Source organism: Defluviimonas aquaemixtae, assembly GCF_900302475.1.
Taxonomy (GTDB): Bacteria; Pseudomonadota; Alphaproteobacteria; order Rhodobacterales; family Rhodobacteraceae; genus Albidovulum; species Albidovulum aquaemixtae.
The window spans coordinates 327101-442443 of record NZ_OMOQ01000001.1 but is presented as its reverse complement, the minus strand read 5'-3'; the positions used below and the strand labels follow the sequence as shown (position 1 = coordinate 442443).

94 protein-coding genes (1 of these 94 cut by a window edge) are annotated in these 115343 nt (G+C 64.9%); 41 read left to right on the top strand and 53 right to left on the bottom strand.

What is annotated here, in order from left to right; translation table 11 throughout:
- A protein-coding gene (gene dnaE, locus DEA8626_RS02185; RefSeq protein ID WP_108851423.1) for a DNA polymerase III subunit alpha crosses the window boundary here: on the bottom strand, positions 1–1416 show its start. The gene continues 2094 nt to the left of window position 1, outside the view; 1416 of the gene's 3510 nt are visible here — the first part of the coding sequence; it begins with the start codon at positions 1414–1416; the stop codon falls past the left edge of the window.
- 106 nt (positions 1417–1522) lie between these two features.
- Positions 1523–2344, bottom strand: coding sequence for a DUF6544 family protein (locus DEA8626_RS02180; protein ID WP_108851422.1), 822 nt, complete (start codon positions 2342–2344; stop codon positions 1523–1525).
- A 274-nt stretch (positions 2345–2618) separates the two neighbouring features.
- On the opposite strand from DEA8626_RS02180, the gene xdhA reads away from it, so the two are divergent.
- From xdhA to DEA8626_RS02140, 8 genes are all read left to right on the top strand, one after another.
- Positions 2619–3983 carry a xanthine dehydrogenase small subunit gene (gene xdhA, locus DEA8626_RS02175; RefSeq protein ID WP_108851421.1) on the top strand — a complete coding sequence of 455 codons (1365 nt, stop codon included), beginning with the start codon at positions 2619–2621 and terminating at the stop codon, positions 3981–3983.
- The gene (gene xdhB / locus DEA8626_RS02170) at positions 3980–6388 is read left to right on the top strand and encodes a xanthine dehydrogenase molybdopterin binding subunit (RefSeq protein WP_108851420.1); all 2409 of its coding nucleotides are present in this window, start codon (positions 3980–3982) and stop codon (positions 6386–6388) included. Before xdhA ends, xdhB begins: the two co-directional genes overlap by 4 nt.
- Positions 6385–7338: a xanthine dehydrogenase accessory protein XdhC gene (gene xdhC, locus DEA8626_RS02165; RefSeq protein WP_108851419.1), complete on the top strand. Its 954-nt coding sequence runs from the start codon at positions 6385–6387 to the stop codon at positions 7336–7338. The genes xdhB and xdhC overlap by 4 nt, the downstream gene beginning before the upstream one ends.
- On the top strand, positions 7335–8873 hold the full coding sequence (locus DEA8626_RS02160; RefSeq protein WP_108851418.1) for an ABC transporter ATP-binding protein: 1539 nt from the start codon (positions 7335–7337) through the stop codon (positions 8871–8873). The genes xdhC and DEA8626_RS02160 overlap by 4 nt, the downstream gene beginning before the upstream one ends.
- Positions 8860–9951, top strand: coding sequence for an ABC transporter permease (locus DEA8626_RS02155; protein ID WP_108851417.1), 1092 nt, complete (start codon positions 8860–8862; stop codon positions 9949–9951). The genes DEA8626_RS02160 and DEA8626_RS02155 overlap by 14 nt, the downstream gene beginning before the upstream one ends.
- Positions 9951–10883 (top strand): ABC transporter permease, encoded by a 933-nt coding sequence (locus DEA8626_RS02150; protein WP_108851416.1) that lies wholly within the window; start codon positions 9951–9953, stop codon positions 10881–10883. The genes DEA8626_RS02155 and DEA8626_RS02150 overlap by 1 nt, the downstream gene beginning before the upstream one ends.
- A 45-nt stretch (positions 10884–10928) precedes the next feature.
- On the top strand, positions 10929–12017 hold the full coding sequence (locus DEA8626_RS02145; protein WP_108851415.1) for a BMP family ABC transporter substrate-binding protein: 1089 nt from the start codon (positions 10929–10931) through the stop codon (positions 12015–12017).
- Between the two features lie 426 nt (positions 12018–12443).
- Positions 12444–13328: a LysR family transcriptional regulator gene (locus tag DEA8626_RS02140; RefSeq protein WP_108851414.1), complete on the top strand. Its 885-nt coding sequence runs from the start codon at positions 12444–12446 to the stop codon at positions 13326–13328.
- Positions 13329–13486: 158 nt separating this feature from the next.
- Here the strand turns inward: DEA8626_RS02140 and DEA8626_RS02135 are convergent, their stop codons facing one another.
- Positions 13487–14368 (bottom strand): cation diffusion facilitator family transporter, encoded by an 882-nt coding sequence (locus tag DEA8626_RS02135; protein ID WP_108851413.1) that lies wholly within the window; start codon positions 14366–14368, stop codon positions 13487–13489.
- A gap of 179 nt (positions 14369–14547) precedes the next feature.
- Between DEA8626_RS02135 and DEA8626_RS21225 the strand changes: the two genes are divergently transcribed.
- A complete protein-coding gene (locus tag DEA8626_RS21225) occupies positions 14548–14754 on the top strand; it encodes a hypothetical protein (protein WP_219929153.1) in 207 nt (68 codons plus the stop codon).
- 65 nt (positions 14755–14819) lie between these two features.
- On the opposite strand, the gene DEA8626_RS02125 is transcribed toward DEA8626_RS21225, so the two are convergent.
- Positions 14820–15347, bottom strand: coding sequence for an SH3 domain-containing protein (locus DEA8626_RS02125; protein ID WP_108851411.1), 528 nt, complete (start codon positions 15345–15347; stop codon positions 14820–14822).
- A gap of 116 nt (positions 15348–15463) precedes the next feature.
- Here DEA8626_RS02125 and DEA8626_RS02120 point away from each other — a divergent pair, with 116 nt between their 5' ends.
- Both DEA8626_RS02120 and DEA8626_RS02115 read left to right on the top strand, forming a co-directional pair.
- The gene (locus DEA8626_RS02120) at positions 15464–16450 is read left to right on the top strand and encodes a 2-hydroxyacid dehydrogenase (RefSeq protein WP_108851410.1); all 987 of its coding nucleotides are present in this window, start codon (positions 15464–15466) and stop codon (positions 16448–16450) included.
- 115 nt (positions 16451–16565) lie between these two features.
- On the top strand, positions 16566–17789 hold the full coding sequence (locus DEA8626_RS02115) for a hypothetical protein (protein WP_108851409.1): 1224 nt from the start codon (positions 16566–16568) through the stop codon (positions 17787–17789).
- A 3-nt stretch (positions 17790–17792) separates the two neighbouring features.
- Here DEA8626_RS02115 and DEA8626_RS02110 read toward each other — a convergent pair whose 3' ends face one another.
- The gene (locus DEA8626_RS02110; RefSeq protein ID WP_108851408.1) at positions 17793–18767 is read right to left on the bottom strand and encodes a quinone oxidoreductase family protein; all 975 of its coding nucleotides are present in this window, start codon (positions 18765–18767) and stop codon (positions 17793–17795) included.
- 211 nt (positions 18768–18978) lie between these two features.
- On the opposite strand from DEA8626_RS02110, the gene DEA8626_RS02105 reads away from it, so the two are divergent.
- Positions 18979–21477 carry a GcvT family protein gene (locus DEA8626_RS02105; protein WP_108851407.1) on the top strand — a complete coding sequence of 833 codons (2499 nt, stop codon included), beginning with the start codon at positions 18979–18981 and terminating at the stop codon, positions 21475–21477.
- Positions 21478–21558: 81 nt separating this feature from the next.
- On the opposite strand, the gene DEA8626_RS02100 is transcribed toward DEA8626_RS02105, so the two are convergent.
- The 7 genes from DEA8626_RS02100 to coaBC all read right to left on the bottom strand — a co-directional run bounded on the left by DEA8626_RS02100 (position 21559) and on the right by coaBC (position 28832).
- Entirely contained in the window at positions 21559–21897 is a 339-nt protein-coding gene (locus DEA8626_RS02100) for a carboxymuconolactone decarboxylase family protein (RefSeq protein ID WP_108851406.1), read from the bottom strand.
- 99 nt (positions 21898–21996) lie between these two features.
- On the bottom strand, positions 21997–22767 hold the full coding sequence (locus DEA8626_RS02095) for a glycoside hydrolase family 25 protein (RefSeq protein WP_108851405.1): 771 nt from the start codon (positions 22765–22767) through the stop codon (positions 21997–21999).
- A gap of 43 nt (positions 22768–22810) precedes the next feature.
- Positions 22811–23890 carry an NAD(P)/FAD-dependent oxidoreductase gene (locus tag DEA8626_RS02090; RefSeq protein WP_108851404.1) on the bottom strand — a complete coding sequence of 360 codons (1080 nt, stop codon included), beginning with the start codon at positions 23888–23890 and terminating at the stop codon, positions 22811–22813.
- A gap of 26 nt (positions 23891–23916) precedes the next feature.
- Complete coding sequence (locus DEA8626_RS02085; RefSeq protein WP_108851403.1) at positions 23917–25944, bottom strand: M3 family metallopeptidase; 2028 nt, start codon at positions 25942–25944, stop codon at positions 23917–23919.
- A 125-nt stretch (positions 25945–26069) separates the two neighbouring features.
- The gene (locus DEA8626_RS02080) at positions 26070–27113 is read right to left on the bottom strand and encodes a HesA/MoeB/ThiF family protein (RefSeq protein ID WP_108851402.1); all 1044 of its coding nucleotides are present in this window, start codon (positions 27111–27113) and stop codon (positions 26070–26072) included.
- Positions 27110–27577: a dUTP diphosphatase gene (gene dut, locus DEA8626_RS02075; protein ID WP_108851401.1), complete on the bottom strand. Its 468-nt coding sequence runs from the start codon at positions 27575–27577 to the stop codon at positions 27110–27112. Before dut ends, DEA8626_RS02080 begins: the two co-directional genes overlap by 4 nt.
- 58 nt (positions 27578–27635) lie before the next feature.
- Entirely contained in the window at positions 27636–28832 is a 1197-nt protein-coding gene (gene coaBC / locus DEA8626_RS02070; RefSeq protein ID WP_108851400.1) for a bifunctional phosphopantothenoylcysteine decarboxylase/phosphopantothenate--cysteine ligase CoaBC, read from the bottom strand.
- Positions 28833–28986: 154 nt separating this feature from the next.
- On the opposite strand from coaBC, the gene DEA8626_RS02065 reads away from it, so the two are divergent.
- Complete coding sequence (locus tag DEA8626_RS02065) at positions 28987–29856, top strand: glutathione S-transferase (RefSeq protein WP_108851399.1); 870 nt, start codon at positions 28987–28989, stop codon at positions 29854–29856.
- A 54-nt stretch (positions 29857–29910) separates the two neighbouring features.
- On the top strand, positions 29911–31425 hold the full coding sequence (locus tag DEA8626_RS02060) for a YifB family Mg chelatase-like AAA ATPase (protein ID WP_108851398.1): 1515 nt from the start codon (positions 29911–29913) through the stop codon (positions 31423–31425).
- Here the strand turns inward: DEA8626_RS02060 and DEA8626_RS02055 are convergent.
- The 4 genes from DEA8626_RS02055 to rsmI all read right to left on the bottom strand — a co-directional run bounded on the left by DEA8626_RS02055 (position 31422) and on the right by rsmI (position 34561).
- Positions 31422–32336, bottom strand: a complete 915-nt coding sequence (locus DEA8626_RS02055) for an alpha/beta hydrolase (RefSeq protein ID WP_108851397.1) — start codon at positions 32334–32336, stop codon at positions 31422–31424. The two genes, DEA8626_RS02060 and DEA8626_RS02055, sit on opposite strands and share 4 nt — an antisense overlap.
- A complete protein-coding gene (gene gshB / locus DEA8626_RS02050; protein WP_108851396.1) occupies positions 32333–33280 on the bottom strand; it encodes a glutathione synthase in 948 nt (315 codons plus the stop codon). The genes DEA8626_RS02055 and gshB overlap by 4 nt, the downstream gene beginning before the upstream one ends.
- A gap of 70 nt (positions 33281–33350) precedes the next feature.
- On the bottom strand, positions 33351–33704 hold the full coding sequence (locus DEA8626_RS02045; RefSeq protein WP_108851395.1) for a YraN family protein: 354 nt from the start codon (positions 33702–33704) through the stop codon (positions 33351–33353).
- A complete protein-coding gene (rsmI, locus tag DEA8626_RS02040) occupies positions 33701–34561 on the bottom strand; it encodes a 16S rRNA (cytidine(1402)-2'-O)-methyltransferase (protein WP_108851394.1) in 861 nt (286 codons plus the stop codon). Before rsmI ends, DEA8626_RS02045 begins: the two co-directional genes overlap by 4 nt.
- 112 nt (positions 34562–34673) lie before the next feature.
- On the opposite strand from rsmI, the gene DEA8626_RS02035 reads away from it, so the two are divergent.
- Genes DEA8626_RS02035 through murJ form a run of 3 tightly spaced genes read left to right on the top strand, consistent with a single transcriptional unit; the run spans position 34674 to position 40160 of the window.
- Positions 34674–35846, top strand: a complete 1173-nt coding sequence (locus DEA8626_RS02035; protein ID WP_108851393.1) for a penicillin-binding protein activator — start codon at positions 34674–34676, stop codon at positions 35844–35846.
- Positions 35830–38619, top strand: a complete 2790-nt coding sequence (locus DEA8626_RS02030) for a [protein-PII] uridylyltransferase (protein ID WP_438502424.1) — start codon at positions 35830–35832, stop codon at positions 38617–38619. The genes DEA8626_RS02035 and DEA8626_RS02030 overlap by 17 nt, the downstream gene beginning before the upstream one ends.
- Positions 38616–40160 (top strand): murein biosynthesis integral membrane protein MurJ, encoded by a 1545-nt coding sequence (gene murJ, locus DEA8626_RS02025; protein ID WP_108851391.1) that lies wholly within the window; start codon positions 38616–38618, stop codon positions 40158–40160. The genes DEA8626_RS02030 and murJ overlap by 4 nt, the downstream gene beginning before the upstream one ends.
- Here the strand turns inward: murJ and DEA8626_RS02020 are convergent.
- On the bottom strand, positions 40151–40837 hold the full coding sequence (locus DEA8626_RS02020) for a rhomboid family intramembrane serine protease (RefSeq protein WP_108851390.1): 687 nt from the start codon (positions 40835–40837) through the stop codon (positions 40151–40153). The two genes, murJ and DEA8626_RS02020, sit on opposite strands and share 10 nt — an antisense overlap.
- 85 nt (positions 40838–40922) lie before the next feature.
- On the opposite strand from DEA8626_RS02020, the gene trpS reads away from it, so the two are divergent.
- Complete coding sequence (gene trpS / locus DEA8626_RS02015) at positions 40923–41960, top strand: tryptophan--tRNA ligase (protein ID WP_108851389.1); 1038 nt, start codon at positions 40923–40925, stop codon at positions 41958–41960.
- A gap of 332 nt (positions 41961–42292) precedes the next feature.
- Here the strand turns inward: trpS and DEA8626_RS02010 are convergent, their stop codons facing one another.
- On the bottom strand, positions 42293–43789 hold the full coding sequence (locus tag DEA8626_RS02010) for a M10 family metallopeptidase C-terminal domain-containing protein (protein ID WP_108851388.1): 1497 nt from the start codon (positions 43787–43789) through the stop codon (positions 42293–42295).
- A 280-nt stretch (positions 43790–44069) separates the two neighbouring features.
- On the opposite strand from DEA8626_RS02010, the gene DEA8626_RS02005 reads away from it, so the two are divergent.
- Complete coding sequence (locus DEA8626_RS02005; protein ID WP_108851387.1) at positions 44070–47279, top strand: S8 family serine peptidase; 3210 nt, start codon at positions 44070–44072, stop codon at positions 47277–47279.
- 32 nt (positions 47280–47311) lie between these two features.
- Here DEA8626_RS02005 and DEA8626_RS02000 read toward each other — a convergent pair whose 3' ends face one another.
- Positions 47312–48097, bottom strand: coding sequence for an ABC transporter permease (locus DEA8626_RS02000; protein ID WP_245890701.1), 786 nt, complete (start codon positions 48095–48097; stop codon positions 47312–47314).
- Between the two features lie 100 nt (positions 48098–48197).
- Here DEA8626_RS02000 and DEA8626_RS01995 point away from each other — a divergent pair, with 100 nt between their 5' ends.
- The 3 genes from DEA8626_RS01995 to DEA8626_RS01985 all read left to right on the top strand — a co-directional run bounded on the left by DEA8626_RS01995 (position 48198) and on the right by DEA8626_RS01985 (position 51178).
- On the top strand, positions 48198–49397 hold the full coding sequence (locus DEA8626_RS01995) for a KpsE/RkpR family capsule polysaccharide export protein (RefSeq protein ID WP_245890699.1): 1200 nt from the start codon (positions 48198–48200) through the stop codon (positions 49395–49397).
- A gap of 6 nt (positions 49398–49403) precedes the next feature.
- On the top strand, positions 49404–50066 hold the full coding sequence (locus DEA8626_RS01990; RefSeq protein WP_108851386.1) for an ABC transporter ATP-binding protein: 663 nt from the start codon (positions 49404–49406) through the stop codon (positions 50064–50066).
- A gap of 164 nt (positions 50067–50230) precedes the next feature.
- A complete protein-coding gene (locus DEA8626_RS01985; protein ID WP_146188823.1) occupies positions 50231–51178 on the top strand; it encodes a polysialyltransferase family glycosyltransferase in 948 nt (315 codons plus the stop codon).
- Positions 51179–51196: 18 nt separating this feature from the next.
- Here DEA8626_RS01985 and DEA8626_RS01980 read toward each other — a convergent pair whose 3' ends face one another.
- Genes DEA8626_RS01980 through DEA8626_RS01970 form a run of 3 tightly spaced genes read right to left on the bottom strand, consistent with a single transcriptional unit; the run spans position 51197 to position 53995 of the window.
- Positions 51197–51880 carry a PIG-L deacetylase family protein gene (locus DEA8626_RS01980; RefSeq protein WP_219929152.1) on the bottom strand — a complete coding sequence of 228 codons (684 nt, stop codon included), beginning with the start codon at positions 51878–51880 and terminating at the stop codon, positions 51197–51199.
- Positions 51880–53049 carry a UDP-N-acetylglucosamine 2-epimerase gene (neuC, locus tag DEA8626_RS01975; protein ID WP_108851384.1) on the bottom strand — a complete coding sequence of 390 codons (1170 nt, stop codon included), beginning with the start codon at positions 53047–53049 and terminating at the stop codon, positions 51880–51882. Before neuC ends, DEA8626_RS01980 begins: the two co-directional genes overlap by 1 nt.
- 7 nt (positions 53050–53056) lie before the next feature.
- A complete protein-coding gene (locus DEA8626_RS01970) occupies positions 53057–53995 on the bottom strand; it encodes a GNAT family N-acetyltransferase (RefSeq protein ID WP_108851383.1) in 939 nt (312 codons plus the stop codon).
- A 176-nt stretch (positions 53996–54171) separates the two neighbouring features.
- Here DEA8626_RS01970 and DEA8626_RS01965 point away from each other — a divergent pair, with 176 nt between their 5' ends.
- Genes DEA8626_RS01965 through DEA8626_RS01950 form a run of 4 tightly spaced genes read left to right on the top strand, consistent with a single transcriptional unit; the run spans position 54172 to position 58344 of the window.
- The gene (locus tag DEA8626_RS01965; RefSeq protein ID WP_108851382.1) at positions 54172–55119 is read left to right on the top strand and encodes a Gfo/Idh/MocA family oxidoreductase; all 948 of its coding nucleotides are present in this window, start codon (positions 54172–54174) and stop codon (positions 55117–55119) included.
- Between the two features lie 27 nt (positions 55120–55146).
- Positions 55147–56130 (top strand): Gfo/Idh/MocA family protein, encoded by a 984-nt coding sequence (locus DEA8626_RS01960; protein ID WP_108851381.1) that lies wholly within the window; start codon positions 55147–55149, stop codon positions 56128–56130.
- 32 nt (positions 56131–56162) lie between these two features.
- Positions 56163–57080 (top strand): SGNH/GDSL hydrolase family protein, encoded by a 918-nt coding sequence (locus DEA8626_RS01955; protein WP_108851380.1) that lies wholly within the window; start codon positions 56163–56165, stop codon positions 57078–57080.
- A gap of 40 nt (positions 57081–57120) precedes the next feature.
- A complete protein-coding gene (locus tag DEA8626_RS01950) occupies positions 57121–58344 on the top strand; it encodes a glycosyltransferase (RefSeq protein ID WP_146188822.1) in 1224 nt (407 codons plus the stop codon).
- A 26-nt stretch (positions 58345–58370) separates the two neighbouring features.
- Here DEA8626_RS01950 and DEA8626_RS01945 read toward each other — a convergent pair whose 3' ends face one another.
- The 11 genes from DEA8626_RS01945 to DEA8626_RS01895 form a co-directional block, all read right to left on the bottom strand.
- The gene (locus DEA8626_RS01945) at positions 58371–61058 is read right to left on the bottom strand and encodes a CDP-glycerol glycerophosphotransferase family protein (protein ID WP_146188821.1); all 2688 of its coding nucleotides are present in this window, start codon (positions 61056–61058) and stop codon (positions 58371–58373) included.
- Between the two features lie 84 nt (positions 61059–61142).
- A complete protein-coding gene (locus tag DEA8626_RS01940; RefSeq protein ID WP_108851377.1) occupies positions 61143–61823 on the bottom strand; it encodes an acylneuraminate cytidylyltransferase family protein in 681 nt (226 codons plus the stop codon).
- A 45-nt stretch (positions 61824–61868) separates the two neighbouring features.
- Positions 61869–62507, bottom strand: a complete 639-nt coding sequence (locus DEA8626_RS01935) for a NeuD/PglB/VioB family sugar acetyltransferase (protein WP_108851376.1) — start codon at positions 62505–62507, stop codon at positions 61869–61871.
- On the bottom strand, positions 62497–63516 hold the full coding sequence (neuB, locus tag DEA8626_RS01930) for an N-acetylneuraminate synthase (protein WP_108851375.1): 1020 nt from the start codon (positions 63514–63516) through the stop codon (positions 62497–62499). Before neuB ends, DEA8626_RS01935 begins: the two co-directional genes overlap by 11 nt.
- Before the next feature lie 16 nt (positions 63517–63532).
- Complete coding sequence (locus DEA8626_RS01925) at positions 63533–64786, bottom strand: polysaccharide biosynthesis protein (RefSeq protein WP_219929151.1); 1254 nt, start codon at positions 64784–64786, stop codon at positions 63533–63535.
- A complete protein-coding gene (locus DEA8626_RS01920; RefSeq protein ID WP_108851374.1) occupies positions 64786–65853 on the bottom strand; it encodes a nucleotidyltransferase family protein in 1068 nt (355 codons plus the stop codon). The genes DEA8626_RS01925 and DEA8626_RS01920 overlap by 1 nt, the downstream gene beginning before the upstream one ends.
- The gene (locus DEA8626_RS01915; RefSeq protein WP_108851373.1) at positions 65844–67067 is read right to left on the bottom strand and encodes an aminotransferase class I/II-fold pyridoxal phosphate-dependent enzyme; all 1224 of its coding nucleotides are present in this window, start codon (positions 67065–67067) and stop codon (positions 65844–65846) included. Before DEA8626_RS01915 ends, DEA8626_RS01920 begins: the two co-directional genes overlap by 10 nt.
- Positions 67068–67253: 186 nt before the next feature.
- Positions 67254–68039, bottom strand: a complete 786-nt coding sequence (locus DEA8626_RS01910; protein ID WP_108851372.1) for a glycosyltransferase family 2 protein — start codon at positions 68037–68039, stop codon at positions 67254–67256.
- A 30-nt stretch (positions 68040–68069) separates the two neighbouring features.
- Positions 68070–69983 (bottom strand): nucleoside-diphosphate sugar epimerase/dehydratase, encoded by a 1914-nt coding sequence (locus DEA8626_RS01905; RefSeq protein WP_108851371.1) that lies wholly within the window; start codon positions 69981–69983, stop codon positions 68070–68072.
- A gap of 176 nt (positions 69984–70159) precedes the next feature.
- Positions 70160–70771 (bottom strand): sugar transferase, encoded by a 612-nt coding sequence (locus tag DEA8626_RS01900; RefSeq protein WP_108851370.1) that lies wholly within the window; start codon positions 70769–70771, stop codon positions 70160–70162.
- The gene (locus DEA8626_RS01895; RefSeq protein ID WP_108851369.1) at positions 70768–71673 is read right to left on the bottom strand and encodes an NAD-dependent epimerase/dehydratase family protein; all 906 of its coding nucleotides are present in this window, start codon (positions 71671–71673) and stop codon (positions 70768–70770) included. The genes DEA8626_RS01900 and DEA8626_RS01895 overlap by 4 nt, the downstream gene beginning before the upstream one ends.
- Before the next feature lie 148 nt (positions 71674–71821).
- Between DEA8626_RS01895 and DEA8626_RS01890 the strand changes: the two genes are divergently transcribed.
- The 3 genes from DEA8626_RS01890 (at position 71822) to DEA8626_RS01880 (ending at position 75037) form a co-directional block, all read left to right on the top strand.
- Positions 71822–72685: a branched-chain amino acid aminotransferase gene (locus DEA8626_RS01890; protein WP_108851368.1), complete on the top strand. Its 864-nt coding sequence runs from the start codon at positions 71822–71824 to the stop codon at positions 72683–72685.
- Positions 72686–72747: 62 nt separating this feature from the next.
- The gene (locus tag DEA8626_RS01885; RefSeq protein WP_108851367.1) at positions 72748–73203 is read left to right on the top strand and encodes a universal stress protein; all 456 of its coding nucleotides are present in this window, start codon (positions 72748–72750) and stop codon (positions 73201–73203) included.
- 604 nt (positions 73204–73807) lie between these two features.
- A complete protein-coding gene (locus DEA8626_RS01880) occupies positions 73808–75037 on the top strand; it encodes an ABC transporter substrate-binding protein (protein WP_108851366.1) in 1230 nt (409 codons plus the stop codon).
- A 167-nt stretch (positions 75038–75204) separates the two neighbouring features.
- Here DEA8626_RS01880 and DEA8626_RS01875 read toward each other — a convergent pair whose 3' ends face one another.
- Positions 75205–75663, bottom strand: a complete 459-nt coding sequence (locus tag DEA8626_RS01875) for a methylated-DNA--[protein]-cysteine S-methyltransferase (protein WP_108851365.1) — start codon at positions 75661–75663, stop codon at positions 75205–75207.
- Positions 75660–76574 carry a LysR substrate-binding domain-containing protein gene (locus DEA8626_RS01870; protein WP_245890697.1) on the bottom strand — a complete coding sequence of 305 codons (915 nt, stop codon included), beginning with the start codon at positions 76572–76574 and terminating at the stop codon, positions 75660–75662. Before DEA8626_RS01870 ends, DEA8626_RS01875 begins: the two co-directional genes overlap by 4 nt.
- Before the next feature lie 69 nt (positions 76575–76643).
- On the opposite strand from DEA8626_RS01870, the gene DEA8626_RS01865 reads away from it, so the two are divergent.
- Positions 76644–76853 (top strand): hypothetical protein, encoded by a 210-nt coding sequence (locus DEA8626_RS01865; RefSeq protein WP_108851364.1) that lies wholly within the window; start codon positions 76644–76646, stop codon positions 76851–76853.
- A 9-nt stretch (positions 76854–76862) separates the two neighbouring features.
- On the opposite strand, the gene ileS is transcribed toward DEA8626_RS01865, so the two are convergent.
- Positions 76863–79802, bottom strand: coding sequence for an isoleucine--tRNA ligase (ileS, locus tag DEA8626_RS01860; protein ID WP_108851363.1), 2940 nt, complete (start codon positions 79800–79802; stop codon positions 76863–76865).
- 219 nt (positions 79803–80021) lie between these two features.
- Between ileS and DEA8626_RS01855 the strand changes: the two genes are divergently transcribed.
- Entirely contained in the window at positions 80022–80429 is a 408-nt protein-coding gene (locus tag DEA8626_RS01855; protein ID WP_108851362.1) for a group III truncated hemoglobin, read from the top strand.
- Here DEA8626_RS01855 and DEA8626_RS01850 read toward each other — a convergent pair.
- From DEA8626_RS01850 to DEA8626_RS01840, 3 genes are all read right to left on the bottom strand, one after another.
- Positions 80426–83212 (bottom strand): DUF2339 domain-containing protein, encoded by a 2787-nt coding sequence (locus DEA8626_RS01850; protein ID WP_108851361.1) that lies wholly within the window; start codon positions 83210–83212, stop codon positions 80426–80428. The two genes, DEA8626_RS01855 and DEA8626_RS01850, sit on opposite strands and share 4 nt — an antisense overlap.
- 56 nt (positions 83213–83268) lie before the next feature.
- A complete protein-coding gene (locus tag DEA8626_RS01845) occupies positions 83269–84294 on the bottom strand; it encodes a YcjF family protein (protein ID WP_108851360.1) in 1026 nt (341 codons plus the stop codon).
- Between the two features lie 206 nt (positions 84295–84500).
- Positions 84501–85919 (bottom strand): YcjX family GTP-binding protein, encoded by a 1419-nt coding sequence (locus tag DEA8626_RS01840; RefSeq protein ID WP_108851359.1) that lies wholly within the window; start codon positions 85917–85919, stop codon positions 84501–84503.
- 120 nt (positions 85920–86039) lie between these two features.
- On the opposite strand from DEA8626_RS01840, the gene truA reads away from it, so the two are divergent.
- Positions 86040–86807: a tRNA pseudouridine(38-40) synthase TruA gene (gene truA, locus DEA8626_RS01835; RefSeq protein ID WP_108851358.1), complete on the top strand. Its 768-nt coding sequence runs from the start codon at positions 86040–86042 to the stop codon at positions 86805–86807.
- A gap of 71 nt (positions 86808–86878) precedes the next feature.
- Here truA and DEA8626_RS01830 read toward each other — a convergent pair whose 3' ends face one another.
- The 8 genes from DEA8626_RS01830 to acs all read right to left on the bottom strand — a co-directional run bounded on the left by DEA8626_RS01830 (position 86879) and on the right by acs (position 96482).
- A complete protein-coding gene (locus DEA8626_RS01830) occupies positions 86879–88945 on the bottom strand; it encodes a 3'-5' exonuclease (RefSeq protein ID WP_108851357.1) in 2067 nt (688 codons plus the stop codon).
- Positions 88938–89348, bottom strand: coding sequence for a response regulator transcription factor (locus tag DEA8626_RS01825; RefSeq protein WP_108851356.1), 411 nt, complete (start codon positions 89346–89348; stop codon positions 88938–88940). Before DEA8626_RS01825 ends, DEA8626_RS01830 begins: the two co-directional genes overlap by 8 nt.
- Positions 89341–89871 (bottom strand): hypothetical protein, encoded by a 531-nt coding sequence (locus tag DEA8626_RS01820; protein WP_108851355.1) that lies wholly within the window; start codon positions 89869–89871, stop codon positions 89341–89343. Before DEA8626_RS01820 ends, DEA8626_RS01825 begins: the two co-directional genes overlap by 8 nt.
- A gap of 10 nt (positions 89872–89881) precedes the next feature.
- Positions 89882–91747 carry a DUF294 nucleotidyltransferase-like domain-containing protein gene (locus DEA8626_RS01815; RefSeq protein ID WP_108851354.1) on the bottom strand — a complete coding sequence of 622 codons (1866 nt, stop codon included), beginning with the start codon at positions 91745–91747 and terminating at the stop codon, positions 89882–89884.
- 27 nt (positions 91748–91774) lie between these two features.
- Positions 91775–93493 (bottom strand): sodium:solute symporter family protein, encoded by a 1719-nt coding sequence (locus tag DEA8626_RS01810; RefSeq protein WP_108851353.1) that lies wholly within the window; start codon positions 93491–93493, stop codon positions 91775–91777.
- A gap of 6 nt (positions 93494–93499) precedes the next feature.
- Positions 93500–93757, bottom strand: coding sequence for a DUF4212 domain-containing protein (locus DEA8626_RS01805; RefSeq protein WP_108851352.1), 258 nt, complete (start codon positions 93755–93757; stop codon positions 93500–93502).
- A 66-nt stretch (positions 93758–93823) separates the two neighbouring features.
- Positions 93824–94504: an adenylate kinase gene (locus DEA8626_RS01800; protein WP_108851351.1), complete on the bottom strand. Its 681-nt coding sequence runs from the start codon at positions 94502–94504 to the stop codon at positions 93824–93826.
- Between the two features lie 4 nt (positions 94505–94508).
- Positions 94509–96482, bottom strand: a complete 1974-nt coding sequence (gene acs / locus DEA8626_RS01795) for an acetate--CoA ligase (protein WP_108851350.1) — start codon at positions 96480–96482, stop codon at positions 94509–94511.
- A gap of 420 nt (positions 96483–96902) precedes the next feature.
- On the opposite strand from acs, the gene DEA8626_RS01790 reads away from it, so the two are divergent.
- Positions 96903–97397 carry a HugZ family pyridoxamine 5'-phosphate oxidase gene (locus DEA8626_RS01790; RefSeq protein ID WP_108853278.1) on the top strand — a complete coding sequence of 165 codons (495 nt, stop codon included), beginning with the start codon at positions 96903–96905 and terminating at the stop codon, positions 97395–97397.
- A 47-nt stretch (positions 97398–97444) separates the two neighbouring features.
- Positions 97445–99109 (top strand): response regulator, encoded by a 1665-nt coding sequence (locus DEA8626_RS01785; RefSeq protein ID WP_108851349.1) that lies wholly within the window; start codon positions 97445–97447, stop codon positions 99107–99109.
- A 40-nt stretch (positions 99110–99149) separates the two neighbouring features.
- Here the strand turns inward: DEA8626_RS01785 and DEA8626_RS01780 are convergent, their stop codons facing one another.
- Together DEA8626_RS01780 and DEA8626_RS01775 are read right to left on the bottom strand one after the other, a co-directional pair.
- On the bottom strand, positions 99150–101447 hold the full coding sequence (locus DEA8626_RS01780) for a glycosyl hydrolase family 28-related protein (RefSeq protein ID WP_108851348.1): 2298 nt from the start codon (positions 101445–101447) through the stop codon (positions 99150–99152).
- 204 nt (positions 101448–101651) lie between these two features.
- Entirely contained in the window at positions 101652–102065 is a 414-nt protein-coding gene (locus tag DEA8626_RS01775) for a DUF4864 domain-containing protein (RefSeq protein ID WP_245890693.1), read from the bottom strand.
- A 106-nt stretch (positions 102066–102171) separates the two neighbouring features.
- Here DEA8626_RS01775 and DEA8626_RS01770 point away from each other — a divergent pair, with 106 nt between their 5' ends.
- On the top strand, positions 102172–103041 hold the full coding sequence (locus DEA8626_RS01770; protein WP_108851347.1) for a CHAD domain-containing protein: 870 nt from the start codon (positions 102172–102174) through the stop codon (positions 103039–103041).
- A gap of 15 nt (positions 103042–103056) precedes the next feature.
- Here DEA8626_RS01770 and DEA8626_RS01765 read toward each other — a convergent pair whose 3' ends face one another.
- Complete coding sequence (locus DEA8626_RS01765; RefSeq protein WP_108851346.1) at positions 103057–104637, bottom strand: lysine--tRNA ligase; 1581 nt, start codon at positions 104635–104637, stop codon at positions 103057–103059.
- 112 nt (positions 104638–104749) lie between these two features.
- Here DEA8626_RS01765 and DEA8626_RS01760 point away from each other — a divergent pair, with 112 nt between their 5' ends.
- Together DEA8626_RS01760 and DEA8626_RS01755 are read left to right on the top strand one after the other, a co-directional pair.
- Positions 104750–105172, top strand: coding sequence for a tellurite resistance TerB family protein (locus tag DEA8626_RS01760; RefSeq protein ID WP_108851345.1), 423 nt, complete (start codon positions 104750–104752; stop codon positions 105170–105172).
- A 161-nt stretch (positions 105173–105333) separates the two neighbouring features.
- Positions 105334–106593 (top strand): D-amino acid dehydrogenase, encoded by a 1260-nt coding sequence (locus DEA8626_RS01755; protein WP_108851344.1) that lies wholly within the window; start codon positions 105334–105336, stop codon positions 106591–106593.
- A gap of 8 nt (positions 106594–106601) precedes the next feature.
- On the opposite strand, the gene dacB is transcribed toward DEA8626_RS01755, so the two are convergent.
- Positions 106602–108089, bottom strand: a complete 1488-nt coding sequence (gene dacB, locus DEA8626_RS01750) for a D-alanyl-D-alanine carboxypeptidase/D-alanyl-D-alanine endopeptidase (protein WP_108851343.1) — start codon at positions 108087–108089, stop codon at positions 106602–106604.
- A 31-nt stretch (positions 108090–108120) separates the two neighbouring features.
- Entirely contained in the window at positions 108121–108720 is a 600-nt protein-coding gene (locus DEA8626_RS01745) for a nicotinate-nucleotide adenylyltransferase (protein WP_108851342.1), read from the bottom strand.
- Between the two features lie 198 nt (positions 108721–108918).
- Here DEA8626_RS01745 and DEA8626_RS01740 point away from each other — a divergent pair, with 198 nt between their 5' ends.
- Positions 108919–109719 carry a hypothetical protein gene (locus DEA8626_RS01740; RefSeq protein ID WP_108851341.1) on the top strand — a complete coding sequence of 267 codons (801 nt, stop codon included), beginning with the start codon at positions 108919–108921 and terminating at the stop codon, positions 109717–109719.
- A gap of 53 nt (positions 109720–109772) precedes the next feature.
- Entirely contained in the window at positions 109773–110651 is an 879-nt protein-coding gene (locus DEA8626_RS01735) for a helix-turn-helix domain-containing GNAT family N-acetyltransferase (RefSeq protein ID WP_108851340.1), read from the top strand.
- A 94-nt stretch (positions 110652–110745) separates the two neighbouring features.
- Here DEA8626_RS01735 and DEA8626_RS01730 read toward each other — a convergent pair whose 3' ends face one another.
- On the bottom strand, positions 110746–111006 hold the full coding sequence (locus DEA8626_RS01730; protein ID WP_108851339.1) for a DUF1344 domain-containing protein: 261 nt from the start codon (positions 111004–111006) through the stop codon (positions 110746–110748).
- 1048 nt (positions 111007–112054) lie between these two features.
- Between DEA8626_RS01730 and DEA8626_RS01725 the strand changes: the two genes are divergently transcribed.
- Entirely contained in the window at positions 112055–113830 is a 1776-nt protein-coding gene (locus tag DEA8626_RS01725) for a heavy metal translocating P-type ATPase (protein ID WP_245890691.1), read from the top strand.
- 153 nt (positions 113831–113983) lie between these two features.
- Complete coding sequence (locus DEA8626_RS01720) at positions 113984–115288, top strand: ferredoxin reductase family protein (protein WP_108851337.1); 1305 nt, start codon at positions 113984–113986, stop codon at positions 115286–115288.
- Positions 115289–115343 lie beyond the last annotated feature (55 nt).

Genomic DNA, 115343 nt, shown 5'->3' with positions numbered 1-115343 from the left:
CTTGACACCCTCGACCGGAATGAGCTTCGACAGCCGGTCCACCTGGCCGTAGGGCATCTGGAGGACGCGGCCGACGTCGCGGACCGCCGCCTTCGACAGGAGCGCGCCGAAGGTGATGATCTGGGCGACCTTCTCGCGGCCGAATTTCTCCTGCACGTAGCCGATGACCTCCTCGCGGCGGTCCATGCAGAAGTCGATATCGAAGTCGGGCATCGAGACCCGTTCGGGGTTCAGGAACCGCTCGAACAGGAGCGAGTAGCGTAGCGGATCGAGGTCGGTGATCGTGAGCGCGTAGGCCACGAGCGAACCCGCACCGGAGCCTCGGCCCGGGCCGACGGGGATATGGTGATCCTTGGCCCATTTGATGAAGTCGGCGACGATCAGGAAGTAGCCGGGGAAGCCCATCTGCTCAATGATGCCGAGTTCAAAGTCGAGCCGCTTCTCGTAGTCCTCGATGGGAGCGGCGTGGGGTATGACGGCGAGACGTCCCTTCAGGCCTTCCGTCGCCTGACGGCGAAGTTCCTGGACCTCGTCATCGGCGAATTTCGGCAGAATGGGCTGGCGCTTCTCGGCGGCAAAAGCGCAGCGCTTTGCGATCTCTATGGTGTTTTCCAGCGCCTCGGGCAGATCGGCGAACAGCGCCGCCATTTCGTCGGGCGACTTAAGGTAGTGCTGCGGCGTCAGGCGACGGCGTGGCTCCTGCTGATCGACGTAGGCGCCCTCGGCAATGCAGATCAGCGCATCGTGCGCCTCGTACATGTCAGGCTTCGGGAAATAGACATCGTTGGTGGCGACGAGCGGCAGGTGCAGCGCATAGGCCAGCTCGATCTGGCCGCGCTCGGTCGCCCGTTCGGCCTCGGTATACTGTCCGCCCTCGCCCGGATGGCGCTGAAGCTCGACGTAGAGCCGGTCGGGATAGGCGGCGGCGAGACGCTTGATGAGCGCCTCCGCCTTCGCGCCCTGCCCGGCCTGCAAGAGACGGCCTACGGGTCCGTCTGGGCCGCCGGACAGGCAGATGAGCCCGTCCGCGTGCTGTTCCAGTTCTTCCGGCGTCACATGCGCAAGCGCGCCGTCGCCCCGAAGATAGAGGCAGGAATTGAGCTTCATGAGGTTCATGTAGCCCGCCTCGTTCTGCGCGAGAAGAACGACGGGTGCGGGCGGGCGGGCGCGCTCGCCCGGCTGGACGGGATCGTGGTCGAGCGCAATCTGGCAGCCGACGATGGGCTGCACCCCCGCCCCCTTCGCCAGCACCGAAAACTCCAGCGCCGCAAACATGTTGTTGGAGTCCGTCACGGCGATCGCGGGCATCGACATCTTGTCGCATAGCCCGACGAGCTTTTTCAGCGGCACGGCGCCTTCGAGCAGCGAGTACTCGGTATGAACGCGGAGATGGATGAATCGGGGAGCGGTGGCCATGGGCCGACACTAGCGGGCCCTTGAAGTCACCGGAAGCGCCCTTTTTGACCGCAGGAGAAAGGCTCGCCAAGCATGGCGGGGATAGCTCGTGTCGCCATCTCCGGCGTCACTCCGTGAGGTGATACTCGGTGAGGCGGCAGCGGAAATAGGGCTCATAGCCCGATGGGTAGACATAGCCGACTTCGCCCACTGCCGGCAGGCGGCGAGGTCCGATCTGGCGATAGTCCGAAAAGCGGCCGCGCCACATGTAGTCCGCCTTCGTGCCGGAAGCGTCGCGCGCAGGCCGGCCCTTGGCCGCCATCGCTACGATATCGCCTTCGGCGTTGAAGCGGAACGAAACCCGCGCGGGCCCTGATTGCGTCTTCAGCCGGACCTCGACCGTGTCCGCGCCGGTCACCCGCCAAGCAAGCTCGGGATTGCCGAGGATCGCGTCCGGAAGCCAGGGCAACTCGGCAAGGTAGCGATAGGCTTCGGCAAGGTCGATGTCGTCGCCCTCGGCCCGCGCCGCCGGGATGGCCCCGAGTATGCGCGCTTCGAGCCGGCCCTTGGTGCCGACGTAGCTGTCGAGCACCCTGAACCTGGTGAACGGCCCCCAATCCTGCCGCGCGTCCCAGACGAAACCGGCGCGGCCGAGGGACGAAACCTGCCACGCGGCGAACTTCGCGAACGGGCCGCCCTGCTTCACCCGAAGCTCGCCTTCCTGATTGAAACTGGCCACGCGCAGCTTGGCGCCGGGCTCCGCGCCGGCCTTTCGCGCATAGTCGGCGACGAGCGGAGGAAGCGAGGCTTCGAGGTTCCTTGTGGTCGGGCTGTCGCGCAGCCGCGCGACCAGGGCCAGTATCCGGGTGCGAAACATGCGCGCTGCCGCGAAGACGGCTGCGACAAGAAACAGCGCACAAAGTACCACTATCGCGAACGCTGTCTGCATCCCACCCCATTGATGCCGAGAACCGAACCCTTGCCCCCGAGTTTATCAAGCGGCGCGCGCAAAGCCAGATGCAGCGACACTTATAGGCGGGCTTTTGACGATTATCAGGCAAACCAAGAAGCTGCTTATCGGTTCTGCGCGAAAGTAATGCTTGCCTTGGAGCGCGCATCGGCGCTTCATGACGGCAGGGAGACCGGCGCGCATTTCCGCTTTACGCCGCATCGGGCGGGTGCGCTACAAGGCCGGAGGGAAGAGAAGGCGGCGGGTTCATCCGATGAACGACATAGCGTTTCTACTGAACGGAACGCCAGTGACTGCGTCGGGCGAGTGCCCGACCCGGACGCTTCTCGACTGGCTGCGCGAAACACGCGGACTTACTGGCACCAAGGAAGGCTGCAACGAAGGCGACTGCGGGGCCTGCACGGTGATGGTTACCGACGAGACGGGCAGCCGTGCGCTGAACGCCTGCATCCTTTTCCTCCCGCAGCTTCACGGGCGCGCGGTGCGCACCGTCGAGGGGCTGACAGGCCCCAAGGGAGAGATCCATCCGGTCCAGCAATCGATGGTCGAGCATCACGGCAGCCAGTGCGGCTTCTGCACACCGGGTTTTGTCGTGTCGATGGCGGTCGCGCACAAGAATGGCGCGACCGATCACGACGACCAGCTCGCCGGCAATCTTTGCCGCTGCACCGGCTACGCGCCGATCATTCGCGCGGCCGAGGCTGCCGCCAAGGCGCCTGTGCCGGCCTGGGTTGAGGACGAGCCTGCGCTTTCGGGTGGCCATGCGCCGTTCGCGCCCGCGACGGCGGATGAACTGGCCGACTGGTACGCGGCCCATCCCGATGCGGTGCTGGTCGCCGGCGCGACGGATGTCGGGCTGTGGGTGACGAAGCAGCTTCGCGAACTGCCCGAGGTTGCGTTCCTTCATGCCTGCCGGGACCTGCAGAAGATCGAGAAGGCCAAGGACGGCTGGCGCGTCGGCGCGGGGGTGACGATCGCGGCGCTGCGCTCTGCGACGGAGAAGTCGCACCCCGCCTTCGCCGAGCTTATGCGCCGCTTCGCGTCGGAACAGATAAGAGGCGCCGCGACAGTGGGCGGCAATATCGCCAACGGCTCGCCGATCGGCGACGCGCCGCCCGCGCTGATCGCCATGGGGGCGCTGCTGCATCTGAGGAAGGGGGCGGAGCGGCGCGAAATCGCGCTGGAGGATTTCTTTCTCGACTACGGCAAGCAGGACCGTGCAAGGGGCGAGTTCGTCGAGGCCGTGACGATGCCGGCCACGGCTCCGGAGCTCGCCTGCTACAAGCTGTCCAAACGCTTCGACCAGGACATTTCGGCCGTCTGTGGATGCTTCAATATCGCTCTGGACGGCCAGAAAGTCGCCGCCGCGCGGATCGCGTTCGGCGGCATGGCGGGCATTCCGAAGCGCGCCGCCGCCGTCGAGGCCGCGCTGACGGGCAAGGCGTGGTCGCTCGAGACAGTCGAAGGCGCCCTGCCCGCCTTCACCGAGGACTTTACCCCGATGACCGACATGCGCGGCTCGGCCGGCTACCGGCTGGAGAGCGCGCAGAACATGCTCTTGCGCTATTATCACGAGCGGTCGGGAGCCGCCGTTTCGGTGCTGGAGGTGCAGCCATGAGCCACGCGAAACCCATTCCACACGATTCCGGACTGCTGCATGTCACCGGCGGGGCACGCTATATCGACGATGTCGCCTTGCCAGCCAACACGCTGCACCTCGCCTTCGGCCTGTCGGCCGTCGCGCATGGGGAGATCGCAGCCATGGACCTGTCCGATGTCCGCGCCGCGCCGGGCGTCGTGGCGGTCTGGACCGCGGACGATCTGCCCTTCGCCAATGACGTCTCGCCCTCGATCCATGACGAACCGCTTCTGGCGACGGGGACGGTGCACTATGTCGGCCAGCAGATCTTCCTTGTGATCGCCGAGAGCCACCTGGCCGCGCGCAAGGCCGCACGGATGGGCAAGATCGAATACAGGGAGCTTCCGGCGCACCTGACGGTCGATGAAGCGATGACGGCGGACAGCCGCTTCGAGGGCGGACCGGTCGTCTGGACCAAGGGCGACGCGGCCAAGGCCATCGCGGATGCCCCGCGCGTGATCGAGGGCCGCTTCGAAATGGGCGGACAGGAGCATTTCTATCTGGAGGGTCAGGCGGCGCTCGCGCTGCCCGCCGAGGGTGGCGTTGTCGTCCAGTCCTCGACCCAGCACCCGACCGAAATTCAGCACAAGGTGGCCGAGGCCATCGGTCTGCCGATGCATGCGGTCCGCGTCGAGTGCCGCCGCATGGGCGGGGGGTTCGGCGGCAAGGAGAGCCAGGGCAACGCGTTGGCGGTGTCGTGCGCTCTCGTGGCGCGGCTTCTCGGGAGACCCGCGAAGATGCGCTACGACCGCGACGACGACATGACCATCACCGGCAAGCGCCACGATTTCCGCATCGAATACCGTGCGGGCGTCACGGAAGAGGGCCGCATCCTCGGCATCGAGTTCCGGCAACTTGCACGCTGCGGCTGGAGTCAGGACCTGTCGCTGCCGGTCGCCGACCGGGCGATGCTGCATGCCGACAACGCCTATCATCTGGAGCATGTGCGGATCGAAAGCCACCGGCTGAAGACCAACACCCAGTCCGCGACCGCCTATCGCGGGTTCGGCGGGCCGCAGGGGATGCTCGGGATCGAGCGGGCGATCGATCACATCGCCTATGTGCTCGGCAAGGACGCGCTCGAGCTGCGCAAGCTCAACTTCTACGCCGAAGCGACCGAGCGCGTCGCGCCCGCGCCAGAGCCGGGGCATGAGTCCCTGCCCGACGACCCCACGGTCGATCTCGCATCGCGCGGGTCGGAAGCGATGATCCGCTCGGACGCGAAGATGCCGAAGGCCGACGGGTTCCAGACGACGCCCTATCACATGCCGGTCGAGGACTTCATCCTGAATGGGCTCGTCGCGAAGCTCGAAGAGACGAGCGAGTTTGCCCGGCGCAGGGCGGCGATCAGTGCGTGGAACAAGGACAACCCGATCCTGAAGAAAGGAATCGCGCTGACGCCGGTTAAGTTCGGGATCTCGTTCACGCTGACCCATCTCAATCAGGCCGGCGCGCTCGTTCATGTCTATTCCGACGGCTCGATCCACCTAAATCACGGCGGGACCGAGATGGGCCAGGGGCTGTTCCGAAAGGTGAGCCAGGTCGCGGCGGCGTCCTTCGGCGTCGATGTCTCTGACGTAGCGATCACGGCGACGGATACGGGCAAGGTGCCCAACACCTCGGCCACGGCGGCGTCGTCGGGGTCGGACCTGAACGGAATGGCAGTGAAGGCGGCCTGCGACACGATCCGCGCGCGGATGGCGGAGTATCTGGCCCACGAGCACCAGACGGAGCCTGCGAAGGTACGGTTCGAGGACGGCAAGGTCATCGTCGGCGGCGACGAGATGAGCTTCGCCGAGGCGGCGGCGCGTTGCTACATGGGGCGGGTAAGCCTCTCGTCGACTGGGTTCTACGCGACGCCCAAAGTCAACTGGGACCGCAAGGCGGGGCGCGGCCGGCCGTTCTACTACTTCGCCTATGGCGCGGCGGTCTCGGAGGTCGTGATCGACACGCTGACCGGCGAGAACCGGATCCTCAGGACGGATATCCTGCACGATTGCGGGGCGAGCCTGAACCCGGCCATCGACATCGGCCAGATCGAGGGCGGCTTCGTGCAGGGCGCGGGCTGGCTGACGACCGAGGAGCTTATCTGGGACGGCAAGGGGCGGCTCATGACGCACGCGCCCTCGACCTACAAGATCCCGGCCTGCTCCGACCGGCCGCGCATCTTCAACGTGACGCTCTGGGACGGGCAGAACCGGGAGGAGACGATCTACCGCTCGAAGGCGGTGGGCGAGCCGCCCTTCATGCTCGGGATCTCGGTCTTCTCGGCGCTCGCCAATGCCTGTGCCGCCTGCGGGGCGTACTATCCCGACCTTCAGGCGCCCGCGACGGCCGAAGCAGTGCTGGCGGCAGTGAAGCGGGCAAGGGGGATAGGACGATGAGCTTCGAACGTGGCGCACTGGTGCAGGCCGTGGCCGTTCATGGCGCGGTCGTACGCGTCGTCGTGGCGGAGGTCATGGGATCGGCTCCGCGCGAGGTGGGCGCAGCGATGATCGTCTGGGCCGGGGGTCAGGAGGGCACGATCGGCGGCGGAGCGCTGGAATACGAGGCGACGGCGCGGGCGCGGAAGATGCTCGCCGACGGCACGGGCGACCGGCTGGACCGGATGCCTCTTGGCCCCGCGCTGCAACAGTGCTGCGGCGGCGCGGTCGTTCTTCTGTCGGAGGTCTGGGATAACGCCCGGCTTGAGAGCTTGGCGGACGGCACGGTCGTCGTGCGGCCGCTCCCGGGGACGGCGGGCGAGATGCCTCTCGCGGTGCGGCGCATCCTGAACCGGGCGCGCGGCGAAGGATTCCGGCCCGTCGCACGCATCGCGCAGGGCTGGATGGTTGAGCCGGCGACGGTGCCTGATCGCGAAATCTGGATCTGGGGCGCAGGCCATGTCGGCCGGGCGCTGGTCGAGGTGCTGGGACCCCTGCCGGGGCTGCGGCTCACCTGGATCGACACGGATGAAAGCCGGTTTCCGGACGTGCCCGAGGGCGTCGTGCAGCGGGTCGCCGCCAACCCGGCCGATCTGGCGGTGGAGGCTCCGGTCAACGCAGAACATCTGGTTCTGACCTTCTCGCACGCCTTCGACCTGGAGATTTGCCACCGGCTGCTCCGCCACGGCTTCAGGAGCCTCGGCCTCATCGGATCGGCGACGAAGAAGGCGCGGTTCCGGTCACGGCTTGCTGCGCTCGGGCATCCGGAAGAGCAGATCGCGCGTATCCGCTGTCCGATTGGCGATCCGGGCTTTGGAAAGCATCCACAGGCGATTGCGGTCGGCGTGGCCGCCGCGCTTCTTAAAGAAAGAACCGCCAGCCAGACACAGAACAAGGAGCGCGCGGGATGACGAGGGAACCGCTTCTGAGCATCGAGGGGATAAGCAAGTCCTATCCCGGAGTTAAGGCGAACGACGACGTATCGTTCAAGATCGGCGTGGGCGAGGTCCATGCGCTTCTCGGCGAGAACGGTGCGGGCAAGTCCACGCTCGTGAAGATGATCTATGGCCTCGTGAAGCCTGATGGGGGGCGGATGACCTTCCGCCGCGAGAATTACGCGCCGTCCGAGCCGCGCGAGGCACGGTCGCTGGGCGTCGCGATGGTGTTCCAGCATTTCAGCCTGTTCGACGCCCTGAACGTGGCCGAGAACGTGGCCTTGGGCATGGACAACCCGCCGCCTATGCGGGAACTCGCCGGCCGCATCCGCGAGGTGTCGGAAAGCTACGGCCTGCCCCTCGACCCGTCGCGGCTCGTCGGCGACCTGTCGGCTGGCGAACGGCAGCGGGTCGAGATCGTGCGCTGTCTCTTGCAGGACCCCAAGCTTCTGATCATGGACGAGCCGACGAGCGTTTTGACGCCGCAGGAGGTCAACATCCTATTCGAGACGCTCAGGAAGCTCGCCGCCGAAGGCACGTCGATCCTTTATATCAGCCATAAGCTCGAGGAGATCAAAGCGCTCTGCGACGAGGCGACGATCCTGAGGCGCGGCAAGGTCGTGGGGACCTGCACGCCGAGGGACGTCTCGGCCCGCGAAATGGCCGAGATGATGGTCGGCGCGACACTGAACGCACCCGAACGGGCGGCGGCGGAACCGGGTCCGGTGGCGCTGAAGGTGACAGACCTCTCGGTCGCGAGCCCGAGCGCGTTCGGCACGAGCCTCAAGGATGTGGGCTTCGAGGTCAGGCAGGGCGAGGTCCTGGGAATCGGCGGCGTTGCGGGCAACGGGCAAGACGAACTTCTGCTCGCGCTTTCGGGCGAACTGCGGACGGCATCGGACACGGTCCAGATTCACGGTAGGGGCATTGGCCATCTTGGCCCGAACGAGCGGCGCCGAGACGGTGTCTGCGCGGCGCCGGAAGAGCGGCTGGGTCATGCCGCTGCACCGGACATGTCACTGATGGAAAACGCGCTTCTGTCGGCTGCGGTGCGCAAACACCTGACAACGAGGGGCTTCATTGATTGGGCGGGAACGCGCAGCTATGCCGAGGACGTTGTCAAGACCTTCGACGTCCGCACGCCGGGCATCGGCACGGCGGCGCGGGCACTGTCGGGCGGCAACCTTCAGAAATTCGTCCTCGGCCGCGAGATCATGCAGGAGCCGGAGGTGATCGTCGTCAACCAGCCCACCTGGGGCGTGGACGCGGCGGCGGCGGCCTTCATCCGGCAGGCGCTCCTGAACCGCGCCGGCGCGGGTGCGGCGGTCGTGGTGATCAGCCAGGACATCGATGAGATCATGGAGATCGCCGACCGCTTCGCGGCCTTGAACGAAGGGCGGCTGTCCGAGCCGGTGTCAACCCAAGGCCTCACCATCGACCAGATCGGCCTGATGCTCGGCGGAGCGCACGGCATGCACGAAGCGGAGGTGCTCCACCATGCTCATCCTTGAAAAGCGCCCGACCCCGTCGAAGTTCTGGGCCTGGGGAACGCCGTTCCTTGCCGTGATCCTGACGATGATCGCGGGCGGGCTGATGTTCGCGCTTCTGGGCAAGAATCCGGTCGAGGCGATCCGCACGATCTTCTGGGATCCCTTGTTCAACGAGCAGTTCGCCGCCTACTCGCGGCCGCAGCTTCTGGTGAAGGCGGGGCCCTTGATCCTGATCGCCATCGGCCTGTCGCTGGGCTTCCGGGCGGGCATCTGGAATATCGGCGCCGAGGGCCAGTACATCATGGGCGCGATCTTCGGCGCCGGTGTCGGCCTCGCGTTCTACCCGTTGGATGCCTTCTATATCTTTCCCCTGATGGTTATCGCAGGAGCCCTGGGCGGGCTTCTATGGGCGATGATCCCGGCGATCCTGAAGACGCAGTTCAACACCAACGAGATCCTCGTCTCGCTGCTTCTAGTCTATGTCGCTGAGAATATCCTCGCCTCAATGTCGCTTGGCCTCTTGCGCAACCCCGAGGGCGGCGGGTTCCCAGGATCGCGCAATCTCAGCCAATACAATGCGGCGGCCAATCACGAGCTGATTGCCGGGACCGGCATGCATTGGGGCGTCGTCGCGGCGTTCATCGCCGTGATCGCGTCCTACATCTTGCTGCAACGCCATATCCTCGGCTTCCAGATCAAGCTTGCGGGACAGGCGCCCCGTGCGGCGCGCTTTGCCGGCGTCAGCCCCAACAAGCTCGTCGTCCTTTGCATGGCGATTTCGGGCGGGCTCGCCGGGCTTGCTGGGATGTTCGAGGTGTCCGGACCTGCGGGGCAGGTCTCCATCGACTTCAACGTCGGCTACGGCTTCACGGCGATCATCGTGGCCTTCCTCGGGCGGCTCAATCCGATCGGCATCCTCTTGGCCGGCCTGCTGATGGCGCTCACCTATATCGGCGGCGAGCTGGCGCAATTCATGCTCGGCCTGCCATCGGCGGCGATCCAGGCTTTCCAGGGGATGCTCCTGTTCTTCCTGCTCGCGGTGGACCTCCTCTCGAACTACCGCTTCCGTTTCATGCTCTTCGCGAAGGAGGCCCGCTGATGGATCTCTACGGCATTACACCGTCGGTTCTCATCGCCTCGCTCATGGTGGCGTCGGTGCCGATCATGCTGGCTGCGATCGGGGAACTGGTGGTGGAAAAGGCGGGCGTCCTGAACCTCGGGGTCGAGGGGATGATGATCATGGGCGCGATCTGTGGCTTCGCGACGGCTGTGGAAACCGGCAGCCCCTTCCTCGGCTTCCTCGGCGGGGCGCTGGGAGCGGCGGCGCTGAGCCTGATCTTCGTGCTGCTCACCCAGCTCTTCCTCGCCAACCAGGTGGCGACCGGCCTTGCGCTGACGCTCTTCGGGTTGGGGCTGTCGAGCCTCATCGGGCAGGGCTACGTAGGCATCAAGCCGCCCGCGACGGGCGCGGTGCCGATGGGGCCGCTCGCCGATATCCCATTCGCAGGCCGAGTGCTCTTCAGCCACGACTGGATGGTTTATGGCTCCATCGCCATCGTCGCAGGCGTCTGGGCGGTTCTAAGATACACACGCGCGGGATTGATTCTGCGCGCAGTCGGCGAAAGCCACCACGCGGCCCACGCGCTTGGCTACAAGGTTATCCGCATCCGCGTGTTCGCCATCCTCTTCGGCGGCGCCATGGCGGGCCTGGGCGGCGCGTATGTTAGTCTCGTCCGCGTGCCGCAGTGGACCGACGGAATCACCGCCGGAGCGGGCTGGATCGCGCTTGCCATCGTCGTCTTCGCAAGCTGGAAGCCTTGGCGGGTTCTGATCGGTGCCTATTTGTTCGGTGGAATCACCGTCCTGCAGCTCAATCTTCAGGCTGCGGGGGCGCGCATTCCGGTCGAGTACTTGTCGATGTCGCCCTATCTGATAACCATCCTCGTGCTGGTCATCATGTCCTCTGGCCGCGGTCGTGCCTCGCTCAACGCGCCCGCCAGTCTTGGCCAGAACTTCCATGCCTCGCATTGAGGCCAAACCACCGGGGCCAAAGCCCCGACCAACCGGGAGAGTAACATGAAAAGAAGAACCCTGCTCGCGACCGCCGCGATGGGCCTCGCGCTCGCCTTCGGCGGCACCGCCGAGGCGCAGATGGAGAAGGTCAAGGCCTGCTTCGTCTATGTCGGGCCGATCGGCGACGGCGGCTGGACCTTCCAGCACCATGAGGGGCTCAAGGCCGTTCAGGAAGCCTACGGCGACAAGGTCGAGACGGCGTTCCAGGAAAACGTGCCGGAAGGCGCGGACGCCGAACGGGTGCTGACCCAGATGGCGCTATCGGGCTGCAACATCATCTTCACGACCTCGTTCGGCTACATGGATCCGACGAACGCCGTCGCAGCCAAATTTCCGAACGTGATGTTCGAGCACGCGACCGGCTACAAGCGCGACCACCCGAACGTCTCGACCTACAACGCGCGCTTCTACGAAGGCCGCGCGGTGCAGGGCACGATCGCGGGGCGGATGACCAAGTCGAACAAGATCGGCTACATCGCGTCCTTCCCGATCCCCGAGGTCATCATGGGGATCAACTCGTACTACATCCACGCGAAGAAGGTGAACCCGGACGTCCAGCTTTCGGTGATCTGGGCCTACACATGGTTCGACCCGGCGAAAGAGGCAGACGCGGCCAAGGCAATGATCGAACAGGGCGTCGACGTGATCGCCTCGCACACCGACTCGACGGCGCCCCTGGCCGAGGCGGCCAAGAAGAACGGCGCCGTGATAGGTTTCGGCCAAGCCTCCGACATGGCCGAGTACAAGCCGACCCCGCGCGTTTCGTCGATCATCGACAACTGGGCACCATACTACGTCAAGCGCGTCGGCGCACTGCTGGACGGCAGCTACGAACAGGTCGACGCCTGGGAAGGCATCTCCGGCGGCGAGGTCGAGATCGGCGAGATCACCGAGGCGGTGCCCGCCGAGGTCAAGGCCGAGGCGGAGGCGATGCGCGACGCAATCGCCGACGGCTCCTATCACCCGTTCGCCGGGCCCTTGAACAAGCAGGACGGCTCGGCCTGGCTTGCCGAGGGCGAGACCGCGCCGGACGGCGATCTTCTGGGCATGAACTTCTATGTCGAGGGGATTTCTGGCGACATCCCCCAGTAGTGCGCTGCGGCGGCATGCGACATCGAAAGCCCCGCTTCGGCGGGGCTTTCTCGTCAGGCCACCTGATCGGGTGGGACGGTTTGCGGTGCAAAGCGGACTCAGCGGCTGAATGGACGTTTGCATTCTCGTGCAATTGATAGCCGCGCTTCAGCAAAGTGTCCGATCGCGCGGCGCTGGCTTCAATTGGCATGTGCGCCGCGAGGTAAGTGTCAACCACCAGGAAATGATCCACCGGCGGATTGGGCGCGGCTTCGGGGTCAGCCGTGCTGCACCGCGTTCAGCCTCCGTCCACGATTGCAGGTGCTGGGCGCTGTATTTCAGAAGGTTGGTGTCGAACGGTGCCAACATGGTCTCTCTCCTTTCTAGCAGGATGAGCCACGGCCGACGCTGCTGGTATCATGTAAGAAATTGTGCTGTTCTACAAAAATGAAGACCGAGTTCTGGAATTGGTCGGACGTGCGTGTGTTTCTGGCAGTGCTCAGGCAAGGCTCGACGCTGGCGGCTTCACGCAAGCTGGGTATTGCGCAGCCAACGGTGGCGCGGCGCATCGAAGCATTGGAGCATCAGACCGGTCTCACACTGTTCGACCGAGATACGCGGGGCTTTAGGCCAACGGAAAATGCGCGCAGCCTGTCCCCGCTGGCTGAGGTCATTGAGGAGGCCGCAAGAAACTTTGCCATCAAAACCCGAGAACTGGCTGAACAACGGCCCATTCGCATAACTGCGCCGGGGTACTTTTCCGACCGGGCAATGGAGATATTCACCGAATTCAGCACGTTGCATCCCGAGATCGCAATTGAGTTTGTTCACAGCATAAAGTTATTGAATCTGGCCGAGGGCGAGGCCGATATCGCATTTCGCGTGAGCGCGAGCGAACCGGACGAGTCACTTGTCTGCCGGAAAATCGGCACTGAACATTTCGCTTTGTACGGGGGGCAAAGTTATGCCGATCAGTTCGGGTTGCCGAAATCTCTGGACAACCTGCGCGGCCACCGCTTTGTCACCTTCAAGCGCAATGACGTACCTGACGTCCTGCACAACTGGCTGCATCAACACGTGTTGCCTGATCAGATTGTTGCGACTTTCAGCGAAATAGACCTGATGTATTCATCTATCAAAGCCGGAAACGGATTGGGCCTTGTTCACGCAAGATGGGCTGACACTCAGGACACGCTCTTGCGCTGTTTCGGCAACATCGAAGAATTGTCCAGGCCAGTCACGATGTTGATCGCACCAGATGCCTACCGACGCCAGGAGGTAAAGGCGTTCACCAAATTCTTTGCGCCACGTTACGCAGCAATATTCAGATAGCCGGCATCCGGGCTACCAAATAATTTCAGGCGACCCACAATTTGCAGTCTCGAATTGTCTGTTTTGGGCTCGAAGCCGTCATCGGCCCCTCTAGCCAATACCAACGCTCACGCTCGCCATGGAACCCAGCGCCCGACCGTATCGCGCCGCGGGCGGCATCAGCTTTCGTCCGCCACGTCCTTGTGCACGATTACGTCGCAATGCGCATAGGTCTCGATGATCTTCCGCCTCAGCCCCGCGCCGATCGCATGCGCCTCGCGCAGACTCTGGTCGCCGTCGAGCTCGATATGGATGTTCACGAAGACCCGGTGCCCAGCCATCCGGGTCTTGAGGTCGTGATAGCCCCGCACGCCGGGCCAGGCGCGCGCGAGCGCTCCGATGGCCTCGATCAGTGCGGGATCGGCGCGCCGGTCCATCAGCGCGTCCCAGGCACCCTTGCCGATCCTGAGCGCTCCGATGACCAGCAACACCGCGGCACCCAGGGCCACGACGCTGTCGACCTGGCCTATGCCGAAGCGCGACGACGCCCAGAGCGCAAGGATCGCCCCCACCGCGGGGACGAGGTCGGACATGTAGTGCAGCGAATCCGCCGCCACGACACGGTTACGCGTGCGCCGCGCCACCCGCCGTTGCCAGAGCACAAGCGCAAAGGTGAGCACGATCGAGACCGCCATGATGGCGATGCCCCTGCCCTCCGCCGCGAGAGCCGGCGGCGCGTCGGCAAGAAGCCGGCGCACGGCCGACACCCCGATGACAGCGCCGGAGATCAAGATGAAGACCGACTGCGCGAGTGCGGCGAGGTCCTCGACCGAACTGTGGCCGAAGGCGTGGTCCTCGTCCGCGGGCCGCGCCGCGTAGAGAATCGCGGTGAGCCCGCCGAGCGACATCATCAGGTCGAGCGCGCTGTCGGCGAGCGAGGCTGCGACCGAAAGCGACGAGGTTGCTCCGAGTGCCCAGAGCTTCAGGACGACGAGCGTAACCGCCACCGTCACCGAGGCGACGCCCGCCGAGATGTTGAGGGATAGCTCTTGCCGCCCCATGAGACCTACCCGAATACGATGCGGTCGCCTTCTAGCAGCGGAGCCGGAGGCCTGCAAACGGCTCGACGCTCACTTGGCGACGCGTGACTGACCCAGGATCCTGCCACGCGGATGGCTCGAACGGGTCGGGCCAGTATTCTACTAGCTCGAATATGAGACCACTCGCGGTGCGGTGAAAAGTGACCGCCCCATCGGAGACGGTGACATCGCTCGTCGCCTCGCTCTCACCATTGAAAATTCGATACACCGTGAACGACCAATGGCCCGCCGCCGGAAAGGCCGCGTCGTTCAACGCGGCGAAGTTGGCGCGTGCGATGATGACCTCGCCCGACTTAGGCCGGAACATGCAGATGGTTTCGGCCGGCCAGCGCGCCGATTGGGGATAGTCGTTGCTGCCTATGTCATGCCAGAGGGCGTGGCGATCCCGGCCGATTTTGTGGGCGATGCCCGGTCAATCACGCAGTTCGTCTGACGTGACGCCCCAGAGCGCCGATTTCTCGACCCAGCCCTTTTGCCTGCCCGCCGCGATCCGGCACCAATCCGCGCCGCATTCACCAAGCCGGCCGATGACGCCGGCCTCGGCCTCGGCCACGACCTGCGAGACCGGGTCCGGACGGGCGTAGAGCGGAGTCCGTTCGGCCTCGAACAGGACGGTGCGGACGCCGGAGAGCAAACTGTAGTATATCCACCCCCCCTGCCCCTCGTGATCCTCGACCCGGCGCCAGTGTCCGAACTCTGCGGTGACGCGCAAGGGCAGGTCGCGCTGCTTGAAGACCCAGTCGATGCGGTGGCTGAGGCTCGGACCCCGGCGGACGTTGCCTTCGGACGCCTTCAGCGAGACGAAGCGCGGCAGGGGCAGGTTCGTCACGGGGCCGCGTGCGCGATCCGTCTGCGCATGTGTCGGCGCCCCCGGCGCGGCGCATAGCAGCGCCAGCAGGGCGATCGCCCGCAACGGTCTTGAGAAGAGTCGTCCGGTCATGTCCTGCTCGTTGGCGGCGCCCAGGCGCCGAATGGTGTTTCGGGGCTTGTGGCCTGCCCCGTTCGGCGGCACTTTGCCAGCAGGGAAGCGGCAATGGAAGAGAGGAGCGAAGGACCATGGGATCGCAGCGTCTGAGTGTTGTCGTCACGCGACGCCTGCCCGAGGTCGTCGAGACCCGGATGAAGGAGCTTTTCGACGTGACGCTGCGCGATCCCGACGAGCGCATGACCCGCGACGAGCTGGTGGCGGCCGCGCGGGGGGCCGACGTGCTTGTGCCCTGTGTGACCGACCAGGTCGATGCGAACCTGCTTGCCCAGGTCGGCGACAAGCTGAAGCTCATCGCGAATTACGGAGCGGGCGTCGATCATATCGACGTGCAGTCCGCCCGCCAGCGCGGCATTCTCGTTTCCAATACGCCGGGTGTCGTGACCGAGGACACGGCCGACATGGCGATGGCGCTGATCCTCGCCGTCACGCGGCGCATTCCCGAGGGGCTCGCGGTGATGCAGGCCGGGACCTGGCAGGGCTGGGCGCCCACCGCCTTCATGGGCGGGCGCGTGGGCGGGCGTCGGCTCGGCATACTCGGCATGGGCCGGATCGGCACGGCGGTCGCCCGCCGAGCGCACGCCTTCGGCCTGCAAATTCACTATCACAACCGTCGGCGCCTCCGGCCCGAGCAGGAGGAGGAGGTTGAGGCGACCTACTGGGAAAGCCTCGACCAGATGGTGAGCCGGATGGACGTGATCTCCATCAACTGCCCGCATACGCCCGCGACATTCCACCTGATGAACGCGCGTCGGCTTAAGCTGATGAAGCCGACGGCGGTTATCGTGAACACCTCGCGCGGCGAGGTGATCGACGAGAACGCGCTGACCCGGATGCTGCGGACCGGCGAGATCGCGGGGGCGGGGCTCGACGTCTACGAGCATGGCAAGGATATCAACCCGCGCCTGAGGGAACTTACCAACGTTGTGCTGCTGCCCCATATGGGCTCCGCCACCGTTGAGGGGCGGGTCGAAATGGGCGAGAAGGTGATCATCAATATCAAGACCTTCGCCGACGGCCACCGCCCGCCCGATCTGGTCGTGCCGGGAATGCTCTGAAGCGGACCTCGTAACCGTTTCCGAACTGCGTGAAAATTTCCCCTCGCAGCCTTATTGAAGCCGCCTTTCAGCGCGACTTTTGCGGGCGGTGACAACGTTGCGGGGGTCCGAGCCTGTGTCGAAAATATTTCTGGGTGCGTTCGTCGTGATCGCCGGGGTCGCGGTCGCGGGCGTCGACTACGTGAACCAGGCAAGGCTGTCCGGGGAGGGGCCGGGCATGTTCGGCTTCGACGCCTACAGACAGACGATTTCCGGCCGGTTCCTCAGCCAGCAGGACGCGATGGCGAAAGCGGCCGAGCGGCGCGACCTGCTCGCCGGGCCGATGCGCAGACATCTCCCCGACGCGCCCGAGGGCTGGACGAGGCGCGACTGGAGCGATGCAGACCGCGTCTTGCTTTCTAAGCAGGCGAAATCGGCGACGGACCTCCTGCCAGAGGAAATCGCGGACGACCCGGTCCTGAAGGCGCTCGGCAAGGCCGACGATGCGGCGCGGATCCGCCGCCAGCAGTCGGAGATCTATGTCTACGAAAGCCCGGACGACCTCGTCTCGCTTCAGCTCACCCGCCTGACGCCGGGCGATGCGGGCGGCCTCGCCGGGATGGCGATGAAGATGGCGGCCAGCAATCTCGAGGCGATGAACGGCAAGGAGGGGTTCGCGATCGTCAGCGGCGTGACCTTCCGGGAGGAGCTTGGCCTTTTCGGCGCAGGCGCAAGCGAACGTGACTACCGGGCCTTCACGGGCAAGATTGGCGAGGAAATCCGTATCTCGGTCCGCGCCCGCGCCGACGAGGCGACGATCGTCGACCTCCTGAACCAGATCGACTACGACCGGCTGAACCGCATGCTGGAAGTGCCCGTCGCAGGGATCGGCAGCGACGCGACCGAGGTTGCGCCCGAAAACCAGAAGGCCGAGGCGGACCGGCGCGTCCGGGAGGCCGCGCACGACCAGCGGACCGAAGCGATTGAGACGCAATTCAAGATGAAAGAAGCCGCGCTCGAACTGAGCCGGCGGGTAGGGTCGATAGACGCGGCGGAATACGAGACCGGCAAGGCCAAGCTCGAGGAGATGCGGAGCCTGATCGAGAAGATGTCCGCCGCGCCGGAGGCGCAGGCGGCAGCAGTATCGGTGCCAGAGGCGACCGGCGAACCTTCGGCCGGCGCGCTTGGACTGCTCACCGGCATTCTCGGCCGGTTCGGTCTCGGCGCCAGCCAGCCCGATCCCGAAACGGGCGGGCCGATCCGTCCCGCAGGCGGCGAACGGACGATCAAGGTCAACGCGTTTGGCGCCGGAAATTGCGGCGGCTCCCAGCTTGGCAAGCGCTGCAAGGTCGGCGAGTGACGCCTAAAGCGTCAGCACCGTCGAACCGGTCGTCCTGCGTGCCTCGAGCGCGCGATGGGCCTCAGCGATCTGATCGAGCGCGAACCGCTGCCCGATCTCGATCTTGACGGCGCCCGAATTCACCTTCGTGAATAGCCGCCCCGCCATCTCTTGGCAGGTCGCGTGATCGCCGATATGCGTGAAGAGCGTGGGCCGCGTGATCTTCAGCGATCCTCGCGCGGCGAGCGTCAGGATGTCGACAGGCGGCACGGGGCCGGAGGCGTTGCCGAACGAGATCATCATGCCGAGCGGCCGCAGCGAGTTCAGCGAGCCCTCGAACGTGTCCTTGCCGACCGAATCCATCACGACGTCGACTCCGCGCCCATTCGTGATTTCGCGCACGCGCTTGGCGAAATCCTCGGTCCGGTAGTTGATCGCATGGGCGGCGCCATGATCAAGCGCCATCTGGCATTTCGCGTCCGAACCGGCGGTCGCGATCAATTCGATGCCCTCGGATTTCGCCCATTGGCAGGCGATCAGCCCCACGCCACCGGCGGCGGCGTGGAAAAGCACCCAATCGCCCTTCGAAATTGGCGTCGTGCGGCTGAATAGATAGTCGACGGTCAGCCCCTTGAGCATCATCGCCGCGCCCTCTTCAAAGGAGATGCCGTCGGGCAGCGGACAGACCTGCCCGGCGGGCATCACGCGCGCTTCGGTATAGGCGCCGGGCGGGCTGGCAGCATAGGCCGCGCGGTCGCCCTCCTTGAGGTGGGTGACGCCCTCACCTACCGCCTCGACCACGCCCGCGGCCTCCATCCCCAAGGCCGAAGGCAGCGTCAGCTTGTAGAGCCCCATGCGCTGATAGACGTCGATGTAGTTCAGCCCGCAGGACTTCTGGGCAATGCGGATTTCGCCCGGGCCGGGATCAGCAACGGGACGTTCGACGAGTTTCAGAACCTCCGGCCCGCCGTGGACCTCGATCACCACTGTGCGCGCCATTCGTCATCCCTCCTACGTCCGTTCGAAATCTGGTCAAGGTTTAGTCGGCGCACCTGACCCGGTCGAGCGCTTTTCGACCGCGCCAAGCGTCAAGTCTGCGGGCGACGCCCGCGCATGTCGTTTTTCCTACGCGTTAGGTCGGGCTGACCTTTCCGCGTTTTTGCTGCTCTGGCAGATAGGGTCCAATTTTGAAGCTCCGAGGAGTCGGCTCATGAAAACCCATGTCAAAGCCCTTGTCGTAGGCGGCGGTGCCGTCGGAGCAGGGATTGCCTATCACCTGGCCAAGGCGGGCTGGGATACGATGCTGGTCGAGCGGGACGAACTGACCTCGGGCTCGACCTGGCACGCCGCGGGGCTCCTGCCGCTGTTCAACATGTCCTATGCCACCACTCACATCCACAAGTATTCAGTCGACTTCTACAAGACGCTCGAGGCCGAGACCGGGTTGAACGCGGGATTCTACATCGTGGGCAATCTGCGCATGGCCCAGACCGACGCGCGGATGGACGAATACATGCTTTACTCGTCCGTGGCCGAAACCGCCGACGTCTACCACGAATTCCTGACACCGGCGCAGATCAAGGAGCGCTGGCCGCTTGTCCGGTCAGACGACCTGAAAGGCGCGCTGTTCCACCCGCAGGACGGCTACATCAACCCCGCCGACGTGACCCAGGCGATGGCCAAGGGCGCCCGCCAACACGGCGTGACGATCGAGCGCAAGTGGCAGGTCGATGCCTACCGCTGGACCGGGTCGGAATGGATCGTGACACTGACGAAGATGGTCGAGAAGGGTGGCAACCTCGTGCCCTCCGACGAGCAGACCGAAGTACGCGCCGAGCACGTCGTGACCGCCACGGGCAACCACGCCCAGCGCACCGCGCGGCTTCTCGGCATCAAGATCCCGGCGATTCCGGTCGAGCACCAGTACATCGTGACCGAACCGGACCCGATGCTGCAGGAGTACCGCAAGAACAACCCCGAACACCCCGTCCTGCGCGACGCCGACGCCAAGTGGTACGTCCGCGAGGAGCGCGGCGGCTGGATCCTCGGGCCCTACGAACACGGCGCGCCGGCCCGGTTCTGCTACGACGTGCCGGAAAGCTTCCGCGCCGACCTCTTCCCGCTCGATCTGGAGCGGATCGAGGAGGAATACATGTCGATGATCCACCGGATCCCATCCTCCGAGGAGGTGGGCCTGAAGGACGATTTCAATGGCCCGATCTGCTACACGCCGGACGGCAACCCGCTGGTCGGCCCCGCGCCGGGGCTGCGCAACATGTGGCTGGCCGAGGGCTTTTCCTTCGGGATCACGGCGGCGGGCGGCACCGGCCACTACCTCGCCCAGATGATGACGGAAGGCGAGGCCGAGATCGACATGGCCTCGCTCGACCCGAAGCGCTACGGTTCTTGGATGACGTCCGAATACGCTGCACGGAAGAACGAGGAGTGCTATTCCCACGTCTTCATCCTCCACCATCCCGACGAAGAGCGCGAAGCCTGCCGCCCCTTGCGCACCGCGCCCGCCTATGACCGCCAGAAGGCTCTCGGCGCGCAGTTCGGCCAGGTGAACGGCTGGGAGCGTCCGAACTATTACGGGCCGAAGGACGCGCCCGAGAGCTTCGACCACGACTCGCGGTCGTTCCGGCGTGGCGGCTGGTGGCAGTATGCAGTGGACGAGGCAAAGGCGATCCGCGAGACCGCCGGCCTCATCGACGCGACCGCGTTTACCAAGCACATCGTGCGCGGCCCGGGCGCGACGGCGTTCCTCGACTGGTTCACCTGCAACGCTTTGCCAAAGGTCGGTCGCATCAACCTGACCTACGCGCTGACGGAAGCGGGCACGACGCGGACGGAATACACGATCGTCAGGAACGGTGAGAACGACTACTACCTCGTCTCGGCCGGGGCCTGGACCGCCTACGACGCGGACTACCTGAAGAAATCGGCCGAGGACTTCATCGCGAATGGCGGCGCGCATGTCGATATCCACGACGTCACGACCCAGTGGGGCGTCTTCGCCATCGCCGGTCCGAAGTCGCGCGACATCCTGAAAGAGATCATCAAGGATGCCGACCCGGAAACCGCGCTCTCGAACAAGCGCTTCCCCTGGCTCTCGGCACGCAAGATCGAACTTGGCATGTGCCCGGTCAACGCGATCCGCGTGGCCTATACGGGCGAACTCGGCTGGGAGTTGCACCACCCGATCGAAATGCAGCGCTACCTCTGGGACCTGCTCCTCGAGGCAGGCGCAAAACATGGCATGAAGCTCGTCGGCGCCCGAGCCCAGAACTGGCTGCGTCAGGAGAAATCCTACCGCGCCTTCGGTACCGAGCTTGGCCGCGACGCGACGCCGATGGAGGCCGGGCTTGACCGCTTCATCGACCTGTCGAAGGAATTCCGGGGCAAACAGGCGATGATCGACACCGGCGTGCGGTTCAAATGCGTAACCGTGCTGATCGACGGGCCGGACGACACCGATCCCTGGGGCAAGGAGGCGCTGCTGTCGGGCGGCAAGAAGGTCGGCCGCCTGACCTCGGGCGGCTGGTCGGTCGCCTTCGGCAAGCAGATCGGCATGGGCTACGTCAGCCCGGAGCTGGCCGAGGTCGGAACCAAGCTGAAGGTGCGGATGCTCAGGCAGGAATGGGATGCCGAAGTGGTCGAGGACAGCCCGTTCGATCCGAAGAACGAGCGCATCCGCGTCAACGGCTGACGCGGCCGGCGAGGCCGGGGGCCCTGCCCCCGGACCCCCGAGGTATTTGCGGCAAGATGAAGTCGGGGCGGGCTGCCGCCCTTATTCCGCAGCCAGCTCGTCCCAGCAGGCGAGCGCGCGTGCGGAATACATCAGCGTCGGGCCACCGCCCATCTGGACCGCCATGGCGAGGACGTCCCCGAGTTCCTCGCGCGTGGCGCCCGCCTTCATCAGCGCCTCGACATGGAAATCGATGCAGGGCTCGCAGCGCAAAGCCACGGCCATGCCGAGCGCGACGTACTCCTTTTCCTTCACGCTCAGCGGCCCGTTCTCCTTCACCGCATTCGACAGCGCGCCGAACGCGCCTGCCGCCGCAGGAATGGCCTTGTGAAGCGCGCGCAGTTCGGCGCGCGTCCTGTCGATTTCGTTCCGGTAACTCATCTCCGCCTCCGCGATGTCCTTTGACGCACGGATCGCATGCGAGCGCGGAGACGGCCTTGACCTCGCTCAAATCAGGCCGTCTCGCGGCGGCAAGCCTAGTCAGAGGCGGCGGCGTGCGAGCCAGGAGGCCCACTGCGCCTCGGAGCCGGCGAAGGTGTTGAGATCCGCCTTGCCCGAGATGCCGGGCACGATGCCGGTGCCGGTATATTGCCAGAAGCTCCAGCGCTGGCCCTTGTAGATGTCGCGCGGATGGCCCGCGACGGAGCGCAGCCAGAATTCCTCGCCGCCGAGCTTCGAAAGCTCGTTGTCGCGCCAGAAATCGACCGAGGTGTAGATGATCGGCCGCTGCCCGTAATGCGCGCCGACGAGGCTCTGGAAGGCGCGGATCTCGGCCCGGATGTGTGCGGGGTCCGGCCGCAGGCGGCAGGTGCGGGACTGGTGGTTCCATTCGACGTCCAGCACCGGCGGCAGCGCGCCCCGGCTGCGCGGCACGTTGGCGATGAACCAGCGCGCCTGCTCGGCTGCGGGCCGGCAGAGATAGAAAAAGTGATAGGCGCCGCGCGGCACGCCGGCGCGGCCCGCGCCCCGCCAGTTCGCCTTGAACATCGGATCGGCGTGATCACCGCCCTCGGTCGACTTAATGAAGGCGAAGGCCACCCCAGATCGCCTAACCTTGCGCCAGTCGATGTCGCCCTGATAGCGCGAGACGTCGATGCCGTGGACCGGGTGATGCGCGGGCGTGATGCCGCTCCAGTCATAGGGATCGATGTCGCTGAAGCGGTTCGGGATGCCGGCGACCTTGCCGCCACCGCCACATCCGGTCACCGCGATGAGGGCTATTGTTGCGAGAATTCGCCCGATCTGTCCCATTTCGCTGTCCCCTGCTCGTGTTCTTGCTCTTGGCGCAAGAGTGTCACGAAAAGCGCTTCGGCGAAAGAGTCTCGATGATTGCGGCGTCGATTTCCGGGGACCGGCCGGCGACGAGGTCGGCGAGAAGCCGGCTGGCCGCCGGTGCAGTCTGGAAACCGTATCCGCCCTGCCCGGCGAGCCAGAGAAAATCGGGCTGGCTGGAGTCGCGGCCGATGACCAGCACGCGGTCCGGCGCGAAGGTACGGAGTCCAGCCCATGTGGCAATCGGGCGCGTGACCGGTTCTGTCACGTGCGCCTCGTAGCGCGCGAGCCCTTCGGCGAGCACCATGTCATCGGCCCAGGCGTCGTGAGGATGCGAGGGGGCCTCCTCCGCCGAGGAAACAATCAGCGCACCGGCATCGGGCTTGGCGTACCAGCTTTCGCCGGTGCCGAAGATCATCGGCCACGCGGCAACGTCGCGCCGGCCGGGCGCGGCGATTCGGGCCATCGAGCGGCGAAGCGGCGCGAGACCGATGGGACGGACCCCCGCCATCCGCGCGACCTCGTCCGCCCAGGCACCTGCGGCGTTTACGATGAAACGGGCGGCGTAGATCGCGCCGCCCGCCTCGACGTGCCAACGCCCGTCTGCGCGGGCGATGGCGGTGACGCGGCGACCGGTCACGATCCGCGCCTTGTTCGCGCGCGCGGCGCGGGCGAAGTTCTGGATCAGGCGGTCGGTGTCGATATCCCACGCATGATCGCCGAAGGCGGTGAAGGCGACAGCGGCAGGGTCGAGGATCGGCACGAGCCCCCGCGCTTCAACAAGGCTCATGTCATCCATCGCCATCGATCTGCGGTCGGCGTCGAATGCGGAGCGTTCGTACTGGCCCGCGACGAGCAACAGGCCGCGCTTGGAAAGGACGCCACCGCCCTCTTCGCGAAGATGCCCCTCGCTGGCCCGAGACAGATTGGCGACCGGGGCAGGTCCGTAATTCGGCTCGTAAAGCGCGGCCGAGCGACCAGAAGCGTGGTAGGCAAGGTGACCCTCGGCCTCCACAAGCGTCACAGCGCCCAAGTGCGACAGGCGCGCGGCGGCCGAGATGCCGGCGATCCCGCCCCCGACAATGAGGAAATCGGCCGTCATCTGTCCTTCACGCCGCGCGGCCCGGATCACGCCGGTTCAAGAAGCCCCCTGCCCTTCAAAAGCGGTTCCACCCCTGGCATCCGGCCGCGGAAGGCGGAGTAGAGTGCGTCCGGCTCCTGCGATCCGCCGGCCGAGAGGATATGCGCCTCGAGCCGCTTCGCGGTTGCGGCATCGAACGGATCGCCCGCCTCGCGGAACGCCTCGAAGGCGTCGGCGTCCATGACCTCGGACCACATGTAGCTGTAGTAGCCCGCCGAATAGCCGTCGCCCGCGAAGACATGGGCGAAATGCGGCGTCGCGTGGCGCATGCGGATCGCGCGCGGCAGGCCGATCTCGGCCAGCACCTTCTCCTGGACCGCCATCGGATCGGTGGGCGCCGCGCCTTCGTGGAACGCCAGATCGACGAGCGCCGAGGCGAGGTATTCGACGGTCGCGAAGCCCTGGTCGTAGGTCGTGGCCGCGATCAGCCGGTCGCGCAGCTGCACGGGGATCGGCTCGCCGGTCGTCGCGTGGCGGGCATGGCGATCCAGCACTTCGGGTACTTCCAGCCAGTGCTCGTAGAGCTGGCTTGGCAACTCGACGAAGTCGCGTGCGACGGCGGTGCCGGAGATGAAACCGTAGGTCACGTCCGACAGTATCTGATGCAGCGCATGGCCGAACTCGTGAAACAGCGTGCGCGCGTCGTCCCAGGACAATAGCGCCGGCTTGCCTTTGGAAGGCTTGGCGAAGTTGCAGACATTGACCACGATCGGCCGCTGGTCACCCCCAAGTTTTCGCTGGGTTCGGAAGGCCGAACACCACGCTCCCGACCGCTTGGACGCGCGGGCGAAATAGTCACCGACGAAGACTGCGACATGCCGCCCGTCGCGCAATACTTCCCATGCGCGGGCGTCGGGATTGTAGAGCTTGGCGTCGATCGGCCTGAATGTCAGCCCGAACAGTCGGTGCGCGCAGTCGAAGGCAGCCTCGATCATCGCGTCGAGCGCGAAATAGGGCTTTAGCTCCGCCTCGTCGAGGTCATGCTCGGCCTTGCGCCGCCGCTCGGCGTAGTAGCGCCAGTCCCAAGGCTCGAACTCGCCGTTGATGCCGTCATCGCGCATCATCTTCGCAAGGATCGCGGCATCGTCCTCGGCGCGCGCCCGGGCAGGTTTCCAGACCTGCATCAGAAGGTCGCGCACCGCGCCGGGCGTCTTGGCCATCTCAGGCTCCAGCTTGTAGGCTGCAAAGCTCTCGTAGCCGAGAAGCTTCGCGCGCTCCTCCCTCAGCTTCAGGATTTCCGCGGCCAGGCCGCGATTGTCCGTCTCACCCCCATTCGCACCCCGCGCCAGCCATGCCTTGAATGCCTTCTCGCGCAAGTCGCGGCGCGTCGAGAATTGCAGGAACGGCACGATGAGCGAGCGGTTGAGCGTCAACACGTGACCCTCCTGCCCGCGCTCCTCGGCTGCCGCCTTGGCAGACGCGACGACAAAATCCGGCAGGCCCTCGAGATCGCCCTCGGCGAGTGGAAGCGCCCAATCACGCTCGTCGGCCAGAAGATTCTGGGAGAAGGCGGTCGACAGAACCGCGAGCCTCTCCTTCACTTCCGACATGCGCTTGCGCGCCGCCTCGTCGAGCGCGGCGCCCGCGCGGACGAACATCCGGTGGTAAAGCTCCAGCACGCGACGCTGTTCCGGAATGAGGCCGAGCGAGTCGCGGGCCTCCCACAGCGCCTCGATCCGACGAAAGAGCGGTGCGTTCATCGTGACCTCGGACGAAAACGCCGCCATCTTCGGGGCGAGTTCGCGCTGCAACGCCTCGCGTTCGGGCGTCGAATCCGCACCAACGAGATTGTAGAAAACCCCTGCCACCCGGTCGAGCGTCTCCTCGGCAAGCTCCATCGCCTCTATCGTGTTGGCGAATGTCGGCGGCTCTCCGCTCTCCGCGATCGTCGCGACTATGGCTCGTGCCTCGGCGAACGCCGTCTCGAAGGCAGGCGCGAAATCGGCGTCGCTTATCGCCGCGAACGGCGGCAGTGCAAAATCTCCGGTCCAGCGGGCAAGAAGCGGATTGGTCATGTGGCATCTCCTTCGGCCGCGACGCTAGACCGCACGGTCAGGATTGACCAGATCCGCCGTCTTCGTTGCCCAGATACCTCCACCGGAGGCCGGGCAAGCGGGGGTTCGAAGTCGCCCGCGGCGGTTCAGACCTTCCCGCAGACCCTGCAGTCTGGGCTGCGCTTCAGCGCGATCTGTCGGCTCTCGCCGTAAAGCGCGTCGTAGATCAGCATTCGCCCGCGCAACGTCTCGCCCGCGCCCGTGATCTCCTTGATCGCCTCGACGGCCATCATCGCGCCCACGACGCCTGGCAGCGCACCCATCACGCCGGCGACCGCGCAGGCCGGCGCGAGCCCGTCGGCGGGACGATCGGGGAAGATGCAGGCATAGCAGGGCGCGCCGTTGGCGGGGTCGTAGAGGCTGATCTGCCCTTCCCACTGGGTGATCGCGGCCGAGATGAGCGGCCTTTTCGCCGCGACCGCCGCGGCGTTCACCAGATAGCGCGTGCCGAAATTGTCCGACCCGTCGAGGATCAGGTCGTAGTCCGCGAAAAGTGCCTCGGCCTCCTCTTCCGCGAGACGCCGGTTGTAGGGCCGGACCGCGATGAACGGGTTGAGCGCCCTCATCGCCGCCTCGGCCGAGAACACCTTGGGCTGGCCGATCCGCGCGTCGGTATGGATCACCTGCCGCTGGAGGTTGGAACTCGAGACCTCGTCGTCGTCGATCACCCCGATCGTGCCGACCCCAGCGGCGGCGAGATAGAGAAGCGCGGGCGAGCCGAGGCCGCCTGCCCCGACGACGAGTACTTTTGCCTCCTTGAGCCGTTTCTGGCCCGGCCCGCCGACCTCGCGCAGGACGATGTGACGCGCGTAGCGGTCAAGCTCGGCTTCCGAGAAGCTGCCGCCGGATGCGGCAGGCGTACCGGCGGGCGCCGAAACCCGCGCGCGGTCCCAAAGACGCATCACCCCCGCGCGGTAGAGCATCACGAGCCCCGCGCCCACCCCGAGTGCCGCCCAGGAGCGCCAATCGCCGCCGAGCGCGCGCGTCACCGGATGTTCCACGGGCAGCACGAGATGGGCGAGAAGCGCACCGACCCAGACGAGCGTAAGCGTCAGCGCGATCATCCGCGCCGGAAGCCGGAGCGCGAGCCCGAGCGCCACGAGACCACCGGCGATGAGGATCACGGTCATCGTCGCCCCGTCGAGCCGAACCCGCCCGCACCGCGCGCGGTGTCGCCGAGCGCCGCGACCTCGGCGAAGTCGGCCTGCACGACCGGCGCGACGATCATCTGGGCAATGCGCTCTCCGTGCGCGATCGTGACCGGCTCGGCCCCGAGATTGATCACGAGAACGCCGAGCGGCCCGCGATAGTCGCTGTCGATCGTGCCGGGCGTATTCGGGAGCGAGATACCATGCCTCAGCGCGAGCCCGGAGCGCGGCCGGATCTGCGCCTCGAACCCCGCCGGGATTTCGATCCGCAGCCCGGTCGGGACGATCCGCCGTTCCATCGGCACGAGAATGACCCCGCCCGCGCGCTCCGCCTCGGGCAGGTTCGCCCGGAGGTCCGCGCCCGCCGCGCCCGCCGTCTCGTAGGACGGCAGGGCAACATCCGGATCGGCCCAGTCCTCGCGCATGACCCGCATCGTGGGTCGCATCCCCAGCCCCTTCCTCTTGCCGGAAATACCTCCGCCGGAGGCATCCGTGCTCTCCGTCTCAGACCAGCGACTCGGCGATGCGCACCGCGAGCCGCCGCGCGACCTCGTCCTTGGGCAGCCGCGGCCATTCCTCGGCACCATTGCCGGTGATCAGCGTCACCGCGTTCTCCGTGCCGCCCATTATCCCGGTCGCCGGTGTGACGTCGTTGGCGACGATCCAGTCGCACTTTTTTCGTGCCCGCTTCGCCTCGGCATGGGCCTGAACGTCGTCAGTCTCGGCTGCGAAGCCGACGACCAATTTCGGGCGTCCCTTCTTCATGCTCGCGACCGTGGCGAGAATGTCGGGATTCTCGGCGAAGTCGAGCTCCGGCGACTTGCCCGACCCGTCCTTCTTCATCTTCGAGCCAGACGCGTTCACCACGTGCCAATCGGCGACCGCAGCCGCGAACACGGCCGCGTCGGCCGGTAGCGCCGCCGTCACCGCGTCGCGCATCTCGACGGCGGTCTGGACGGCAACCACCTCGACCCCGCCGGGCGGCGGCACCGCCGCGGGACCGGTCACGAAGGTCACCCTTGCGCCGAGATCCCTTAGCGCTCGGGCGAGGGCCGTGCCTTGCGCCCCCGACGACCGGTTGGCGATGTACCGCACCGGGTCGATCGGCTCGTGCGTCGGCCCCGAGGTCACGATCACGTGGCGGCCCTTGAGCGGCCCATCGCCAAGAACCGCCTCGATGCCCGCGACGATCTCCAGCGGCTCGGCCATCCGGCCCGGCCCGTATTCGCCGCAGGCCATGTCGCCCTCATTCGGTCCGACGAAGCGGATGTCGTCGGCGCGCAGGGTCGCGATGTTGCGCTGTGTCGCGCGGTGCAGCCACATGCGGACGTTCATTGCGGGCGCGATCAGCACCTTCTTGTCGGTCGCCATCAGAAGCGTCGAGGCCAGGTCGCCGGCGTGCCCGCCCGCCATCTTGGCCATCAGATCGGCTGTCGCGGGCGCCACGACCACGAGGTCAGCCGCGCGGGATAGCTCGATATGCCCCATCTCGGCCTCGTCCGTCAGGTCGAAGAGGTGCCGGTAGCACTTCTCGCCCGCGAGCGCCGCGGTCGACAGGGGCGTCACGAATTCCTCGGCCGCCTTCGTCAAGACCGGCGTCACGGCCGCGCCACGTTCCCGAAGCCGGCGGATGAGGTCCAGCGACTTGTAGGCCGCGATGCCGCCGCCGATGATCAGAAGGATGCGCTTGCCGGACAGCATGTGGGCCCCTTTGGCTCGTGTCCCCAAGGATTAGGTCGCGCCCGACCTGATGACAAGCCGCAGTGGATCACGCTTCGTGATGAGGCGCCGCACGAATCCGAACGTGCGCTCGCGCCCTCGCCCCGCTAGTTTCGCCAAGAAAAGGAGATATCCCATGACGTATCACCTCGCGATAGGGGACCGCAGCTATTCCAGTTGGTCGCTGAGGGGCTGGCTCCTTTTTGAGAAGTTCGGAATTCCGGTCAGGGTGCGTACCGGCATCCTCTATACCGACGATTTCCAGCGGCTGCTGGCAGAGTTCCCGCCCGCCCGGCTGGTCCCTGCGATCCGCACACCCGATGGCGAGGTGATCGGCGAAAGCCTCGCCATCGCCGAGACGCTGGCCGAGCGCCATCCCGACGCCGGGCTATGGCCTGACGACCCGGCCGCCCGCGCCATGGCGCGCTACATGGCGGCCGAGATGTGCGCGGGCTTTCCCGCTTTGCGCGGAGACTGCCCGATGAACCTGCTCGTAAGCTACGAAGACAGCCAGCCGCGGCCTGAGGTTCGGGCCGATCTGGCGCGGATCGAGCTCATCTGGTCGCGTGCGCGCGGCCGCTTCGGCGAGGCCGGACCCTGGCTATTCGGTCGCTACACGGCGGCGGACGCCTTCTTCGCCCCGGTGGCGACACGGATCGCGACCTACAACTTGCCCGTATCGGACGTCGCGCAAGCCTATGTCGCAGCGCATCTCGCCGACCCCGCTTTCCGGCGCTGGCGCGCGATGGGGATTGCCGAAAACCGATTGCAGCCGGGCTACGACAAACCTTATCCGCGGCGGCCCTGGCCGGGACCTGTGCCGCGCACCGCGGAGTTGGCCGAAGGTCCTGCCGAAAACGACGCCTGCCCCTTTTCTGGCAAGCCCGCGACCGATTTCCTGCATCTCGACGGCCGGGTCTGGGGCTTCTGTAACGCCTTCTGCCGGGACAAGACGATGGCCGACCCCGAAGCCTGGCCCGCCTTCAGTCAGTTGATTGCGCGTTAACCATTCCTAAACCACGCGCGGAGTACCCGTTAACCAAAGTTAAGGGGACGGCTCATGGTCGCGCGCACCTACACGGTCGCTTTCGAAGGTGTCGAGGCCCGCATTGTCGAGGTGCAATGTGCCGTCTCTGCGGGAATGCCGGCCTTCTCTGTCGTGGGCTTGCCCGACAAGGCGGTGAGCGAGGCGCGCGACCGGGTCCGCGCGGCGCTGACCGCCCTGTCCATCGCGCTGCCGTCGAAGCGGATCACGGTGAACCTCTCCCCCGCCGACCTGCCCAAGGAGGGTTCGCATTTCGACCTGCCGATCGCGCTCGCGCTTCTCGCCGCCATAGACATCATCCCGCGCGAGGACGCCGAGGCGACCGTCGCGCTCGGCGAACTGTCGCTCGACGGGCGGCTCGTTCCGGTCATCGGGGCACTTCCTGCCGCGATGGCGGCGGCGGAGGAGGAGCGAACGCTCCTTTGCCCGAAGGCCTGCGGACCCGAGGCCGCCTGGGTCGAGGCGACACCGGTGATCGCGGCGGGCTCGCTCGCCGAGGTTTTGGGACACTTTACCGGCCAGGCGCCAATCGCCCCGGCCCAGCCGGGCGAGGTGATGGGCGCCCGCGCCGACCGCGACCTGCGCGACGTGAAAGGTCAAGAACGCGCCAAGCGCGCGCTTGAGATCGCGGCGGCGGGGCGGCATCACCTGTTGATGGTCGGTACGCCGGGATCCGGCAAGTCGATGCTGGCCGCGCGCATGCCCGGCATCCTGCCGCCTCTTTCAGCGGTCGAGGCGTTGGAGACTTCGATGATCCACTCGCTTTCGGGTTTGCTCGAGGAAGGCGGCATCAGCCGGACGCGGCCGTTCCGGGAGCCTCATCACACCGCCTCGATGGCTGCCATCGTCGGCGGCGGGCGGGGCGCGAAGCCGGGTGAGATCAGCCTTGCCCACAACGGAGTTCTTTTCCTCGACGAGTTACCCGAGTTCCCCCGCGCGGTCCTCGAAACCTTGCGCCAACCGATCGAGACCGGCGAGGTCGTCGTCGCCCGCGCCAACGCGCATATCCGCTATCCTTGCCGATTTCTGATGGTCGCCGCCGCCAATCCCTGCAAATGCGGCTATCTGAGCGAGCCGTCCCGCTCATGCGCCCGCGTCCCGCAGTGCGGCGAAGATTATCTTGGCCGCATCTCGGGTCCACTCATGGACCGAGTCGACTTGCGCGTCGAAGTGCCGCCGGTGGCCTATGCCGATCTCGACCTGCCCGATGCGGGCGAAGCCTCGGCGACCGTGGCGGAACGGGTGGCTGCGGCACGGAGCGCGCAGGCCAAGCGGTTCGAGGATCACCCCGGGGTGCGTGTCAACGCCGATGCCGAGGGCCGGTTGCTTGAGGACGTGGCGAGCCCGGACCCCGAAGGCCGCGATCTACTCGCCAAGGTGGCCGAACGCTTCGGCCTGTCGGCGCGGGGCTATCACCGCATCCTGCGCGTCGCGCGCACCATTGCCGACCTTGCCGGGTCGAAAGACGTCCGAAAGCCTCATGTGGCCGAAGCGGTCAGCTACCGGCTCAGCGTTCAGGAGGGGCGCTAAGCGCAGCACGGCACAAGACTTGCCCTGAGAAATTCGGCCGCGGACTTCAGTGCGGCATCGGCCTCAGGGATGCGTCCCGCGAAGACGGGCCAGGCATGCGGCGTGTCAGGCCAGACCTGAAGCTCCGCCTCCACGCCCTCGCATTTCAACCGCTCGGCGAAGCGTCGTGAATCGTCAAAAAGGATCTCGCGCGCCGAGACTTGGAACAACACCGGCGGGCAGCCAGGGAAGTCGGCGAAAAGTGGTGAAGCGCGGGGATCCTCGGGAGGGTGGTCACCAAGCGCGAAGCGCACAAGGTCGGGCATCCTTTCGGCGGGAAGGAACGGATCGGACCCGGCGTTGTCGCGGCAGGAAGCGCCCGAGCCGGTCATATCTGTCCAGGCGGAAAAGACAGCGGCGGCGGCGGGCGGTGTTCCCCTTCGGCAGAGTTGCGCCAGAAGCGAGAGGGCGAGCCCGCCGCCCGCGCTGTCGCCGGCCAGCACAATTCGCCTTGGCCGGAGGCCCTGACGGACGAGCGCGCACCACGCAGCCAAAGCGTCGTCCTGCGCGGCCGGGAAGCGGTGTTCGGGGGCGAGCCGGTATTCAGGCGCGCAGGCCGGAACACCTATGCGCCGCGCAAGGCGGCAGATGATTCCCCGATGGGTCATGGGCGACCCCGCAGTGTAGCCGCCGCCATGGAAATACAGAAGCGCCGCACTTGGCTCGACGCGGTCAGGAGTAAACCACGTGAGCGGCGGCACAGGCGGGTCGGCCGCGATGCGCTGCATCGCGGTTCCTCGCGGTCCGGCCAGAAGACGGCGGGCGCTGAACTCGAATTCCCGCCGCGCTGTAAGAGGATCGCGCGTGGCCCTGAGCCGCGGCTTCACGATCGTGCGGATCATGAGCTTGAGCAGGCGGAGCCTGAGGCTCATCGCCCTGAGCGCCGCGCCTCGATCGCCTGCCAGATCAGTCGGGCGACATTGGTGCCGTCGAACCGTTCGAGTTCCTGAATGCCGGTCGGAGAGGTCACGTTGATCTCAGTCAGCCAGTCGCCAATCACATCGATCCCGACGAAGATCTGCCCCTTCTCGCGCAGCGTGGGTCCAATCGCCGCGCAAATCTCACGGTCGCGGTCGGAGAGGCCGATCTTCTCAGGCCGGCCACCGACATGCATGTTCGACCGCGTCTCGCCTTCTGCCGGAATGCGGTTGATCGCGCCCACGGGCTCACCGTCGACGAGAATGATGCGCTTGTCACCTTCGACCACAGCGGGAACATACTGCTGCGCGATCAGAGGCTCGCGGTTCATGCCGATGAACAGCTCGTGCAGCGAGGCGAGGTTGCGGTCGTTTGGGTCGAGCCGGAAGACACCCGCGCCACCGTTGCCGTAGAGCGGCTTGAGGATGATGTCGCCATGTGCGGCTTTGAAGGCACGGATCGCGGCGAGGTCGCGCGCGATCAGCGTCGGGGGTGTGAGGTCGGGGAAGGTCAGGACGAGGAGCTTTTCGGGGTAGTTCCTGACCCAGAAGGGGTCGTTCACCACAAGCGTCCGGGGATGGATCATGTCCAGCAGATGCGTCGTCGTGATGTAGCCCATGTCGAAGGGCGGGTCCTGGCGCAGCCAGACAACGTCCCAGTCAGCCAGGTCGACTTCGGTCTCGGCGCCGAGCGTGAAGTGGTTTCCCTTCTCGCGCCGAAGCTCCAGAGGCCAGCCATGGGCTAGCACGCGCCCTTCGCGATAGATGAGCCTTCCGGGCGTATAGTAAAAAAGCTCGTGCCCGCGTTCCTGAGCCTCGATCGCGATGCGAAAGCTCGAATCGGCGTTGATGTCGATCCGCTCGATCGGGTCCATCTGGATCGCCACCTTTAGTCCCATGCGCGCCGCCCCGTGTCACGTCGATCGGTGCCGATTGATGACCGAGGCGGCGCCAGGATGCAATGCGCGATCAGACTCCGATGGCGTTCACGATGATGTCGATGCGGCCACTGCCGTCGACCAGCGCCACGTCGAAGGCGACATCGGTATCCTGGCCGTCCGGCTCGCCCGCAACGAACTCGGCCGCAGCGGCCTGGATGCGGGCCATCTGGCGATCTGTCAGCCGTTCGGCGGCGATCGCGAAGGTCTCGGCGCGCTTGACCTCGACGAAGACCACCCGCGCGCCATCGCGCAGGATCAGGTCGATCTCCCCGCCCCGCCCGCGCCAGCGCCGCGCCACAACTCGGTAGCCGCGGCGGGCATAATCAGCCTCGACCTGTTGTTCGGCGACGCGCCCACCGTGATGAGCCTGGGCGCCCGTCAATTGCCGGCGGCGAGTTTCAGGGCGCTCTGGTACACCTCGCGTCGTGGCAGACCCAGTGTTTCGGCCACCAAGCTTGCCGCGTCCCGGGTCGAATGGCATTTCAGTGCCTCCTTCAACGCGGCTTCAACCTCAACCGGATCAGCCAGCTTTGCCATCGCGCGGTCAACGAGGACCACGACTTCGCCCTTGATCGCCCGGTCGGCGAGCGCTCCGACAAGCTCGCCAATTGTGCCTCGCGTCACCTCTTCGAACTTCTTCGTCAGTTCCCGGCAAACCACTGCGCGCCGGTCCTCTCCGTACGCTACTGCCAGATCCCCTAACAATTTCTGAACGCGCTTCGGCGATTCGTAGAGAACAAGCGTTGCGGGGATTTCGGCGAGGTCGGCCAGCCATGCCTTGCGCTGTCCGCCCGCCGCCGGCGGAAAGCCCGCGAAGAGAAACCTGTCGGTCGGCAGGCCGGACACGGTCAGCGCGGCGAGCACCGCTGAAGGACCGGGCGCCGACAGCACCCGGTGGCCCGCCTCGATCGCCGTGCGAGCGAGTTGAAACCCCGGATCGGCGACCAGCGGCGTTCCCGCCTCGGAGGCGTAGGCCACGGATTTCCCCTCTTCGAGCGCGGCGAGGATCCTTGGGCGCACGCGCCCGGCATTGTGGTCGTGATAGGCCAGAAGCGGGCGGTCGCCGAGTGCGATCCCGTGGATGTCCATTAGGTGCCTAAGGGTCCGGGTATCCTCGGCCGCGAGCACGTCGGCGCCCGCGAGAATATCGAGCGCGCGCAACGTGATGTCGCGCGCCGCGCCGATCGGTGTGGCCACGAAGTGCAGCCCAGGCTCGGGCTTCGGGCGTTGGCCGGTCATCGCCGTCCTTCCTGCTCCTGCGTTTACTTGCCGCGCAGGAGCGCATAGTCTCGCCGCGGTAGTGTCACCATTCCAGATCAGCCCAACCCGAGACCGGATCGAGGACTAGACCATGTTCACCGTTTTGAGTAACCGCCGCAAGGCACTGAGCCGCGCTGCACTGATTGCCGCCGCCTTTCTGATGTCCGCCTGTGAGCCCTTGCCGTCGAGCCGCGCGCCGAGCCTCGATGCCGGCGCTCCGGTTCCGGTCGCACTGATTCTGCCGGGTGGATCGGGCAATTCTGGCGACGAAGTCCTGGCACGCAATCTCAAGCAGGCGGCTGACCTCGCCGTCGCCGATCTCGACGGGGTTGAGATCGACCTCAGGGTCTACAATGCGGGCGCCAATCCCGCCACTTCGGCCGCGATGGCGCGTCGGGCCGTGGACGACGGCGCCAAAGTGATCCTTGGCCCGGTCTTCGCCGAGTCCGCCAATGCTGCGGGCGTCGCCGTAGCGGGCACGGGCGTTAACGTCCTTTCCTTTTCAAACAACACCGAAATCGCGGGCGGCAATGTCTTCGTGCTCGGCCCCACCTTCGAAAACACCGCGAGCCGGCTCATGCGTTACGCCGCGCGCTCCGGAAGGAACCGGGTCATGATCGTGCACGACCAGACGCCGGCGGGCGAGCAGGGACGGCGCGCAATTGCCGCCGCCGCGGCGGGCTCGGGCGCGAGTATCGCCGGATCGACAAGTTACGAGTTTTCGCAGCAGGGCGTCATCGCAGCCGCTCCGTCCATCGCCTCGTCCATCACCACGACGGGCGCGAATGCCGTCTTCTTCACCGCCGACACGGCCGGCGCGCTGCCGCTTCTCGCCCAGCTTCTGCCCGAAGCCGGCGTCAACTCGCAATCAGCCCAGTTCATCGGGTTGACGCGCTGGGACATTCCGTCCGCCACGCTGTCGATGCCTGGCGTGCAGGGCGGCTGGTTCGCGCTGCCGGACCCGGGCCTTGCGAACCAGTTCCGGTCGCGCTTCGCAGCCGCCTATGGAGAGAGTCCGCATCCGATCGCGGGCCTTGCATATGACGGCATCGCCGCGATCGGGGCGCTGGCGAAACAGGGCAAGGCAAATGCGCTGAGCAAGGCCGCGCTGACGCAGGGTGCGGGATTTGCCGGCGTCAACGGCGTCTTCCGGCTGAGGCCGAACGGAACCAACGAACGCGGCCTCGCCGTGGCGCAGATCCAGAATGCACAGGTGGTCATCATTGACCCTGCCCCGAGAAGCTTCGGTGGCGCGGGATTCTGAACCGGCGGGATTCACACCCCCGGCCAGCCCCGCGGCCGCCATCGCCGACCATCCTATCTTCGACACGGCGCGCTTCACGAAGGTGCTGGCGCGTGAGGTGCGCGCCAGAGACGACACGCGGGCACGGCGGGCGACGGTCGTGGCTGCCCTCACGAAGGCGCGCGAGGAGGTCACGGAGGCCATCTCCGACGATTTCGCCACCCATCCCCGGGCGGCGCTGGTCAGCGTGCGGGCACAGGCGTCACTGACGGACGCGATCGTACGCTGCGTCTACGCGATTGCGGCCGGAACGCTGCACCCGTTGTCCAACCCGACCGAGGTCGAGCGCATGGCTGTGCTTGCCGTCGGGGGCTACGGACGCGCGGAGATGGCGCCGCAATCGGATGTGGACCTGCTTTTCCTCACACCGTGGAAAATGACAGCCTGGGCCGAGAGTGTGATCGAGTCCACGCTCTACATCCTCTGGGATCTGCGCCTGAAAGTTGGCCATTCCAGTCGCACGGTGAAGGACTGCCTGCGTCTGGGGCGCGAGGACTACACGATCCGCACAGCGCTTCTGGAACGGCGCTTCATCACCGGGCACGAGCCGCTTGCCGACGAGCTGCGCCAGAAACTGCGGAACGATCTGTTCAAGAGCACGGGCGTGGAATTCATCGAGGCGAAACTCGCCGAGCGCGCGGAACGTCACAAGCGGCAGGGCGGACAGCGCTATGTGCTCGAGCCTAATGTGAAGGAGGGCAAGGGCGGGCTCAGGGATCTGCAGACGCTCTACTGGATTGGCAAGTACATTCATGGTGTGCGCCAAGCGGCCGAGCTCGTCGAGCAGGGCCTGCTCACCAGCGACGAATATGCGACCTTCGCGGCCGCCGAGGATTTTCTCTGGGCAGTGCGCTGTCACCTGCATCTCATCACCGGACGGGCCCAGGACCAGCTTACCTTCGACCTTCAGGTCGAGGTCGCGAGCCGGATGGGATATTCCGACAGCGGGGGGCGCCGGGCGGTCGAGCATTTCATGCAGGACTACTTCCGGCAGGCAACCCATGTGGGCGAAGTCACGCGCGTGTTCCTCACGGCACTCGAACAGCGGCACGTCAAGAAAGAGGCGCGGCTTGCCGGCCTTCTGCGCCGCAGACGCAAAATGCGCGAAGGCTTCCGGATCGACAAGGGACGGATCAATATCGTCGATCAGAAGACGTTCCTGAAGGACAAGCTGAACCTTCTGCGGCTCTTCGAGGAGGGGTTGAGGACCGGCAACCTCATTCACCCCGAGGCCATGCGCGTCGTCGCCCAGAATCTCGACCTCATCGACGACGAGATGCGCGAGGACAAGGAAGCCACGCGGTTATTCCTTGATCTGCTTCTCAAGCACGGCAATCCGGAACGCGCACTGAGGCGGATGAACGAGCTGGGCGTGCTTTCGGCCTTCATCCCGGAATTCGAGCCGATCGTGGCGATGATGCAGTTCAACGTCTACCACCACTACACGGTGGATGAGCACACGATCCAGACGATCTCCACGCTCGCCCAGATCGAGCGCAAGGAACTGATCGAAGAACTGCCGATCTCGTCGGCGATTCTCGAACACGGGGTGAACAGGCGCGTGCTCTATGTCGCACTGCTCCTGCATGACATCGGCAAGGGCCGGCCCGAAGATCACTCCGTCCTCGGCGCCCAGATCGCGCGGCGGGTCGCGCCGCGGCTCGGCCTGAACGCCGAGGAAAGCGAGACCGCGGAGTGGCTGGTGCGTTACCACCTCTTCATGTCCGACATGGCGCAGAAGCGCGATATATCGGACCCGCGCACGGTCCGCGATTTCGCCAAGATCGTGAAGACGCGCAAACGGCTGGACCTGCTCACGGTGCTCACGGTCTGCGACATACGCGGCGTCGGACCGAACACGTGGAACAACTGGAAGGCTATGCTTCTGCGCCGGCTCTACGCCGAAACGGCGGAAGCACTCGATGCCGGTCTTGAAACAATCAACACCGGCAAGCGCCAGGCCGAAGCGAAGCGCACCCTGCGCGAGGCGATTTCAGACTGGGACCCGAAGGACGTGCGGAAGGAAACCGCGCGCCACTACGATCCCTACTGGCAGGGGCTGTCGACGGATACTCAGTGCGTCTTCGCGGAGCTGTTGCGCGACATTCCAGACGATGCAATCCGGATCGACGTCAAGCCCGATCCGGACCACGACGCGACCCGGGCCTGTTTCGCGCTCGCCGACCATCCGGGCATCTTCTCGCGCCTTGCCGGCGCGCTCGCGCTCGTGGGCGCGAATGTCGTGGATGCGCGAACCTACACGTCGAAAGACGGTTATGCCACGGCCGCCTTCTGGATCCAGGACGCCGAGGGCCATCCATACGAGGCGACCCGTCTTCCCCGCCTGAGGTCGATGATCGAAAGAACCCTGAAGGGGGAAGTCGTCGCGCGCGATGCACTCAGGGACCGCGACAAGATCAAGAAGCGTGAACGCCAGTTCCAGTTCCCGACCTCGATCACCTTCGACAACGAAGGCTCCGAGATCTACACGATCATCGAGGTCGACACCCGCGATCGCCCGGGTCTGCTATTCGACCTGACGCGGACACTTGCGGCCAACAACATCTATATTGCCAGCGCCGTGATTGCGACTTATGGGGCTCAGGTCGTCGACAGCTTCTACGTCAAGGACATGTTCGGGCTGAAGCTGCATACGAAGGCAAAGCAGAACGCGCTGGAAAGGAAGCTGCGCCAGGCGATCACCGAAGGCGCGGAGCGAGCAAGGAGCGAATGAAACCAATTCGGCTGATCCAGGGCTTCCTGACAGTAGGCAGCTGGACGATGATGAGCCGCGTGCTGGGCCTTGTCCGCGACGCCTGGATCGCCGCGGCGCTGGGAACCGGCCCGGTCGCGCAGGCCTTCATAATCGCCTTCTCGCTTCCCAACATGTTCCGGCGCTTCTTCGCCGAGGGTGCCTTCAACATGGCATTCGTGCCGATGTTCGCAAAACGGCTGGAAGGTGGAGAGAACGCCGAGGGTTTCGCCCGGGACGCGATGGGTGGCCTGGCGACCGTGCTGATCGCGCTGACCATCGTTGCGCAACTTTTCATGCCTGCGCTTATCTGGGCGATGGCGTCGGGCTATGTCGGGGATGAACGGTTCGACCTGTCAGTCGGATTCGGCCGTGTCGCCTTTCCCTACATCCTGTTCATTTCGCTCGCCGCCCTTTGCTCGGGCGTTTTGAACGCGACCGGGCGCTTCGCTGCGGCCGCGGCCGCACCGGTCTTGCTGAACGTGTTGTTCCTGACGGCCCTCGCCCTCGCTCCCGTCTTGGGATGGGATGCGGGCTGGACACTGGTCTGGACCGTTCCGATCGCGGGGCTTGCGCAATTGGCGCTTGTCTGGGTCGCGACGCAGAAGGCCGGCATCTCGCTTGTTCCGCGCCGGCCGAGACTGACGCCGGAGCTCCGGCGGCTTGCGATCATCGCCGCGCCTGCGATGCTGACCGGGGGCGTCATCCAGGTGAACCTGCTCGTCGGACGGCAGGTGGCGAGTTACTACGACGGCGCGGTCGCCTGGCTCTACAACGCCGACCGGCTTTACCAGCTCCCGCTTGGCGTCGTCGCAATCGCGATCGGGATCGTGCTGCTGCCGGACCTGTCACGGCGCCTGAAATCCGGCGATGTAGGGGGAAGCCGGCACGCCCTGTCGCGCGCCGCAGAATTCGCGCTGTTCCTCACCCTGCCGGCCGCGGTCGCGCTGGTCGTGATCCCCGGGCCTCTCATCTCGGTCATTTTCGAACGCGGCGCGTTCGATGCGGCGGACACGGCCCAGACCGCGCTGGCGTTGGCCATATACGGGATCGGCCTGCCGGCCTTCGTGTTGCAAAAGGTGCTCCAGCCACTTTACTTCGCGCGCGAGAATACGAAGACGCCGTTTTACTACGCGGTCGTCTCGATGGTCGTGAATGCAGTCCTTGCCATTGGTCTTGCGCCCTTCCTGGGGTTCATTTCTGCAGCGATCGGCACGACGATCGCGGGCTGGGCGATGACCTGGCAGCTCTGGCGCGGATCGCGGCGGATGGGCGAAGCGGCGGACCCCGACAACCGGCTTCTGGCGCGCCTGCCTCGCGTTGTCATCGCATCTCTTGCGATGGGCGTCATTCTGTGGGGGCTCTCTGGCCTCCTGTCCCCACAGATTTCGGCGGCAGGTCATCGCTACTGGGCACTCGCCGTCCTGGTGCTTGCCGGCATAACCGTCTACGGCGTCGCGGCCTACGCGGTCGGCGCGTTCAGGATGGCCGATTTCCGCGCTGGCCTGTCGCGTCAGCGCTGACGGATCACGCGCAGAAGATGCGCTGGCCCTCCGGGGCCGACGACGAAAGACAGAACGAAACCCGTCACAAAGCCCGCCAGATCGGCGATCCAATCCGGCGCGCCGCCAAGAAGCGCTCCGAAGACAAGCTGGATACCGAGCAGGAACCCGATCAGCGTGAAGGCCTGCGCGCGATTGGCGCGCTCCGCCCCGAGCCGCGCCCAGAGGATGAAGGTGAACGCCCCGATCAGCCCGTAAGCCCCCGGATAGCCGCCGTAGAGTGCGACGCGGAGCCCGGGCACGAGCGAATAGGCGATCCCGCCCGCGATCACCGCACCAAGGAACACCGCGAACACCGACCACCCACGGAACACCTCGCCCACGAACTTGCCGAGCGCGAGGATGAAGACGGTCGCGAAAAGCGCGTGCGTGAAGTTGCCGTGCACGAAGGGGTAGGTCACGAACCGCATCAGGTAGTCGGGGTCGACCCGCCCTCCGGCCAGCATCTGGTCGAGCATCTCGGGAGACAGCGCGAAGCGCTGAAGCGCGTCGCTGCGCCAGCCGATGGCATCCGGCCCGCCGGCGATCCCGTAGGCGCCCGCACTGAGAACGATCTCCATCGCCACGATCGGCAGGACCAGCAGCCACACGATCGGCGGCAGCGGGTTCATCGGGGTTTCATCGTATCCGTCGCGCATCGGGGCTCCTTGTTGACGGGGCTCTGACCCTGCGATACGCGAGCGGGACGAAAAATTCCAGACGCCTACAGTAACGGGGACACACATGGCCGCCGCCGCGACATCGAAATTCACGCCGCGTGTCTTTTCGGGCATTCAGCCGACCAATCATCTGCAGCTTGGCAACTACCTCGGGGCCGTGAAGCGGTTCGTCGAGATGCAGGCCAAGGGCGTCGAGACGATCTATTGCATCGTCGACCTTCATGCGATCACGACCTGGCAGGATCCCGCAGACCTGCGGCACGCGACGCGTGAACTCGCCGCCGGCTACATCGCCTCGGGCCTCGACCCGAAGCGGTCGATCTTGTTCAACCAGAGTCAGGTGCCGGGGCACGCGCAGCTTGCCTGGATCTTCAACTGCGTCGTCCGCGTCGGCTGGATGAACCGGATGACGCAGTTCAAGGACAAGGCGGGCAAGAACGCAGAGAACGCATCGCTCGGGCTCTACGCCTATCCGTCGCTTATGGCCGCCGACATCCTGCTCTATCACGCGACACATGTGCCTGTGGGCGAGGACCAGAAGCAGCACTTGGAACTGACGCGGGACATCGCGACGAAGTTCAATCACGACTTCGGCGTGGACTTCTTCCCGATGACGGAGCCTGTAATCGAGGGGGCAGCGACGCGCATCATGAGCCTGCGCGACGGCTCGAAGAAGATGTCGAAGTCGGACCCTTCGGACCAGAGCCGGATCAACCTGACCGACGACGCCGACATGATCGCGCAGAAGTTCCGAAAGGCGCGCACCGACCCCGAGCCCCTGCCCGACTGCGTTGAAGGTCTGAAGGACCGGCCCGAAGCGAAGAACCTGGTCAATATCTACGCCGCGCTCGCCGACACGACGCCCGACGCCGTGGTGACGGAATTCGCCGGCCGGGGCTTCGGCGCCTTCAAGCCGGCACTCGCAGATCTGGCGGTGGCCAAGCTCTCGCCTATCGCGGATGAAATGAAACGCCTAATGGCCGAGCCGGACGAGATCGACCGAATTCTCGGCAACGGCGCCGAGCGCGCCGATGCCATCGCGGCTCCGATCCTGGCGAAGTGCTACGACATCGTCGGCATGATCCGTTCGCGACCGGTCTGATTCTTAAGAAGCGTCACAGAACCAAATTCCGACGCGCGCAAAATCGTCCGGCCCGAGCCGTGAACTGCATCGCGCCGCGACCCGATCCGCGACGTCTTTGCGGGTGAAACTTAGCCGCCGCAGGCTCCCGGTTTCCCTGTGGGGGTCCTGTTTCACTGTAGCGGACCTGTCGGGCGCGTGCGATGGTACCGCACACGCGACAGTTGGCGCTCATCATTTGTGGCGGCGGAGTTGGAATCCGGCATTTACTCGTCCGCAGGGAGCTAGGAAACGATCCGAGGCGAACCGGCGCCTAATGGAAGGCGACGACGGGCCTTCAATTGCCGCCCGTCTCAGAAAATGAAGCTCGCCGCGTCGAAGTCGGCGGCCGTCAGGGGCTGGCCGTCGAGCGACACAAGCAGGATCGCATCTGACCCGATCGAAACCCGTGCGCCGTAAACGGTCGAGTCGATGTCGAGGCCCGCGATGGAATAGACCATGTCGAAGCCCGACAGGTCGATCCGGTCGATCCCCGCCTGGTAATCCATCACACGATCGTACACCCCGTCCTTCACGAAAACGAACGTTTCCGCGCCAAGCCCGCCATAGAGCGTGTCGATTCCGCCGCCGTCGACGATGCGGTCGTTGCCGTTCATCCCCCAAAGCGTGTTGCGGGCGTCAGATCCCACGAGAAAATCGTCGCCCGGACTGCCGACGGCGCCATTCGACGGCCCGCTCGGCGTGACCATGTTGCCGATCGCCCCGAGATCGATCGAGAACTGAGTGATTCCGGGCTCGATCGCGCTCGCCACGAAGACTTGGATATCCCCACCGACGATCGCCACCTCGATCGCCGAGACCGATGCCAGCGTCGTCGTGTAGGTGTCGACAACATTAGCGATGAAATAGAGCCTGCCATTCGGCCCAAGCTCAAACAGCGTCATGCCGCCGTCACTGCCGCCGGCAAGCACGAACGCGCGGCCGTTGTAGTCGAACGCTTCCAGTGCGGTCACGTTGCGATACCGAGTCTGAAGCGAGTCCCAGACCATGTCGCGCAAGCTGAGATCGCCGGTCGCCCCAATCTCGAACACCGAGATGTTGCCTGACCCCGACGCGCCGACGAGGAGGAAATCGCCATCGCCCGCCTCGGCCGTGGCGAGTTGGGTGGCCTGATAGATGCCGTAGTCCTTCATCCCGTCGATCGCATCGACGACGCTGAGCGCGCCGGACGAATTGATCGACATGCTCGTCACGCCATGCTCGATGCTCGATGCGGCGAAGACGAAGTGCGCAGAGCCGGTATTGAAGGTGACGAGATCAGAGACATTGGCCAGCGTCGCCGCGGTGGAATCTGACAATGTGAAGGCCTGCGACAGGCCGTAGCCCGACGTCATCGAGAAGACCGCTAGCCCCTGGGCATTGTCGCGGCCGGCGATCATGTAGGTCTGCGACCCGAACTTCAGAATCTCGATGCTCGCGAACGCAGCAGTTGATTGCGGGATCGGAGAAATCGTCGCGACGGTGCCGAAGCTGCCATTGGCGCCGATAAGCCGATAGGCGAATTCGTCGTCGTACCGTCCCGCCGCCGCCACGACGGGGACACCGCCGATATCCGTGATCTCGATATCCGTGACGCCGTAGGTTCCCGTGGCGGGCGAACTGTTCACCTCGGACAGCAGCGTGGCGGCACGACCAGCACCAAGCGTGAATGCCGAAAGCCCTCCATCCGCCCGCGATGCCGCGTAAAGGACGAACTGGCCTTGCACGAAGGCAACCTGCAGGTCGCTTATGCCGGAGCTGTGCGTGAATCCTCCGCCATCATGGATGGCGCGGAGCGTGATCGTTGCCATGTCGGCGTCCTGCTGACTCTTTCCGCTGCATCAGAGTTTGCGTAGGCGGATCTAATGCCTGCTTAAGGCGACCGTCGGCGCGGCCATAAAATTGCCTAGAATGCGACATATCGCCTGCCTGAATAGAACGGACGCTTGAAGTCCAACTCACGCGCAGCGTTGCCGCTGCCCGGATCAGACGAACAGGGACATATCCTTTCAGATGGCCGCATTCAGCAAAAACAGCATTCCTTAACTCACGCCGCACATCATTTTCCGAAACTGCATCAGGAATCAGACCGTGACTCGCCCGACAGACCCCCTCTACGGCAATCAATGGCATCTCGCGCAGATCGGCGACCTGGAGATGCTCTGGGACTACTACACGGGCAATGGCGTCGAGGTTGTGGTTTACGACGACGGCGTCGAGGGAACGCATGAGGACCTGAACGACAATTTCTCTCCCGCCGGTAGCTTCTCGTTCGGCGGCACGGTCTACGGCTCATCGCCGATGTCAGATGCGGACGGGCACGGCACGGCCGTCGCCGGCCTGATCGCGGCTGAGGCCAACAACGGGCTAGGAGGCACGGGCGTCGCTTGGGGCGCGACGATCGCGGCGCTTAACTATCTGGAAGACGTGCAGACGGGCGGACTGAGCGCGAGTCTCGCCGCCATCGCTCATGCCGCAAACTTCGATGTGATGAACAACAGCTGGGGCTACGGCCCCTACTACCAGTCTTGGCTTTCTCTGGCGGTTCCCGGCAGCGAAGGCAACCAGTTCGAGGCGCAGTACGCGGCGATATCTGCCAATGGGCGCGGTGGGCTCGGCACGATCATCGTGAACGCGGCGGGTAACGAGGCCTTGAACGCCAACGGCGAAAGCACGACGGCCAGCCGGCACGTCATCGCCGTCGGGGCGACCGACCGATATGGCAATACCACGAGCTATTCGAACTGGGGCGCGAACCTCCTCGTCGTAGCACCGGATGCCGCCTATACGACCGACCGGACCGGAGCGGCTGGCTACAACGCGCCCGGCGCGAACGAGAACCCGCCGGATTCGCTGGGAAATATCAACTATACCTCGATCTTCGGCGGCACCTCTGCCGCCGCGCCACTCGTCTCCGGCGTCGTGGCGCTGATGCTAGAGGCCAATCCCGCGCTCGGCTGGCGCGACGTCCACAACATCCTCGCGCTTTCGGCGAGCCATACCGGTTCGGCGCTTGGCAGCGGTCAGGGCGGATTCGAAGTCCAGGGATGGCAGATCGCCAATTCGGGCAACTGGAACGGCGGCGGTCAGGGCTTCAGCCTTGATTACGGCTTCGGCATGGTCGACGCCGACGCGGCAGTCGGGATGGCCGAGGTCTGGCTGGACATGTTCGGCGCCGCGCAAACCTCCGCGAACGAGGCCACGGCGAGCGGCAGCTTCGCTGGCGCAATCGGGATTCCCGATCTTGGCACAGCCCAGGCGCAGGCGAATGTTGCGCAGAACATAGACGTCGAAACGGTCATGGTCACTTTGAGCATGACCCATTCCTACTCGGCGGACCTCGTTGTGACGCTGATCGCTCCGGACGGCAGCGAATTCACGGTGATGATGCACGAAGGCGGCGCCACGCTGATGGACGGCGGACTGTCATGGACTTTCGGCGTCGAAGGCGCGCGCGGGCTGACGAGCCAGGGAACCTGGCTGCTCCGGGTCCAGGACCTCGCGGCCGGAGACGTGGGCACCATCACGGGGTTCAGCGTCGACATCTATGGCTCGACGCAACAGGGCTACGACGTTCACACCTTCACGGACGATTTCCTGAGCTACCGGGCGCAAGACGCGTCGCGAGGAACAATAGCGGCGACGAGCGCGAACGACTGGCTGAACCTCGCGGGCGTGAGCGGTGACATCTCGCTCGCGATGACGGCGGCGGCACCCCTCTATGTCGGCGGACAATACTGGGGCAATCTGACCGGTCCGATTGACTTCTTGAACATCTCGACCGGCAGCGGCAACGACACGATCCATTCCAGCTCAGGAACCAAGCGCATCAACCTTGGTTTCGGTAACGACACGCTTACCGTCGGCGATGCGGTCGGTACCTTCTCGGGCGGCGGCGGGATCGATCTGATTAACTACTACTATTCGCCACAAGGTGTGTCTGTCGATCTGTTGACCAACGCCACATCGGGCGGATGGGCGGCGAACGACACTATCAACGGGTTCGAGCGGGTCTATGGTTCCAACGTCGGCAACGACAGCCTAAACGGCACCAACGGTACGAACCTGATCCGCGGCTATGGTGGCAATGATGTGGTCTTCGACCGGGGCGGCAACGACACGGTCGATCTCGGCGACGGTAACGACGCGATCATCTCGGGCGGGGGCGCCGATACGTATATCGGTGGCGCCGGAATCGATACGCTGAGTTACTACTTCTCCGCAAACAGCGTTACGGTCGACCTATTGTCGAACGCGGTCGCGGGCGCATGGGCCGGCGACGACACGATCAGCGGATTCGAGCGGGTCTACGGCTCCAACGTCGGCAACGATGTGCTGCGCGGCACCGAGGGCAGCAACATCATCCGGGGCTATGGTGGCAACGACATCGTTTTTGCGCGCAATGGCGATGACCTGGTCGATCTCGGCGACGGCAATGATACCGTTGTCGTTGGCATCGGCTCAGACACGCTTGTGGGCGGCGCCGGGATCGACAACATCAACTACTATTACTCCAGTTCGGGCGTGCGGGTCGACCTGCTGCACAACACCGTCTCGGCGGGATACGCCGCGGGTGACGCGATCAGCGGATTCGAGCGGGTGTACGGCTCCAATACCGGCAACGACACTCTGCGCGGGTCGAACGACGACAACTTCATCCGCGGCTATGGCGGCAACGACATCGTCTTCGACCGAGGTGGCGACGACATCGTTCAACTCGGCACCGGCAATGACATCGTCGTCGCCGGCGATGGCGTCGACATCTATGACGGCGGTTCGGGGGGCGGCGACGAAGTCAGCTACTACTACTCCGCTTCCGGAGTGCGCATCGACCTGCGCACCAATTCCAGCAGCGGAGGCTGGGCCGGCGACGACACAATTTCGGGCTTCGAGCGGGTGTCGGGTTCGAACACTGGCAACGACACGATCATCGGCTCCACGGTCAACAACGTCCTCAGGGGCAATGGCGGGAACGATATTCTGAACGGGCTAGAGGGCAACGACCTGATCGACGGCGGCACAGGCAACGATATCCTAGTGGGGTCCTCGGGTGCCGACAGCTTTGTCTTCCGCGGCGGTCATCGGGCAGACCGGATCGCTGACTTCAGCAGCTCCGACGGCGACATCTTGTTGCTGGACGACACTTTGTGGGCCGGAACCCTGACCGCGAGCCAGATCGTGTCGACATTTGCAAATGTTATTGGCGGCAATCTGGTTTTTGATTTCGGTGGCGGCGACGTCCTGACGCTGGACGACCTAACCGTCACAGCCGGGCTCGAATCGCAGATCACTATCATCTGACGCTTGCCGGCACCTACCACGCAAAACAGCGGTCAGGCCGTCGACATGATTCGCGCGCGGTAAAGGCGCAGCAGTGCAAGGCCCAACGCCATGGTAATGGCGATCCAAGCCATAACGTAGACATAAGAAAGATAGGCCGCGTCATAGGTCGGATAGAACCCGCGGCGCATCTCCCCGACGACATGGACGAGCGGATTCAGCAGAAGCCAACCGCGAAATGGTTCGGGTACGACTTCAGGCGTGAATATCACTGCCGAGATCAGAAACATCGGCCGGTTTAGAATGCCCCAGACCCGATCCCACAGAGGGAACATCGCGAATAGAAAGCAGTTCAGCACCCCAATGCCCAAAGCCAGTCCGGACGCCATGATCAGGCTGCGCGCAATGGCGCTGTGGTCCAGAATGAACTGAAGATCGTAGAACATCCATAAGCCCATGATCACGATAACGAACACCAGCAAATGGGTCAGCGTGTTGATCAGCCATCGCGCAACCAGCGCGTCGATATAGGTAACAGGCGGGTACATCAGAAGTGGACGCGAGAACGCAATGGACATCGACACGCGGCGCGCGACGTCGAAGTAGAGCATGAACGGAAGATACCCTGTGGCGTAGAACAGCGCGAAGTTGTTGCCGAGGGATGGTGCTCTGATCGCGAGTGAAAAAGCGAACGACAACAGCGCGATACCGGCTGCTGGCTCGGCCACCGCCCAGAAGTACCCACCTGGCGAACGACCATAGGTCGTGCTCATCTCGCGAAGGATCAGCGCGCCGATGGCTCGAATGGCGCGAAACCGCCCGGACTGAACTGCAGGCACGTAGTTGATCGCGATGCTCCCGCTCGAACGACGCTGGATTTATCGCGTCGACTTATGTACCACGAAGGCTTATCGGGCAATAAGCATCTGGATTATCCGTGTGACAGAAAAACAGGCTGCCCCCGTACCACTCAGGCCGATGTCGGGCAACGAAATGGCCGAACCTGCCAGCCCCAAGCCGAAGTCCAAGGCAAGCCGTAGGCGCACGATCATCAAGGCGGCTTTCCTTTTGGTCGTTGCCGTTCCGCTGCTGATCGCCTCTTTCTACCTCTTCTGGGTGGCCGGCGACCAATATGCCTCGAAAACTGGTTTCGTCGTCCGCAAGTCTGACAAGACCGCGACAACGGCGGCCGAACTTCTCGGCGGGCTGACCTCGATCACGCAAGCGAGCTCGACCGAATCCACCATCCTCTACGAGTTCATCCGCAGCCAGCACATGGTCGAACTGGTGGATGAGAAGCTTGACCTGCGCACGATCTACTCGCGACCCGATTTCGATCCGATCTTCGCATTCGATCCCGATGGCAGCATCGAGAAACTGGAAAGGTACTGGGCGCGGATGGTGCGACCGCATTTCGACAGCAGCTCGGGCCTTCTGGAGCTGCGGGTGCTGGCCTTCAATCCAGACGACGCGCGCCGCATCGCCGAAGAGATCGTGAGGCAGTCTAGCATCAAGATCAACGACATGAGCGCCGTCGCCCGTTCCGACCGCACGAGCTACGCGCGAGAGGACCTGGAGAAGACGATCAACGTGCTCAAGGCTGCGCGCCAGTCGATGACGGAGTTCCGCAGCCGCAACAGGATCGTCGATCCAAAGGCCGACGTTCAGGTGCAGATGGGGCTGATCAGCACGCTCCAGACCCAGTTGGCAGACGCGATGATCGAACTCGACATGCTAAACCTGACCACACGCAACGAAGACCCGCGGATCAACCAGGTCGAACAGCGCATTTCCGTCATACGGTCGCGCATTGACGCCGAGCGCGGCCAGATCGGAGTCGGCAGCGGCTATGCCGGCGGAGAAGAAACGTTCTCTCAGATCCTGGAGGAATTCGAAAGCCTCAGCGTGGACCTGGAATTTGCCGAACGCGCCTATGTGGCGGCGCTTGCCACTTATGACGAAGCGCTTGCGGAAGCGAACCGGCAGAGCCTGTATCTTGCGACCTATATTGAGCCGACGCGGGCGGAAACTTCGGAATATCCGCGCCGCTTTACACTACTATCTCTGATGGCTTTGTTTCTCGGCCTCGCTTGGGCGATCGGCAGTCTCATCGCATACAGCGTGTGGGACCGCCACTGAGCCGCCATGATCAGGTTCGACAACGTCTCCAAGACCTACCGGCTGCAGGGCAAATCGAAGGTGATCGCGCAAGATATCAATGCGTTATTTCCGGACGGAACCTGCATCGCGCTGTTGGGGCGCAATGGTGCAGGCAAATCCACCCTCCTGCGCATGATCGCTGGCACCATGCGCCCGGACCGCGGTGAGATCCGGTCGAACGGCTCCATTTCGTGGCCTGTGGGGTTTGCGGGCAGCTTTCACGCCGATCTGTCCGGCGCACAGAACGCGCGGTTCGTCGGAAGGATCTACGGTGTCAACACCGAGGCTCTCCTCGAGTTCGTCGAGGGCTTCGCCGGGTTGGGACAGCACTTCCATTTGCCGTTCCGCACCTATTCTTCCGGAATGCGGTCACGACTTGCCTTCGGCGTTTCGATGGGCATCCGCTTCGATACCTACCTTATCGATGAGGTCACGTCGGTCGGCGACGCGAACTTCCGCGAAAAATGCGATCAGATGCTGGGCGAGCGGCTGCAAAATAGCAACGCCATCGTAGTGTCCCATGCGATGCCGACGCTACGGAAGCTCTGCAACGCAGGCGCGGTTCTGGAGAACGGAGATCTGACCTATTTCGACAACGTCGAAGAGGCCATCGCCCAGCATCATGCGAACATGGGAACGAAGGAGTGAGAGGGCCCGCTCGCGCGGCGGAAGCGCCGCCAGCCGCTGCACCAACTGAAGTCGGATCTGCGCTGCATCTATGCCACAACTATCGCCAACTTCTCCATGCGTTGGTCGACGCCCAGCGAACCGCCGGCCCGGTCACAATCGTCTATCTTCAAGACGACCTTCCCGTGCCAGAGGCCGTCCAGAGCCCGCTGGCCGACCTTTGCCCCAACGCCCGGCTGATGTTCCTCTACGACCGGCACATGATAGCCCGATTTGCCAATCTGCCTGGATGGTTCCCCGGCATCGCGCGGCGAAACCTGCGCCTGCCAATGGGCGGTGGTCCGCTACCGCGCCTCTGGTGTCCACAGGAAGTCGCTGGCGAGCATTTCGATATCGGATACATCTACCATCCTGGGTTTTTTAGCGCCAAGGTGTTTGCCGGTCTTTGCCGCCATGTCGTCATGCGCGAATCCGGCATGAACAACTACATCGAGCTATCGATTTCGCCCTTCAAAGCGGTGCTGCGAGCCCTGACCGGGCTCTCCCCCCGCCGTCAGGTCTGGGGCGAAGAGCGCTGGATCGACGCGATCGAAGTCGAAGCCCCTGAGGCCCTACCTTCTTCGGTCCAGCACAAGGCGCGACGAATGCAGTTCGCCGATGTGCTCGACCAAGCACCCTCGGGTCTGATCCGGGAGGCCGTCAGGCTGTTGGCCCCGGCCGTCGGCGATATCGACCTACCCGCTGGGTCGGCAATCCTGCTCACACAGCCGATCGATGAGTTGGGCCTCTGCACTCCCGCAGAGAAGCGCGAGATCTACGGCTATCTGGCAGAAGCTCTGTCACGCCGTGGATACAGGGTCTTTGTCAAGAACCACCCACGGGAAGAAACCTACCGCCTGCCCGGGACCGACGAGATGCCGCACGGTTTTCCGATCGAGACATGGCCCCTCGTGCATTCACGCCAGTTCGCACTCGCCGTAGCCTTGCATTCAGCATCTCTCGCGCAGTCCAGCACCAAATTCGCGGCCCGGAAAATCCAACTGCTCGGCGGGCTGGATGTTGATTGCGCCAGTCTGGACGACTGGAAACGGCTGATCGGCGAGAGCCTCGAACGACACTTCGCACATATCTGACCGGCTGCGATCGCCCCGTCAGATGCGCGCGCGCAGGAGCATGAACGCCTCCGCCGCCGCGCTGCCGCTCGCGGTCCCGCGCACCTGCGCAAGGGCGCGCACAGCCTCGGGGCTGCGGGGAAAGGGAAATGTCCCGATCTCGTCTCCGAACAGCTCAGTGATCTCCAGCTTGCGCTCGAGAAAGTCAGAGATGTCGACGAAGATGTCGGGGCGAAACGCCTCGCCGCGCCTGATCGCGGCATCGGTTTCCGATAGCGTTTCATATGCCAGCGCCCACCGTACGCTGGGGTAGCGGAACCATTTCGCGCAGGCGATACCCGCATCATGCACCGCAGCATGATCCGAATGCGCATCGCCACGATGCGGCACGAGCAGCGTTTCAGGGGCAATCCGCCGCACCACTTGTCCGATGGACGCCACGAGATCGCCGACCGGCAACGTATCGAGCCGCGCCGTCGAATGGCCGAGCTTCGTGACGCTCGCAAACCCGAATGCCTCAGTCACCCGGTCGATTTCGCCCTCGCGCCGACGAATCTTGTCTTCCGGCCAGCCATCCTCGGCCCGCATCTCTGTGGCGATAAGCCAGTGAATGGCATGACCGGACGCCTTCGCCCGCAGGAGATACCCGCCGGCACCTATGGTTTCGTCGTCCGGGTGCGGTGCAATCACGAGAACCGGGCCTTTCGCGTCGCTGCTCAGCATCACTGCCTCTCCATCACGAAACGCTTGTGCATCAGGCGCGCGTCAATCTCGGTCCGCGCGAGGATATCGGCGATCCGGTCCGAGGTGCGACCGTCACCATAGGGGGTTTCGCACCTGGCAACTTCGGCCCGGAACGCCTCGTCGAACGCCGCTCGGCGCAGGGCGTTGCCGATATCTTCGGTACCGTAGTCAGTGAAGATCACATTGCTGGCATGTTCACGTCCGCGTTGCCGCAGTCCGATATTCACGACAGGTAGGCCCAGAGTCGGCGCCTCGACAATGCCGGACGAAGAATTGCCAACCATCACGCGGGCGTGGCGCAACAGGTTGACGAAGACTTCTCGCTCGAGAAAGCTGAACAAGCGCACCCGATCGCAGCGCGCGGCAAAGGCGTGAAGCTCGGCGGCGACGGCATCGCTGCCAGGGTCGGTGTTCGGCGCCATTGCGGCAATGCGCAGACCGCTTTCTTCGAGCACGCCGCAGATCGAGGCCATGTGCGCCCGCGCGGCCGAGAAGTCGGTGATCGTGGGGTGATAAAGCAGAACCGCGTAGTCCGCACCGTCCCAACCCGACATCAGCGCCGCATCTAGCTGCTCGCGGGCCAAATTCGGCGTCGACGTGAGCCGGTCAAGCCCTGAGGCGCCGACGACGTGAATACGCCAGTCCTCTTCGCCAAGCGCCCGCAGTCGCTGGCCGCTTAGACGCGTCGTCGCCATGTGCAGATGCGCAAGCTTCGAGACGGCGTGGCGGACCGGATTGTCGACATTGCCGTCCTCGGCATGATCACCGCCGCCGATATGGACCACGGGAATGTGGTGATACAATGCAGCCATCGCACCGGTGATCGACTCCTCGCGATCCCCCATCACAACCAGAAAGTCCGGACGGGCGCGCGCGAACAGGTCGCTCATCCCGATAAGCTGCAACGCCGCGCCCTTGACCCGCCCGGACAGAGAGTCAGATGTCAGCAGAGATTCGATCTGGGCTACGATCGGGTAGCCGTCAGCCTCGATCTGCCTCACCGAGTGGCCATGTCGGGCGGTCAGATGCGCCCCAGTCACGATGATCCCTGCCTCCAGCCCGTCGCGGTTCTGGACGGCCCCGATCACCGGGGCTAGGATATCGTACTCGGACCGGATGCCGGTCAAGAAGACAATGCGTTTTGTCATACCGCCCTCAATACAGATCCGAATCCAGCATCGATAGACGCCAAAGCCTCGGGTCCGTCAGATCGCGGCCCGGATCGCCGAACTCCCGCGCACCGAAATAGGTGACTGGCCCGCCGGCGACGAAACCTGCGCGCTCGAGTACCAGCCTGTTGGCATCGCGGTTCAGGCACCACGCATTGACCCGCGTCCGTCCGTGCGCGCGCGCGACGCCGACCACCGCGAGAATCATCCCCCGCGCCGCATCCGCGCCATCGGCGCAGAAATCGACGAGGTCGAACGCGTCGTCGCCGTAGGACTTGAGGATCGCGTAGGCGGCGATCTCCTCTCCGTCGGGCAGTATGAGACGGGTGTAGCGGTTGACGGGATTCCGGTCGACGCGCCACCGCAAGATCGCCTCGCCGCGTGCTCCGCAGACTTGCACCGATGCCGCGACCCTTGCGGCGAGCTGGCCAAACCGACCGTCGATCTCTGGTACCTCGACCACATCAGTCGTTTCCGGCGCTGGCCGGTCGTCAAGGGTCAGGCTTAGATTCGCGATGTCGCCGACCGAGGTCCAGCCGAGTTTCCTCTGGAACGTCACGTTGCTGAAGACGTTCGGAAAGCCCCAGACCGCCTTAATACCCGACGCCGCCATGACGTCATAGAGCGCAGAACCGGTCTTCTCCATCAGACCCTGCCCGCGGTAGTCCGGATCCGTCATGGTCGTCATCGACAATGCCGCAGGTACGCTCTCACCGTCGATCTGCAACGGCGCGTGCGAGGCAGCGTAATGCGCGGCAAGCCGGTCGCCATCCCAGGCCAGAATGACCAACGGATCGCCGGCGGGATGATCGAGATAGCGCCACCGCCAGAAATCCTCGGCCATCGGGCGACCGAAGCTGGCTTGGAAGAGTTTCAGAATTTCCGTTTCTTCGCCTGGCCGCCATGGCCGGATGTCCAACGCCATCTTCCGCTCTCGTCTGTTCAATCACCGGTGGCCACCTGTTGAAGCATCTTGCCCGTCAATGCAATTGGCATGCTGCATTGTCTTTTGCGGGCCCGCCCGCTAGTCAGGGCACGAATTGGCGGAACGCTTCTTGCCGCGGTTCCGCACGGGCAACCCTGAAACGATGGTTGGTGGGCATGAAGAACGTCCTATTGATCGGTTGCGGCAATATCGGCTTCCGGCACCTGCAGGCTCTCGGCAGCGCCGTCAAAGGCGGCGCCGCCCTCAATCTCACGGTCGTGGAGCCGAACCTTTCCTCCCACGGCCGCATCGCCGCTTATCTCGCTTCACTCGGCGCCGCGACGCAAAGTGCACTTTTTAACGAACTGCCGCCCGGACCAGGCGCGTACGATCTGGCCATCCTCGCCACAAATTCGGCAGCGCGCAGAGCGGCCTTCGACGCCGTCCACAGCCGCTACACTCTGAAGTCGGTTGTTTTCGAGAAGGTTCTGTTCCCGACCCTTGGTGACCTGGACGCCGTGGCTGCAACGCTGCAGCGCGACCGGGTGGCAGGCTACGTTAACTGCGGCAGGCGCACTGCGCCGGGGTATCAGGCCTTGCAAAGCGCGCTTTCGTCCACCCCCGTGGATATCATCGTCACCGGAGCAAACTACGGCCTCGGCTCGAACGCCATCCACTTCCTCGACCTCGCCGAATTTCTGAACTCGGCGTCGATCGAAGCCATGGATGCCGCCGGACTTCAACCCGGTTCGGTGCCCAGCAAACGTTATGGCTACGTGGAAATCTTCGGGACGATATCAGCGCGGCTTTCGAATGGCGCAACTATTCGCGTCACTTGCGACCGCGACGGAGATCCGAATGTGGTCGTGCACCTGACCGCCGGCTCGGAAGAGTTTGAGATCGACGAGACCGGGCGCCGGCTGATCCGCGGTGGCGTGGCGGAGGACTTCGCGATGCGCCATGTCTCGGAGTTGACGGACACCTACCTTGAGCTGCTGAATGAGGGGCACTGCGTTCTGACGCCCTACGCCGACTCCACCGCCCAGCATCGTTTCTTTCTCAGCGAACTCCTGAAACATTTCGGCCAGCCTGCCGAACCCGATGAGGTCTGCCCGGTCAGTTGACCGGGCCGACGAAGAAGGACCGTTCGCATGGCATCAACTACCGAAGGAGGTGACCTGCTGCTCGTCGGTGCGGGCGACATGTCGGTTGCCTATGCCGCCGTATTGAATTCGCTTCGAATTCGCCCGGCCGTATTCGGGCGCGGCAAGGACTCGGCGCGCCGTTTCTTCGAGAAGACCGGACTGAGCGCCGGAACCGGCCCGCTTGCCGAGCAGATCGGCGTTTGTGGGTCTTTGCCCAGTACTGCCATCGTGACAGTTAACGCGCATGCATTGGCAAGCGTCACGACGATGCTGGCCGAAGCAGGCGTGAACCGCATTCTCGTCGAAAAGCCGGCGGCACTCGACATGGCGGAACTCAACGCACTCTGTACTGCGGTTCGCGCGGCGGGGACGGAGGTTTACGTCGCCTACAATCGGCGATTCATGGCCTCGGTTCTCCTGGCCGACCGGCTTATCGGCGAGGATGGCGGCCCAAGCAGTGTTAAGTTCGACTTCACCGAAGCATCGGCCCGAATTGCGAAGCTGTCGAAATCCAGGCGCGAGTTCGAAACCTGGTTCTACGGAAACTCGACGCACGTACTCGATCTGGCATTCCATTTCTTCGGCGCCCCGTCCTCGCTCGAAGCGACGGTTGCAGGACAGGCGGCGCTGGACTGGCACCCTTCTGGCGCAGTCTACGCGGGATTCGGCCGGAATCCGGCGGGTGCGATCATCTGCTGGCATGCAAATTGGCTGTCCGCCGGACGCTGGGGGGTCGAGGTGATGACGACGAAGCGCAAGCTCATCCTGCAGCCGCTTGAAAAGCTGCGTGTGCAGTTGCACGGCAGTTTCGCCGAAACCGAGATGGAGACGGACGACGAAGTCGACAGAGCCTTCAAACCCGGCCTGCTGCGGCAGGTACGCGCATTCTTGTACGGGGAAGATCGCAGCAGGCTGCAAACATTGGACGACCATGCCAATTTCGCGCGTTACTACGAACTGATACGAACCGGTGGGCGCCTCGGTGCGTGATTCACAAAGCCGGGCATGGGGACGCAACAGACATGAGCATATCGGGCAATTGCGAAAATCAGGTGGCCGGGGCGATCGCCTATGCCTTCGCGGTCGCGCAGGCCGGCAAGGCCGAGCTGGCCGCAAACGCCTTTTCGCTCGCGCGCCAGATTGCCGTCAGCCAAGCCAATCCTGCCAAGCTGGCGGCGCGCATCGACGCCGATACTGCCCACCACAAAAAAGAACGCGATGATTTCGCGGCCTGTTTCCAATCGGGGAGGAACGCGAGCGGCGAACCACTGCTGATATTTTCCGACTCGCTCGGCCTGCCTCGTGTCGATCAGAGGAGTGACGGCGCCGCGCGAACCTATTCGGGGCTCTTGGCTGGGGCTGAACACAAGCGCCGAGTGACCGCAATCTGCCAACGTTTTTTTACAACTGACAATGTTCTTGCCGTGTTGCAGAAGGATGAAACGCTCGGCCGCGATAGCGACGTCCTGATCCATGTCGGGTTGAATGACTGCGCCAACCGGATGTTTCTGGCAAAGGAACGGCTAGCGCTGGGGCTTCTCACGCCGGAGACCAACAAGCGGGTCGTCGAATTCGCGCGTCGCTACCGGCGTGATATTCTACGCTATTTGCCGTCGCGCAACTACGTGCCGCTCGAACGCTTCAGCGCAAACCTCAGTACAGTCACCGAGATCCTGAAAGCCCGTGGTGTCCGCAAGCTGATCCTGTCAACCATCGTCCTGCCGCCGACGAAGTTCTGGCCGGCAACGCCGGGCATCAACCGGGGCTTTGCGAAATACAATATGGAGATCATGGACGCCGTGCATCGCCATGATCTCATCTTGCTGGATGTGGACCGGATCATGTGGGAAAATCACTCTCGCGAGCCATTGATGGCCGACGGGATGCACCTTTCCGACCTCGGACATCAGTTGCTGGCGAACCACGTCGCCGCGCTTTGAACCCGCCTGTCCCTTGGGCGCAACCCCTGCCGGAGCGGTCGTGAAGGTCGTATTTGTCATCCAGAAACTCGCAGGGCTGCGCGGCGGCGCCGAGCGCGTGACGATCGATACCGCGCGGGCGCTGTCTCAGCGTGGATTCGAAGTTTCGATCGTATGTTTCGAACCGGGCCGCGGAGCCCCGGCCTACGATGCAGGGCCGGTCCGCGTCGAAAATCTCTTCCCCGCTGGAAGGGCAGATCGTCCGAAACCGTCGCTAGGCCCGTCTTCCGCCCCGAGCAAGCGACGGGCGGAGCGCTTCCTCAAGGCCGTGCCCAACGGCCTCGGACTCGGGCATCTGAAATGGGCGCTGACGCACGGCTTTTTCGTTCGAAGGCTTCGGCGCATGATCGAAACGAATCGGCCCGACGTGATTGTCGCGGCCATGCGGCCGGCGATCACCGCCGCCGCCTTTGCCGCGCGCGGCACGACGACCAAGGTCGTCGCCGTCCTCCACAACGTGCCCTCGGCCGACTATGATGATGCCACGCGCTGGGACCAGAACCCGGTCTATCGCCGCCGCAGTTTGGAAGCCTTCGACTATTGCGACCGCATCCTCGTGCTGCTTGAGGAATTTCGCGAATGGTTCCCTCCGGCCGCGCGCGAACGAGTGGAGGTCCTGCCAAACGCAGTGTCGCGACTGTCGCCACCGGACGTGACCCTGCAGCGTTCCAGGATCATCCTGTCCGTCGGGCGACTTACGGCGATCAAGCGCATCGACCTGCTGATCGAGGCGTGGGCACGGATCGCTGCGCGGCATCCGGATTGGCGGGTCGTGATCTGCGGCACTGGACCCGAGGAACAGCGGCTGCGGGCCATCATCGACCGCGTCGGCTTGCACGACCAGGTCACAATGCAGGGTGACTGCCCAGAAACCGGGGCCTACTACGACATCGCTTCGATCCTCTGCCACCCGGCCGCCCACGAAGGCTTCGGCCTCGCCGTGGCCGAAGCGCTCGTCCATGGCGTGGCAGCGATTGGCTTCGCCGATTGCCCAGGGGTCAACACACTGCTTCGCGACGGCGACAATGGCCTGCTCGTGCAACCATCGGACGAGCCGGTGGTGGCATTATCAGAGGCGCTGGAACGGCTTGTATCGGATTCGGAGTTGCGCTGCAGACTGTCGCGCCGGGGTCCGGACTCCATGGCCGATTATGCGCCGGCAAGAATCTACGCGCGGTGGGAGGCGCTGCTGCGAGAATTGGGGCGCTGTGACAAAAACGATTGAGCCAAAGGGACGGCCCGCAGCTCGGATCAGACCTGAAACGGCCTGTGAGGCCCGGCGAGAAAGCAGCTTTCCGGCAGATCGCTTTGGTCTCGGATCGCTTGCCCCGCTGGCATGTCGACGATCTCTTGCACAAGCCGAGCGAGACTGACGTCGATCCCTTCCATGATCTGCTGTTCCTGCGTCACAAACTGAGCCGCCTCGGCCCGCATCGCAGAAGGATCCTTCACGAATTCGGAAAGCATTCTGGCCAGTTCTGCCGGGTTGCGCAGAAGCGGTGCGCCGACGATGCGATGCTGCTCCAAGGGGTAATCAACACCCTCCGGTGCGAGACAGATGACTGGCCGGCGCAGCGATGCCGCCTCGACCACCGTTGCGCTGTAGGCGGCAAGCACGATATCGGCGCATTCGATGGCCTCCTTGGCATTGCCTTTCCAAATCTCCACCCGGTCACCCAGGCCGAGGTCCGCCGCGATTTCGAGATAGCGCAAAGCCCGCGACGGGGCTTCTTCGGGATGGGCCTTCAGGAAGATCTGGACGTCCTGTTCGGCGCTGCCTTCGAGCAGTATCCGCCAGACTTTCCCAAGCTGATTCCAGTTCGTCGGCTGGGAGAAGAACGCGAGGACCAGCCGTCCATCCTGAAAGCTATACCCGTAATCTCGGCTGGCGGCCTGCCGTGCCGCTTCTGTTCGCGCTTGCATCTCGTAACTTTCCGGCGCAGTCAGGCGCGGAGATCCAACTGTCCTGCAACGCTCCAATGGGATCCCAAACCCCGACGCAGCCTCACGGCGAAACGCTTCGGTGATGACGCCGCAAAAATCACTGTGGATCGTGGCGTAGCGGCAGTAGTTGGCATTCAGCCCATGCGGCTCAAGCGCGATGCTGCGTACGCTGTAGCGACGCGCGGCCGCCACCGCATTCGCAACGAACATATCGCGATATGGTGACATGACGACCACTTCGGGCAATGCATCCGCCGCGCTCATTTTGGAGAACCAACGATCGATCGAATGCGCCTCGACCATAAAGGAAATGAGCGCTTCGCGCACAAAGTAGGCCCTGCGGACGGCCAGTAGATGCACCGGGATGGAGCGGCGGCCGTCCTGAATCATCTCACGGACCACGCGGCGCAGAAGACCGTCCAACCAGGCTTTGATCCCGACCAAGCGCAGTTCCTGGGACTTGGAGATGCTGGTTTGCAGCCGGTATATTTCCGTAGCCGCAATTTCACCGGGCGCTCCCATTTCGTTCAAGACCGGCAGAGGATTGCTTCCGGCGAAGCCCATCCGCGTTTCAAATCGCTTCAGCAACGCATCCAGATAGGCAGCGGTGGAGTCATTGTAGGCGCTCGTGGCGGCACAGAGGAACAACACGCGGGTTCGGCCATCCCGCGACCATTCAACAATCGGCGCCGTCGCATCTCGAATGACATCGTGAAATTGACCTGCATAGACGGACGGAGGCGGCCCCCAGTAGCCACTGTCGGGCAGTTCCATTGACCCGTTCCGCAGCTCAGCCAGGCGCGGCGCGAACGTTAGCCTTTCCGACACGGATTTCGCGGTCGAAACGACCTCCACCCGCGGATCGGTGGTCAACTCATCCAGCCCTGCAAGCATGGCGCAAAAATCGCGATCCTCTATTCGCGAGCCCAAGGCGATGACGATGTGGTCAAATTCGGGATCGACGATCAGTCTGCGCAGGGCCGCCAAGGTGAGCGACGGGAAGAACAGGCGGTCGGCAAGGTTCATTTCCGCGAAAATGCGAGTGTCTGGCGGCAACCAGTCAACCCCTTCCCCAGTCATAGCCAAATCATCATAGATACGCTTTGCCTGGTCCCGCGTTTCCTGATGGAGCGCGTGGTACTCCGCCGAGAACCGGGTCACACGGCTCCGCGCATTTTCGACGTTGATCGGAAGATCTCGGTCGCAGTGAAGCGGCTCGCCGGCAAAGTCCGCCTTCCCATAGAGATCGCTGAGCGAGTAAAGCGTAACTTCTTCCGCACCCCCGAAAAAAAGTGACAGGTTTTGCGTGTCTCTCAGTGTGGAAGCGACAATCAGGCAGTGCCGTTTGCGGCTGCGGAAGCCGCTCTCGGGGAGGCTGCGCAGACAGGCGTCCCGTGGGGGTTGATCCAACCGTGCGCCGAGACTGTCGATAGCCGCGCTGTAGCCTTCGGTCTGCCATGGCAGAAGCGCTTCGACCGCGCGGGCAAGACGCTGCATCTGCCCCTCGTCGAGGCAAATCGCACCGGCTCCCACCACGGCCGCCGCGCTGACGTGGCTGGTGCGGATGCGCCGGGCCAGACCCGCATCAGCTTCAGGGTCGAGCGCGCAGAGCACGGCTGCGGCACGCTCTTTCGTAAGGCTCGAACGGGCAAGCCCAGTCCAGACCACAAAGTCGCTGCTGCGCGAGAAGGCGAGTTCAACGAACTGATCGAGATCAGACCTGCGACGGCCATGCAGAAAGAACACCCGTCGCTGCACGTCTTCCCAGCCCTTGGGCATCGTCGGCGATGTCCAGAAGAACTGGTTGCCCGTGGCAACGCCGAAGACCTTATCGACAACCCGAGCCTGTCGAATCGCGACAAAACGCATGCCCCACGCTAGACGCCGCTTCAATGGCGCCCAGATGCGCTTCGAGAACGCGGACATGCGAGAGTCGCCCAGAAACCGGGGAAGAATACGGGCCCCGTGATACATTCGACCGATGCGTTTCGACACCCAGTCTCCTAGCATTCACTCCACCTTTTCCGCGCCGAGCCGTATTTCGCCGCCGGACAATGCTCGATCCGAAAGGATCGTCCGTCAGGCCCGTTTCATTAAGAGTTCAACCAACAAGAAATCCAGCTCGTGATCGATATCGACCGACCGTTCTCGCGGCATCCGGTAGACCCTCGCTCGTCCGTGCCATAATCCCTTGTCCAGACTGTGCCGATGCCAAACATAAACCGAGCCATTCATCGACAATACTTCTGGCGCCTCCTGGCGCGATGTCACCGTGTGGCCGAGCGATTTGACGAGTCCGACAGTGCCGTCTGCGGCGACCTCTACCATGTTGAAATACGGGTTCTTTTCCGCTTCATAGCCGGTGATGACTACATCCGTTTCGTCATCCAGAAGCGCGATTGCATTCGAGATGTCAGATACGGCGCGCAGGGGCGATGTCGGGTCGAGATCTACTATGCAGCTCACATCGACGCCGCTGTCGACCACATGAGCCACCAAGTGCTGGATCACAGGCAGTTTCGGCGCGGTGACCGTTGCCATCTCGTCGGGGCGACGAAACGGGACCGTCGCCCCCCAACTACGCGCGACTTCAGCGATCTCGTCGTCGTCGGTGGAGACATAGACCGCGTCGATCTCGGGGCAGGCAAGCGCCTGCTCGATCGTGTGGGCGATCAGCGGCTTGCCGCAGAGATCACGCACGTTCTTGCGCGGAACTCCCGTAGAGCCCCCCCTGGCACAGATCGTTGCGATCGTCGTCATCTCATTCGTCTCCCCTGCGGTCCCATGCAGAGACCGCTTGCATCCTCAGACTTGCCGCGCCGGCACGCCAAGCACCATCGCGCCATGGGCCGCATCGCTGACTACCACCGCCCCCGCCCCGACCACCGCGCCGTCGCCGATGGTCACGCCCTGCCTCAGAACGGCTCCAAGGCCGATAAGGCAATCGGCACCGATCGAGACATTGCCTCCCATTTGGCTGCCGGTGGCGATATGGGTGTTCGCGCCGATACGGCAGTCATGTTCGACGATCGCGCCTGAATTGATGATTGCCGCTCTTTCCACCACCGCGCCCGGACCGACGATCGCCCCGGCCCCGACAAAGACGCCATCATCAAGGTGCGCGGACCGAGAGACGACCGCGGACGGATGCAAGGCCACTGGCATCTGCGCCGTGCTCAGGTTCCCGAGCAAGCGCCGCCGGCGAGCCGCCCCGGCTGCATCAACGAAGCCTAAACCGAGGACGAACCGCGCACCGTCGGCGGCCAGCGCGTCTATTGCATCGTCATTTCCAAGCCATTCCCCGAGAACCTTGGACGCCCGCTCCGCGGCCTCTGGTGCGATGTAGCCGATGGCCGCCTGTCCCGAGAGCGCAAGCGCCTCGGCCACGACGACGGCGTGGCCGCCGCCGCCTATGATAACAAGAGGCGAACCCTCACCCGCCATGCAAATGGCCGAGCGTCAGGGGCACATTCTCGTCCAGATCGACCTTCACGCGCCGTCCGATCACGAATGGAAGGTAGCGCGGCGCAATCCCGGTACCGGGTCGCAAGATCGCCAGATCCGCGGCGGTCAACTCCTCGCCGGCGCGCATCGCGCGCGTGGTGACAAGCGACCTCCGGCCGAGCTTTGCGGTTTCCCGCTCCTGTTCGGTGGGGGTCTTGCGCCCATCGCCGATCGCGCTTTCCACCGCACGGATATTGGCGACGAATGCCGAGAACTCCGCGGGCTCCATCGAGGCCTCGTGATCGGGGCCGGGCAGAGCGCGGTCGAGCGTAATGTGTTTCTCGATGATCGAAGCGCCAAGTGCAACCGCCGCCAGCGAAACCGCCTCGCCCATCGTATGATCTGACCAGCCTACCGGGATCGCAAACGCCCGCGCGATCGTTCGCATCGCGGCCAGATTGCAGTCCGAAGGTGCTGCCGGGTAGTTCGACACGCAATGGAGGACGGATACTTGCCGGTTCCCCTCCGAATAAATCGCACTCAGTGCATCCTCGATTTCAGACAGCGTGCCCATACCCGACGACAGGATGACCGGCTTACACTTCTGTGCGATGTGGCGCAGGAGCGGCAGATGAGTCAGATCGCCTGAACTGACCTTGTAGGAGCCGACCCCGATCCTTTCGAGTAGATCCGCCGCCCGTTCGCTGAAAGGTGTGGAGAGAAAATCAACCCCCCGCTCCGCGCAATAGGCGCTCAAGCGGATGTAGGCCTGATCGTCCAGTTCCAGCGATTTCAGCATCTGATACTGGCTTTCATCGCTTTCGGTGTTCGCGATCTGGTAAGCAGCCTTACTGGCGCTCCGGGTCACCAGCTCGTCGGCATAGAAGGTTTGGAACTTAATCGCATCGGCACCAGCAACCGCGGCCGCGTCGATCAGCTGCCGGGCGAGCGACTCATCTCCATTGTGGTTAACACCGATCTCGGCAATGACGTAGCAGCGATCTTTCATGATATCGGCCTTCCGCCTAGATCCGCTGGTCGAGGGATTTCGCGCTCACAACGTGGCCTTTCAGAAAGCTCGCTTCGACCGCACCGATAGATGCTTTCAATTCATCGATGGTGACGGGCCGCGACTGGTGGCTGCGGCCGAGAAGGCCTTTCAGATCGTCCAGAAGTCTCGCGAAGGCATCCGGGTTCTGGGGCGCCTTGTATGCGATGCGCAGTATGGAGGGCATCGGCGTCACCAGCGCCTCTTCGCCTTCGGCGACGAACTCCTCGTAGGGCTTTTCGCCGGCGGTATCGAGGGGGGTCAGCAGCACCGGCCATTTCCTGGCCGCCGCGAGAGCCTCTACGCTGGAAAGCGCCTCAGCTTCATCGCGGGTGAAGACCGGCGCAATCCCCTGCGATTGGAGGAACCGAGTCGCAACATCCTGTAACAGCACCAGATGCTTTTCCGGCCTGAGAGCTGGCGCGGCAATGCCGCCGGGCTCCAGCCCGAATGCGGCAAGCGTGCAGAGATGACCGGATTCAGGCAGGGTCACGAAGAACCGGCGGCAACCCTCGGGGCAGGCCATCGGCTGCCGCTGCGCCAGACGCATCTGCCATGACTGCAGCAACGAACCGTTGGAAAAGGCGACATTCGCAAACCGCGCCGAGGTGCTCGCCAGCGGCTCCGCCCGATCCTGCATCGGCAGAAACAGCGCGTGCTCCATCAGCCGCTTCGTCGCACCCATCATCGAGCTTGGATTGGCCGCCTTGTCGGTCGACACGCAGAACATACGCTTCAGCCCCCGCGCCTCCGCCAACATGCGAGCAAGGTTCTCAAGATGCAGGACGTTGGTTTCCAGCATTGCCAGGATACTGTAGGCGTCCTTTTCGCTGCGTACGTGCTTAAGCGCGGCGAAGTTCAGGACGTAATCGTAGTCCGTAGCGCGCGCGTTCAGCCAAAGCGCGAAGGGGGCGCCGCCATAGTCGAATGGCAACGTCAGAAAGTCATCGACTGGGAACGGGACGGGCGACGCGCGGACCGCACGCACCAGTTCTGCTAAGCCATTTTCATTATGGTCGATCACGTGCATCGCCTTCGGCCCGAACGCGGCAACAGTGCGCAGCGTTTGAAACCCGATGGAGCCCGCACCGCCTATAACCAATATGCGCGATCCCGAGATCATCTCGGTCAGACTACCCTTCAGCGCGTCGATATCGGCTGCAAAGAAACTTGTCCCGCGACCGACAATTTCGCGATCGAGCGCCGCATTGGACAGATCCATATCCAGCATCAGTAGCCCGCCTCGAATATATCCAGTGCCCGTTCATACTCCTCACGCGTCCCGACGTCGATCCAGCGGCCCTGATGGGTGAACGTGCCGCTACGGAGATCTCGGGTGCGCATATCTTCGAACAGCGTCGGCAGATCGTAAAACCGGCCTTTCGGCACCACCGGTAGAACCGATTTGGAGAGCATATAGATGCCAGCATTGATCTGGAAAACCATTGTCGGCTTCTCTTCACTGCCGACAAAGCTGCCGTCGTCGGTCTTCCTCACGACACCGTATGGGACTGTGTAGTTGTGGTCGCGCACGACCATCGTGGCGTCCCATCCGCTGCTCAAATGCCTCTCTCTCAAGGCGTTGAGATCGAGATCGTTGAGGATATCGCCATTCAGGCACACGAAGGGTTCCGACAATGTGGCCGGGTCGATCAGGCCCAGTGCGCCGCCTGTTCCCATGCGCGATGTTTCATGCACATAGGCAATTTCCACGCCGAGCGAAGCGCCGTCACCGTAGTGATCGACGATCATGTCGCCGAGATAGTTGATGGACAGGACAAAGCGCCCCACGCCCTCGTTGCGCAGATGCTCGATTATGTGAGTTAGAATAGGCTTGCCGCCGAGCTTGATCAGCGGTTTCGGGCAGGCATCGGTAAGCGGTTTCAGGCGCGATCCGAGCCCACCAGCCATGATTACCGCGGTCAGCCGTTCCGGTGCACTAACCGTCCAGAGGACATACAGCGCCTCCAATCTGTCGCCGCGCAATAGGGGCAGGTACTCTATCCCGCGCCATAGCATACGAGAGCGCACCTCGGTCGGATTCAAGACCTCTTCGAGAACCACAGGATTCCGGTTGGCCGCATCCGATACAGGCGCTTCGAGCGAACCGTTCGCGGCCAGGAAACGGCGGAGATCACCATCCGCCGCAACACCATAGAAACGACCGGATTCGGCATCCAGAACTGGGGCAAGTCGCAGGCCCGCATCGCTCATTACGGCCATCGACTCGCGTACCGACTGGTCGGTGCGCACGCAGACGCGACGCAGGTCCTCGCCTGTCAGCGTCGTCAACCGCATTCCGCCTCCGTCCTGCCGCCCGCCGTCACCGCGCCGGATCTGGAGGCATCACGGCCTGCATTCCGACCCCAGAAGTCGTCCGCCGCGGCAACGACGGTCGCAAGGTCCTCCGCCGAAAGACCTGAGGAGCAAGGAAGCGGGAAGATGCGCGGCCACAGGTCCTCCGCCACGGGCATCCTGCTGGCAAGCGCATCGGAGTAGGGGGCTTGTAAGTGCACGGGTTTCCAGAACTGCCGCAGATCGACGCCCGCGGATTTCATATGAGCGCGAAACGCGTTGCAAAGTGACAAATCGCCACCGGTGTACCAGACGCCGGAAAACCAGCGTGTGTTTGAGCCGAAAGGCGGCGCGGGGAATGGGGACAGATCGGAGTGTCGTGCGGCCAAGTCGTCGTAGTACGCGCCGACCTCCTGCTTGCGGCGCAGGAATTGCGGCAGCCGTTCCAGCTGGGCCACACCGACAGCGGCTTGGATGTTCGTCATTCGGTGGTTGTAGGCTACGATGTCGTGTTCGTAGTTCTCTCCGACCCGGCCGGTAGAGATGAGATGCGCGGCATTCACCATCAACTCATCTTCAGCGGCCGCAATGGCTCCGCCGCCGCCGCAGGTGATGGTCTTGTTGCCATTGAACGAATAGCAAACGGCATCAACGCCGGTCTTGGCTAGATTCGTGCCGCCACTCGCCTCCGCGCCGATTGCAGCGGCGGCGTCGACGACGATACGCAAGCCGAATTCCCGACCAAGTGCCGCAAACCCTTCGAGATCGACGCTCGCGCCCATGATCATTACCGGCATGATGGCGCGCAGAATGCGGCCGCTGGCGACATGGCGCCGTCCCTTCGCATGCTGTTCTGTTTCGTCCTCGATCAACCGCCGGCAGAGCGCCAGATCCAGCGACCAATACTCGCGGCCACTGTCGACTAGCCAGACATTCGCTCCAGAATGGCGAACGGCGTTGGCGCTGGCGATGAATGTGAGGCTCGGAACCATGACGAGATCGCCCGCCGAAATCCCCAGCGTTTCCAGCGCGATCTGAAGCGCGACCGTGCCGGAACTTACGACCACCGCGCGGTTGCTGCCGCTCAGTTCGGCAATCTCCGCCTCGAACCGATGAACGAACGGCCCGACAGAAGAAACGAAAGAGGAAGCAATGCACTCCTGAAGGTACGCGGACTCGTTCCCGGTCAGATCAGGGATTGCCAGTGGAATCTTCATATCTGTACTAGTCCACTCCAGATTGTGGCCGGATCGTGCGAGTCGGCTACGATTTCTTCCATTGCGAGGTTGCTGTCAAAGCGCTTCTGGTAAATTCTTACGCCAACCCTGCAATAATCCCAATCCACGGGAATGACACCAACCGCGGGAAAGTTGGTGCAAGCGATGCTGAGTGCTGAAATCCGCTCATCTGAAAACCCGTTGCATCAGATGCGCAGCCAGGTTGCGACCGGCCTGCCAACGCGAAAGACCGATCCGCTCACGATACATGCGCCAAGTGTCAATGGTTGCCGCGATCCGGTTGGCCGAGAGCGATCCGGGACGCACGCGGTGAACGGCGAGCGTTTCGTTCAGCCCCTGCGCCGGACCACTCTGCATCACGATTTCAAGCCATAGCGCGAAGTCGTGGCGGCGTCTAATTTCGGGCATGTATTTCCGGCCGAGTTTCTCGCGGTCATAGACCGCTGTCAGGCAACCGATGACATTACCGCGCAGCAACGTCTCATAGTCGACATGCTTCGGCACCTGTCGCACTCTCTCGCGGCCCGCGCTGTCCCGACGGCAATAGGCGGTGAACGTCAGGGCCGCGCCGGTCTGGCGCATGAAGGCAATCTGGCGCTCTAACTTTTCCGGCAGCCAGAGGTCGTCGGCATCCAGGAACGCAACGTATTTTCCCTTGGCGACCGAGATGGCCCTATTGCGCGCCGCGGCGGCACCCTGCCCCGCCTCCGAACGCATCACGACGATTCGCTGATCTCCGGCCGCATGATCTTCGGCAATTCGGCGGCTCGCATCCTTCGAACCGTCATCGAAGATTATCAGTTCCCAGCCGCTGAACGTCTGCGATTGCACTGATCTTATGGCGTCGGTCAGCGTCGCCGCGGCATCTCGCACCGGCATGACAACTGACACTGATGGGACCGGATCGGCTTCGCAATCACCGACGCCAGTACTCTCGTTAACAGACCGCATTCTGTGTGGTCCTTGCGGCGAGTCGGGGACTCATTCCCCAGCGACTATATTGCGGCCGCCCTGCTGCTGCGCAGGCGACACGGCAATTGGCGCGCCAAGCTCATACTCCGCAATCCAACGGCGCAGCGTGGCGGTCAAAGCTATCTCATCGCAGTTCTCGACCGCGTCCCTCAGGTCACGCAGGAGAGCCGCCAATTCCAACTCCGACAGATGCGCCTCGCGGACCGAGATGATCTTCGGATGGGCGGTCATTTTGGCGCCCTTACTTACCATGAGTTCTTCGTGAAGTTTCTCACCCGGTCTAAGACCAGTGATCACGATCTCAATGTCACCGTCGGGATTCGCCGCATCCCGAACCGTGTAGCCAGACATCTCGATCAGTCGCCGGGCAAGCTCACGGATTGCAAGGGGCGCCCCCATGTCGAGAACGAAGACCTCGCCGCCCTCGGCGAGGCTGCCCGCGATCAGCACCAGCCGCGCCGCTTCCTGGATTGTCATGAAGTAGCGCGTGACCGCCTCGTCGGTCAGCGTAACCGGGCCTCCGGCGGCGATCTGCTCTTGGAAGAGCGGGATGACCGACCCCGAAGAGCCAAGCACGTTGCCGAAGCGCACGATCGAAAAGACGGTGCTGGTGCTCTGCGCAGCCTGCCCCTGCACAACCAATTCGGCGATGCGCTTTGTCGCGCCCATCACGCTCGCCGGACGGACGGCCTTGTCGGACGAGACGAGGACGAAACGGCCCACGCCGCACGCCCGCACCTTCTGGGCGAGGGCCGCCGTTGCAAGAGCGTTGTTCGCGATTCCGGCACGCGCGTTGGCCTCGACGAGCGGCACATGCTTGTAGGCGGCCGCGTGCAGAACGACGTCGATCCGGTGATCGGTCAGCACACGCTCTACGAGCGGCCCGTCGCCGACCGAGCCAAGGACCGGCACGATGCGGATATCCAGACCCTCGGTCAGAAGCCGCATCTCCATTTCGGCGTTGTAGAGTGCGACCTCGCTCAGTTCGAACAGCACGACCCGGGCCGGGCGGCAGGCGATGACCTGGCGGCACAGTTCGAGCCCGATCGACCCGCCGGCACCCGTGATCATGACGTTCGCGTCGCGATAGGCGTCGCAGCCGCAATTGATCTCGTCATGCAGGCCGGCCCGGCTCAGAAGCGCGCTCGGGCCCGCTGGCATGAGTTTGTCGACCATGTTGTCTTCACCGATGAGTTGGGCAAAGGCCGGCATCGTCTGCACTTCAAGCCCGAGCTTGGCCATCCGGCTGGACAGAAGGTTCTGCTTGTGAATCGACAGTGACGGCATCGCGAGGATCACCCGGTCGATCCGGTGGTGGGCAAGGATACGTTCGACATGGGCGCCCGAGTAGACCGGCAGTCCCGCGACGATCAGGCCGCGGAGCGTCGCATTGTCGTCGACGAAGGCAATTGGCAGGATATCGGTGCGGCTGCGCAGCGCGGCGGCTAGCGCCATCCCCGTCCTGCCCGCGCCATAGATCAGAACGCGCGAAATCTCCGCGCTTTGCCGGTAGATGGCAAGCAGCAAATGCAGCAGGCAGATCCGGCTGCCTGCGCACAGCGCAAAGAATACGAGGCCGAAGATGACGTGGAACCCGGCCGGTGCGCCAAGCGCGCCGATCGTGGCCAGAGCAGCACTTATCGCGCCAAGGATCGCGGCAAACAGCGCCGTCTTCTGTGCCGCCGCCATGTCGTAGTACTTGAGCCGCACTTCCGCTGTCCTGAGCGGGAACGACAGCGCAAAACTCGCGACCATCAGAAGCGGCACCAACGGCCAGTTTGCCGTGACAAAACGGATGGGTGTGATCGTGCTGTACTGGATGACCGAGGCAGCGAGGAAGGCGACGGGTACGAAACCGATGTCAAAAAACAGAAGCACAAGTCGCTTTTGCGCGCGCGTCATCGACAGGACGAGCTTCACCATGGATGTGCCACCTCGTTCGCCACGCTGCTCAGGAAACCGATCCGGAAACCCGAGAGGTGCGTGTTATTATTGTCGCCGTCGCAGTAATAGAGCCGTCGCCGAACTCTGCAAGACCATACCCGCGGTTGTACGATTTCCACAGGCTTTTCGGCGGAAAATCACCGGTTTCCGCGCGTTTAGGACCGATTCGCAACAGATGCGAGGGTACGGGCGAGGATCGCGATGTCGAAACAGATGCCTTGGTTTCGCTGATAGATGAGGTCTAGACGCGCCTTCACAGGGATGCAACGCCTTGAATAAACACGATTCGTCTCTTCGGCACTCGCGCACGGGGCGAGTACTCGCTCCTCGTGACGGTGATAGAGAAGCGATGCGAGCCCCGTCACGCCGGGACGCGACTTTAAAACCGCACTGTAAGTTTCGGGAAACGCATCCACATATTGCCGAAGTGGTGGACGGGGGCCGACGAAACTCATGTCTCCGGCGAGAATGTTGAAAATCTGCGGCAGTTCGTCGAGCCGGCTGCGCCGCAACAGCTTGCCCGTGGGCGTGATCCTGGCGTTCTTGTCACCGCCGGAAACACCGCTGTCGACGGGCGCCGGCCGCATCGTGCGGAACTTCCACAGATTGAACGCACGGGAGGGATCTCGCATGCGTTCGGACGCGTAAAGGACCGGCCGTCCCTGAGCGGCGAGAAGCGCGATCGCGATAGTGCCCATGAGCGGCAGGAACAGCGGCAGAAGCAAGAGTGCAAGCGCGATGTCGAAGAAACGCTTTCCGGGTGTCATCGCGTGCCCTCCCCCTTGGCCACAACCGCTCGGTAGTCCGCCGCGACCTGGCCCGCCTCAGCGCGGGGCAACCAGGAAACCAGACCCCGCAGTCGCGCGACGTCAAGCGCGACTTCCCGTGGGAGCGTTTCCGGCGCCGGCCGTGCCCGCCAATCGCGGCCATCGGCGTCCAGTAGCTCGTCCATCCGGACCGTGCCATCGAGCGCGACGTTGAGGACTTCCGGCAACGCCTGCCCCTTGCGCGACATCGCAAAGAGCGCCGCTAGCACGCGTGCCAGTGCCAGTGGGCCGATATAGCTGCGCGCCGGTCCCCGCCCGTCGGCGAAGAGATCGAGCGCCTGTGGTTCCGCTCGCGGTACTGCACCAAGAAGCTGATCGGCGCCCGCGACATTGCCGATGCGCAGTATCGTCATCTCCGGCGGGATTGGCCCGGCGGTGGCACGCCAGCCCCAGGCCCTCTGCTCCATCTCCTGCTTGGCCCTGCCATAGTCGGCAAGCGGTGACAGCGCGGTGACTTCCGATGCCGGGCCGGTGGGGGCGCCGTAGACCGCAGCGCTCGAGACTAGAAACACCCGACCCGCACCCGCGTCCCGCCCCGCCTGCAAGGCAGCGAGCGCAAGGTCGGTGTGAACTTCGAGCGCCTTGGCATCGCCGCCGGTCGGACCAGCGAGGTTTAATATCGCGTCCGTTCCTTCGGCGGCAGCGGCGAAACGCTCGGACTCGGCCAGCGGGTCAAAGACGAGCGGCCCGACCCGTCGATCCTGCCAAGCAAGCCCCCCCTGCCCCGCCGCATTCCAGGCGAGGCGCAGCAGACGGCCGAGCTTGCCGCTTCCGCCCACGACCAGCACGCGCCCGATATCGGCGGGGCGCTTGGGTTCGGCTGATCTGCTGGTGTTCGGCATCGGTTCGTGATCCGGCGGTTCGGAGCGGGATTATCACTGCCGGGCAGGTTTGGAAACGGCGGGAGGCGGCTCGGAGGCGGGTTGTGCTTCGCCGCCCGCTTTTCCATCATGCGCGCCAAAAGGGGTGTCGGCGCGGAGGAACGACGGAATGGCGACGGGCAGAAACATCCGTACATGGTTCGAAGGTCAGTGGCATGACGGAGACGTCGCGGTGATGCGGGCGGCCGATCACGGCAGCTGGCTCGGTACGACAGTCTTCGACGGCGCACGCTGGTTCGAGGGCATCGCACCCGATCTCGACAAGCACTGCGCGCGCGTGAACCGGTCGGCCGAGGCGATGATGATCACGCCGACTCATTCAGCCGAAGAGATCGCCGCAATCGCGCGCGAGGGGCTCGGCCTCTGTCCCAAGGATGCCGCCGTCTACATCCGGCCGATGTACTGGGCACTTGACGGCGGCGATCTGGGCGTCGTGCCGAAGCTTGGCGCCACCGGCTTCGCAATCTGCCTCGAAGAGATTCCGATGGCGCCGGCAGGCAGCACGACCCGTTTGACGACGACCCGGTTCCGCCGGCCGGTGCTCGACTCGGCGGTCACGAACGCAAAGGCGGGCTGCCTCTATCCGAACAATGCGCGGATGCTCGCCGAGGCAAACGCGAAGGGCTACGACAACGCGCTTGTAGCCGACGCGCTCGGCAATGTGGCCGAGACGGCGACGGCGAACGTCTTCATGGCCAAGGACGGCGAGGTCTTCACCCCGATCCCCAACGGCACCTTCCTGTCGGGGATCACGCGGGCCCGCCACATCGACAACCTCGTCGCCGACGGCGTGAAGGTCCATGAATGCGTGCTGGGGTTCGACGACTTCCGCGCCGCGGACGAAGTCTTTCTGTCGGGCAACATGTCGAAGGTGACGCCGGTCGTGGAATTCGACGGTACCCACTATCAGCACGGCCCTGTGGCGAAGCGCGTGCGCGAGCTCTACTGGGACTGGGCCCATTCGGCTGATTGACGGCGAGGATTGCCTTGGCCCGCACGAGCGGCCATGATCGCGCCTTCTGACGGGGGATATTCATGCGCAAGTTTCTGGTGGTGCTCGACGACAGCCGCGAATGCCTGAACGCGATGCGGTTCGCCGCGTTGCGCGCCGCGCATACCGGGGCGGGAGTGACAATACTCTCGGTTATCCCGCCTGAGGAGTTCCAGCACTGGATCGGCGTCGGCGACATCATGCGTGCCGAGGCGCGTGAACGGATTGAGGCGCATTTCGAGGTGTTCGCGAAATGGATGCGCGACCGCCAGGGGATCGAGCCGCAACTCGTGATTCGCGAGGGCGAGCCGGTGTCGGAAATCCTCGACCAGATCAAGGAGGACACCGAGATCGGCGTCCTCGTTCTCGGCGCGGGCACCGACAAGTCGGGCCCCGGACCGCTTGTCACGCAGCTCTCGAAGACCTCCGGCAACCTGCCGATCCCGATCACGATCGTGCCCGGCGAGATGTCGAAGGAGCGGCTGGAAGCGATCACCTGAGCCAGATTTCACGCGTGAAGGCAGTGGCAACAGGCTGAATTTAATAAGCTTTTCTTGTGACGTTAGCTTTTCCGAAAGCATTTCGCACCGGTGCAACACGCCATTCAAACGCCGCGCCACGCACCCCCTGCACCCGCATCCCGCCTCCCGTGACCGCTTGGAATCCGGAACAAACGTCGATTTGAAGCGCACCGGAATGCGCCTGCGGCTGAAGAGTGACCTATCTCGCTATTCTCTTTTCCGAACAGCCGCGACGGGAGCTCATCGCCACTGACAGATTGCACTGATACAAGCTTTCGCCATTCCGCAAACCGTCGCGATGTAAATCGCAATCGGCTAGCCTTGTGGGCCTGCGGCAAAGCGGCGCTCATCCAAATCTACCGCGAACACACAAGCTCGGTGAAGACGCGAGCAATCAAGCCGTAACGGATACGACCTGAAAACCTCTCTTTGACGCTCGTCAAGCGAAGGTCGACGCAGAAAGCTAAACTTCTAGCTGAGTGCCGGCGCAAAGCCTGTCTGGTGCTGGGAGCCTGTGAAATGGCGCGGCACCTAAGTGGCTTCCTGTTCCTACGATCATCAATTTCTAGTCGGAGAGCTCAAAATGCAGATGAATTTCAAGTCACGATCAGCCTTTTTCGGAGCTACCATTGCCGCATCGGCTGCCATGACAGGGGCCTGGGCGCTGGATACCGGCGTGACGGACTCGACAATTAGGATCGGGACAATCGGCCCCTTCACCGGGCCCGCGGCGAGCTATTCCATGGTGAACAAGACCGACGAGGCCTACATGGACATGCTGAATGCCGAAGGCGGGGTATGCGGACGGCAAATCGAGCTCGTCGCCTATGACGATGCCTACAGCCCGCCGAAGACCCTGGCGGCGGCAAAGAAGCTGGTGGAAGAAGACGGCGTGTTCCTGATCTACAGCACCATCGGCACGGCTACCAATTCGGCCATCCGCGAGTACCTCAATGAGCAGGAGGTGCCCCATATCTTCGTCAGTTCCGGCGCGTCAAAATGGGGGCATCGCAAGGAGTTTCCGTGGACCATGGGCTTCCACCCTCCCTATACGTCCGAAGCCAAGATCTACGCGAAATACATCCTGGACACCTATCCTGACGGCAGGATCGGCATCCTTTTCCAAGACGACGAATTCGGAAAGGACTTCGTCAACGGACTGCGCGCCGGGCTCGGCGAGAAGGCGGACGAGATGATCGTTTCCGAACAGCCATATGTCACCTCCGATCCCGACGTCGATGCGCAGATTGCCAACTTCAAGGAGTCAGGAGCCGATATCGTTCTATACGCTGCGATCCCCAAATTCGCCGGGCAGGCCATCAGCAACGCGCAGGAGATCGAATGGAAGCCCACTCAGTTCGTTGTCGGTGTCGGAAGGACAGCGGTTCTGAGACTGGAGCCGGCCGCGGTGGAAGCCGCGAAGGGCATGATCACTGCCCACTTCACGAAAGTTGCCCAGGATCCAAAATGGAGCGACGATGAGGGCATGCAGAAGTGGAATGCCTTCATGGACGAATACTATCCCGAGGGCGACAAAGGCCACAGTGCCACGATCGTTGGTTACGGCGTGTCGCAGGCGCTTGAGCATGTACTGAAGGCGGCCTGCGACAATCTCACCCGCGCTGGCGTGATGGAAGCGGTCAGCAGCATGCAGAACGTCGAACTCGACGTGCTGCTTCCCGGCATCACGTTGAACACCAGTGAGACAGATTCCTATCCGATCGAGCAGATGCAGCTGATGCGCTTTGACGGCGAACGCTGGGAACTGTTCGGCGAGGTCATCGACGCCTGGCCCTTGGCAATGAAGAATTGACGGTTGTTCGCCGAATGGCGGTCAGAGAGGGCACTCGCGCGCAGCCGCCCTATATCGTGAAGCGGGCATCCACTGCCACGTAAATGCGGGTCCGAGGTGGACCGATGAATGGCGTCTTGCGAATTGATAAGAAGCCGCGCTCGCCGCTGTTGCCGACCTCGCCGCCCTCAGATCAGGAGTGACGCCGCGCCCTCGTGCTTCAAAAGCGCCACCTTGGTCTCCACCCCGCCCGGCGCCGAGAACCCGCCGAGGCCGGAGGCCCCGAGCACTCGGTGGCACGGCACGATCACCGGGACCGGATTGGCGCCGCAGGCCTGGCCCACGGCCTGCGCCGGCACGCCTAGCTCTTTCGCCAGATCGCCGTAGGTCCGTGTGTCGCCGAAGGGAATGGCGCACATCGCCCGCATCACGGCACCCGTCAGTCCCGGCGCGAACGCGACCGGGAGATCGAACGCCTCTCGCTGCCGGTTGAAATACTCGGCGAGCTGGCGGCAGGCCTCATCGAGAAGGGCGGACGGCTCGCACTCCACCTCCGCGCCGCGCCATTCCAGACGGCTGATCGCACCGTCGGTTTCGGTGATGACCAGCCGGCCGAGCGGGCTGGAATAGGCGACCGACCGGGTCATGCCCCATGCTCCGGGAACAGACCCGCCGGGCGAAATGCCCCGCGGATTGCGTCGGCAAGCGCATCGATGGCCTCCGATGAGCCGCGCGGGGATCTGTGCAGCACAAGGCCCGCGGAATCCACGACGGGAAACCCCTCCGCCTCGGTCAGTGCGCGGCACCCGTCAGGGATCGTACTGCGCGATAAGGCCACGACCGCGAGGCCGGACCGCGCGGCGGCGAAAAACCCACCGACCGTATCGCATTCGAAAGCGATCCGATGGGCGATGTCGTGACGCTCCAGCGACGGGATCAGACGCTGCCGGCACCAGTCGGAGTGAAAGTAGAGGGCGATCGGAAGCGGCGATTGAAGGTGCTGCTCATGCGTCGTCGAGGTCACCCAGACGGTCGGTTCGACACAGAGCACCTCCCCTCCCGTCCGCGCGAGGCTGTCCCACTCGAAGACGACGGCGAGGTCAAGCTCGCCTGACCGCATCGCCGCCATCTGCGGTTCGGAATAGTCGCAGCGCACCGTGACCTCGACTTCGGGATAGCGGGCGCGGAACGCGTTCAAGACGTCCGGCAGGACCGTTTCGCTGTAATCCTGCGGAATTCCGAGGCGGACCGGGCCCTGCAGCGGCCGGGACCGCAGCGCCGAAGCGGCCTCGTCCATTAGCCTGATGACGCGGCGGGCATAGGGGAGGAGCTGCGCCCCGCGCTCCGTCGGCGCGACACCGCGCGGCAGACGGTCGAACAGGCGCTGGCCGAGACTGTCCTCCAGCCGGGCGATCTGCATCGAGACCGCGGACTGTGTGCGCCCCAGTCGGCCCGCGGCGGCGGTGACGCTGCCGCCGTCGGCAACGGCAAGGAAGCTGCGCAGGAGATCGCTGTCGAGGGGCGAAGGCATGGCATCAATATGTCTGATATCGAGCATAAAGTCTATTCGTTTGCCTGATGCAGCGACCTGCCCGAAAATCGTGACAGGACCACAAGGAGCCCCGCCATGCCAAACAGGATCGCCCTGCCGCGCCTTTTCACCGGCACACCTAGCCGCCTGACGGTCAGAGACATTTTCGTCCGGTGGCGCGACCGCCGCACCGGGCGCGCGCGCATCCGCGCGCTCCTCATGCGGCACGATGATCATCTCGTGGACGACATGGGCGCGACCCGCTTCGAGTTGCGGCGCCGCTTCGGAGTTTGGGACTCCGTCTGACCCGCTTCCTCAGCCCAGAACGCTGTCGCAGCGCGCGCAGGTGCCCTCATGGCGGTGCGAGCCGACATCGGGCAGGATCTTCCAGCAGCGCTGGCATTTCTCGCCTTCGGCGGCTTCAAACACGACGCCGACGCCAGGCACTTCGGGCAGGCGGAAGGCGTCGTTCGGGACCGGGTCGGATGTCAGCTGCACGCCCGAAGTGATGCAGATATCGGCAAACGGCACGGATTGCAGCGCCTTCAGCACACTCGGATCCTCGACATGGACGACCGGCGCGGCCTCGAGCGAGGCCCCGATGACCTTGGCCGTGCGCTGCACTTCCAAGGCGGCGGTCACCACGCGCCGGACACGGCGGATCTTGTCCCATTTCTGCGCGAGTGGTTCGTCGAGCCAGTCGGCCGGCGTTTCCGGCATGTCGATCAGATGAACCGAGGACTCCTCGCCCGGAAAGCGCGACAGCCAGACATCCTCCATCGTGAAGACGAGGATCGGTGCGAGCCAGGTCGCGAGCCGGTGGAACAGAAGGTCGAGCACGGTGCGTACGGAGCGGCGCGAGATGCTGTCCGCAGCGTCGCAGTAGAGCACATCCTTGCGGATGTCGAAATAGACCGCCGAGAGGTCCACCGTGCAGAACGTGAATAGAGTCTGGAACACGCCCTGGAAGTCATAGGCCGCATAGCCCTTGCGGACGGCGTGGTCGAGTTCGGCCAGTCGGTGCAGAACCCAGCGTTCGAGCTCGGGCATGTCCGCGGGCGCGACGCGCTCCGTCTCGGCGAAGCCCGCGAGATTGCCGAGCATGAATCGCATCGTGTTCCTGAGCCGCCGATAGCTGTCGGCAGTGCCTTTCAGGATCTCCTTCCCGATCCTCAGGTCGACCGTGTAGTCCGACTGCGCAACCCAAAGTCTTAGGATATCGGCGCCGTATTCGTCGATGACCTCTTGCGGCGCGACCGTGTTGCCCAGGGACTTGGACATCTTCATGCCCTTCTCGTCGAGCGTGAAGCCGTGGGTCAGCACGCCGCGATAGGGCGCGCGGCCCTTGGTGCCGCAGGCCTGGAGCATCGAGGAATGGAACCAGCCGCGATGCTGGTCGGTGCCTTCGAGGTAAAGATCGGCGATGCCGTCCTCCGTCCCGTCCGGCCGGTCGCGGAGGACGAAGGCGTGGGTGGAGCCGCTGTCGAACCAGACGTCGAGCACGTCGAAGACCTGATCGTAGTCGGACGGTGCCGCGACCCCCGCAAGCATCTCTTCCTTGAAGCCCTCCCGGTACCATACGTCGGCGCCCTCGCGCTCGAACGCGGCGACGATCCGGGCGTTGATCTCGGCACTCTTCAACAAGAAATCCGGATCGTCGGGCTTCGCAGCCTTCTTCACGAAACAGGTAAGTGGAACGCCCCAGGCACGCTGACGCGACAGGACCCAGTCGGGCCTCGCCTCGATCATCGAATGCAGCCGGTTGCGGCCCGATTTCGGGGTCCAGGTGACGAGGTGGTCGATGCTCTTCAGCGCGCGGGCACGGATGGTCTGCCCATGCTCGCCCATGTCGTCGTCGAGCTTGGCGTCAATGGCCACGAACCATTGCGGCGTATTGCGGTAGATGAGGGGCGCCTTGGACCGCCAGCTGTGGGGGTAGGAGTGCTTGATCTTGCCCTTTGCGAAAAGCTTGCCGGCCCAGGCGAGGTTCTTGATCACCGAGACGTTGGCGGGACCTTCCTTGCCGTCAGGGTTGATGATCGTCTCGCCTCCGAACAAGGGCAGGTCAGCGCGGAAGGAGCCGTCCTCCGTGACGTTGTAGGTCATCGGAAGGCCGTGCTTCAGGCCAAGCTGGTAGTCGTCGTCACCGTGGCTGGGCGCGGTGTGGACGAAGCCGGTGCCGGCCTCGTCGGTGACGTGATCGCCGGGCAACATGGGGACGTCGTAGTCCCATTCGCCGCTGGCGCCTTCGACGCCGCGGAGGGGGTGGGCGAGCGTGAGCGCGGCGAGTTCCTCAAACCTTACGTCGCGGAGCCGCTTGTGTGCCTCGACGCGCGCGGCGGTGAAGATCGCATCGGCGAGCGCGTCCGCGACGACCAGCGTCTCGCCCGGCTTGGCAGTGGAATGTTCGCCGACGCTACCGACCTCGTATAGGCCGTATGTGACATCCGGATTGAAGGCGACGGCGCGGTTCTGCGGGATCGTCCAGGGAGTCGTGGTCCAGATCACGATGGCGGATTGCAGGAGATCGGTCTGCAGGCAGCCGTCGAGTTCCTTGAACTCGGACGCCGACACGACCGGAAACCGCACCCAGATCGTGTGGCTGGTATGGTCGTGATACTCGACCTCGGCCTCCGCGAGTGCTGTCTTTTCGACCGGCGACCACATCACGGGCTTGGAGCCCTGATAGAGCGTGCCGTTCATCAGGAACTTCAGGAACTCCTCGGCGATCACCGCTTCGGCGTGGTAGTCCATCGTGAGATAGGGATCGGGCCAGTTGCCGGTGACGCCGAGCCGCTTGAACTCATCCCGCTGGACGTCGATCCAGCCCTCGGCGAACCGGCGGCATTCCTGACGGAAGGCGACGACGTCGACATCGTCCTTGTCGAGCCCCTTCTGGCGGTACCGCTCCTCGATCTTCCACTCGATCGGCAGGCCGTGGCAGTCCCAGCCGGGGACGTAGCGCGCGTCGCGGCCCATCATCTGCTGCGAGCGGACGACCATGTCCTTCAGGATCTTGTTCAGCGCGTGACCGATATGCAGGTGGCCGTTCGCGTAGGGCGGCCCGTCATGCAGGATGAAGGGTGCGCGTCCCGTCTTCCCGCGCAGGCGGTCATAGACGCCGATCTTTTCCCAGCGGGCCAGCCAATCGGGCTCGCGCGCGGGCAGACCCGCGCGCATCGGGAATTCGGTCTCGGGCAGGAAGACGGTCTTGCGATAGTCGGGCGCGGTCTTGTCGGGGGTATCGGCGCACATCTCGGGCGGTCCTCGGACTAGCTTCTGGATGGGGCGGCGCGGAAATTCAAACGCCTGTTCCCGGCGCCTGTAGGATCAGCACGCCGGGCCGGTAATTCGAATGATGATCGCGGATATGCGCCTCATGGCACGGGCTTATAAGGAGGCGCCGGTTGATGGTAAAGAGGCGCGGCAAAGCGTCCCTTGCGTCGGAGCCCGCGCGGACGCAAGGATGGCCGCATGACCGCCCTCCCCCCGCGCTTTCGCGTCACGCCCGAAGAGATCGACCGCATCGTGGCCGTCTTCTACGCCGCCATCCGCGCCCATCCCGGCCTCGGGCCGGTCTTCGCGACCCATGTCACGGACTGGCCCGCGCACGAAGCGAAGATCGCTGGCTTCTGGCGCAACGCCATCCTCTACGAACGCAGCTACGACGGAAATCCGATGGAGGTGCATCGCCGGGCCGGCAATGTCCGGCCAGGTATGTTCGACGCCTGGCTCGAGCTTTTCGACGCAGTGCTGGCGCGCGAGCTTGAGCCCGCGACGGCGGCGGCCTGGTCGGCGCTCGCCCACCGGATCGGGCGCGGGATGCGCTACGGGCTGGTCGAGACGGCCACCCTGCCGGGAGGGGTGCCGAGGCTCGTCTAACCCGCGCTACCCGCTTCCCCCTCACCCTGCCGCCCGGCAGCCCAGCGGTTTAGCCAGGCGAGACCGGCGAGCGACAGGCCGAGCGCGAGGAACGAGAAGACGCGCGTGAGGCCAGTGAGACCCGAGATGTCGATCAGGAACACCTTGGCGATGGTGAGCGCGATCACCGCCATCGCGACGCGCCTGAGGCTTTGGGACCGCCGCGCGATCGCCTGGTAGAGTAGCCCCGCGCCCACCACCATCATCGCGATCGTGTAGCTGTAAAGCTCGGCCTGCGTGACGCCCGGCACCGTCAGGTCGTCACCGCGCCAGAAGCGCCGGATCTCGAGCCCCGCGTAAAGCGCCACCAGCGCCCCCCCGATCCCGGCAAGGCCGAGAAGCAGCCAACGCCTCAAATGACCGAGCCGCACCCGCGCGGCCAGAAGCAGGAGCCCGGGCAGCGCGTAGGCGACGAAGAGCGTGTCGAGCACGAAAGGCCCGCGCACCAGCGTTTCCGGCCCGCTGTTCCAGCCGATCGCCGGATTGGCCAGTCCCGCCGCGAGGAGAAGCCCCCCGAGCGCGATCAGCCCGGCACCCCCGGCGATCGCCCAGCGCAGCCAACTGAGCGCGCCTCCGAGCTTTAGCCGGTAAAGCTGGACGAGCATGAGCACGATCCACGGCGTCGCATTGAGGCTGAGCGCCCAGTGCGACAGGACGGCATCGCCCATCCCCTCGCCCGTCAGCCACCGGGTCAGGAGGACGTTGGCCAGAAGCGCGGAAAAGCCCGCACCCGCGCTTTCGGCGAAGACATTCGCGCCCCGGCGGCCGAGTCCCGCCAGCGCCCAGAGGACCACCGCCATCGCGGCCGCCGCGCCGCCATAGGAGGCGAGCGCCTCCCACAACGCGGCGCGCTCGATCGCCCAGAACAACCCCGGATCGACGATCAGCCGCCACGACAACGCGACCGCCCCGGCCTGGATGAAGAGCGACATCTCCGGTAGCCGGAAGCGCCGGTCGATGAGTGCGGCGACGACGACGAGCGCCGAGAGCGCGAGCGTCAGCGCACCCTTCGTCGTGATGAGAAACAGGGCAAGCGCGATGAGCGACAGCGCCGACAGCGTCGCGTAGGCCGCGCGGCGCCGGTCTTGGCCGTCGGCGCGGGCGAAAGCGGTTGCGAGCGCCACCATCAGCGCGGCGAGCGCGATGACGTGGAGCGCCCAAGCGTAGGAGCCTGTCACGGCGGCGGGCGTCCAGAAGATCTCCAGCACCACGGCGGCGAGCGGGGCTGCCAATGCCGCGCCCACGGCCCAGAAGGGCTTCAGCCGGCCCGCGGCCCCGCTCGCCCAGGCCGCCGCCAGGGTCACCGCCGTGGCGAGCCCAAGAAGGAGCGTCGCGGTCATGGGGCCCGCGGTCTCGGGCGCGCGGAAGACGATGGCGGCGGCAGCATAATCGCGGGCGAGCGGGCCGCGCTCCACCGCCTCGATCACGAGGCGCAGGAGGAACCCGGCGACCGGCAGGGCGGTGAGGTCAGAGATCGCGCGCGCCGCCCCGGACCAGACGGTCAACGCCAGTGCGAGGACGGCGAGGCACAGGAAGACCAGAGTGCTTTCCGCACCGTTCTCGGTCGGCAGGAGCGTAAGAAGCGCCGTAGACGCCAGCACCCCGCCGCCCGCAAGCAGCGTCGGGAACTGCAGGGGCCGCTTCCACACCAGCGCCTCGGCCAACATCGCGCCCGCATGGTCGGGCAGCAACCCCCGGGCCGGGATGCAGATCGCGAGTCCCGGAATGACGGCGAACATCAGCGCCGCCCAGCCGGCCCCGCCGGTTCCCGCAAAGACGAACCAGCCGCCCGCGTAGGCGAGGATGAGCGACAGAACCGACAGCCAGGCCCAGCGCCGGATCGTATCGACGCCGAGCCCGGCCGCCGCGATAAGCGCGAAATACGCGTAGAGCCAATAGGGCGCCTCGCTGTCGCCGCCGACGAGGAAAGGCGCGGCAGTGGCGCCGATCAGGCCGAAGGCGGCGAGGAACGGCCCGTGGAACCAGCCGAGGATCATGGCGAGCGCGGCGGCTGCGACGAAGCCCGCGAAGGCGAGTTCGGACCCAATCAGCCCATAGAGCTGACGGGCGGCCAGAACGCCTGCGAAGATCGACACGATCCCCGCCCCGGAAAAGGCGGAGGGCAGATAGGCCGTGCTCGAGCGTTCGTCATCGCCGTAGCGGCGGCGCAGCCATTCCCCGACGGCGACCAGCGCGAGGCCGAAGAGGAGGGCGGCAGTCACGCGCGCCTCGGGCGGCAATAGCCCCCTCTCGGCGCCGTATTGCACGAAGAACACGCCAGCCAGCGCGAGCGACAGGGCCGAGATCGCGTACACCCAGTTCTCCCGCAGCCAGGCGCCGAGCGCCGCGGCCCCGCCGCCGCCACGCGTCTGCCGGAGCGTAGGAGCGGATGGCACGGGTTCGGCCCACGGTCCCTTGGCGGGACCTGCGGGTTCGGCACTCCGCGCGTCGGCCCCCGTGGGCGGGACTTCGGCGGCCAGCGTCTCGGGGAGCACGGCGGTGCGTTCGGGCGCGGGTGTCGGCTCGGCCGCGCTCTCATCGGCGGGCCTGTCAGCCTGCCATGTCTCTGGCCGAGGTGCGGCGGGGCGGGTGAGGATGTCACGCACCGTTCTCGCCTGCTCCGTCAGCGCGCGTTCGAGCTTTGCCACGCGCGCCTTAAGGCGCGAGACCGAGATCAGGAGCACGACGACGGCGACCGGAATCGCCAGCACAGCCAGCGCCGCCAAAACGAGAAGACCTTCCATCGCTGCCCCTTCCTGCCCCTTGCGCCCTTTCTAACCCGGAAGCCGCGGAACGGAAGTCAGGATTTCCCCTCTGCCGCGTCGGGCCTGCCAGCGGTGAAGAGCCCGGTCAGCGCGCGCTTGACAATGTTGGTCACGCGCGGCTTCGGAAGCGCCGAGAAGGGCAGCGGCCGGCAGACCTCGATCGCCGCAAGACCCACCCGCGCGGTCAGCGCACCGTTGATGACGCCCTCGCCGAAGCGGCGCGAGAGTTTCGAGAGTAGCCCGCCGCCCGCGACCGACTGGATCAGGTCGTCGCCGACCGCCACCGCGCCGGTCGCGACGAGGTGCGTAAGGACCGTGCGCATCAGCCGCCAGCTTCCGAACGTGCCCGCGCGGCCGCCGTAGATTTCGGCAATGCGGCGGATCATGCGCAGGTTGGCTACCAAGGCGGTCGCCACGTCGGCGAGCGCGATGGGCACGATCGCGGTGACGGTCGCGACCTGCCGCGCCGCGCCCTCGACCTCGGTCCGCGCCGCGCGATCCAACGGCGTCATCAACTCGGCCTCGGCCAGCGCCAGAAGCGCGTCCGCGTCGAACACGTCGCCCCGCCGCTCAGCCAGCCGCGCCCGGCCCCATTCGGTATCCGGCCGTCCGGCATAGAGCGCGGCGAGCCTGTCCGTCACCCGCCCGGCGGCGGCCAAGTCGCCCGACCCCACCGCATCGAGTGCCGCCTGATGGACCCGGTCAAGCCGCGCGAGCCGCGCATAGGCGACCCATTCCCTGAGCGCTAGGAGAACCGCCGCGAGGACGAAGGCCGCGACCAGCACCGCCGCCGCCCAGCCAAGGAGCGGGTTGGCTGCGAAGAGCCCCTCGACAAAACGCCAGGCCGCGACCGACAGCACGAAGCCAAAGAGCGCCGCCGCCGCGCCCCAGAAGAAACGGCCGAGCTTCGAGCGCGGCCGAGCGGCGAAGGCCGCGACCGTCTGCATCGCCCGCCCCTCCGGCGCGCCCGGCGTGACCTCGGGCACTGGCGGCGCGCTGTGCGGTCCTTCCCCAGGAGGAGATTCCATTTCGATCAGCACTGGCCCCTTCGGTTTCGTCATGGCTCACCTCGATTCATCGGCCGCATCGCGTTTCGACGCACCGGAACGTGAATAATGTTCGAAATATGCAATATTGTTTGCATAAATTTCAAATCTGAAGGGTATACTGATCAGATAACGGAAATTACTGAGTCGCCCTTTCCGCCCTCCAACCTGCGGCGGAGCGCTTTCAACCGGTAGCTCAATCGCGCTGCGCCGCTCCGCACTCACAGCCGGTCTCCGATCAGGAATTCTGCCGCTCGGTCGAGTCGGATATGCGGTGGCCCTTCCCCGGGGCGGAGCGTCAGCGGCGTCGGCGCGAATTCCATCACCTCATAATCGGCGCCGAGCCAGTCCGGCGCGCCCTCGCGTGCCGGCGCCAGAAGCGCGGCGGGATTGTCGGGCAGCTCGCCCGGATAGAACGCCGCCTCCCGCCCATCGGCGCGAAGCCGTCCGCGCACGCAGTCGAGAGCGCCGCCCTTGTGGCTCACGGTCTCCTCCACCGTGGCGCGGAGCGCGGCGATCGCCATCGCCGCCGTGTCCGCGCCTGCGAAATCGGCCCGGTCCTTCGCCTCGCGCATCAGCGCGGCCATGATCTGGGTCAGCTTGGCATGCTCGGTGTGGTGCAGATGGTCGGCCTTGGTCGCGGCGAAGAGGATGCGTTCGACCCGGCTCATGCCGAGAAGCCCGCCCAGCCAGCTCGTCCGCCCTGGCCGGAAGGCGCCAAGGATGCCCGTCATGGCGCGGCGCAGATCTTCCACGGCGGGCGGCCCGGCATGGATGGCGCCGAGAAGATCCACGAGAACGACCTGCCGGTCGATCCGGGAGAAATGATCGCGGAAGAAGGGGGTGACGACCTGCGCCTTGTAGGCCTCGAACCGCCGCTCCATCTCGCGTCGGAGCGATCCTCGCGGCGCCCGCCCGCCCGTCTCCGGCAGGGGCGCGAAGGTCAGGACCGGCGAGCCGGCGAGATCGCCGGGCAGAAGGAACCGCCCCGGCGTACAGTCCGAGTAGCCGGCCGCGCGCATCGAGCTTAGACAGGCGGTGTACTCCGCAGCCAGCGCCTTGGCCGCGACCTCGTCGAGCTCGGCCTGCTGGTCGGCGGCGCGGGCGGCGGCGAGGAACGCCTTGGCCTCCGACCGGCCCTCGAGCCGCTCCAGGACGGCCCCGGACCAGCCGGCATAGGTCTCGTCCATCAGCGACAGGTCCAGAAGCCACTCGCCGGGATAGTCGACGATGTCGAGATGCAGGGTCCGCGGCCCGCGGAACATGCCCAGAAGGCCGCTCTCGCGCAGCCGGAACGACAGGCGCAACTCGCTCACCGACCGCGTCCCCTCGGGCCAAAAGGGCTCGGGGCCCGTTAGCGCGGCCAGATGCGCCTCGTAGTCGAAGCGCGGCACGGTGTCGTCGGGCTGGGGCTGGAGGAAGGCCGAGACGATCCGCCCCTCGGCGGCGGCGCGCAGGCCCGGCATGCGGCCCCGGTCGAGCAGGTTGGCGACGAGCGAGGTGATGAACACGGTCTTGCCCGCGCGGCTGAGCCCGGTCACGCCGAGCCGGATCACCGGCTCGAAGAACGCCTCGCTGAAGCCTGCGCCGATGCCTTCGACGCCGTGAATCACCCTGTCCGCGATATTCCCGATGACCAAGTCCTGCCCCCGCCGTCCGATTTCTTGCCGTTGGCCCAAGATAGGCGCGACCTGCGCGCCTGTGTAGGGGGCCGTGGAGGACGCCCTTTTCGCCGCGTGCGGAACCGGATAGGGAAGGTCATGCCCCGCTACGCGCTGAAAGTCGAGTATCACGGCGGCCCGTTCTCGGGCTGGCAGCGGCAGTCCGGCCAGCCCTCGGTTCAGGAGGCGGTCGAGGCGGCGCTTCGAAAGCTCGAACCCGGCGTGCAGGGCATCGCCGCGGCGGGCCGCACGGACGCTGGCGTCCATGCGACGGGCCAGGTCGCGCATGTCGACCTCGCGCGCGACTGGGACCCATTCCGGCTCTCGGAGGCGCTGAACTACCACCTCAAGCCCGCCCCGGTCGCGGTCCTCGCCGCTGCGCGCGTGAACGACGATTTTCACGCCCGCTTCTCGGCCGTCGAGCGGCGCTACCTCTTCCGCCTCATCGCCCGCCGCGCGCCCCTGACCCACGACGCAGGCCTCGCCTGGCGCGTCCTTAACCCGCTCGACGCGGACGCGATGCGCGCGGGCGCGGCCCATCTCGTCGGCCATTACGACTTCACCACCTTCCGCTCGACGATCTGCCAGGCCAAGACCCCGGTGAAAACGCTCGACGAGATCACGATCACCGAGGACGTGATCCCGCACGGGATCGAATTCCGCTTCGCCCTCCGCGCCCGCAGTTTCCTCCACAACCAGGTCCGCTCCATCGTCGGCACGCTCGAACGCGTGGGCGCGGGCGCTTGGACTCCCGACGACGTCAGATCGGCGCTTGATGCCCGCAGCCGCGCCGCCTGCGGTCCGGTTTCACCGGCCGAGGGACTTTACCTCACGGGCGTGCGCTACGAAGAAGATCCCTTCGCCTGAGCGCATACTTCCTCATTGCCGAAATACCTCGGGGGAATCCCCGCATCAGCGGGGATGGGGGCGGCGCCCCCTCAGGCGTTCAGATCCCTGAGCAAGCGGCCGTGCTTCCTGACCTCGGCCAGCAGGTCGCCGAAGGTGACGAGCCCCCGCCCCTCGAGCATCGGCAGAAGCTTCAGGAACGCATCCGCCGTCGCGATCGTGTCGCCGAGCGCGGTGTGGCGCGCCTCTTCCGGGATGGTTATTCCGAGCCGCTGCGACAGCGCGTCTAGCGAGTGGCTCTCGGTCTGGCCATAGACGACCGCGGACAACAGAACGGTGTCGAGGATCGGATGATCGAAGGCCAGGCCGATATCGGCCTCGCGGCGCCTCAGGAAAGTCATGTCGAAGGGCGCGTTATGCGCGATCAACACGGCGCCCTCGGCAAAGATGTGAAACCGCGACAGCGCCTCGCCGACAGCCGGCGCGCTCTCTACCATCGCGTCCGATATGCCGTGCACCTTGGTCGCCTTCGGCGGGATCGGCCGGCCGGGATCGACGAGGATGTCGAAGACCTCGCCCGCGACCCGGCGGCCGTTGACGAGCCTCAGCCCTGCGATCTGCACGATTTCGTCGCCCTCCTCGGGCAGAAGGCCCGTCGTCTCCGTATCGAAGACCACATATGTCAGATCGCGAAGCGGCGTCGCCGTAAGCTCTGCCGGCTGCGGCTTGAACAAGAGGTCGAAATCGTAGACGACCCGGCGCGCGACCGGCGCGACGCGGCCCTGGGCGCGGCGCGCCTCGCGGATCGGCAGAAGCACGGCCTGGCCGCCGCCCCTCGTTTCGGGCCAGCATTCGGTCGCGTGGGCGGCCAGGACGGATCGGCCGGTCACCTCCTCGATTGCGGGGTCGACTGGTTCGGAAAGCCAGGTTTCGAGCGTACCGACCGATAGCGGCGCGCCCGTCCAGCCAAGCTCGATCATCGCGCCCGCCCCGTCCGCGCCGAGCGTGAGCCGGAAGTCGCGCGCGTCGCCTGTCCCGGCCAGGCGGCGGGCCAGCGAAGCCAGAAGTGCTACGATTTCGAACCCGTCGCAACGCAGGATCATCTCCTCGCCCTCGGCCGCGATTGTCAGGCCAACCGCCTCAAGCCGCGCCCGGCACCCGTCGATCAGATCGGCAGCTCGGGTCGTCGGCAGCGGCGTCCAGCTGCCCCGCGCCGCGTCGTAGCGCGCGGCCAGCTCATTCACCGACCGGGCGAGCGCGCCGACCTCCTCGAGAAGCGCCGCGTTCAGCGCTTCGCCGCCCGGCTCCTCGGCGAGAACCCCGATTACGGTCTGAAGGTTCGCCGCCGGGCGCCGGATGCGGTCGAAGATTTCTTCCAGAAGCCGGTCCTGCCCGGCATGGGCCTGAAGATCGCGCGTCACGTCGCGCAGGGTCAGCACGTAGCCCGGCGCGGCGCCGCCCGCCTCGAGAAGCCGCATCCGACCTGAAAGAACCCGCGCGCCCTCCTTGGTGGCGACCAGAATGTCCGACACCGCGTCCTCGTCGCGCGCCGTCAGGAGCCGATCGTAGGCGTGGCGCAGCGGCGCCTCGCGCAGCGAGCCGAAGACGCTCCGGTCAAGTCCGGCCGTCCCCCCGGCGCCGAGCATGTCGGCCGCGGTTCCATTGTAAAAGACGAGCTGATGGCCGCCCGAACAGAGAAGCACGCCCGCCGGAATGTCGGACAGGAGAGTCTCGAGCCGCGCCTTCTCATCCTGAAGCCGCGTTGTTTCCCGCGCCACCGCGTCGGCGAGCGCCGAGCGCGTGTGGGTAAGCGTCTCGCAGAGGGCTGTGGCGGCCGGGCCGAGGTCGCCGAGATAGCGCCCCGGCGCGGCATCGAAGGTGCCTGCGCTGTCGGCGTGGGCCTGCGCACGCATGCCCGCCGCCAGCCGGTCGAGCGCGCGGCCGACATTGTCGTCGAAGAGAAGCCAGATCCAGGCGGAGAGCCCGAGGATCGCGAAGCCCGCCACCGCGCCTGCGGTCACGAAGGCCGACTGCGCCGAAGGATCGCCAAGCCGGTCGTAGCCGAGCCACAGGCCGCCCGCGACCGCCGCCATGCATCCGACGGCGAGCGCCGCGAAGAACAAGAGCAGCCGCTGCCGCAAGCTCAGCCCGTCACGCATCCCCTCCCGCCCCTTCGCCATCGGGTTCTAGCAGCTTACGGACCTCGTCCCTGAGCTCTTTGAGTTCGAACGGTTTCGCGATGAACCCATCGGCACCGAGCGCGAGCCCCTTGCGGCGCTCCATCGCCGATCCGCGCGCCGTCATCATCAGGATCTTCACATCCTTGAGTTTCGGGTCCATCCGCACGTTCTGGCAGATCTCATAGCCCGACACTTCGGGCAGCATCACGTCAAGAAGAACGAGATCGGGCGACGTGTCGCGGATCATCGGCAGCGCCTCGGCGCCGTTCGCGATCCGGTCGTGCTGGTAACCTTCCCGCGTCAGCACATAGTCGAGCGCCAGCGCGATGTTGTCTTCGTCCTCGACGATCAGGACCCGGTGGCGTTTCTTGCCGTCAGCCATTTCCACCTCCCTCGCATGCCGCCCGGAGCGCCGGATCGTCCGGGTCGAGCTGAATCCAGTCCGCCACCGCGAGATCGGCGGCGCTTGCCTCGCCGGCGGCCGCGTCCAGTCGGCGCGCGCTGGCGCAATCGAACAGAACGATGAGCCGGTAGATCGGCTTCCAGCGCTCCATGAGGTACAGCTGCGCGTGGCGCATGCCGGGCCCGGGATCGGCTGGCAGGTCCGCTTCCGGCCCGCGGTCCAGAATCGCCATCCGAGTCGTCACGGGCGCGACAAAGGTCCAGGGCCGCCAGAGATCGCTGCGCGCGTTTTCGAAGGTCACCACCGCCGTGTCCGGCAGCGTCGCGCGGTTGCGTTCGGCCCAGCTGTATTCGTTCCAGATGGCATAGGCGACCATGGCAAGCCCCGCCGCCGCCGGGATCGCCCATTTCGGGAGTCTGCGGCCCGAAAGCCGGTTCAAGAGCATCACGACCCCGGCGGCGGCGAAACCCGCGGCCACCGTCGAGATAAAGAAGATCAGCATGGCCGTTCCATCAGTTCAGGGCGCCCTTGCCGTGGCCGAGAGCCGATTGCATTGTGCGCACGACGACGAAAGCGTCGCGCAGATGGCTGCGTTCGAAATCCGAAAGGCTCGCGGGGGTGAGGAAGTTGTCGGGCTTCTCGCCAGCCTTCACTCGCGCGGCCTGATGTTCCAGCCGCGTCTCGGCGATCAGGTCATAGGCCTCGATCAGGTCGCGCCCGCCGGAGGGGGAGATCACGCCCTCATCCACGGATCGTTCCAGCCGCGCGCGCGTGTTGACCGGCGCTAGCCGGCCCTGAAGAGCGTAGACGCGGGCGAGATCGGTGACCGGCACGACACCGGAATGCTTCATGTCGATCTGGTTGCGGTGCTCGCCCGAGCGGATCGTCGCGAAGCCGCGGATGAGGCCAAGCGGCGGCGCGTGTTTGAGCGAGTTCGATATCAGGTGGGCGACAAAGATCGAGTTCTTCGAGGCTGCCTCGAGCGTCTCGGTCTGCAAGTCGCCGAACAGGTCCACGGCCCCGCCGATGGGGCGCAGGTCGAACATGACAGAGGCGAGCATCTGTGCCTCGGGGCTGGGCGTCGCGATCCAGCCCCGGAAGTAGTCGCGCCAGACGCGGACCGGCTGCCGCCAGCGCGGATTGGTCGCCATCATGTCGCCAGGGCAGTAGACGTAGCCGCAGGCGTTCAGACCGTCCGAGACGGACTTCGCGAGCTTCTCGAAATAGGCCATGTCCGCTTCGGTCACCGCGTCGTCGAGCATCAGGCAGTTGTCCTGATCGGAAACGCCGGTCTGCTCCTGACGGCCCTGGCTGCCGCAGGCGAGCCAAAGATACGGCACGGGCGGCGCGCCCAATTCCGCCTCGGCGAGCGCCAGCAGCCGCCGCGTCACGGCATCGGCTATGTCGGTGATGAGCCGCGTCGTCACCTCATGCGCGTTATGACCGCCGACGAGCTGGCGTAGGAGGAGTGGAATGCGCGACGTCGTCTCGGACATCTCGGCCGCGCTGTCGGCAACCGCGATGTCGCGGATCAGGACGGCCGAGCTGACCGCCTGATGACGCGTGAGATCGGTCTGCGTCACGATCCCGACGAGCCGCCCGCCCTTCGTTACCGGAACGTGGCCGATGCGGCGTTCCAGCATCAGGTGCAGAATGTCGGTACCGAGCGCATCGGGCGGCAGCGAAACAGGATCGGGCGTCATGATCTCCGCGACCGGTGTCGCCAGGTCGCGCCCCTCGGCCAGCGCGCGATGGGCAAGGTCGCGCGTCGTGACGATCCCCGTCAGTTCGCCTCCGGGCCAGGTGACGCCTAGGCACGAGACGCCCGCGTCGCGCATGATCCGCGCCGCTTCGGAGAGCGGGGTGTCGGGCGGGCAGGCGACGGGATTGGCCACCATCAGCTCCGAGACCCGGCGGGTCGCGAGGTCGCTGCCGCGCGGCTCGACGCCGCGCCCGCGGTTGAAGAACTTCGCGAAGGCCGGCACGTCGCTCAGTAGGCGGCGGAATTCCTCGACCGGCAGCACGAGCAGCGTCGCCGCGCCCGTCGTGCGCGCGGTGGTCGCCGCCGTGCCGTCGCGCATCAGCCCGCGTTCGCCGAAACTGTTGCGCGGGCCGAGAAGCGAGACGAGCGCGCCATTCGCATCGAGGATTTCGACGCCACCTTCCTGGATCAGGAAGAGCCCCGGCAGGACCGAGCCCTGCGCGTAGACCTCTGCGCCCTTGGGCAATTGTCTGCGGCCGAAGGAACCGGCGACCCGCGCCAACTCGTCCTGCGGCAGACCGTCATAGGGATGGACCGTCTCAAGAAAGGCCTGCACGATCCGGACGTCCTTGCTCACCTGACCCTCCGAGATGCGGGCTGGCGCGCCCCCAGGCATCGGGGACGCGCCGTTGTCTTTGTCGGATCAGTGGCCGGTGGCCGCACCTGCGCCTTTCGGCACTCGGATCGATTCCACCAGTTCCTGGATCTCTTCCGGGGTCTCCTCGGTCGCGTTCGACACGACATAGGCAACGATGAAGTTGATGATCGCACCAACCGCACCGAAGGCTTCCGGGGCGATGCCGAGGATGTGCGTCTCGGCAAACGCCGTGCCCGGGATGAAGAACCAGCCCTTGTAGGCGAAGATGTAGAGCAGGGTCGAAATCAGACCTGCCAGCATCCCCGCGATTGCGCCCTGCTTGTTGATCCGCTTGGAAAAGATACCAAGAAGGATCGCCGGGAAGAGCGAGGCCGCCGCGATACCGAACGCCAAGGCCACAACCTGGGCTGCGAAGCCCGGCGGGTTGAGGCCGAGGAAGGTTGCGATGATAATCGCCACCAGCATCGAGATCCGCGCCGCCATCAGTTCGCCCCGCTCCGAGATCGACGGATTGAAGACGCCCTTGATGAGGTCGTGGCTGACCGCCGACGAGATCGCCAACAGAAGGCCCGCCGCGGTCGACAGAGCGGCCGCGAGACCACCCGCGACGACGAGCGCGATGACCCAGCCCGGCAGGCCCGCGATTTCCGGGTTCGCCAGAACCATGATGTCGCGGTCGAGCTTGGTGACTTCGTTCGTGTCGTCGTTAGTGAACTGGATCAGGCCATCGCCGTTCTTGTCCTCGATCTGGAGAAGTCCGGTCTGCTCCCAGTTCCCCATCCAGTCGGGCTTGTCAGCGACTGCCAGTGGCTGAGTGATGTCGCCACCCGGATAGACGGTGGTGATGAAGTTCAGCCGCGCCATCGCGCCAACGGCCGGGGCCGTGGTGTAGAGGATCGCGATGAAGACCAGCGCCCAGCCGGCCGACCAACGGGCGTCAGCCACTTTCGGCACGGTGAAGAAGCGCACGATGACGTGGGGCAGACCCGCCGTGCCGATCATTAGCGAGGCAGTGTAGAGCACCATGTTCAGCGGGTTCGTCGTGTAGGCCGTGTACTGGTCGAAGCCAAGCTGCGTCACGACCTCGTCAAGCTTCGCAAGAAGCGGCTGGCCGCTTTCCGCATGCGTGCCGAAGAGGCCGAGCTGCGGCAGGAAGTTGCCCGTCAGCTGAAGCGAGATGAAGATCGCCGGGATGGTGTAGGCGAAGATCAGCACGCAATACTGGGCCACTTGGGTGTAGGTAATGCCCTTCATGCCGCCGAGAACCGCGTAGACCGCAACGATCGCCGCGCCGATCCACAGACCAGTCGAGTAACCGATGTTGAGGAAGCCCGAGAACGCCACGCCGACGCCTTTCATCTGGCCGATGACGTAGGTGATCGACGCCGCGAGAAGGCAGACGACCGCCACGATCCGCGCCGCTTTCGAGTAGAAGCGGTCGCCAACGAATTCCGGCACGGTGTACTTGCCGAATTTGCGCAGATATGGGGCAAGCAGGAGTGCCAGAAGCACGTAGCCGCCGGTCCAGCCCATGAGGAAGAGCGAGGTCTGGTAGCCGCCGAAGGCCAGCAGGCCGGCCATCGAGATGAACGAGGCCGCCGACATCCAGTCAGCCGCCGTGGCCATACCATTTACAACAGGATTGACGCCGCGGCCGGCGGCGTAGAATTCGCTGGTCGACCCGGCACGCGCCCAGATGGCGATGCCGACGTAGAGCGCAAAGCTCAGACCAACGACGATGATGTTGAGCGTATACTGTTCCATTACGCCTTACTCCTCAACGCCATGTTCCCGGTCGAGCTTGTTCATGCGCCAGGCATAGAAAAAGATCAGAACCAGAAACACGAGAATCGAGCCCTGCTGGGCAAACCAGAAACCGAGATCGGTCCCGCCGACCTTGATGCCCATCAGCATCGGCCGCAGGAGGATCCCAAAGCCGAAGGAGACCAGCGCCCAGATCACCAGACATATCTGGATGAGCCGGATATTGGCCTTCCAATAGGCGTTGGACGAAGATTTGTCCGCCATGAGTGTTACTCCCCTGAGTTCCCTCGTTTCCCTCCGGCACCCCGGACTCGGGATGCCGGCCTGTTGTCATGCTGTCGCGCGCGCAACGATCGTCCTCAGCGCCGAGGCGACCGATGCGATGGGACCCATCGCATCGGTCGCCTCGAGCACCCCCAACTTGGAATAGTGCGCGATCAGCGGTGCCGTCTGAGCGTGATAGGCCTTCAGCCTTTCGCGCGCCGTCTCGGCATTGTCGTCGGCCCGGCGTTTGAAGTCCGTGCCGCCGCATTTGTCACAAACGCCGGCTTTCGCGGTCTGTTTGTGGGTGTCGTGATATCCCTCTCCGCAACCGGCGCAGGTGAAGCGCCCCGCGATGCGGTCGATCATCGCCTCGTCATCGACGTCGAGACTGATCGCCGCGCTCACTTTCTGTCCCTCTTCATTCAGCAGCGCGTCCAACGCCGCGGCCTGCGCGTCAGTGCGCGGGAAGCCGTCGAGGATGATGCCCGCCTTCACGTCGGGCTTAGCCATCCTGTCCTTCAGGATCGCGAGCACGATCCCGTCCGATACGAGCCCGCCGGCCTCCATCACCGATTTCGCCGCAAGACCGGCAGAAGTGCCTTCAGAGACTGCGGCGCGCAGAAGATCACCGGTCGAAAGCTGGATGAGGCCGAAGGCCTTCTCGAGCATCCGCGCCTGCGTTCCCTTCCCTGCCCCCGGAGGGCCGAGGAGGATCAGAACGGCGGGAGTGATCGTCGTTTCGACCATGCCCTCAACCCCTGTTCATGCGGTTGCCGATCAGGTCGTCCACGACCGACGGATCGGCGAGCGTCGAGGTGTCGCCGAGCGCGCCGTAGTCGTTCTCGGCGATCTTTCTCAGGATCCGGCGCATGATCTTGCCCGAGCGGGTCTTAGGCAGACCCGGCGCCCACTGGATCAGGTCCGGCGAGGCAATCGGCCCAATCTCGGTCCGGACCCACTTGACCAGTTCCTTGCGCAGGTCGTCTGTCGGGTCCACGCCGTTCATCAGCGTCACATATGCATAGATGCCCTGGCCCTTGATCTCGTGCGGGTAGCCCACGACCGCTGCCTCGGCGACCTTCTCATGCGCGACGAGCGCCGACTCGACCTCGGCCGTCCCCATCCGATGGCCCGAGACGTTGATGACGTCATCGACCCGGCCGGTGATCCAGAAGTAGCCGTCCTCATCCCTGCGGCAGCCGTCACCCGTGAAGTAGTAGCCTTTGTACTGCTGAAAATAGGTTTCCTCGAACCGCTTGTGGTCGCCCCAGACGGTGCGCATCTGACCCGGCCAGCTGTCGCCGATGCACAGCACACCCTCGGCCGGATTGCCCTCGATCACCTTGCCGCTTTCGGCTTCGAGCACAACAGGCTTGATCCCGAAGAACGGCACCGTGGCCGAGCCCGGCTTGGTCTCAGTCGCGCCAGGCAGAGGCGTGATCAGGTGGCCGCCGGTCTCGGTCTGCCACCATGTATCCACGATCGGGCACTTGCCGCGCCCGACATATTTGTCATACCAGTTCCAGGCTTCGGGATTGATCGGCTCGCCCACGGTCCCCAACAGGCGCACCGACGAAAGATCGTACTTCTCGACGAATTCCGGCCCCTGGCCCATGAGGGCGCGGATGGCAGTCGGGGCGGTGTAGAACTGGTTAACCTTGTGCTTTTCACACACCGCCCAGAACCGCCCCGCGTCCGGATACGTCGGCACGCCCTCGAACATGAGGGTCGTGGCGCCGTTCGCCAGAGGTCCATAGACGATATAGCTGTGGCCGGTGACCCAGCCGACATCGGCGGTGCACCAGAAGATATCGCCGTCCTTGTAGTCGAACGTGTACTGATGCGTCATCGCGGCATAGACGAGATAGCCTCCCGACGTGTGCACCACGCCCTTCGGCTTGCCGGTCGAGCCCGACGTGTAAAGGACGAAGAGCGGATCTTCCGCCCCCATCGCTTCGGGCGGGCAGGCAGGGCTCGCGCTTTCCATCTCGGCCAGCACGTCCACGTCGCGGCCGTCAACCCAGGTCGTCTGGTCGCCGGTATGCTTGACGACGAGACATTTCACGTCCTCGTCGCAATGCAAAAGCGCCGCATCGGCATTGGATTTCAGCGGCGTCCGCCGTCCGCCGCGCGGCGCCGTGTCGGCGGTGATTACGACCTTTGCCTCGCTGTCGTTGATCCGGTTGGCAAGCGCGTCGGGCGAGAAGCCGCCGAACACAACCGAATGGATCGCCCCGATCCGGGCGCAGGCGAGCATCGCATAGGCTGCCTCGGGGATCATCGGGAGGTACAGAACGACCCGGTCGCCCCGCATCACGCCTTGCGCCTTCAGCACGTTGGCCAGGCGGCCCACCTTGTCGGCAAGCTGGGAATAGGTGATGTGCTTGGCCGGCGCCTCCGGGTCGTCCGGCTCCCAGATGATGGCGGTCTGGCTTCCACGCTTGGCCAAATGACGGTCGATACAGTTTGCCGCGACGTTCAGCTTGCCGTCCTCGAACCACTTGATCGAGACCTCGCCGAAATTGAAGTTCGTATCCTTGACCTTGGAATAAGGCGTCATCCAGTCGAGACGCTTGCCTTCCTTGCCCCAGAAAGCTTCAGGGTCACTTGTCGAAGCTGCATACATGTCGGCATAGATCGAAGGCGTCGCATGGGCCTTCTCGAACCCTGCCGGGATCGCCCGCTTGACCGAGGCGCTCACACCACCCTGTTCCGTCATGCCCATGCTCCTTTGCTGTCTGCTCCGCGCGTTCGGCCAGACCGCGCAGCCCCCAACGTCGAACCGGCCCAGGCCAGGACCGTGCGGCGCAGTGTAAACTATTAGGAACAATTTGTATAACCTATTTTAAACATTGTATTTAATTGTTAATTTATTGACAGAAAATGGGATAATTTTGTAAATTTCACCAGCGCTGCCCAAATTTTGCCACGAAGTTTCAACCGCTTGGCTGTTCACGAAATGGTGACTCGCCGCGGCGGCGGGCGATCTCCCAAAAACCGCGTGGTCGGGCCGCAAAAGGGCCCGTGACCGACCGGATGGCTTGAACCGTCAGCCGTGATTCGTCGCCGCGATCGGCGACGCACACTGGCTTGCCGGCAAACTGCGGCGTTGATACCGATGAAGGCGGATGACAGAAGGCGCGCCATGAGCGACAAGATCAATCCGATCCGCGAAGCCGATGAAGATGCGCGGCAGCAGGCGATCGCGCTGCTCAAGGACGCGCGCACAGCCGTGCTCGCCGTGATGGAGATCGAAACCGGCGCCCCCTTCGTCAGTCGCGTGGGCTTTGGCCTGACGCGCGCGGGCACGCCCATATCGCTCGTCTCCGACCTTGCGATCCACACCCGCGCGCTGCGCTCCGATCCACGCGTGGCGCTACTCATCGGTGAACCGGGGCAGAGGGGTGATCCCCTCACTCATCCGCGCCTGACGCTGCGCGCCTCTGCCCGCTTCATTGCCCGGGACAATTCCGAACATCCGGCGCTGCGCGCTGCGTGGCTGGCCTCTCACCCCAAGGCCGCGCTCTACATCGATTTCGCGGATTTTCACTTCGTGGCATTCGACGTTGCAGACGGCCATCTTAATGCCGGATTTGCTAGGGCCTATGCACTTTCGGAGAATGACCTTACAGTGACGTGACGCCCATCCAATCAAGATGTGGCGTCAATGGTTTACGGCGTATTGTGATGACGGATCGCAGGGACTTGCAGGACGAGATGCGGCGCCAACGGGTCCGTCTGGAACGTGATCTCGTCTCGCGTCAGCTTGGCGTTGCCCTCAGCTGTGTTATCTTCGGAGTTGTGCTGCCGTTTTGGGTAGTGTTCCTGACCTACCTCATCAGTGTCGGGACCGAAGTCGCCCAGCGCCAACTCATGCTCGCCTTCGACGAGAACCCCACTGGGGGACGCCGCGCCGCGGTTCTGGCGAATTCCGCGTTCGGCGTCGCGGTCTACTCGGTGCCCGCGCTTCTCGTCTGGCAGTATGGCGATCCGCTGCTCAAGTTCACCGGCGTGCTCGCCCTCATCGGCGCGCTTCTGAATACGTGCGTGGTACGGTCTACCCATCTCGCGATGGGTATCACGAGCGGCCTCCCCCCGGCCCTCGCGCTTCTCTGGATGCCGATGCAAGACCTGGGCGACTCCGGTGCGGGCGACTACGCGGCGCTCGCGACGGCCGGCGCGATCGTTCTGATCGGATATTTCCTCTCCGCACTCGTGCAGAACCACCGCGCCCAGAACGAACTCGTCAAGGCCGTGGACGAGGCGCGCGCGGCGAGCCGGGCAAAGACGCGCTTCCTGTCCGCTCTCAGCCACGAGATCAGGACGCCGCTAAACGCCGTCCTCGGCCACAGCGATCTGCTCGAGGGCGAGGCCAAGACAGCCGCAGTCAAGCGCCACGCGGCCGCGATCCAGACCGGCGCGCGCGGACTGAAGATGCTCGTGGAGGACGTTATAGACCTGTCGTCGGCGACCGAAGGCGAGATCCGTTTTACCCCCGTCACTGCCGTCATCCGGCAAGAGCTGGAGATGATCGCATCGATGAAGCTGCCGGTCCCCGCGGACTGCCCGCCCGAGATCACGATCGAGATCGCGCAGGAGGTGCCTGAATTCGGGCGGTTCGATCCGCTTCTTCTGCGCAAGTGCCTCAGCCATCTCGCGACGATGGTGCTGACCTCGCAAGGCGACGAACAGCCCGCGCGGCTCGACATTCGCTGCGCACTCGCTCCCGGACGGAAGGACCGGCTCCGGCTGACGCTGGCCGGCCGCGAACCTGCTCGGATCTCGGACCCCGAGCCGGACCCGCGCGCCGGCGAACCGCTCTCGATGACGCTGGTGAACCGGATTTCCGACGTAATGGGCGCGCGCTCCGCTATCCTAAAGGCGCCCGACGGCAGCTTTGTCGCCCGGATCGAGCTGCCGTTCGTGATGGTCCCCGAACCGCCGGACACCGGCGCAGAAACCGTCTATGGGCGGCTCCGCGCGCTTGTCGTGGACGACATCGCGACCAACCGCTTCGTCGTCGTGCAGATGCTGCGCGCGCTTCGGATCGAGGCGGTGGAGGCTGGCGGCGGCTCGGATGCGCTCGATCGGCTCGCCTCTGACAACTTCGACTTCGTGCTCCTGGACATGAATATGCCCGACATGGATGGCGAGGCGACGTTCCGCGAGATCCGCGCCTCCCGCCGTGAATGGTCCGAAATCCCTGTCGTGGCGCTTACGGCGGATTCCGTCACTTACCGTCGCGACCATTTCATCGGACTCGGCCTGAACGGCTATGTCACGAAGCCGATCGACCGGAGGCTTCTCTGGGCAGAGATCCTTTCGGCGGTGCCGCCGCCTCCGCCGCTCTGACGAACGGGCAGGGCGGTGCCCCGCCCGCCGCGTCTGCCCGTCAGTAGGGGCTGTCCATCCGAACCGAGACCCGCACCTTGCCCTTCGAAGCCGCTAGCCAGTTGAGCGTGACGTTCTGCTTTTGCGCGCCCTGCTCGACATCGACATAGGGCATATCCGACCGCCGCTCGCCCGCGGGTCCGGTGATGGCACCTTGCGGCACCATGGCCTCGACCGTTCGTGCCCAGCCGCCGAGGGGTAGATAAGCGCCCGGATTCACCGTCCAGGTCGACGCCGCCGAGCCTTGCGTGAACTCGTAGATGACGGGGTTCGCGATCACCTGATTCACGGCGGTGAAGGTGTTGCCTTCGAACCAGATGTTGCGCATCCGGCTGTTGTCCAGGGGGGCAAAGGTCGTGTCCACCTTCTCCACCCGGTCGATATTCCCATTGAACGCCTTGAATGCGTTCGCGGTGACGTTAAGCGACTGGATGAAGTGCCCCGATCCGTAGGGCTTGACGACGATCCAGCTGAACCAGGGCGCGCTGTCCGACACCGTGAAGACGTTGCCGGTGATCGTTAGCCCGCCGAACGAATACTGGCTGAAGAAATCGGGATCTGCCTCGTGCTCGTTCGTCCACTCGATGAAGGCGTTGTCGATCGAGTTGCCGGTGATCGCGGTCCTGAGATCTGTGCCGATCAGCACCAGCCCCGCCAGGCGCACACCCGCCGGTGCGCTGTCTGCCTGGAAGAAGTGGTTGCCGACGATCAGGCTCCCCGCCCCCGCCATGATCCCGAAGTGACGGAAGTTCACCGCCCGGCAGTTCCTCAGCTTCACGTCGTTGCCGTTCGTGTTGAACGCGATGGACACGCGGTCCTGCGCCAGAAGCGGCCCTTCGGCCGACAGGAACTGGCAGCGGTCGATCATCATGCCTTGGCAGCCTGTCCCCATAGACGTGATGCCCCGGTTTTTCGGGTTCTGGATGAAACTGTCGCGGATCTGGAACACGATGCCCGACGGCGCGAGGTTGATGCCGCTCGCCTCGCCGTTGCACTGGATGTCAATGTTCTCGAGTGCCATCTGCGACAGCGAGTCGAAGCCGCCGAAGTCGAGCACATATTTGAACCGCGTGAAGGTGTAGACCTGCGTGCCGGCCGCGCCGTAAAGCGGATTGGACAGCGTCAGCGTGCCTGCGCCCACGTTGACCGCCTTCACGTAGATCTCGCGGCCGACGCCGGTGCCCTCAACGAGCGCACCCACGGTAATGTTGGCGATGTTCGCGACCCCGGTCAGTGTCGTCGGGTTCGAGGTCGAATAGCTCGCCTGCGATGTCACGACGGTCGGGTTCCACGCCGATCCAGAGATGACGTTGAACTGACCGTTACGGATCACCCGGCGTGTGGCGAAGGTCGTCTTGTTACTGACTGACGCCTGCAAGTCGATCGGCGCCGTCACCTCGATCCGCCGACCCTTCAGGTCCAGCGAGTCGTGATCGGAGAAATTCAGAAGCGCCTGGAACGCCTTCTTGAACCCCTCCTCCTCGCTGCCGAACGCCGCCGCGTAGGACGGCAAATCGAAGCTCCGCGTCATCGACAGGCGGCGATTGGCGGGCATGGTGACCTTTCCCTCAAACCGCGCCGGCGCTTCGAGCGTCACGTCGGCGTTGAGGAAATAGGTTCCTTCGGACACGAACAGGTCCCGGCCCGTGGCATCGGCGGCGGCGTCGGCGGCGTCGAAGGCTGCCGAGTCGTCGGTCACACCGTCCCCCTTCGCACCGTAGTCGCGCACGTCAACCCAGTCCATCATGGTGCGCAGGAAGGCCGAGGTGACATCTTCGATTTCGATGTCGTCGATGCGGACGACCCCACCATTCGGCCCCGTGAGGTCAATCCCGAAATGCCCGTAAAGCGTGCCCGTGCCCCAGGCCATGTTCACGCCCGTCCGCGCGCCCGTGCCGACGATCGCCTCGACGGTCTCGACCTTGCCGTAGGCAGTCAGCTGCACGCTCGGCCCGGTCTCGGTGACGCCCGTCACATGCGCCCCACCCGCGCCGCCGGCCCAGGCGGCGATGCGCACCGCGGGCAGATTGCCGCTCATCGCCTTCACGCGGGCGCGGATGCGCAGGTAGCAGCCGGGCAGGATCGGCGTATCGCCCATGTAGCGAAGTTTCGTCGTGGTGATGTTCTTCAGAAGCTCCAGACAGCCGCCAAAATCCTGATCGGCCGGCACCAGCGCCGCATTGGGCGACCCCGCATAGGTCGGCGACCCGGGCGTCCCGTCGCCGGCCGACCAGACGTCCAGCCCGTTCTCGAATTGCGGCGGCGTGAAGACCAGCCCGTCGGTAATCGCCTTGTTCATGTCGATGACACCCCTTGTCCAGTTCAGACCCCCGTCCGGCAGACCCCAAAAAGCCCGCCGGCAGCCGGGCACCCGGCCCGTCCTGCCGGGCCGCCTGCGGGTTCTGCTCAAGAGGGAATTGCGAGCCCGAAGCGGGCCCTGTGTCGCAAAGCTCTACCGTGATAGGGTGACCGGGCGGTTATCGCAGCGTTCGCTGCCTGCCCCTCACGCGGCCAGGCCGGGCTCGGGAACCGGGTAAACACCGTTGATCCGCCAGCCGTCCGGGCCCTCGACCATCTCATAGTCGAATAGATGATTGCGGCCGTCGCCGTCGCTGAACTCCATCCGCTGCAAGAGCCGCCCGTCCTCCTCGCGGAGCTCGAGATAGCGCACGCCGTCGGGGCGCCAGATCATCGGGTATCCCTCGCGCACCATGCGCCCGAATATCTCGGGCGTCGGAAACATGCGCTGGATCATCGGGGACGCAAAGCCGTAGGCGCTCTCCAGATCCTCGGCCCCGAACGCCTCGATCTGACTGCCGATCACCGCACGGACATCCTCTCCGTCCCCGGCACGCAGCGAAGGCGCGAGAACCAAGACGGCCATGGGCAGCGACAGCAGCAAGTCCCGGCGGCGCATCGAAGTCCTTCCTTGACCGGCCTCAGACGATGTAAGCCACAAATACGATACATAACTCGCGTCATCTGCGCAAAATCTTGCATGCAGAATACCTCGAGGGGTGAGAATGGCGTTGGCATTCTCCGAAATGGACAAGTCGGTCACAACAGCCGTGCGGCGAATAGCGCGCGAACGTCTGGAGGCCTCGCTTGCTCTGATCGACAAGTCCAGCCTCGACCGACCCGAGTTGGTTCACGAACTCAGGAAGAACGTGAAGAAGACCCGCGGGCTCCTGCGGCTGGCCCGTCCCGACTTCAACCGCTTCAACAGGGAAAACACGGCACTCCGCAATGCAGCCAGGATCATCTCCGGACTGCGCGATGCCGATATCCTGGCCCTGCACTTCGACTCCATCGCACAGCGCGCCGGGATGCCTGCCAAGACCGTGGCCCGCATCCGGGCCGAAGTCCTGCCGTCAAGCGCACTCGACGCGCCTGCGACCAGCGCCGAAGACTTGCTGAAAGCACATCGCGCGGCCATCGCCGAAATCGCGGCGCGCGTCCAGCTCTGGAAAATCGGCAGCAAGGGCTTCGATGCGCTCGCGGGCGGGCTCGAACACACCTGGAAGGCCGCGCAATCCGCCAAGACCAGAGCCGCCGCAGCGCCCAGCGGCGCAACCCTGCACCGCTGGCGCAAGCGCATCAAGGACCACTGGTATCACGCCCGCCTGCTCGAGCCGATCTGGCCCGAGATGATGGCGCACCACGTCGCGGTCGCCGACACGCTGGGCGAGACCCTCGGCGATGCGCGCGACCTCGCGCTTCTGGCCGAGGCGCTAGAGCCGATGGCGGGTGCGGAGAAGCTGCGCGACCTGGCCCTCGCCGACGAAACGGCGCTTGTGAGAAATGCCCAGCGCCTCTCGACGCTCTTTCTCAGTGAACCCGCCCGCAATCTCTCGCGCCGCTGGCGCGGCTGGTGGCAGATCACATTCGGCTGACCGCCCCGTCCGGGGTCAGGCGACCATCTCGCCCTGCAGCGCGCGCTCGATCAGCGTGACGGTCTCGTCGATTCCAAAGAGCGCTATGAACCCGCCGAAGCGCGGCCCCTGGCTCGCCCCCAGCAACACCTCGTAAAGCGCCGTGAACCAGTCCCTGAGCGGCTCGAACTCATGCGCCCTGCCGACTGCGAAGACCATCGACTGCAACGCCTCCGCATCGAGCCCGCCATCCCAGACCTTCAGCCGCCCGACCAGATCCTCCATCGCCGCCCGCTCCTTCGCGGATGGCGCACGGAACTTCCGCGTCGGCGCCACGAAATCGCGGAAATAGCGCACCGCGAACTCCGCCGCCTGATCGAGCTGCGGGTTCGCCTCCGGCGTCGCGTCGGGCGCATAGCGCCGAATGAAGCCCCACAGCCCCGACTTGTCCTGCGCCCCCGCCACGCTCGCGAGGTTCAGCAGCATCGCGAACGGCACCACCATGTCCGACACCGGCGGCTGGCCGCCGTGGATGTGCCAGACCGGGTTCGCAAGCTGCTGCTCGACCGTCTGTTCCGGGAAGGCACGAAGCTGCTGGTGATACTCGTCGACTGCCTTCGGAATCACGTCCCACCATAGCCGCTTCGCCGTCTTCGGCTTTTGGTACATGAAATAGCCCAGTGACTCCGTCGAAGCATAGGTCAGCCACTCGTCGATCGTCAGCCCGTTGCCCTTCGACTTCGAGATCTTCTGCCCCTGCTCGTCGAGGAAGAGTTCATAGGTGAAATGCTCCGGAGGCCGCACGCCCAGCACACGGCAGATTCCGTCATAGATCGGCGTGTTGGTCGAATGGTCTTTGCCGTACATCTCGAAATCGACACCGAGCGCGGCCCATCGCGCACCGAAATCGGGCTTCCACTGAAGCTTCACCTGCCCGCCCGTCACCGGCAGCGTCCATTCCTTCCCGTCCTCATCGTCGAAAGTGATCGTGCCATCCTTCGCGTTGACCTCTTTCATAGGCACGTAAAGTACCCGCCCCGTCTCTGGATGGAGCGGCAGGAAGCAGGAATAGGTCTGCTGCCGCTCCTCCCTGAGCGACGCGAGCATGATCTCCATGATCGCGTCGTAGCGCTCGCAGCAGCGCAGCAGGATCTCGTCGAACCGGCCTGACTTGTAGAATTCGGTGGCCGAGATGAACTCGTATTCGAAGCCGAACGTATCCAGGAACCGCCGCAACATGGCGTTGTTGTGATCCCCGAAGCTCTGATATTCGCCGAACGGGTCCGGCACCGAGGTCAGTGGCCGCTGCAGATGTTCCCTCAGCATCTCCGGGTGCGGCACGTTATCGGGCACCTTCCGCATCCCGTCGAGGTCGTCCGAGAAACAGATAAGCTTCGTCGGGATATCCGAAATGATCTCGAACGCCCGCCGGACCATCGTCGTCCGCTGCACCTCGCCGAATGTCCCGATATGCGGCAAGCCCGACGGCCCATAGCCCGTCTCAAAGAGCACATAGCCCTTTTCCGGCGGCGCCTTCCCGTAGCGTTTCAGCACGCGGCGCGCTTCTTCGAACGGCCAGGCTTTGGAGCACATCGCTGCATCGCGCAAAGAAGACATGGGTTCAGCTTTCCCGAAGACCGGCACCCGCCGTGCCGCAAGGCCCGCTTCCTATTGAACGCGAGGGGCATCGTCAATAATTTGCCCCGCAAGCCATCAAAGGACCAGGACTGTGACCCATACCCTCCCCGCCTTCTCGCCCCAAGACGCGCTCGTCGCGCTCATGGTCACTGTCTCGGTCTCGGACGAGACCATTCGCACCTCCGAACTAGTCGCGATTGAGCGACAGGTGAATCACCTGCCGATCTTCGCCGACTACGACATGGACACCGTCCGCGAGGTTGCCGAGACCGTCTACAAGCTGATGGAAGACGACGACGGACTCGACACCCTTTTCGTCATGATCCGCGACGCGCTGCCTGATCGGCTCTGGGAAACCGCCTATGCGCTCGGCTGCGACGTCGCCGCCGCCGACGGCAGCATCCGCCAGGGCGAACTGAGGCTTCTCGAAGAGATCCGGCACGAGTTGAAGATCGACCGTCTCCACGCCGCCGCGATCGAATGGGGCGCAAGGGCGCGGCATCTGGTGCTGTAACGCCTAACAAGAGCGATCACCGCGATCCGAAAGATTGGTCGGCTCTCTGCGCCCGCAGCCCGATAAATGGCTGTGTGGCCGTCGCTTTGCCACCGGCATTGCCACGGCGCGCACCTGAAGCCATGCTTCACACCGGAACCTCAGGGATCAGGAAAGCCTCTATGAAAGTCGTCGTCATGGGCGCAGGCGTGATCGGAGTCACCACCGCCTACTACCTCGCTCGGCAGGGGGCGGAGGTGGTGGTCCTCGACCGCCAGCCCGGCCCCGGGATGGAGACGAGCTACGCCAATGCGGGCGAGCTGTCCTACGGCATGACCTCGCCCTGGGCCGCGCCCGGCATCCCGATGAAGGCGCTGAAGTGGCTCTTCATGAAGCGCCGCCCGCTCTTCATCTGGCCCCTCATCAGCCCCCGGATGTGGAAATGGGGCGCACAGATGCTGACCAACTGCACCGAAGAGGCCTACGACCTCAACAAGTCCCGCATGGTCCGCGTCTCCAATTACTCCCGCGACGTGATGCCTGACCTCATCGCCGAGACCGGGATCGGCTACGACGGCCGCGAACAGGGCACGTTGCAGCTTTTCCGGACGGAGAAGCAGCTCAAGGCGTCGAAGGCCGACCAGGCGATCCTCGCCGAATTCGACAGTCCGTTTGAAGTGCTCGACCGCGACGGCTGCATCGCCGCCGAACCCGCGCTCGAACTCGTGCGCGACAAGTTCGTGGGCGGTCTCCGCCTCACCGCCGACCGCACCGGTGACTGTCGGCTGTTCACGATGGCGCTCGCCGACAAGACCGCCGAGCTTGGCGCGACCTTCCACTACGGCCAGAAGATCCGGCTCATTCAGACGCGTGGCGAAGAGGTGATCGGCGTCATGACCGAGAATCTCGGCCGGGTGGAGGGCGACGCCTATGTCTGCGCGCTCGGCAGCTTCGGGCCGAAGCTGCTCGGCCCGATCGACATCCGCCTCCCGGTCTACCCGGTCAAGGGTTACTCGGTCACGCTGCCGGTCACCGACGACGCTTTCGCGCCGCAATCGACGATCATGGACGAAACCCACAAGGTCGCGATCACCCGCCTCGGCGACCGCATCCGAGTGGCGGGCACCGCCGAGATCGCGGGCTATTCGAACAAGCTCGGGCCCCACGCAACCGATACGGTCCGCCACGTCATCGGCGACCTCTTCCCGAAGGGCGGCGATCTCGACCGCGCCGAGGGCTGGACCGGCCTCCGCCCGATGACGCCGGACGGCACACCGGTCCTCGGGCCGACGCGCTACCGCAACCTCTATCTCAACACCGGCCACGGCACGCTCGGCTGGACGATGGCGGCCGGATCGGGCCGCGCCGTCGCCGACCTCGTCATGGGCAAGAAACCCGAGATCGACTTCGACGGCCTGACCGCCGCGCGCTACGGGATCTGAGGGGTCGCTCAGGCTGCGTAGACCGCGACCCAGCGCTCGATCAGCTGCTGTTGCAGCCGCTTCGACCGCCGGATCCAGTCGCGCCCGCCATCGGGGCGCTCGCGCTGTGCATCCGGCACCGCATCGCGCCGCGCGACGTCGCCGGTGAAAATCGCGAAGGCAAGCTCGGTATCACCCGGCGCGCTGACATAGCCCGCGAGCGTGGAGACGAAGTTGAGCGTGCCGGTCTTCGCGACGACCCGGGCCGGCTGCGCGGTGGTCCGCTTGCCCTTCGCATCGTGGAACGGGATGTCCTTCAACAGTCCCTTCAGCCCAGCCCTTGGCCCTAGCTCCACCAGCGCCTGAACCATGTCGACGGCCGAGATGCGCGAGGCGCCCGCCAGCCCGGAATGATCCGCGAACCGCGCGTTCGTCGCATCCGCTCGGGCCTTGAGCCAGTCGCCCATCGCCTGCCCTGAGGCTAGATGGCTTTCCACCCCGCGCCGGGACGAAGCCGCCATGCCGATCGCCTCCGCTGTCATGTTATTGGAGTATTTCAGCATGTCGCGCAGGATCGGCGCCAGATCGGCGCTGCGATGGACGGCGACGACCGTGCCGCCGGGCAGATTGTCCGCCGCCTCGGGCGCGGGGAGCTCCACGCCCTGGGCGCGGGCAAGCGTCTGGAACACGTCGCCCGCATAAAGATCGGGCCGCCTGACCGGTAGCCAGCGGCTGCCGCCCTTGCCGAGCGCCCGACGCGCGACGGACCATTCCTCGACGCGTCCGCCATTCTTGTAGCTGTAGACGGGCTGGCTTCGCTCGGCGACCGTAACGCGTGCGGAGTAGACCTTGGGAGCGAAGCGTTTCGCCCGCGCATCCATACCGACCTCGTAGCCCGACCCGTTGCGCTTCCAGACGAAATTCACCCGGTTGAAGTTGAGATTCAGCCCCGATACGGCGGGATTGTAGCCCAGCCAGACCGGCTGGCTCTGGTCGATCGCCTCGATATAGGGCAACGCGCCCGCCCAGACGCGAAACCGGCCGGTGACACCCCTGATACCCGCCGCCGCCAGCGCACGGACGAGATCTCCCAGATCGTCGGTCGTCAGCGTCGGGTCCCCGCCGCCCACCAGCACCAGATCGCCCTGGACTCTGCCGGCCTCGACTGGCCCCGTGGCAATCAGCCGTGTCTCGAACCGGTAGCCCGCGCCCAGATGTTCGAGCGCGTAGAGCGCCGTGATCGCCTTTGCCGTCGAGGCGGGCGGCATCGGCCGATGTCCCTGCCGCGCTTCGAGGAACAGCCCGGTCCGCGCGTCGGCGACCAGATAGGTGACCTCGCCGCCCAGCCCGGCCGCCTCGATCAGCGCATCGGGGGCGCGCGCGACGACCGGCATCGAGCCCTGAACGAAGCCGGCCCGCGCCTCGGGCCGGGGCGAACTCAGGGGCGCGTTGGCAAGCGCCCGCCCTGCCACACATCCGATAAGTCCACTCAGCAAGCCGCGCCGCGTGACCGTCACGTCGCTCTCCTCCTTGGCCCGTCAGCCTCGCTCACCGGGGCCCGCCACGCAAGTCCCGACGCCATCCGCCCTCTGCCCGGATCGCGCTCGACGAATGGTCGAGCATAGGGACATTGACAAAGCACCAAGCCGGCGGCCGGCAGCGCGGAAGAAGGACGGCGGCTTCCGCCGGCAGGCGGAAGCGTTCGTATTCCTCGGCTGCACGCGCGCCGCGCGCCGCAAGCCGCGATCCCGGCCGCGCGAAGATGCCGATCGGCACATTGGTCATGATCCAATCCCAATCCTGCCATTCGTGGAAACTCGCCAGGTTGTCCGCGCCCATGAGCCAGACGAACCGCACGCCGGGATAGAGCGCCATCAGTAGCCGCAATGTCTCGGCGGTGTAGCGCGTGCCAAGCCGCGCCTCGATATCCGAGATCACGACGCGCGGATGCGCCATTACCGCCCGCGCCCGCGCGATCCGGTCCGCCATGGGCGCCGGCGCATCCGGTTTCAACGGATTGCCCGGCGAGACGAGCCACCACACGCGATCCAGCCCGAACCGCTTCAGCGCCTCGCGCGTGATGTGGGCATGACCCTCATGCGCGGGGTCGAACGAACCGCCCAGAAGCCCGATGGCCTGCTCCGCCATGGCAATGGGAAATCCGAGCACAACGCCCCCTTCAGTACCGCGCCGCACCCGCGGCCAGTCTTTGTCGCCCCGAGCCCCTGCCCTGTCAACGTCCGCCGCGCCATGTCCTCACGAGTCAGGGATTTGCGGAGAATCAGACGTGGCGCTATTCTATCTGCGGTAGTTTTATGTCCATTTCTTACAGACTGGAGCAGGATTATGCTTCCCTCAGAGGTACTTGCTAAACTTCTCGATGTAGACCCAAGGAACGGCAAGTTCCTGCTGGTCGGCCTTGCCTGCGTCGCAGCCGGCGCCATCGTCGCGAGTTGGGGCTTCAGCCCCGACGTCCTTCTCGCGGCGTCCTACGTGCTTGGTTTCGCGCTCGTCTGTTCGGTCGTGGCCTTTGTCGCAACGAATCCGGCCATGCGGCGCTGGCTTGGCTGGACGCTCACCGCATCCTTCACCCTCTACATGGTCGGGCTCGTCGATTCCGCCTTTCAGATCTCGGGCCGCCTTCCCGCGCCGCCCTGTTATCTCAGGATTTTCGTCGAAACGCGCGAAAGCTGCGAACAGCGCTTCGCCCCCGTGGTCGAAGTCATCGGGGGGACCGAGAACGCGGCGCTCCGAACGCGCGGGCTCCTCCGCCTGGTGGGCGGGCCCGAGCGGCTGTGGCTCGCGCAGACGGACGAGCCCGCCTATTCCGGCGGGCCAATCTATCTGCAGTTCGGCGATCCCATCACGCGCGACCAATCGGCCCGTTTCGCCGAGACGCTGGCCGAGAATGGCTGGCCCGTCGAGGGCGCCGAGGAGGGCGGCGAGTGGGTCAAGGCCGTTCCCGACCGGAACGAGGTCCGCTACTTCGACCCTGCCCATCGGGACGACGCGGTCCGGCTCGCCCATGCGATCCACGCGCTGATCCCCGAATCGGAAATCGCTGTGCGCGACTTTTCCCGCCTCGCGGGCAAGGTGTCTGCGGGCCATCTGGAAATCTGGCTTATCGATCTCGGCCGGAACAGCTGATCGCGCGGCACCCTGTCTTGCGCCGGAAAGATATCTGACTAAAGTCAGACATCATGCCGCCCGACCCCATCGCCCGTATCCGCCGCTTCAACCGCGCCGTGACGACCGAAATCGGCGCGCTCGACGCCTCCTACCTCGGCCGCGACCGCCCGCTGGGCGCGGCGCGGGTGCTCTGCGCCATCGGACCGGACGCCGCCGAGGTCTCGGTGCTGCGCGCAGCCACGGGCCTTGACAGCGGGCTTCTCAGCCGCCTCCTGCGAAGGCTCGAAGACGAGGGGCTCGTCACCACCGAACCCGCCCCCAACGACCGCCGCCGCCGCATCGCCCGCCCAACCGACAGAGGCCGTGCCGAGATCGCCGCCTACGAACGCCTCTCGAACGACCGCGCCGCGCGCCTCCTTTCCCGGCAGTCCCGCAATACCGATGCGCTCCTCGCGGCGATGGACCTTGTCGCCACCGCGTTTTCCCGCGACCGCATCGAGATCGCGGAAACCGATCCCGAAACACCCGAGGCGCGCTACTGTCTGAACGAATACTACGCCACCCTCTCCCGCCGGTTCGAGACTGGCTTCGAAGTCACGAAAAGCCTCGACCCCGACGCGGCCGCCCTCCGCCCGCCGCTCGGCACCTTCCTCGTCGCGATGTCCGACACTCTCCCTCTCGGCTGCGTCGCGCTGAAGGGAAACGGCACAGCGGCGGGCGAGATTAAACGCCTCTGGCTCGCCCCGGCCGCCCGCGGCCTCGGTATCGCCAAACGCCTGATGGAAGAGGCCGAAACCCGCGCCCGAACGCTCGGCATGACTCGGCTCCGGCTCGACACCAACCGCTCGCTGACGGAGGCCATCGCTCTTTACCGCCGCCTAGGCTGGCATGAGATTGCTGCCTTCAACAATGAGCCCTATGCGCATCACTGGTTCGAGAAGACCTTGTGACGGTTCGGCGGAACGGCGCCGTCGCTCGCGCAACCCTGCACAGACACGTGGGGACCCCGAGGGGTCCCCACTGCCAGCAAACCCCTGATCGGCGTCACTTCGCGATCGTGACCGTGTCGACCTCATGCTTGTCGCTGGTCATATGCCAGGTCACATTGACCTTCTCGCCGACCTTCAGGCCCGGATCCTTGAAGCCCTTGGGCAGATAGTAGACGCTTCCATCCTGAAGCGTCAGGGTCATCGCCTTCATGTCGAAGGCCTTGATGGCGTCGGTGGTTGTCGTGTCCGCCGCGAAGGCGCCGACAGAAGTGGCGAGCATCGCTGCGACGATTGTCGGGTAAAGGAACTTTCGCATTGGCATATTCCTTCTGTTTGACCGCTGGAGGCGGCCCTTTCTGAGCAGTCTGAAGATGTCCGTTTGGGTTTTCGGGGGCCGGCATCTTCCCGCTCCCACGCCGGAATCTACGACCCGGCGCCAAGCCGTTCAAATTACTTCGGTGTAAGCTTCGGGCAAGTTGCGGCAAGGCGGGCGCCCGGCAGCGCGGCCATGCCGCGGGTTGTCGGGACGCTACGGGGGGCCATCCACCGATACTTGCCTAATCTGACTGCGAATTTTCCGGCACATCTTTGGCCTGCAAGGTGCGCCGGATGCGGCGAACGCTTCAAGGACAAGCACCTTGCCGTCGCGCCGAGGAAGCCTGGGCCCGTACCGGCGTCGGCTTAAATCCGCCACAGGATGGGCGACGCTCGGGCCACGGTCAGCATCGGCAAGTCGGTCCCCGAATATGGCGTGGAAGGGGTCCGCCGGCTGGAAGCAGACCGCAAAGGATTCTGTCGGGCCGATCGACGCGCGCACCCGAGCCTGGACCGCGCGCGCCACGGGTGCCCGGGTCGGGCCGGTCGCTGAGGCGCACCTCCGCTTCGATCGCCACGGAATCGATCGCGCTTCCCGACGGGCGATCAGAAGTCCCGAAAGTCCCGGCAGCCAGAGGGTCGACAACCGAGAGAAAAAGTGGCGGCCAAGGTGGCCTCCGACCGCGCGCCCATCGCGGGCCGCGTCGACGCGATGGCGGCGTCGGCATTCGTCATTCCCTGCGCGACCTTAGTTCCCTTGTGAAGAAGCAAAGATTCCCGTCGTCCCCAGGGTTCGCCACCGTCGTTGATACCGGTGCCAAGCCACTCGGATTCGAGGGGATTGTCCCGCGTCAACCACGCGAGTTTCTACCTCGCGTCGCTGGACGTGTCGCGAGCCGGGTGAGATAAGTTCGCGCAATCGTCCGGGCCACATCGCTTGGAATCCATCCGCGGCCGCGGATCCCGGGCGAAGGCGGCAGAGGCGAAGGGGCGGCAAGATCAAACTCTCGAACTTCCGGATCAGCCTTCTTCTGATCGCTCTGGCCGGATTGACGGGCGGGCTGATCCTGCTCGCCGCCGACCGGGACGGCGGCGCCAGGATCGTCTGGTTCGCCGGCGTCGTCCCCACTATCGCCGCCCTGGTTTGGGAAATCGTACAAAGCCTGCGGCGGGGCGAGGTTGGGGTCGACATCGTCGCCGCGCTGTCGATGACCGCCGCGCTCGTCTTCGGCGAAGAACTCGCGGCCGCCGTGGTGGCCGTCATGTATGCCGGTGGGACGTTTCTCGAAAGCTTCGCGGAATTTCGCGCCCGCCGCGAGATGCACGCTCTTCTGTCGCGGGTCCCGCGCAGCGCGACCCGGCACCGCGACGGAGCGCTCGAGGAGGTGCCGCTCGACGCCGTGGCGCCGGGTGACCGGCTCTTGATCCGACAGGGCGATGCCGTCCCGGTCGACGGCGAAGTAGCCGGGGGCAGCGCACTTCTCGACACCTCGGCGCTGACCGGAGAGCCCCTGCCCGTGCGCTTCGGCTCCGGCGGCGCGGTGATGAGCGGCGCGACAAATGTCGGCGAGGCCTTCGATCTCTTGGCCTCGCGCGCCGCCGCCGAAAGCACCTATGCCGGCATCGTGCGCCTCGTTGAGGAGGCCCAGCGGTCGAAAGCACCGATGTCGCGCATGGCGGACCGGTGGTCGCTCGGGTTTCTGGCGGTAACGCTGGCTCTTGCGGCGATGGCGTGGTGGGCGTCCGGCGATCCTGTCCGGGCCGTGGCCGTTCTCGTGGTAGCGACGCCCTGCCCGCTGATCCTGGCGGTGCCGGTTGCGCTCGTCGGGGGAATGTCGTGTGCCTCGCGGTTCGGCGTGCTGATCAAGGGGGCCCGGGTCTTGGAGAACCTGGCCCGGACCCGCACGGTAATTCTCGACAAGACGGGGACGCTGACGATCGGCCATCCCGCAATCGTCGAGATCCGCCCGGCGGACGGTCTGTCCGAGGAAGAGCTGCTGGCCCTCGCCGCGGCGCTCGATCAGGCCTCCAAGCATCCCGTGGCGCAGGCCATCGTCGCCGAGGCGGTCGCGCGCCAGCTCAAGCTGCCGGTGCCGAGCGGCGTAACCGAGTTTCCGGGCCAGGGGGTCGCGGGCAACGTCGCGGGCCGGGCGGTCAAGGTCGGCGGGCTGGACTTCGCCGGAGACGGCAATGCGGCGCCGATCCTCGACGGGCGGCCAGGGTCGGTGTTGGTCGCACTCGAGGTGGACGGAGTCTTCGCGGGACACATGGTCATGGCGGATAACCTGCGCGCCGAGACTGGGACGCTCTTCGCCGCCATGCGGCACCTTGGCGTCGAGCGCATCCTTCTCGCGACCGGCGACCGCACGGATGTGGCCGAGACAATCGCCTACGGCCTTGGCCTCGAAGCCGTTCATGCCGAACTCACGCCGGACCAGAAGGTTCTGCTGGTTCTGACCGAACGCAAGAACGGACCGGTGATGATGGTCGGCGACGGGGTGAACGACGCGCCCGCGCTCGCCGCCGCGGACGTGGGCGTGGCGATGGGCGCGCGGGGCGCCGCCGCCTCGGCCGAGGCGGCTGATGTCGTCCTCCTCGTCGACCGCCTGGACGCGGTTCTCGGGGCGCTCGAAATTGCGCAAAATGCGCGCGACATCGCCTGGCAGAGCGTCGCGGCGGGGATCGGCCTGTCGGTGGCGGGGATGATCGCCGCCGCGTTGGGCTATATCTCGCCCGTGCAGGGCGCGCTCCTGCAAGAAGCTATCGATGTCGCGGTCGTGCTCAACGCGCTCAGATCGCTGCGTATCCGTCCGCGCCATGTCTGAGTTTTGCCAGTTCGTGCCGATGCCTTGGCCCGGTTCAAGACCTTCGCAATCCATTGTCGAGACATTACAACCTGAATTCGCGACTGTGCGTCGGGAACATCTCTACGCGGCGATCAGTCTGCACCGTCAGAATTACCGGTTCGGGAAAAGCTTATGAAACCAGCCTGGTTGATTGTCGCCTACCTCGCCGCTGTAGCGCTTCCACTGATCGTTTCCTGGCTTGTCGGCGGGCCGCCACGACCCTTCCGCGAAGAGCTCGCCTCCGGTCTCGGCATTCTGGCCTTCACCATGATCCTCATGGAGTTCGTCCTGTCCGGCCGCTTCAAGAGCATATCGAATGGCGTCGGCATGGACGTGACCATGCGGTTTCATCAGATGATGGCGCGCACGGCACTGGCTTTTGCATTGTTGCACCCGTTTCTCTATCGAGGCGCGCCATCGGGGGGTCAGCGTCCCTGGGACCCCACTCGGCAGCTGACGATTACCACTGATTTTTCAGACCTTTCCACCGGAATTGCGGCCTTCCTCATCCTGCCGACTCTTGTTCTTTTGGCGATCGGGCGCACTCAGCTGGACGTCAAATACGAAACTTGGCGCCTGATGCATGGAATCGGGGCGCTTCTGGTCGCGGCACTTCTGCTGCATCACACCATTTATGCCGGACGCTACGGATCGCTGCCCGTGATGACCTGGCTTTGGGGGGCGATGACCGGCATGGCGATCGGGTCGCTTCTCTACGTCTACCTGCTGGTGCCGCTTCGGGACAAAGCACGAGGGTGGCGCGTTACCTCGGTCAATCGCCTCACGCCGAAGCAATGGGAGCTGACCGTCACGCCTGACGGTCATTCCGGCCTTGAGTTCAAAGCTGGGCAATTTGTCTGGCTGAATGTCGGGCACAGCGCGTTTTCGCTGAAGGAGAACCCGTTTTCGATCAGTTCGGCGCCATCGGCCGGGCCGGAAGTTTCGTTTATCATAAAGGAGCTTGGGGATTTCACCCGCACGGTCGGGCAGATTGAGCCGGGCTCGGTCGCCTATCTCGACGGGCCGTATGGCAGTCTCTCGATCGAGGGCCGCGACGAGCCGGGCGTCGCCTTGATTGCCGGGGGCGTGGGCATCGCGCCTCTGATCAGCATTCTCAGGCAGATGCGCCTGACCGACGATCCGCGCAAGGTCAAGATCATCTATGGAAATCGGTTGGAGGATCAGATCGCCTGTCGCGACGAACTGGATGCCGAGGACGTGACCTATGTGCTCACGGAACCGCCCCAAGGCTGGCAGGGCGCGAGGGGCTTCATAGATGCGGCGCTGATGGATCGTGTATTCTCGCCGACGGAATTCAAGGAATGGATCTTTGTCATGTGCGGACCGGCCATCATGATGAACATAGTCGAAGACCATCTGATCGCGCGCGGCACGCCGTCGTCCCACATCCTGTCAGAGCGGTTCGACTATGACTGATCCGTTCAAACATATGGATTTGCGGCGGCGGATCTCTCTCGCGATCTGGGTCATC

Coding starts and splice junctions, on each gene's coding strand:
- DEA8626_RS02180 (WP_108851422.1), bottom strand. CDS start 2,344: ATGCAGACAGCGTTCGCGATAGTGGTACTTTGTGCGCTGTTTCTTGTC.
- xdhA (WP_108851421.1), top strand. CDS start 2,619: ATGAACGACATAGCGTTTCTACTGAACGGAACGCCAGTGACTGCGTCG.
- xdhB (WP_108851420.1), top strand. CDS start 3,980: ATGAGCCACGCGAAACCCATTCCACACGATTCCGGACTGCTGCATGTC.
- xdhC (WP_108851419.1), top strand. CDS start 6,385: ATGAGCTTCGAACGTGGCGCACTGGTGCAGGCCGTGGCCGTTCATGGC.
- DEA8626_RS02160 (WP_108851418.1), top strand. CDS start 7,335: ATGACGAGGGAACCGCTTCTGAGCATCGAGGGGATAAGCAAGTCCTAT.
- DEA8626_RS02155 (WP_108851417.1), top strand. CDS start 8,860: ATGCTCATCCTTGAAAAGCGCCCGACCCCGTCGAAGTTCTGGGCCTGG.
- DEA8626_RS02150 (WP_108851416.1), top strand. CDS start 9,951: ATGGATCTCTACGGCATTACACCGTCGGTTCTCATCGCCTCGCTCATG.
- DEA8626_RS02145 (WP_108851415.1), top strand. CDS start 10,929: ATGAAAAGAAGAACCCTGCTCGCGACCGCCGCGATGGGCCTCGCGCTC.
- DEA8626_RS02140 (WP_108851414.1), top strand. CDS start 12,444: ATGAAGACCGAGTTCTGGAATTGGTCGGACGTGCGTGTGTTTCTGGCA.
- DEA8626_RS02135 (WP_108851413.1), bottom strand. CDS start 14,368: ATGGGGCGGCAAGAGCTATCCCTCAACATCTCGGCGGGCGTCGCCTCG.
- DEA8626_RS02125 (WP_108851411.1), bottom strand. CDS start 15,347: ATGACCGGACGACTCTTCTCAAGACCGTTGCGGGCGATCGCCCTGCTG.
- DEA8626_RS02120 (WP_108851410.1), top strand. CDS start 15,464: ATGGGATCGCAGCGTCTGAGTGTTGTCGTCACGCGACGCCTGCCCGAG.
- DEA8626_RS02110 (WP_108851408.1), bottom strand. CDS start 18,767: ATGGCGCGCACAGTGGTGATCGAGGTCCACGGCGGGCCGGAGGTTCTG.
- DEA8626_RS02105 (WP_108851407.1), top strand. CDS start 18,979: ATGAAAACCCATGTCAAAGCCCTTGTCGTAGGCGGCGGTGCCGTCGGA.
- DEA8626_RS02100 (WP_108851406.1), bottom strand. CDS start 21,897: ATGAGTTACCGGAACGAAATCGACAGGACGCGCGCCGAACTGCGCGCG.
- DEA8626_RS02095 (WP_108851405.1), bottom strand. CDS start 22,767: ATGGGACAGATCGGGCGAATTCTCGCAACAATAGCCCTCATCGCGGTG.
- DEA8626_RS02090 (WP_108851404.1), bottom strand. CDS start 23,890: ATGACGGCCGATTTCCTCATTGTCGGGGGCGGGATCGCCGGCATCTCG.
- DEA8626_RS02085 (WP_108851403.1), bottom strand. CDS start 25,944: ATGACCAATCCGCTTCTTGCCCGCTGGACCGGAGATTTTGCACTGCCG.
- DEA8626_RS02080 (WP_108851402.1), bottom strand. CDS start 27,113: ATGACCGTGATCCTCATCGCCGGTGGTCTCGTGGCGCTCGGGCTCGCG.
- dut (WP_108851401.1), bottom strand. CDS start 27,577: ATGCGACCCACGATGCGGGTCATGCGCGAGGACTGGGCCGATCCGGAT.
- coaBC (WP_108851400.1), bottom strand. CDS start 28,832: ATGCTGTCCGGCAAGCGCATCCTTCTGATCATCGGCGGCGGCATCGCG.
- DEA8626_RS02065 (WP_108851399.1), top strand. CDS start 28,987: ATGACGTATCACCTCGCGATAGGGGACCGCAGCTATTCCAGTTGGTCG.
- DEA8626_RS02060 (WP_108851398.1), top strand. CDS start 29,911: ATGGTCGCGCGCACCTACACGGTCGCTTTCGAAGGTGTCGAGGCCCGC.
- DEA8626_RS02055 (WP_108851397.1), bottom strand. CDS start 32,336: ATGAGCCTCAGGCTCCGCCTGCTCAAGCTCATGATCCGCACGATCGTG.
- gshB (WP_108851396.1), bottom strand. CDS start 33,280: ATGGGACTAAAGGTGGCGATCCAGATGGACCCGATCGAGCGGATCGAC.
- rsmI (WP_108851394.1), bottom strand. CDS start 34,561: ATGACCGGCCAACGCCCGAAGCCCGAGCCTGGGCTGCACTTCGTGGCC.
- DEA8626_RS02035 (WP_108851393.1), top strand. CDS start 34,674: ATGTTCACCGTTTTGAGTAACCGCCGCAAGGCACTGAGCCGCGCTGCA.
- murJ (WP_108851391.1), top strand. CDS start 38,616: ATGAAACCAATTCGGCTGATCCAGGGCTTCCTGACAGTAGGCAGCTGG.
- DEA8626_RS02020 (WP_108851390.1), bottom strand. CDS start 40,837: ATGCGCGACGGATACGATGAAACCCCGATGAACCCGCTGCCGCCGATC.
- trpS (WP_108851389.1), top strand. CDS start 40,923: ATGGCCGCCGCCGCGACATCGAAATTCACGCCGCGTGTCTTTTCGGGC.
- DEA8626_RS02010 (WP_108851388.1), bottom strand. CDS start 43,789: ATGGCAACGATCACGCTCCGCGCCATCCATGATGGCGGAGGATTCACG.
- DEA8626_RS01990 (WP_108851386.1), top strand. CDS start 49,404: ATGATCAGGTTCGACAACGTCTCCAAGACCTACCGGCTGCAGGGCAAA.
- DEA8626_RS01980 (WP_219929152.1), bottom strand. CDS start 51,880: ATGCTGAGCAGCGACGCGAAAGGCCCGGTTCTCGTGATTGCACCGCAC.
- neuC (WP_108851384.1), bottom strand. CDS start 53,049: ATGACAAAACGCATTGTCTTCTTGACCGGCATCCGGTCCGAGTACGAT.
- DEA8626_RS01970 (WP_108851383.1), bottom strand. CDS start 53,995: ATGGCGTTGGACATCCGGCCATGGCGGCCAGGCGAAGAAACGGAAATT.
- DEA8626_RS01965 (WP_108851382.1), top strand. CDS start 54,172: ATGAAGAACGTCCTATTGATCGGTTGCGGCAATATCGGCTTCCGGCAC.
- DEA8626_RS01960 (WP_108851381.1), top strand. CDS start 55,147: ATGGCATCAACTACCGAAGGAGGTGACCTGCTGCTCGTCGGTGCGGGC.
- DEA8626_RS01955 (WP_108851380.1), top strand. CDS start 56,163: ATGAGCATATCGGGCAATTGCGAAAATCAGGTGGCCGGGGCGATCGCC.
- DEA8626_RS01940 (WP_108851377.1), bottom strand. CDS start 61,823: ATGACGACGATCGCAACGATCTGTGCCAGGGGGGGCTCTACGGGAGTT.
- DEA8626_RS01935 (WP_108851376.1), bottom strand. CDS start 62,507: ATGGCGGGTGAGGGTTCGCCTCTTGTTATCATAGGCGGCGGCGGCCAC.
- neuB (WP_108851375.1), bottom strand. CDS start 63,516: ATGAAAGATCGCTGCTACGTCATTGCCGAGATCGGTGTTAACCACAAT.
- DEA8626_RS01925 (WP_219929151.1), bottom strand. CDS start 64,786: ATGCTGGATATGGATCTGTCCAATGCGGCGCTCGATCGCGAAATTGTC.
- DEA8626_RS01920 (WP_108851374.1), bottom strand. CDS start 65,853: ATGCGGTTGACGACGCTGACAGGCGAGGACCTGCGTCGCGTCTGCGTG.
- DEA8626_RS01915 (WP_108851373.1), bottom strand. CDS start 67,067: ATGAAGATTCCACTGGCAATCCCTGATCTGACCGGGAACGAGTCCGCG.
- DEA8626_RS01910 (WP_108851372.1), bottom strand. CDS start 68,039: ATGCGGTCTGTTAACGAGAGTACTGGCGTCGGTGATTGCGAAGCCGAT.
- DEA8626_RS01905 (WP_108851371.1), bottom strand. CDS start 69,983: ATGGTGAAGCTCGTCCTGTCGATGACGCGCGCGCAAAAGCGACTTGTG.
- DEA8626_RS01900 (WP_108851370.1), bottom strand. CDS start 70,771: ATGACACCCGGAAAGCGTTTCTTCGACATCGCGCTTGCACTCTTGCTT.
- DEA8626_RS01895 (WP_108851369.1), bottom strand. CDS start 71,673: ATGCCGAACACCAGCAGATCAGCCGAACCCAAGCGCCCCGCCGATATC.
- DEA8626_RS01890 (WP_108851368.1), top strand. CDS start 71,822: ATGGCGACGGGCAGAAACATCCGTACATGGTTCGAAGGTCAGTGGCAT.
- DEA8626_RS01885 (WP_108851367.1), top strand. CDS start 72,748: ATGCGCAAGTTTCTGGTGGTGCTCGACGACAGCCGCGAATGCCTGAAC.
- DEA8626_RS01880 (WP_108851366.1), top strand. CDS start 73,808: ATGCAGATGAATTTCAAGTCACGATCAGCCTTTTTCGGAGCTACCATT.
- DEA8626_RS01875 (WP_108851365.1), bottom strand. CDS start 75,663: ATGACCCGGTCGGTCGCCTATTCCAGCCCGCTCGGCCGGCTGGTCATC.
- DEA8626_RS01870 (WP_245890697.1), bottom strand. CDS start 76,574: ATGCTCGATATCAGACATATTGATGCCATGCCTTCGCCCCTCGACAGC.
- DEA8626_RS01865 (WP_108851364.1), top strand. CDS start 76,644: ATGCCAAACAGGATCGCCCTGCCGCGCCTTTTCACCGGCACACCTAGC.
- ileS (WP_108851363.1), bottom strand. CDS start 79,802: ATGTGCGCCGATACCCCCGACAAGACCGCGCCCGACTATCGCAAGACC.
- DEA8626_RS01855 (WP_108851362.1), top strand. CDS start 80,022: ATGACCGCCCTCCCCCCGCGCTTTCGCGTCACGCCCGAAGAGATCGAC.
- DEA8626_RS01850 (WP_108851361.1), bottom strand. CDS start 83,212: ATGGAAGGTCTTCTCGTTTTGGCGGCGCTGGCTGTGCTGGCGATTCCG.
- DEA8626_RS01845 (WP_108851360.1), bottom strand. CDS start 84,294: ATGACGAAACCGAAGGGGCCAGTGCTGATCGAAATGGAATCTCCTCCT.
- truA (WP_108851358.1), top strand. CDS start 86,040: ATGCCCCGCTACGCGCTGAAAGTCGAGTATCACGGCGGCCCGTTCTCG.
- DEA8626_RS01830 (WP_108851357.1), bottom strand. CDS start 88,945: ATGCGTGACGGGCTGAGCTTGCGGCAGCGGCTGCTCTTGTTCTTCGCG.
- DEA8626_RS01825 (WP_108851356.1), bottom strand. CDS start 89,348: ATGGCTGACGGCAAGAAACGCCACCGGGTCCTGATCGTCGAGGACGAA.
- DEA8626_RS01820 (WP_108851355.1), bottom strand. CDS start 89,871: ATGCTGATCTTCTTTATCTCGACGGTGGCCGCGGGTTTCGCCGCCGCC.
- DEA8626_RS01815 (WP_108851354.1), bottom strand. CDS start 91,747: ATGCCTGGGGGCGCGCCAGCCCGCATCTCGGAGGGTCAGGTGAGCAAG.
- DEA8626_RS01810 (WP_108851353.1), bottom strand. CDS start 93,493: ATGGAACAGTATACGCTCAACATCATCGTCGTTGGTCTGAGCTTTGCG.
- DEA8626_RS01805 (WP_108851352.1), bottom strand. CDS start 93,757: ATGGCGGACAAATCTTCGTCCAACGCCTATTGGAAGGCCAATATCCGG.
- DEA8626_RS01800 (WP_108851351.1), bottom strand. CDS start 94,504: ATGGTCGAAACGACGATCACTCCCGCCGTTCTGATCCTCCTCGGCCCT.
- acs (WP_108851350.1), bottom strand. CDS start 96,482: ATGGGCATGACGGAACAGGGTGGTGTGAGCGCCTCGGTCAAGCGGGCG.
- DEA8626_RS01790 (WP_108853278.1), top strand. CDS start 96,903: ATGAGCGACAAGATCAATCCGATCCGCGAAGCCGATGAAGATGCGCGG.
- DEA8626_RS01785 (WP_108851349.1), top strand. CDS start 97,445: ATGACGGATCGCAGGGACTTGCAGGACGAGATGCGGCGCCAACGGGTC.
- DEA8626_RS01780 (WP_108851348.1), bottom strand. CDS start 101,447: ATGAACAAGGCGATTACCGACGGGCTGGTCTTCACGCCGCCGCAATTC.
- DEA8626_RS01775 (WP_245890693.1), bottom strand. CDS start 102,065: ATGCGCCGCCGGGACTTGCTGCTGTCGCTGCCCATGGCCGTCTTGGTT.
- DEA8626_RS01770 (WP_108851347.1), top strand. CDS start 102,172: ATGGCGTTGGCATTCTCCGAAATGGACAAGTCGGTCACAACAGCCGTG.
- DEA8626_RS01765 (WP_108851346.1), bottom strand. CDS start 104,637: ATGTCTTCTTTGCGCGATGCAGCGATGTGCTCCAAAGCCTGGCCGTTC.
- DEA8626_RS01755 (WP_108851344.1), top strand. CDS start 105,334: ATGAAAGTCGTCGTCATGGGCGCAGGCGTGATCGGAGTCACCACCGCC.
- DEA8626_RS01745 (WP_108851342.1), bottom strand. CDS start 108,720: ATGGCGGAGCAGGCCATCGGGCTTCTGGGCGGTTCGTTCGACCCCGCG.
- DEA8626_RS01740 (WP_108851341.1), top strand. CDS start 108,919: ATGCTTCCCTCAGAGGTACTTGCTAAACTTCTCGATGTAGACCCAAGG.
- DEA8626_RS01735 (WP_108851340.1), top strand. CDS start 109,773: ATGCCGCCCGACCCCATCGCCCGTATCCGCCGCTTCAACCGCGCCGTG.
- DEA8626_RS01730 (WP_108851339.1), bottom strand. CDS start 111,006: ATGCGAAAGTTCCTTTACCCGACAATCGTCGCAGCGATGCTCGCCACT.
- DEA8626_RS01720 (WP_108851337.1), top strand. CDS start 113,984: ATGAAACCAGCCTGGTTGATTGTCGCCTACCTCGCCGCTGTAGCGCTT.